Origin of the sequence: Polaribacter sp. HL-MS24 (assembly GCF_032758595.1) — a bacterium.
GTDB lineage: Bacteria > Bacteroidota > Bacteroidia > Flavobacteriales > Flavobacteriaceae > Polaribacter.
Genome location: NZ_CP136415.1, coordinates 1,696,788 through 1,812,130 on the forward strand (window position 1 = coordinate 1,696,788; position 115,343 = coordinate 1,812,130).

Below are 115,343 nucleotides of genomic sequence, written 5' to 3' on the forward strand. Positions count from 1 at the left end.
CAATGCCTTTTAAATAATTCCATACCCCAAAATGTTCGTTCGGAGAATGGATAGCGTCCGAATCTAAACCGAATCCCATTAAAATTGTTTTGCTTTGCAGTTCTTTTTCAAAGAGTGCAACAATCGGGATGCTTCCTCCACTTCTTTGCGGAATAGGTGTTTTTCCGAAGGTAGTTTCGTAAGCCTTGCTTGCTGCTTTGTATCCAATGTTATCTATGGGGGTCACATAGCCTTGTCCTCCGTGATGTGGTGTTACTGTTACCGAAACTCCTCTTGGGGCAATACTTTCAAAATGGTTTTTGAAGAGCTCTGTAATGGCTTTCCAATCTTGATTGGGCACCAGACGCATTGAGATTTTAGCATAAGCTTTACTGGCAATGACTGTTTTTGCCCCTTCACCCGTATAACCTCCCCAAATTCCGTTAACATCTAAGGTAGGCCTAATTGAGTTACGCTCGTTGGTACTATATCCTTTTTCGCCATATACAGCGTCTATGTCCAAGGCTTGCTGATACTTTTCTAAAGAGAAGGGTGCTTTTGCCATTTCAGCTCTTTCAGCTGTTGACAATTCTTCAACATGATCATAAAAGCTAGGAATGGTAATATGGTTATTTTCATCATGTAATGAGGCAATCATTTTCGTTAACACATTGATTGGGTTTGCAACAGCACCCCCATACAATCCAGAGTGTAAATCTCTATTGGGTCCAGTCACTTCTACTTGAACATAGCTCAAACCACGCAATCCAGTTGTTATGGACGGAATGTCGTTGGAGATCATTCCCGTATCCGAAATAAGAATCACGTCATTGGATAATTTTTCTTTATTTCTTGGAACAAACCATGACAGACTTTCGGACCCGACTTCTTCTTCTCCCTCAATCATAAATTTTACATTACAGGGCAAGCTTTCCGATGCAATCAAATATTCAACCGCTTTTACATGCATATACATTTGGCCTTTGTCGTCGCAAGCACCTCGGGCAAAAATTGCCCCTTCAGGATGAATGGCTGTTTTTTTGATGACAGGTTCAAAAGGGGGAGCGTCCCATAAATTGATTGGATCTGCAGGTTGAACATCATAATGACCGTAAACTAAAACAGTGGGTAGCTTTGGATCGATGATTTTTTCTGCATAAATAATTGGATATCCCGGTGTTTCACATAATTCTACCAAATCACACCCAGCATCTTCTAAACTTTTTTTTACAAAATCGGCAGTATTTAATACTTCCTTTTTGTATTTAGTATCGGCGCTAACAGAGGGAATTTTGAGCAATTCGATCAGTTCGTTTATAAAACGATTTTGATGTGTAGCGATATAAGATTTCAGGTTTTTCATGGATTTTATTTAGTGAATCAAAAATAGAAAAATAATAGTGAACTTCTTTGAAGTTTGTAAGGATTGTTTATATTTGCAGCCCGATAATATCGGTAAAAGTTGCAGGCGTGGTGGAATTGGTAGACACGCTAGACTTAGGATCTAGTGCCGCAAGGTGTGAGAGTTCGAGTCTCTCCGCCTGTACTAAAACCCTTGTTGGTCTATGACCTTCAAGGGTTTTTTTGGTTCGTGCCGTAATATTTGTACGAAATAAGGGATGCAAAAACCTTATTTCACACAGAACAGCATTCTATCAAGGAAGTTTCTTATGCTTTAGGTTTTGAATACCCGAATCATTTTTCTCGATTCTTTAAAGAAAAAACAGGAATGACTCCTACGGCATGGAAAGATTTGAATTAAATGGCACTTATTTCATGGAAAAAAAGGAAATCATCAGTGGAAAACAGCTCACATTCACTATTCAGGACTGTCTAAAAATGGAATCAGACCTTGGATTTAAGTATTTGTTTCCAAAGAAACTATCAACCACCAGAATACAAAGAACGTTAAAAGGGAAGCTGCTAATTGATCTTTAAGATGTTGATTTTAAAACTAGATCTTCATAATCTGTCGTTTTTTCAGCGTTTAAAAATAATTTATTTGCGGCCAATGGAGGGGCTGTCAGTTTCCGTTTTGTCAAGTCGATCCAAGCACCATAGACTTTAATGATTGCAGAAAGTTTTCCCGCTTCATTAAAAACTTCATGTACCAGTTTCCAACGTTCATTATTTTCTGAAAGCCCTGCTAATTTCATATTGACGCTGATGTTCTCTCCCAAATGAATTTCTTTTCGAAAAGAGGTTTCTTCAGTAAATAAAATTGGGCCAATATTGTGTTTTGTAAATTCGTGAATCGAAAAATTCTGTTCAGAAAAATATCGAACTCGCACCTCTGCTGCATATTCGTTATAGGCGGTGTGACGGAGATGTCTGTTGGGGTCAAAGTCAGACCATTTTGTGGCAAATGTTACTTTGTAACTCATATAATTTCTTAATTTTTAACATCCAGCGCATCGCGTAAGGCATTTCCTAATAGCATAAATGCCATGACCAAACTCATGATAGCGATACTAGGAATGAGCGCCAAAAATGGCTTTCCTAAAATAATATAATTGTAGTGATTTTTAATCATAGCTCCCCACGAAGGTGTTGGAGGTTGTGCCCCAATTCCTAAAAAGCTCAAACCGCTTTCTATCAAAATCGCACCTGCAAAATTGGCTGCAGAAATGACGATGATGGGTGCCATAATATTGGGCAAAATATGGCGTATAATAATTCTAAAATCTGAGAAGCCCAAGGCTTTTGCTGCTTCAACATATTGTTGTTGTTTGGTGGTAATGACTTGTCCTCGTACAACTCTAGCAACTTCCACCCACATGGTGAGTCCGACGGCAATAAAGACTTGCCAAAATCCTTTTCCTAATGCCAAAGTGATGGCGATCACTAATAAAAGTGTTGGGATTGACCAAGGTGATGTTGATGACCCACATGATGAATGTATCGATTTTGCCACCAAAATAACCTGCAGTAGCACCTACAAAAATTCCGATAAAAAGGGAAATAAAAACGGCTATAAACCCAATGGAAAAAGAAATCCGGGTTCCAATAATCAATCGACTCAATAAATCTCTTCCATATTTATCGGTGCCAAAATGAAAAGTTTTTTGGGTAATATAGGTTGCTGGTTGGTGATGAATCCTAGATAAGGGGTATTCTTTTGCCAAGCCATCTGCATATTTAATAATTTCTATTGTATCGTCAGTGACTGTATAGGAGAGAATCGGGATTTCTGTTCCAGTATTCTTATCCCCATTCATGAGAAAATCTATCCAAGAAGTCTTTTCTTTTTGCAAGGGTGGGAGCTGTAACATTTGTACTTCAAAACCTGGTGGTTTGGAGTGAATTTCCAAATGCATTTGATTGGCAAAATTACTGTGATCAGGTGCCAAAGGATAACAAAAAACAGCCACAAATCCGCAAAACAGAATAAAAAATAAACTGATCATTCCCACGGTATTGTTTCTAAATTTCTGAAATGCTAATTGAGAAAGTGATTTTGAGTGTAAGGGCATATCGTTACAAAAATAGAAAACGGTTTCCCCTTTTCAACCAGAAACGGGTATTATATTTTAGGAAAGAGATTTTTAGTGTTTAACGAGTTCGTTTTTAGATTTTAATTTGAGTTCACTCAATACATTTAACGCTTCTGCTACATACAAATCTTTCGATAAATTTTTATGCCAAATTGTTCTCTTTTCTGTAAGAGTTGAATCTTTTTCTAACAGTGGGAGCTCGTGTTTTGGAGAAGTAAAACTCAGCTGAGAATCAAATTTAAAAATGGATTTAAATCGCTCTCCTTCTTTTTCTTTTATTTCGCTATCTTTCACGAAATGGTGGTAATTTAAGGAGTAACTCGAATTCTCTTGATTTTCTTTTAACCATTTTGCGTATTCCTGAATCAACTGAAACCGTTCATTTTTCAAAATTCGTTCTTTACTGTTGTAAACAACATCTGAAAAATTCGTGTAAGAATCACTCTTTGTATAATTTGCTTGAGCTACTTTGTCCCAAGCCAATGCGCCTGTCATATCTCGTTCTCCAAATTTCATATAACTATATCTGCTTGGCATGGCAATATCTGGATAAACCCCTTCTATTTGTGTGGAGCCTCCATTGATTCGGTAAAATTTTTGAATTGTCATTTTGATAGCTCCTAAATCACTTTTGTAATTTGGAAAAAAATTATTGATTGGAAGCACACTTTGTACCGTTCCCTTTCCATAGGTTTGATTGCCACCAACAATGACAGCCCTTTTATAATCTTGCATTGCTGCAGCAAAAATTTCAGAGGCAGAAGCAGAAAGTTCGTTTACTAAAACGACAACAGCGCCTTCCCATTGAGTTTTCGGGTCTGTATCATTTTTAATCATTGGCTTTTCTCCTCTGTATTTCACTTGGACAACTGGACCTTGATCGATAAATAATCCAGAGATTTCAATTGCTGTTTTTAAAGAACCTCCTCCATTATTTCTTAAATCAATCAATAAACCGTCCACTCCCTCATCTTTAAGACGTTCAATTTCTTGTTCCATATCTTTGGCGGAATCTCGATAATTTTTATCATCGAAACTGATATAAAATCTCGGTAAATCAATCAATCCATATTTTTTGCCATTTTTTTCTACAATGGTCGATTTTACAAAGGTTTCTTCCAGTTCGACTACATCTCTAATGATGGATATAATTTTGGTAGAAGCGTCAATTTTTTTCTTTACAGTCAGCCGAACCTCAGTGCCTTTTTTTCCTTTGATGAATTTGATGGCATCGTCCAAACGCATTCCAACAATGTCTAGTGCTTCCTCATTTCCTTGAGCGACTTCTAAAATAATGTCTCCAGCTTCCAATTCGCCTTGTTTCCAAGCAGGACCTCCTGAAACCAATTCAAGAACTTCGGTATAAATTCCTTTTTTCAATAAGCGTGCACCAATCCCTTCAAGTTTTCCAGACATGTCTTGGTCAAAGCGTTCTTTCATTCGGGGAGCCATATAGCTAGTGTGTGGATCAAAAGCACCCACAACACTGTTTAGAAAGGTTGAAAACCAATCTTCATGTTCCAGTTCTTCAATTCGCAAGTACAAGTCATCCATGTTTTTCAACACTTCTTCTCGGGCCTCTTTTTCTATGGTTGCAAACTTTTTCACAACAAATTTTGGGTCTTTTTTCAGCTTTTCTTTTTGCAAACTTTCTTGCTCTTGTATTCTGCTTAAAACATTTAATTTTAATTGTTTGCGCCAGTAATCAATTAATTCGTTGTTGTTTTTAGCAAAGGGTACTTTTTCAAAATCCATATCAACTGTTTCTTCTTTGTCATACTGAAAAGGAGCTTTTAAAAGTTCTCCGTAATAGGACTTGGCATTTTTGATTTTTTCTAAGAAACGACCGTATACCAAATTGTAAAAAGTAACATCATTTTCTAACAACTGATTGTCAATTTCATATTTATATTGAGAGAACTCTTTCAAATCTTCTTGGGTAAAGTAGCGTTTGCTAGGATCCAGTCCCTCGATAAAACTATTGTACACAATTTCAGAAAAATCATCATTCAAATCTTTTTCAACAAAATGACCTCGTGTCAAAATGTTTTTTAGGACATAAAGAAGCACTTTGTCTTTTTCTGGATCTGAATTATTTTCAGGTTGAGAGGCTACTGCATGAAAACTATTGGTAAAAAAGAAAATAGTTAAGATAGAAAGGATAAACTTAAATCGTGTGGTCATAAATACGTGTTCGTGTTATTTTATATGATTTGGTAGCCAATTTACTAAAATATTGCTAAATATTTTAATAATGATTTTAAAAAGGACTTGTTTTTTGACAGATTGTAGTCGCTTTTAATTTCTTTCAAGATCAAAGAAGAACGAATTCTTCTTTATTAAATCTTCTCCAACAAATTTACACATAATTGTACCACGATATTCTTTACAAAATGTTAAATTGATATTCCTTTTTTTGAATTACATTTGTTAGTATAAAACGGATAGTATGCAAGAGAAACCTTTAATTTTAGTTGTAAATGATGATGGAATAACAGCTCCAGGAATACGAGCCCTTATTAAGATTATGAACACGATTGGAGATGTTGTTGTAGTTGCGCCAGACAGCCCGCAAAGCGGAATGGGGCATGCAATTACCGTAGACAATGTTTTGAGATGCAATGCAATTACCATTGATGACGGACCACAATTGGAATATACCTGTTCTGGAACGCCAGCCGATTGTGTAAAAATGGCAGTGAACGAGATCTTAAATAGAAAACCCGATTTGTGTGTTTCTGGAATCAATCACGGATCAAATTCATCAATAAATGTGATTTATTCGGGAACAATGAGCGCTGCTGTTGAGGCAGGGATTGAAGGAATTCCTGCAATTGGCTTCTCTTTATTAGATTTTAAATGGCATGCAGATTTTAAGCCTTCTGAAGAATATGTGAAGAGAATTACCCTTAATGTCTTGTTGAATGGAATTCCCGAAGGGATTGTTTTGAATGTGAACATTCCTAATTTGAAACCCGAAGAAATTAAAGGTGTGAAAATTTGCAGACAAGCCAACGGATATTGGAAAGAGGATTTTGATAAGCGAAAAAGCCCTTTTGGAAAAGAGTATTATTGGCTGTCGGGGGAGTTTGTCAACAGGGATAAAGGTCAAGATACTGATGTTTATGCTTTGGAAAATGGATATGTTTCGGTGGTTCCAGTTCAGTTTGACTTGACTGCTCATCATATGATTCAAAAACTCAATGCATGGGAGCTGTAAAAAAAGAAATTTTTATAGGTGCCGCTGTAGGTTTTTTTGTGGTTTTGGCAGGACTCTTTTTAGGGTATGAATATTTGGTTTCTCAATACGAATTGCCCCAAAGTATTCGAATGTTTCACAATAAACATTTGTACGGGAAAGTACTCTTTCTAGCCGCAGTTCCTAATATTTTCGTATTCTTTCTATATCTTAAAAAGAAACAAGATCACAGAGCAAAGGGAATTTTAGGGATTTCTATTTTAATAGCTTTGATTACCTTCGGACTTAAATTTATATAGATTAAACTGAAAAGATCCCTGATAAAGAGTATCTCTGACCAAAAAAAATAAGAAAGACACATGAAATATTATATCATTGCAGGTGAAGCTTCTGGAGATTTGCATGGTGCGAATTTGATGAAATCGATCTATGTCCAAGACAAGGGTGCCGAAATTCGTTTTTGGGGAGGAGATTTGATGCAAGCGGAAGGAGGAACTTTAGTCACTCATTATAAAGAAAGAGCTTTTATGGGGTTTATTGAGGTACTTCTAAATCTGCCAAAAATAGTGGGATTTATAAAATTTTGTAAAAAAGATATTTTCCAGTTTCAACCCGATGTAGTTATTTTTATTGACAATTCGGGCTTTAATCTTCGGATTGCAAAATGGGCAAAAGCACAGAATTTTAGAACCAATTATTATATCTCTCCTCAGGTTTGGGCTAGTAGAGCTGGACGAGTCAAAGAGATTAAAAGAGATATTGACAAGCTTTATGTCATTCTTCCTTTTGAAAAAGATTTTTATCATAAACGAGATTATCAGGTTGAATTTGTAGGGCATCCGTTGATTGATGCGATAGCCGATAGAACTCAAATGGAGGATGCAGTTTTTCGAGAAACTTATCAGTTAAACAACAAACGGATTATTGCCTTATTGCTAGGAAGTAGAAAACAGGAAATCACAAAAATGCTTTCTCTAATGCTTTCTTTAGTAGATGAGTTTCCTGAGTATCAATTTGTCATTGCTGGTGCGCCAAGTCAAGATTTTAGTTTTTATAAGCAGATTATTGGCGATCAGAAAGTGGGGTTCATCAATAATAAAACCTACGATTTGTTGAGCTTTTCTTATGCCGCCTTAGTCGGTTCAGGTACGGCAACATTAGAAACCGCCTTGTTCAAGGTTCCACAAGTGGTTTGTTACAAAGGAAGTGCGATTTCGTATCAAATTGCCAAGAGAATTGTTACCTTAAAGTTTATTTCATTGGTGAATTTAATTATGAATCGGGAAGTGGTGAAGGAATTGATTCAGAATGATTTTACCAAAAAGAAGCTTCGAGCCGCACTAGTTGAGATTTTAAATCCCACTCACAGAGAACAATTGTTTTCCGAATATTATGAATTAGAAACCTTGTTAGGAGGGAAAGGAGCTTCTGAGCGAGTTGCCAAGCAAATTGTTGCCGATTTAAAAGCGAGTGAGAATTAGAAGTTAAAATAAAAATACAAATTTAAGAGTCGAACTACTCGATAGATTTAAAACTTTAGGATGCCATGAAAAAGCTACTAAGGTATTTGCCTTTACATTTTACAATCAGCCTGATCATCGGGATTTGTATTCAGTATTTTTACAGAATATGGCCCTTTGGTGTTTTCAAGTCTATCGCGATTCTTCTTGTTTTTGCCGTTTTCACAAGGCTTGTCACACATAAAATTCTTCAGACTTTTTTTATTTATGTTTGCTTTGTTGTCTTGGGAATTGTTTCTGTGTATCTGAATAATCAGACCCATCATGAGCAGTACTATCAGAAAAAAGTAAGGGCTGATTCTTTGGCTCGCATCTGCATATCGAAAGTTTTAAAAGAAAGCTCTTCTGCCTATAAGTATGAAGCTCGTGTGATTCAAATTGACAGTTTTCTTACTTCAGGGAAAATTCTAGTCAATCTTCAAAAAGATTCTTTAAAAATTAGATGTAAGGTTGATGACCAATTTTATGTACCTGCAGATTTTAAAATCATTTCTGCTCCTTCAAATCCGTATCAATTTGATTATAAAACATATTTAGCAAGGCAGGGGATTCATCAACAATTATTTGTAACAAACAGCCAATGGAAACCTTTGGAGGAGTCCTCCTTTTCTGTGCTCGGTTTTGCAGCGACTATCCGCAACAACGTTCAACAATCCCTTCAGAAATATTCTTTTAGCACTAACTGTCTGGGGATTATCAATGCCCTGTTATTGGGTCAACGGCAAGAACTCTCTAAGGAATTGTTGGAGGACTATGCCAATGCCGGAGCCATTCATATTTTAGCAGTTTCTGGACTGCACGTTGGGATCCTATTGCTTTTGCTAAATATTCTTTTGAAACCCTTGCGAAATATTCCCTATGGAAAGCCTATACAGTTGCTTCTGACGGTTTTCTTACTCTGGAGTTTTGCTTTTATTGCAGGGCTTTCAGCCTCTGTGGTTAGGGCAGTTACCATGTTTAGCTTTGTGGCTTTTGGGCAGTCATTGAACCGCAAGACTCCCATAGAGTTTTCTTTAATATCCTCTGCTTTTTTATTGTTAGTGGTTCATCCTCTCTTTTTATTTGATGTTGGTTTTCAGCTAAGTTATTTGGCAGTTTTTGGGATTGTTTGGGGGCAACCCAAATTGTATTCCTTGTGGAAGCCATCCAATCAGTTTTTTGAGAAAGGTTGGACTTTGATTACAGTTTCTACTGCTGCTCAATTGGGGGTTTTGCCTTTGAGCTTGTATTATTTTCACCAGTTTCATGGTTTGTTTTTCGTGTCAAATTTACTCATTATCCCCATTTTGGGGGTTCTTTTAATGACGGGAATCCTCGTGATCATTACTGCCGTTTATGCTATTTTACCAGAGGGGCTCGTGATTGTATACAATGCATGTATTGAATTAATGAATGCTCTAGTTGGTTGGGTTGCGAGTAAAGAGGCCTTTTTGTTTCAGGAGATTTCCATGTCTTTTCTGGGAATGCTTTCCAGTTATTTGCTTATTATCGCTATGTTTCAGGTAACTTTCCATTTTAGGTATCAAAAAATGGTCAATGCACTTTTAGCGATTCTCCTTTTTCAAGGTGTTGTACTTTTTGAAAAAATTGAAAGAAATACGACTCAAGAATATCTTATTTTTCATGAATTCAATAAAAGTGTGCATGCAATAAGGCGTGGGAAGTTACTTTCTGTTCAAACGAAACCGGATACAATTTCCTTGCAATCGTTGAACAGTCTTACCAATTATAAAATTGGAGCGCGGTTAGATTTGATTCAAAAGGAAGTTTCAACCAATTATTTTAAAATTGGAAATCAAGATTTTTTAATTGTCGATGAGATGGGTGTTTATAAGCTGAAAGGTTTAACAAAGCCGATAGTAATTCTTCAAAATTCCCCAAAAATTCATTTAGAAAGATTGATTAGAACCCTTGCTCCAAGTCAGATTGTTGCAGAAGGGTCCAATTATAGATCCATCATAGAAAGTTGGAAATTGACCTGTGAAAAGTTGCACATCCCTTTTTATGCAACCTCAAAAGAAGGTGCTTTCAGGTATTGTTTTTAAATGTTGCTTTCAAATTCTTTTTCAAAAAGTTCTCATTGATGGATTTTGTCGTTTTCGTTAGAGAAAAAAAGCAATGATTTTTCAAATTGTTCCATCGAATGATACTTTGCCAATCAGAGCCTCTAGTCCCGTAATTTTCACTTCATTTTCTAGATAAAATAATTGTCGCAGTAGCTAAGGGCTAAAAACACTTACTGTCATTTTTCCCAAAAAAAATTGCCTTATTACCTACCTCTATGTTTATTTTAATTTGTTTAATTTAAAATTAATTTTTAACTTGCATTGATATTTAACTAGCCGCAAAGATATACGCACATGTTTGTGATCGGGATTTGCGTAGGATAGGGAGTCCAATTAACAGACTAATTAATGCTTAAAGCATTTATAATCAGAAACTTAAAATAAATAATTTAACCATCAAACATCATAGAAATATCGGTACTAGTACCGATATACAGTAGTTGGTAGCCGTTTGAGGAAAATATTGCGTTAAAATTATATGTTCATAAAAAAGAGAAGTTGTAAATTGAAACAACAAAAGTCACTCACTTAAAGAGATTTGAACATTGAGAGTAAACTAAATAGTAAAATTGAATGATTATCAAAATCGGGAATATTTCCCACTCCAACTTTTTAAAAGTTGGTTAATTTCATAAAAAATAAAAATTTTAAAATAAATACAAATGAAAAAAAAATAAGAAATTTAGACTATTTTTAATATGTATAATCAGCGGAATCATAGTTTCAAGTTGTGATTACGATAGTTTTAACGATAATCAAGAACTCTATACCTATGAATTTGAATCTGTTGAATTAATTGGAAAAGAATATCAATCAAAAATATCTAAAAAAGCAAGTAAAATTACAAATGAAAAATTAATTTTGAGTAGTTCGTTAAAGATGAATATAGAAATTCCTCAAGAAATTTTAAATTCAAAAAATTTAGAATTATTCAAAAAATTTATAAATAATAATAGACAAAATTTAGAAGGAGAATTGACTTTTTATTTTAATGGTATTGCAGATAAAACTTTTGATTTATGTGAAAACAATAAATACAAGACTTCTATTGAGATTGATGATTCGTATCCCCGAAGAAATGAATGCTCTTATGAAGGTGTAAGACAATGCACTCAATATAAAATATATCAAGGTATGAACACATTAGAAAAGCTTTTTTGCGCATATGCAGGACTTGGTTGTATTGGACAACAAGCAGCTTCGTGTACATCAAGAAATTGTTTTGGAGATGTTGCACCTAATGAAAAATAGCTAATTATGAAATATATTTTAACACCTTTTAAAAAAATGTTTAACATTATGGATAAAGCAAGTATTAAAGAATTTTGGACTTACGTTACTTTTTTAATTTTTTTTATTAGCCCTTTAATTGGCTTTATAGATGGTTTATCTGTTATTCACAAGAACTATATTATTGCATTTAATATTTTTTTCTTAATACAATTTACAACTTTAGGGTTTAGGAGATTAAATGAAACAAAGTTCAGTAAATGGTTTTTTTTAATTCCAATAATAAATTTAATATTAGCTGCATTCCCAGCTGAAGAAAAATAGTAATAATAACGAGAAACAACCACGGTAAATTTTGCAAAAGCCCCTCGCTAGCGCGAGCGTCCCGCTCGTGACAGCAAGAGTAAGAAGAAAAAAAATGAATAGAAAATATATAATACGAATATATGAATAGTATTAGTTTGTTTTCGGCACAAGCAAGATGCTTGCGCCAGCAGTGGAGCCCAATTGATACACTAATTAGTACTTAAAATATCGATAATAAGAAACTTAAAAGAAATAATTAACCATCAAACATCATAGAAATATCGGTACTAGTACAGATATACAGTAGTTCTCTACAATTTGAAACAACCATTTTAAACGTAATAATTATGACAAATACAAAAATTCTTTTATTATTAATAATCTCTATTTTTCTTTCATGTTCTGAAGATGAAAAGGAAACACCTCTTCCTGAACCACCTGTAATTAAAAGCTCAGAAAAAGAGCTTATTTCGTTTAAATTTACTATGGATGAACAAAATTATGAAGCTGAAATTCGAAATGATTCTATTTTAGCAGTTCTACCTTCTTCAACCGACCTAACAAAACTAACACCAGAAATTACCATTTCTGAAAAAGCAACTATAAATCCTGCTTCTGGTGTATTACAAGATTTTACAAATCTTATTAATTATAATGTTACTGCAGAAGATAATTCAAAAAAATTATACAAAGCAATCATAACTAAACTTAATTCTGAAAATAAAATTAATACATTTTCTTTCACCAATCTAGCTGAAGGTCAAGCAAGTTATAGTTTATTGAATAATAATCTTTCTGATATAGATACGATATCTTACAGAGTACCATATTTAAGTCCTATTAAGGAATTAATATCTAATATATCTATTTCTACGAATGCGACTATCTCTCCACAATCTGGAGAAACTTTGGATTATTCAATCCCAGTTAAATATACTGTCACTGCTGAGGATAATACTACAAAAGATTATTTAGTAATTGTTGATAACTCACTTGGTCAATTAGATATTGATGGCATATTAGGTAATGATTATAGAAATAAAAAACCAACAGAATCTATTGCTTTCTTTACAAATGTTTTAAACCCAATAAAAGATAGTATACAAGTGAAGTTAGTATCTACTGATGATTTAGTAAACTATAACCTTGAAGTACAAAATGTGAATTATGATAATAATGAAGTAAATGTTAAATTACCAGATTCCTATAATAATGATAATTACCGTTTCAAAGTCTTTATTGAACATGACAACTTTGATGAGAGTGATAGTTTTACACTTGATGGAGGGACTCCTAATTTTAAACAAGTAGATGATGATAATAATAATGTATATAATACATTACTGCTGCTAAGGTGAACGTTTTACTGCAAGTATCTTTATAAATCGTGATAATTTTAACAACCACAATTTTTACTTAAGAAAAAACGGACAAGATTATCCTTTCTCTAATGCCGAGTTAGATGCTAATTTTAGTAAGGTTAGGTTTGTAATGCCTAACTTACCTAGTTCAAATCTAGAGGGTGGAATCGATTTTGAGTTTTTAATAAAGTATGAAGGACAAGAACATTCTTTCCCATTATTAAATTCTATAAACAATCCAATTGAGTGTGTTGTAGCAAAACCACCTATTATTAATTCCGTGTCTAGTACAACAATTATTAAAGGAGGTGAATTAACAGTTTTTGGAAGTAACCTATACTTCTCATATTTTAATGGAGATAATACTATTATAAATCAATCCTCGAAACTTGAATTAAAAGAAGGAGGTACTACGAATTATTTAAACCAAATGGATTTAAATAATGATGGTAGTATTTCTTTTAATATATCTGATGATATAAAATCAGGCACTTACAATCTTGCTTTTAAAAACAATATAGAATCATTTGAGAAAGTAGAGATTAACTCTATGCTTACAATTGAGCTGCCAAATTCAAATCATCCTTCATTGATAGTAACTGAAGCTAAGATATATAGTAATATAGATCAAAATACTCCAAAACAAATTTTGATTACGTTTAACGGCAACATAGGTAATGTTGAAATAAAAGAAATTAAAATAGGTAATTCTTTCTCTTCAATAATAATTGGTAATTACCTCACATATACTTCAACCATTTTAACAAATGCATTGTCGGATAATGATTTTAGCAATTTTTATTATGGGAGCAATTTACATGACGGTTATGTAATTATAGAAGATGGTGGAGTAGAATATAAATTACCTTTCAAATTAACACGTTAATAGATAAAAAAAACTGTAGAGAACAATGTATATAAAAAATAGCAGTTAAGTTCAAAAACAAAGTTTTGTCTTTTCTGTTATTTTTTATTTGAGCAGAAAAGTAATAGCCTTTTTATTCTGCTACTTTTCATATACTAAACTCCCTCGCTAGCGCGAGCGTCCTGCTCGTGACAGCAAGAGTAAGAAGAAAAAAAATGAATAGAAAATATATAATACTAGTCTATGAATAGTATTAGTTTGTTTTCGGCACAAGCAAGATGCTTGCGCCAGCAGGGGAGCCCAATTGATACACTAATTAGTACTTAAAATATCGATAATAAGAAACTTAAAAGAAATAATTAACCATCAAACATCATAGAAATATCGGTACCAGTAAGATATACAGTAGTTAGGCACAAGTGCCAATCTCACTCAAAAAAAAGAACGAATTATGAAAAAACTGATTTTAATATTTATTGTGAATTTTGTATTTACATTAAAATTTTTCGCTTGTAGTTATACTCCTATCTCATTTTGTGCCACAAGTGAATCTTTTTCTGAAAATTTAATTGTCTTTGGAAAAATAGTTTCTATTGACAATAATGGGATCGATTTTGAAATAATTGATATTTTGAAAGGACAAGAAAATAAAACTATTATTAGAATTTGGAATGGAGTTGATTTTGACTGTAATGGAAATTGGTCAATGGCAGCATCTGAATTAGGTGAATTAAATGAAACTTTAATAATTATACTTCCAAAAATAGCTGAGAAAAAAAATGATTGGGAAATTATTGGAGAATTTAGAAGACCAGATTTTTTTGGATATACACCGAATTTAAAAGTTGAAAACGGAATAGTTTCAGGTCTTATATCTGGAAACGTTAGTTATCCTTATGTAGAAGAACAAGCAAACTATGAAATCTTTAAAAATTCTTGGAAAACAAATCAGAATTGTTCATCTGTAGTTTTAGGAACTGAAAATTATAATCTTGAAGAAACATTTAAGATTTATACAAATTCAAACAATAAATTTAAAATTTCATCAAATAAAAACACTGAATTTAAGGTTAGAATTTTTAATATAAATGGTTTGAAAATTGAATCAACTGAACTTATTGAAAAAGAATTTGAAATTGACTTATCAAAATATTCAGCAGGAATTTATTTTATAAATATAACATATGAAAACAATAAAATTCAAAATTTCAAAATTATAAAAAAATAGGAAAGAAAAATAAAAAGCCTGTGCCTAACAACGTATAAAAAATTGCTGGTTTTAGCCAACTTACGAAAATCCTCGCGGATTGCTTGGTTCGTGTTTTATTTATTTTATTGTTTAAAACACGCAACTTTTTTTACACAACAAAGGTGTGGGCAACACCGTAGTGACCTAGAAATAACTTCAGTACTTTGTTAAACGTAAACTGAAAAAAATAACTAATTGATTATGGTTGAGTTAATATCACTTTAATCAGAATTAAATTTCAATAACAATTTTTCAACAAGCAAAAGATTATGAAAAAAACAATTCAATTATTACTCGTTGTATTAACTTTTACGGTAAGTGCTAGTGCTCAAAAGATAGACGAAAGCAAAAATTTTATTTACAAAACTGATGGAAGTATTCTCTACGGTAAGAATCTAGAATATGAAACACCTATGTTTAAAAAGAATTATTTTAATTTAGATAGTTTAACGATTAAAAGTAAAGATGTTAAATTTTACAAATCTGGAGTAAACTTTTTTGGAAGTATTCAAGGAAGTGGAGGAAGTTTTGCACGTAGAACAATTAAAGGCAAAGTTAATTATTATGAGCTAACTAGTACCTATAATAATGCTGCACCAATTAATAATATGGGAGGAATAGGATTGGGAGTCACTAGCACTACTCAAAATTATTTCTACAATTCTGGATTCAATTCTTTAAAAGTTGCTAACTATGAAAATTTAAGTGTTGATTTACAAAGAAATCCAAAAAGTATTGTCTATTTAAAAAAGCACCATAATGCTAAAAAGAAAAGAACCATAGCTTATGTATTAGGAGGAATTGCTATGGTAGCAGGAATTTTGACATCAGCAAAAAAAACAGGTGAAACTACAAATTCTTTCAATCCTAATACTGGAACATTTGAAACTACTGATGTAACTGAATTACGACCTGTAAACTTAGCTATTGGCTTGGCGGGTTTTGGAACTGTTGTCGCTACAATGATTTCTTCAAATAAGAAAAAACAATACATTCAAAAAGCAATTGAAGTGTATAATGAAAATTTTGGGAAATAAAATACTGTCCCTCTCGCTAGCGCGAGCGTCCCGCTCGTGACAGCAAGAGTAAGAAGAAAAGAATGAATAGAAAATATATAATACGAATATATGAATAGTATTAGTTTGTTTTAGGCACAAGCAAGATGCTTGCGCCAGCAGGGGAGGCCTTGTAAAAAGATAGACTAACTAAAGAGCATTAGAAATATTTCTAATGCTCTTTATGAAAAATAAAAAAATGAAATTCTCAAATAATAAAATAAGACTTGCATTAGTTGTCTTTATGGTTAGCTTTACTAATGTTAATGGGCAAAAAATAACATCTAAAGTTATTTATAAAAAGAAAAGCAGTACCATAATAGATTCCACAAAGCAAAAAACTTCAGCTAGAATTTTTGCAAAAAATATGTCTCGTAAAATGAATAACCTAGAATATACCTTAAAATTTAACTCTAAAGAATCTATTTTTAGTGAAACTTCTAAAATGAGCCTAAATAAAGATAATAATTCTTTAGCTATTAAGTTAAGTAAACTTTTAGGTGGTGGTAATGGAATTTTTTATACCAATAGAAAATTGAATAAAACATATCATCAGAAAGAATTTCAGTCTGAGGTTTTTTTAATTGAACAAGAGATAATATCAGATTGGAAACTTACGCAAGAAAAGAAAATAATAGGAAAATTCACCTGTTTTAAAGCTACTAAAAACGATACATATGTAGGTAGTTCGGGTAATTTAATAACCAAAAATATTACAGCTTGGTATACAACTGAAATTCCATATTCTTATGGACCTTTAAAATACAATGGTCTTCCAGGTCTAATACTTGAACTTGAAAACGATAAAGCTATATTTTATGCAACAAAAATTGATTTGTTTAAAAAGAATATGATTGAAATTATCAAAAAACCAAAAAAAGGTATAAAAATAACTCAAAAAAAATATGATAGTATTGTTAGTAATTTAGCTAAAGATTTTCAAAAAAAACGACTGCGTAATTAATGAAAATAATATTTTATTTTATATTTTTTTTCTCTAGCTCTATTATTTATGCTCAAGAAATAACTTTAAGTGGTTTTGTAAAAGATAGTTTACAAAACCCTTTATCTTATGCAAATGTATTAGCAAAACCTAAAGACGTTTCTAAAAATTTAAAATTTGCTATTACTGACGACGAAGGTTATTATAAATTAAAACTAAAAAAAGGAGATACCTTAACAGTAAGTATTTCTTATATAGGTTACATAACTAATAACTTTGAATTTATTGCATCAAAAAACACTAAAAAAGATTTTATTTTACAACAATCCTCGGAACAATTAGATGAAATTATTATAGAAATGCCTGTAATGATTAAAGGAGATACAACTACCTATAAAACAGAAAATTTTGTAGATGGTTCAGAACGAAAACTAAAAAATGTTCTAAAAAAATTACCCGGAGTCGAAGTAGATAAAAAAGGAAATGTTACTGTACAAGGTAAAAAAATAACTCAAATGTTGGTAGATGGTAAAAAATTTTTTGGTGGAAATTCTAAACTTGCAGTAGAAAGTATACCAGCAGTTGCTGTTGGAAATGTAGAAGTAATTGATAATTATAATGAAATAGCCTTTTTAAAAAACGTATCAGACTCTGATGAAGTGGCAATGAATATCCAACTAAAAAAAGATAAAAAGCAATTTGTTTTTGGAGATGTAGAGACAGGGAAAGGAAATCAGGATTTTTATAAAACTAACGCAAATCTATTTTATTACTCACCTAAAACTAATATTAATCTTATAGGCAATAGTAATAATATTAATGCAAAGACTTTTACTTTTAAAGATTATCTAAATTTTTCTGGTGGAGTAAATGCAGTGTTTAATGGAAATTTTGATTTTACTGGACAAGATTTTTCTCAATTTTTAGAAAGTGCTGACTTACGAAGTAGCAAGGAAAATTTTGGAGCTTTAAATATTACTAAAACTACAAATTCAAAATTAGATATTTCTGGGTATGCAATTTTTTCATATACAAATACGAGTAGTTTTATTGAGAATTTAAATGAATACACAAACTTTAATGAAGAAAAAACAAACAAAACGGATTCAGATAATTTATTAGGAATTGGTAATTTTAATATAGAATATGCGCCTAATAATTTAGAAAAATGGCATATTAAAACACAATTTAAAAGAACTAAAAATTCTATCCAAAATGCAATAACATCATTAATCAATACAAATACAAATACAAATACAATCACAACTGATCGAAACCTAAAATCTACTTACATAAATCAAAATATAGAATGGCACAAAAGACAATCGAGCAAACATACTTTTTCTACAGTTTTATATTACGTTTTCAATAAAAATAATAGGAATCATTTTTGGCAAACAAAAGACACTATATTCAACAACTTAATTCCAATAGAAAAAGAACAAGAAACTTTTAAAATAAATCAAATAAAAAACACCAAAAAACAAAATATAGATGCTGTTTTTAAACATTTTTGGGAATTAAATAATAACAATCATATTTATACAACTTTAGGTAATAAGTTTTTAAATGAAAGCTTTTTGACAAAGGATAGCCAAGAACTAGATAATGGGAATATCAATAATTTTTCTATTAGCGAATTTGGAAACTACTTAAATTTTAGCTTAAATGATTTATTTTTAGGTATGCATTATAAATTTAGAGCAGGTATTTTCATATTTAAACAAGGTTTTTATGCACATAATTATAATTGGAAAATCAACCAACAAAACAACCTATCAAAAAACAAATGGTTAGTTTTACCAGATTTTTTAGCTAAAATAGAATTTACAAAATCTAAAAAAATACAGTTCAATTATAATTTCAAAACTTCTTTTTCTGATGCTAGTAAATTTGCAAATCGTTTTTACTTACAATCTTATAATTCAGTTTTTAGAGGAAATGAAAATCTAGAAAATAATTTATTTCATAATGCAAGAATTTATTATAGAAAATTTAGTTTATATAGAGGTGTTTTATTAAATGCAAGTTTAAATTATACAAAACAAATTAGAGGGATTAGAAATGTAGTGGACTTTGATAATATCAATCAATTTTTAACTGTTAAATTATTTGATGATCCTTCAGAAAGTATTAATGGAAGTATAAGATTAGAGAAACGTATTAAAGAAATAAAATACAAATTTAATGTTGGATTTAATAATTCTATATACAAACAAGAAATAAACAATAGTATTCAAATTAATAAAAATAACAACTATAATTATGAAATTGGTCTTGAAACCTTGTTTGATAATTTTCCAACTGTAGAAATAGGTTTAAAAAGAGAAATAGGTAAATTTATTTCTAGCAATAATAATTCTAAATTTGTAACTTTAAAACCTTTTGTAAGTATAGATTATGCTTTTCTAAAAGGGTTTGTATTTAACTTTAATTACCAACAATACAATTATCAAAATAAAACATTAGGACAAAAAAACATTTACGAAATCGCGAATGGAACATTGTCTTATAAAAAAGAAGACAGTGCTTGGTCATATGAAATTATAACACAAAATATATTCAATACTAAATTTAGACAAAGCAATAGTTTTACTGACTATTTGATTTCTGACACAAAAACTTATATATTACCGAGGGTTATTATGCTCTCTATCGGACATAACTTATAAAATATGTATGAATAAAAACGGCTACCAACAATCTGTATAGTTAATGGCTACATAGTGCTTAATACAAAGTTATGTCCCCTCTTTAGCGCGAGCGTCCCGCTCGTGACAGCAAGAGTAAGAAGAAAAAAAATGAATAGAAAATATATAATACGAATATATGAATAGTATTAGTTTGTTTTCGGCACAAGCAAGATGCTTGCGCCAGCAGTGGAGCCCAATTGATACACTAATTAGTACTTAAAATATCGATAATAAGAAACTTAAAAGAAATAATTAACCATAAACATCATAGAGATATCGTTACTGGTACCGATATACAGTAGTTATGCCACATTAAATAAACATATCGGTCGAAAACGGACTGACCATCCAAAATCGGAAATTTGAAAGTTGAAACCGAAATAAAAGAAAAAGTAAACGAGTTAATCAAAAATGAAAAGATTTTTTCTCTAAAATTAATTAAAAATGAAGTACATATCAAAAATAGCCTTTATTACAATTTTAAGCTTGACACTTTTTGCTTGTAGTGAAAATGAAAAAGAACAAGAGACACTTATCGATTTAACAAACATGAATCTTGAATTAAGTATTGATTTTTCAAAAGGAAAATTTGAAATCGAGAAAGGTATTAATGTTCTTGCTAAAGAAATGACAGATTATATTTATGATGATAAAATGGGTGTCAACGATAAAATTAGTAATTTTAATATAAGAAAATCAAAAAGTGAATTATTAATCAATATCCCCTCAGATAATAATTCAAATTTACAGCAAAGAATGGCTTGGGATAAGCCATGTAAAACAAAGAGTAAGACTTGTAGAAGTAAAAGTTGTGTAGAGAAAACACTTAAAGAAATTTTAGGGGATGGGAGTAGAGATGTTGATATTAAATATCGCAGAAACACTTTTTCTGTAACGATTGAATATACATATCAAGACTGTTAATTTAATATTGTAACGTGGCTTAACACTATATAAAAAAAATAGCAGTTAAGTGCAAAAACAAAGTTTTGTCTTTTCTGTAATTTTTATTTGAGCAGAAAAGTAATAGCCTTTTTATTCTGCTACTTTTCATATACTAAACTCCCTCGCTAGCGCGAGCGTCCCGCTCGTGACAGCAAGAGTAAGAAGAAAATAAATGAATAGAAAATATATAATACTAGTCTATGAATAGTATTAGTTTGTTTTCGGCACAAGCAAGATGCTTGCGCCAGCAGGGCATTCCCAGCTGAAGAAAAATAGTAATAATAACGACAAACAACCATGGTAAATTTTGCAAAAGCCCCGAAAAAAAGTAAAAAATCTTCTTTTTTTAAAGTATGGGCATCAATACTCTAGTAGAGATTGGACTATCGAATACCGTGCATTAATTTCTTTAAAATAGGATTTATTGCTAAGAAAATGAGTCCAACTATTGCAGGAATGATCGTGAAAATTAAAAAGAATGATGACATTGAATAGTGTTCAACTATAGGGTCGATATAACTTCCAGTCAACGCTGCAATATAATTTCCTAACGCATTGACTAAATACCAGATTCCAAACATCATTCCAATTTTTTTGGCAGGAACTAATTTTGAGACATAAGATAGGCCTGTTGGAGAAACACACAGTTCTCCCATGGTGTGAAATAAGTAGGCAAGAACAAGCCAAATGAAACTTACAGAGGCAGTCTTTGCCCCTGGGGTATGCTGCTCGATCCGTATGCCAAGGCACCAAAACCAATACCGAGTAAAATCATTCCAATACCAAATTTGACTGCGGCGGAGGGGTTGAATTTACTTTCCCACCATTTTGAGAATAAAGGGGCTAAAAAGATGATGAAAAGTGAGTTTAAAATTAGAAACCAGGAAGCTTCAATTTCTGCATTTTGTTTTGGAATGATGATGCTCAATTTCCAAATTACAATTCCCCAAATCCCAAGAAAGCTAGTTCCCAACACAAGGTTGGAGAGTGTGATTTTTTGAAAGGTTTGTCGGAATAATTTTAATAAAACCCATGAAATTATTAAAAGGGGGACAGTAGAAACTAAAACATCAATAATTTTAAAGATGAATGCTGCATTCCCAGTCAAAGCTCTTTGGGTATAATCTCTTGCAAAAATATTCATAGATCCACTGGCTTGCTCAAATGCTGCCCAAAAGAATACTGTAAAGAAGGCCAGAATTGCCACTACAATATATCGATCTCTTTGAATGCTTGCCGAAGCTTGGTTTTCAATTTTCTCTGTATTTTTGGATTCAATAGGGAGTTCTTCTTTTTTGTTTGGAGCAATACCAATATTTTCAAATATGTTTCTTCCAAACCAAAATTGTAAGGTTCCCAAAAACATAAAGATTCCAGCCAAACCAAATCCCCATGAATAACTTAAATTATTGGCTAAAAACCCACATAATAGTACACCTAAAAATCCTCCTGCATTTACTCCCATATAGAAGATGGTAAAAGCACCATCTTTTCTTTCTGGATAGTGGTCATACAAACCACTTACCATAGAAGTTACATTGGGTTTGAACAGTCCGTTTCCAAGAATTAACAATCCAATTCCCAAGTACAGGGTGATTTCTGTCTCCATAGACATTGCTAAATGTCCTAAAGTCATTGCAAAAGCACCCAGTGCCACTGCTTTTTGATAGCCTAGAAGTTTGTCTGCAATTATTCCTCCCAGCAAAGGGGTTAGGTATACCGAACTGGTATAGATGCCCAAAAGACCTATCGCTCTTTCACGGGTCCATTCCCAACCTCCATCAGCAAAAGAAGCGGTTAAAAATAATACGAAAATAGCACGCATTCCATAATATGAAAAGCGTTCCCACATCTCTGTAAAAAAAAGCACAAACAATGCAGGTTTATGGTTCAATAAACTAAATTCTTTTGCAGATGTGGTACTCATAATTTTTCGTTTTAAAAGATAGGCTTCAGGTGTTATGTTAGATGGATTTCAGAGGATGTTTAAGCGTCCATTTCTTTGTAGCTGAAATCTATTTCATTGTCTTCTGCACCATGCGTCAATGCTTTTAATTTCTTTAGGAAAATAAATACCAAAAGCGCAAATACAACACAGAAGATAGCAATTCCAGTAAATACGTTAAAATCACCATAAATAGAAGAAGATTCTCCAAGCAGACCTGCTGCTTTGTTTCCCAGTCCCGTTGTTGCAAAATAAATACCCATCATTATAGAAGCATATTTTGCAGGAGCTAATTTGGTGACGAATGAAAGCGAAACGGGAGATAAACACAATTCACCAACGGTATGAAATAGGTAGGCTAAAACTAACCAATACATTGCTGAAGCACCACTGCTATCATATTCTGTAGCGGCAGCAGACATAAAAAGGAAACCGATACCAACGGCACCCAGACCCAGAATCATTTTATACAAAGAAGATGCTTCTGTTCCTTTTAGTTTTCGTCTTGCCCAGAAAGCAGCAATCCCAATTCCAAGTGTGATGATAAAAAAGGAATTTAAAGATTGAAACTATAGGTAGCAGGGATTTCCCATCCCATCAATATTCTATCCGTTTTTTCTCTTGCATAGATATTCATCAATCCGCCCGCTTGCTCAAAAGCAGCAAAAAAGGCAATTATTAGTAAAAATGAGATAAGTAAAACAATAATTCGGTCTTTTTCAATTTTGTTAAGAGGTCTCTTGTAGTTTTCTTGATCTTCAACATTGTCTGATTTCCCTAAATAATTCCCAACATGAACAAGGTATTTTTGACCTGCTAAAAACTGAACCAATCCTAAGATCATTAACAGTCCTGCCAATCCAAATCCATAATGCCATCCATGTACTTCTCCTACATAACCTACAACGATTCCAGATAAAAATGCTCCCACATTAATTCCGATATAAAAGATGGTAAATCCTTTGTCTCTTCGTACATCTCCTTTTTTATAAAGTCCACCAACCATGGTTGAAATATTTGGTTTTAAGCAACCAACACCAAGAATAATAAAACAGAGCCCTGTGTAAAATGCCCACATGGCTTCATAGGCAAGAATACTGTGTCCAATAACCAACAAAACGGCACCAAGAATTACCGATTTTTTTTGTCCTAAAAATTTATCTGCTAAAATTCCACCCGGAATAGACATGATATACACCAATGCGGTATACCATCCGTAAAGCGCCAAAGCTTCCCCTTGATCCCATCCAACACCTGGATTTACATCTGTGGTTTTTGAGGTTAAATACAATACCAAAAGTGCCCGCATCCCGTAATAAGAAAACCGTTCCCACATTTCCGTGAAAAATAACACATACAATCCTACAGGGTGTCCAAAAAACTCTTTCTCGTGAGGTTGTTTTACTAGATCGCTCATATTTTTTATCCTTTTATTTTTATTGATTTATCTGACTTCATAATTAAATGTTCTTCTACAAAATTTGTCATTTTGGTGTACAAATTCAAGCGTGTATTTTTTCCTTTGTAGATTCCGTGCGTTCTGTCGGGTACGATAAACATATCAAATTGTTTATTAGCTTCAATCAAAGAATTGATCATTCTGTAACTATTCTGGACGTGTACATTATCGTCACCGGTACCATGAACCAGCAAGTAGTTTCCCTTTAATTTTTCGGCATAATTTACAGGAGAATTCTCATCGTAACCACCTGGATTTTCTTGCGGAGTTCTCAAAAAACGTTCGGTATATACAGTATCATAAAAACGCCATGAAGTTACTGGAGCTACTGCAATTGCTGTACTAAAAACATCATTTCCTTTTAGGATAGCGTTGGTACTCATGTGTCCTCCAAAAGACCATCCCCAGATTCCAATATTTTTTGCATCGATATAGGAACGTTTAGCTAATTTTTTTGCTGCCGAAATTTGGTCTTCCGTTTCATACTTTACCAAGTTTAAATAGGTTGACTTTTTAAAATCACTTCCTTTAAATCCTGTTCCACGTCCATCAACACAAACAACAATTATCCCTTTTTGTGCCAACATATTGTGCCAGTAATCATTGCTGCCATTCCATCGATTGGCAACCTGCTGTGAACTAAGGTCCTGAATATTGAAACATAAGCAAAGGGTACTTTTTATTTTCGTCAAAATCTACAGGTTTGATCATCCACATATTCAATTCATTCCCATTAATTTCTAGGGTAGAGAATTCTTTAGGACTCATCTTATAAGCTGCCAGTTCTTCTTTTAATTGGGTATTGTCTTTGATCACCTTCAGCATTTCGCCCTCTGCGGTATACAGAGAATAAATTGGAGGAATTTCAGCAGAAGAATAAGTATTTATGAAATAGTTGAGGTTGGTACTAAAAGAAGCTGAGTTCGTTCCTTCAGCATTGCTTAATAATTTTTTGTTTTTTCCATCCAAACCAATCGCATAGACCCCACGGTTGGTCGATCCATTTTCTACAGATTGGTAATAAATGGTTTTTTTGGCGCTGTTGAACCCGTAATAATTGGTGACTTCCCAATTTCCAGAAGTAATTTGATTGATCAATTTTCCAGAGAAATCATAATGATAAATATGATTGAATCCATCGTTTTCACTCGTCCAAATAAAACTATTATCGTTAAGGAAAGTAAGATTGTCTGTAATATCGATATAGGCCTTGTCAGTTTCACGAAACAGTAGAGAAGCTCTCGAAGTAGAAGCGTTTACTTTGTGGAGTTGTAAATGATTTTGATGACGGTTAAGTGTCGTTGCTACTAGGATATTTGCATCATTCGACCATTTGATTCTTGGGATGTATTCATAGTCACCCAATGCAATTTTGCTTGTCTTTTTTGAAGAGATGGCATACATATGCAAGCTTACAACTGCATTTTTCTCTCCCGCTTTCGGATATTTAAAGACTTGTTGATTGGGATAGTTTTGATCGCCAACCATGTCCATAGAAAAGGTAGGTACTTGACGTTCATCAAAACGTAAAAATGCCAAATGCTTACTGTCATTACTCCATTCAAAGGCTCTTACAAATGCAAATTCTTCTTCGTAGACCCAATCGGTAATTCCGTTTATAACACTGTTTATGACACCGTCTTTTGTGATTTGTTGATGTCTGTTGGTTTGAAGGTTTTTTATAAAAAGGTTGTTGTCCTTTGCGTAGGCAATTTTTGTATTGTCAGGTGAAAAAACAGGCTCTTGAATTTTAGTGCCAATTAAGTTCAGTTTTTTAGAAGCAATATCATAGGTATAAAATGTACCTTTATAGGAGTGCCTGTAAATTTTTTCAAAATTGGTACCCAAAATTAGTTTGGTTTCATCATTATTGAACGTATAAGAGGAGAAGCCATCCAAGTCATCCAATTCAGCACTATTGACTATGGTTGCAACTTTTTCTAAGGTTTTGTAACTGTATTGGTCTATGGTGGTGGCTTTCGTTTCAGAATTGTAATTTAATAGAGAATAAAAGTCTCCATTCATCGAATTTAAAGCATTCATACCTTTGGTAGAAAAGGTCCCATCCCAAATGTTTTCTAGGGTAATCTCTTTAGTTCCTGAAGCAATGTTGGTGTCTTTTGTATTCTTTTGAACACATCCGATGTAAAAAAGGACTACTGATAATAATAAGATTTTTTTCATGGTATCTTTATTTTTCAATAAAATTTTGTCAAGTTTACGGAAAAATCATCAAAAATCAGTGCTAATAATTATAAATATTGAATTAAATACAATCTTTTCTACGATTCAATTATCTTTGCAAGACTCAGAAAATAGGAACGTAGATGTCTAAAGTTATTTCAGGTTTTTCAAAATTAAGCAAACAAGAGAAAATGGATTGGTTGGCTGAAAATTATTTTAATAATGAAGAAGCAGTTGTAAAAACCATTCAACAATATTGGAATTCAGATGAACAACTGCAACAACTTCACGACGATTTTATAGAAAATACCCTTACCAATTTTTATCTGCCTTTTGGAGTCGCCCCCAATTTCTTAATCAATAAGGAAACTTATGTAGTTCCAATGGTGACCGAAGAAAGTTCTGTAGTAGCTGCGGCTTCTTTAGTCGCCAAGTTTTGGAGTACAAGAGGAGGTTTTAAAACTACTGTTTTAGGCACTACAAAAATTGGACAAGTCCATTTTATGTATGCTGGAGCTTCCGATGATTTGATTGCCTATTTCAATACAAAGAAATCGGACTTGTATGCAGCGACTGCTTCCATTACTCAAAATATGGAAAAACGGGGAGGTGGAATTTTAGAGATTGAATTGGTCGATAAAACAGATAAATTGGAACATTATTACCAATTGCACATCACCTTTGAAACCAAAGATTCTATGGGAGCAAATTTTATCAATTCTTGCCTAGAAGCCGTTGCAAATAACTTTCGAAATGAGCAGATAGAAATTGTGATGAGCATTCTTTCCAATTATGTTCCAAATTGTTTGGTTCGTGCAGAGGTGAGCTGTCCTATTGCTGATTTAGGTGGAGATGATCCTTATAAATTTGCAGATAAATTTTATCAAGCGGTAAAAATCGCATCCATAGAGCCGTACAGAGCGGTTACACACAATAAGGGAATTATGAACGGAATAGATGCAGTTGTCTTGGCAACAGGAAACGATTTCAGAGCTGTAGAAGCGGGTGCCCATGCCTATGCGTCAAAAGAGGGACAGTACAAAAGTTTGTCATTTTGTGAAATCGACAACGGGATTTTTAAATTCTGGCTCGATGTTCCTCTGGCATTAGGAACCGTTGGCGGATTAACCAGTTTGCATCCGATGGCAAAATTGTCTTTAGAAATGTTACAAAATCCTTCAGCTAAAAGATTGATGGAGATTATAGCCGCTGCGGGATTGGCCCAAAATTTTGCTGCCTTAAGAGCCTTAACTACCAAAGGAATTCAGCATGGTCATATGAAAATGCATTTGCAAAATATTTTAAATCAGTTGGGAGCAAATGCTCTTCAAAAAGAAAAAATTACCAATTACTTTAAAGGGAAAACAGTATCACATTCGGGAGTGGTTGCTAAGTTTGAAGAATTGAAATAGATGAGTATGTCTACAAAAGAAACATACCGATTCCCAAAGGAGTGGGAGAAACAAAATTAGAACAGTTGAAAAATTTTTATTCAAACGGAAAATTATTACTAACAGGAGAGTATCTTGTTTTGGATGGGGCAAAATCTTTGGCTTTGCCGACTAAGTTTGGACAAGATTTAACCGTTGAACCCATTTCAGAACCACAGTTAATTTGGGGGAGTTTTACCCATGCTGGAACTTGTTGGTTTGAAGCTGTTTTCGAATTGCCTAAACTGCGATTGGTGCAGTGTACTTTTGAGACTGATCAACAAGGAAATGCCGATGTGATTGCAGAAACCTTATTGGAAATCTTGCAAGAAGCAAAGCGTATGAACCCTTCTTTTTTAGCAACAGAAAAAGGGTTTTGTGTAAAAACAACTCTCAATTTTCCACGAAATTGGGGCTTAGGAAGTTCATCTACCTTGATCAATTCGATTGCCAGTTGGGCAGCTGTTGATGCCTTTCAATTGTTGTGGAATTCCTTTAAAGGAAGTGGCTACGACGTGGCATGTGCACAAAACAATTCGCCAATACTTTATCAAATTAAGAATCAAAAACCCATCATCCGTCCTGTCGAATTCAATCCTAGTTTTAAAGAGAATTTGTTTTTTGTGTATTTAAATCAAAAGCAAGACTCAAAAGAAGGAATTGCAACCTATCGTAGGGCAGGAGAACAGAGGCATACAGCCGAGGTTCTACAACGGATTTCTGCTCTTTCTGAAGCTTTTTTAAAGGCAGCTTCTATTGAAGAGTTGAATGCAATCATTGTGGAGCATGAAAAAATTGTGGGTGCAATGATTGACTTAGCCCCCGTAAAAAAAACCTTGTTTCCTGACTATTTTGGGGAAGTTAAAAGTTTAGGTGCTTGGGGAGGTGATTTTGTTTTAGCAACAGGAAATGAAGAAACTCCAAACTATTTCAAAGAAAAAGGATATGCTACTGTTTTAAGGTACCATCAAATCATATTATAAACAATGCTGAGGTTTCGACTGCGTTCGTCCCCAGCTATTTACATTACTAAAAATCTCTTCGAGCGCGGTCGGGAGATTGGGAACAATCATGAAGAAAGTAATCATTATAGGAGGAGGTGCCGCTGGATATTTTACAGCAATCAATGCCAAAGAAAAAAATCCTGATTTAGACATCACCATTCTTGAAAAGGGAAATGATGTTTTGCAAAAAGTAAAGATTTCAGGAGGAGGAAGATGCAATGTCACACATGCTTGTTTTGAACCCAAAGAGTTGGTGAAATTTTATCCAAGAGGAGAGAAAGAACTGTTAGGGCCTTTCCATCAATTCATGACAGGAGACACTTTTGAATGGTTTGATGATCGAGGAGTGCCCTTAAAAATTGAGGGTGATAACCGAGTTTTTCCTGAAGCCAATACAAGTCAGGCAATCATAGATTGCTTTCAAAAAGCGGTTGATAACTTAGGGATCAAAGTGTTGACAAATCACGGCGTAAATGCTGTTTATCAACAAGATCATAAATGGGTTGTGAACACGAAAGTTCAAGATTTTAAGGCAGATCAATTGGTAATTGCTGCGGGGAGTTCCAAAAAAGTTTGGGAACTCTGTGCTACTTTAGATCATACTATTATTGAGCCAGTTCCATCTTTGTTTACTTTTAATATCAATGATAAGAGATTGACCGATTTGTTGGGGATTTCAGTGCCCAATGCAACGGTGAGTATTTTGGGGACAAAACTGGAAGCCTCTGGACCATTATTGATTACTCATTGGGGAATGAGTGGGCCGGCCATCTTGAAATTGTCTGCTTTTGGAGCAAGAATTTTAGCCGACCAAAACTACCAATACAATATTGAAGTCAATTGGCTATCGAGACCCACCGATAAAATAGTGAACGTATTACTTAATTTAAAAAAGAAAGAACCTCGAAAAACAGTTGCCTTGAAGTCCCCTTTTACCGAAATTTCAAAAAGACTTTGGGAACGTTTTGTAACCTTTTCAGGAATTCAAGCCACACAGAATTGGGCAGATCTTAACAGTAGGCAATTAGAAGATTTGGCACATCAGTTGACCAAAGGAAACTACAATGCAAATGGGAGGACAACTTTTAAAGATGAGTTTGTGACGGCTGGAGGGGTCGATTTAAAAGAAATTAACTTTAAACGATTTGAAAGCAAACAACATAAAAATCTCTTTTTTGTAGGAGAAGTTTTAAATATTGATGCCGTAACAGGTGGATTTAATTTCCAAAATGCATGGACAGGTGGGTATCTCTGTGCCAATGCGTTGGCTGAAAAATAAAAAATATGGCACTCACACGTTCTAACGAATTTCCAACAGGCAGCATAGCTCCGAGCTTTAGACTGATGAATACAATAGACAACCAATACTATTCATTAAAAGAGTTGTGTGGCGAAATCGGAACGGTCATTTTTTTTATTTGCAATCATTGTCCCTTTGTGATTCATATTAATGAAGCCTTGGTCAATTTGGCAAATGAATACTTAGAAAAAGGAATCCGTTGTATTGCGATTAGTTCGAATGACATCGACACCTATCCGCAAGATGCTCCACAATACATGCGACAGGTTGCTCATAAGCATGCCTATCCATTTCCGTATTTATTTGACGCTACTCAGGAAGTAGCAAAAGCCTATGATGCCGCTTGTACTCCCGATTTTTATGTGTTTGATGCCGATTTAAAATCTGTTTATCATGGACAATTGGACGATTCTAGACCCGGGAATGGAAAGCCTGTTTCAGGGAATGACCTTCGGAGTGCTCTAGAAAACCTACTCAAAAACAAAGCAGTTCTAGAAAATCAACAACCGAGTATGGGCTGTGGAATCAAGTGGAAGTAGCTTTTTGGGCTTTCAATTTTTGAGTATTGGTTTGAAGGTGAAAGAAATGAGCTTGAAAGCAGATATTTTGTTTAAATTATTTCCATTTTTTTCATTATGAAAGTAGCACTTTTATTTTTGCAAATCCCATCTTTAATTTTAAAGTCAAATGACAAATTGTTGTCAATGATTTCAGCCTCAAAACATTTATTAAAAAGCTTATTTGGGTAGTTATTTGTGATTTTACATATTTCTAAATCATGCGTTGCAATAGAACCGATTGCATTTTTAGAAATAATTTTTTTTAGAACTTCGATTGTACCAATCTGCTTATCATCTGAATTAGTACCTTTTAAAATTTCATCAAGTAATACAAAGCATGTTTCTGATTGTAATGTATCCATTATCTTTTTCAGTCGTTTTACTTCAGCAAAAAAGTAAGACTCACCGTCATTAAGGGAATCAGTTTGTCTCATAGAAACGATTACGTTTAATGGATGAACACTTGCTTTTGTTGAACATATAGGAGCGCCAATACCCGCAAGAACCATATTCATCCCTAAGGTCCTTAGAAAAGTGCTTTTTCCTGACATATTTGAGCCTGTAAGAATCATAAAATTATTTTTTTTAAATTCTATGTCATTACAGATCCTTTTTTCTTTTTGTATGAGTGGATGCCCCAATTCTTCAAATACAATATCATAGTTTTTGTTTATTTTAGGAAAGATAAAGGTTGGGTTGTTGTATGAGAAATTTGCAAAACTATTCAGTGTCTCAAATTCTCCTATAATATCCAGCCATTTTTTTATGTGCTCTGAATATCTCTTCTTCCAATTTAATAAATTATTTAGCGTATGGATATGATACAAAAAAGCACCGTTGAATAAAACTGCAGCCAATCCATTTTGAATATTTTCCAGATTGTAGAACAGAGAAGATAACTTTTTTATTTGTGTACTCGCAAAACCAGCTTTGTAAATTAGCTTTTCTTTTAAAGAGTTAAGTTTATCATTATCAAATTTTTCGGTTTCAATTTTTTCAATAATTAATCCATATTGTTTAATTATTTCAGAAATTTTATCTGAATCAATAACTTCTTTTTTAATTTTTTTCAATTGTGTTAACGTTAATCCTAAATTCATTAGGAAACAACTAAACGTTATAGAAGTAAAAAATGGGTTTTGCATTAAAATTGAAATTATAAGTAACCCAATAAATACAATTGGTGTGGTATAAAAAATGAAAATTAAAATTTTAGGAATTTTTTCTTGTTTATACTCTGCCCAATTGATCAATTTTTGATAATTATCTTCACTATCTTTTGTTGTTTTTGCTAATGATAATAGGTGTTGACGCCATTCGATTTTCTTAGAAAGCTCCTTGATTGCTTTTTGATTTGATGTTATTTCGTTGTTTTTTAATAAGGATACCAATAGATCAGATAATTTTTTGCTACCAATGTAAGTGGCTGTTCTATTTAAGTGGTGAAATAATGAATTTGTCCCAAAAAAATCCAAATCGAAAGAGTAAAAATGTCTTAAATTGATATATTGTGAACCATTTTCAAAAGGAATTCTTTCTCCTTTTAAATAGATGATTTCATCATTATTAATTGAAATTTGTTGTTTTTTTAGTTCTCGGTTCCAAGATATTTTTTCGTGTATTTTCATTAAAAAAATAAAAAAGAAGAATACTGAAATACCAATGAGTGTATATATGGTATCGCTTGTTTCTAAAGATTTGTAAATCAAAAAAACGAGTACAATTATGGTAAATAGTCTAGTGATACTAATTAAATTGTGTTTTTTTTGTAGTCGATTATAATCACCTGAATATTGATCTTTCAATTTTATGTATTCCATTTACTTATTGAATTGTTTTAGGTTGCAAGTTTCACCTAATTTTTCGACTAAATTTCTATTGTAGTTGTTTAAAATAAAAAATCAATACAAGTTAATTATAATATAATTGAAATCAAAATAAATCTATACTTTTACCTTTTGTATAAAGAAGTCCAAAAACAATCCGTATTTCATAAGAAAGACGGATTGTTTTTGGAAGCCTTTTTTTTTAAAAAGGGCTTATTGGTATTTTTGAACTCTAGCATCTTGAATGACTCCATTCCAGTCAAGGCCAAAGGCAAAGTCATAGCTGTTTCCTTCACTATCGGTATAAGGAGTCATGTCTCTGGGTACATCTTCAAATTGTGTTTCTACCGTATTCATGTCTGCAGGCATTTGAAAAGGTAATAGAACTGAAGGGGTTGCGTTCCCAGAAATGATTTCCATCAGCGCTTGGTCTTGTACTCCCATATGTATTAAAATTGACGCTGCGCTTTGTTCTATTTCCGAGAAGACCATGGGTTTAGAAACGTTGACCACTACTACCACAGGTTTGTTGCCCATTTGACGTTTGGTATCGTTGACTAATTTCATGTCTGTAATATTATTAGTATTAACCGTTTTTCCTTTGTAGGTTCTGTTGGTGAACCCTTCAAGTGGACTTCCTCCTGCAAGACTTACTTCACGCGCATCGGTAGCTGTGTATTCTTGATACTGAAGGCTAATGGGTACGTAGCCATTGCCTCCTTTTTTTAAGTCGGCTTGTTGGTATCCAACACCTCCATCGGGACTCTTTATGCCAACCAATGCAAAATCTGCCTGCGCTGGATCTTCTACAACTTCAAAAAAGCTGGCAACCACTTCCATGTTGAACGGAGATTCGGTTTTTTCAGGAGTGACTATACCCCACCAATTGGTACTAGGAGCAACATAGCGCTTTGGCACATAGACCTTTTGTTTTCTTATCAAAGGCAATGTTTTTTGTTGATTTTTAAGAAGTACAATCGATTTTAATTGCGCTTGGTATCCCGCTTCCATAAAGGCTGGACTCCCTACAGTTTGTATTGTTTTAGAAATTTCTAAATAGGGGTTTTCGAACAATCCTACTCTAAAGATATTTTTCAACAAACGAACGGCAGACTTTTCAAAGCGTTTGCGCATGGAAGCTTCACCATGAGCTGCAACTCCCAATGCATAGGCTTCTAAAACAGGACCCATGGCATTATTTCCACCAAATTGATCCATTCCTGCTTCAATGGCTTTCAAGTGACGTTCGGCTTCCGATAAGGTTTCTACTCCCCAAGGTTTTCCTTGAAACTTGTCTATAGCAGAAACATTTTTGGTAATTCCCCAATCGGTACAGAGCACACCTTCATATCCATAAGTACCTCTCAATACATCGGTAATTAAATATTTGTTAAAGCCGTTTGCAACCGCTTCACCTTCCCCAGTAGAAATCGTATAATAGGGCATGACAGCCGAAGCCATTTTTGTAGGACCGTCCAAATTGAACGCTCCTTCTATAAATGGTTTCAGGTGGTCTTTGATGTTTTTTCCGGGATAGACTGCATAGGCTCCATATCCAAAATGCCCATCACGTCCCCCTTCTTCAGGACCGCCATAAGGCCAATGTTTGACCATAGTATTAACGCTTTCAGAGCCCCAATTTCCTTTGTTGGTAGACTGAAAACCATCTACATAAGCGCGAGCCAAATCGGTCGCTAAGTCTGGATCTTCACCCATAGTTCCGTCAAAACGACTCCATCTAGGTTCGGTAGCTAGATCTATTTGTGGAGAGAGCGCAGTAGCAATTCCCAAAGCGCGATATTCTTTAGAGGCAATTTCACCAAATTGGTGCATCAATGTAGGGTCAAACGTGGCTGCAATTCCGAGAGTTCCTAGCCACATAGAGATGTCCCCTCCGGCACCAGCATTAAATTCTGCATACGAGTCGGTTCCATGTCTAGGATCTGAACTGGTATTGATGGGGATTCCAAACCCCAATCCTTCAGCAAATGATTGTGCATTATTGTTCCATTGGGCAGCAACAGCAGGAGATTCGACACGGGTGATTAGGACATGGCGCAAATGGTCCTCTTGTATAAACGCTTTTTGATCATCAGATAAGTAACTGGCAATTGCGCCACTTTCTGGAAAGGGTTTTCCATGGTAGGTAGAGGCTCCAAATCCGCGACTATTCCCAGGCAGGGATTGGTGTGAACTATACAGCATCAAACCCCCTATAGCTTCTATACTTAATTTTGAAGCCAAGTCTTTTGCTCGCTCATCGACAGGGAGTCTCCAATCTTCATACGCATCTAAAAGTCCGTTTTTATTGAGGTCTTTAAAAGCAAATCCGTCTACAATTAGTATCTGAACTCCTGAAGTAGGTGAATAGCCTAAAGTACTTCCGCCACTATTTGAAACCTCTGTATAGTCTTCTTTTTGTAGTGTAGTAAATTTTTCACCACAACTGATCAAGAGCATTGCAATCGAAACAATGAATAGGGTTAAATTTGATATTTTAATTTGCATTGTTTTGAATCTTTTTTAAATTAGAGAATTATGAGGATAGACAAATATAATTTTTTATCTCCTAAAAGAGCATGTCCAGTTAAAAAAAGTATAATTTTGCACTTACGTTAAAAATAACAAATGCAACAAACGACCAATACAATTTTAATGATTCGTCCGATAGATTTTAGGATGAATGAACAAACCGCTGTGAATAATTACTATCAAAAAGTTATCGATGGTTTATTGCCAGCTACAGTCAATGCAAAAGCTCAGGCAGAATTTGACGCTTTTGTAGCCGTTTTGCGCAATCATGGGATTGCTGTAGAAGTCATTTCGGATACAAAAGAATTTGATACACCAGATTCTATTTTTCCAAATAATTGGATTTCTTTTCATCAAGATGGAACAGTTGCTTTGTATCCGATGTTTGCAAAAAATCGAAGATTAGAACGAAGAGAAGATATTTTAGAGCAGTTAGAGGCGAAAGGTTTTAAAATAGATTCGATTGTTGATTACACATCAGCAGAAGAGGCCCATTTGTTTTTAGAAGGTACTGGGAGTATTTTATTAGACCGCATTAATCAGAAGGCTTATTGCGCTTTGTCGCCTAGAGCAGAAGAAGATCTTTTTATCGAGTTTTGCGAGGACTTTGAATATACTCCTGTTGTATTTACCGCAAATCAAACTGTTGAAGGCAAACGAAAAGAAATCTATCATACCAATGTGATGATGTGTCTGGCAGAAACCTTTGCAGTAATTTGTTTAGCATCTATTGATGATAAAAAAGATCGCAAAAACTTGCTTAAAAATTTAAAAGAGGACGGCAAGCAAGTCATTGCGATCACTGAAGATCAGGTGGCGAGTTTTGCCGGAAACATGCTACAAGTTCGTGGAGCAAATGACCAACGATATTTAGTTATGAGTCAAGCGGCTCATGATTCTTTAACCCAAGAACAAATTATACAAATAGAAAAACATTGCCCTATTATTTCAAGTCCTCTCGATACGATTGAAGCCTGTGGAGGTGGAAGTGCACGTTGTATGATGGCAGAAGTCTTTTTGCCGAAAGCATAATCCTATTTTTGTAAAGCTTCTGACACGACCTTGCCCGTGGTACTGTTGGGAGCTTCTATTTGTAATACATTGGCAATAGTTGGCGCGATGTCTATAATGTCATATTTTTTTGCTGAAGTACCTTTTTTGAATCCATTTCCATAAAAAATAATTGGGACATGGGTATCATACGAATATCCAGAACCGTGACTCGTTCCTGTTTTTCCTCGTGATAAAGTTGCTGGATACGGAACCAACATCACGTCTCCAGAAAATTTTTGATTGTATCCATTTTGAAGGGAATTTAAAATACCTTCCGAAAAAGGATTCGTTTGTAAGGTTCTAGCTGTGACTGCTTTGTAAATTCCATCATAATTAATGACTTCATCGGCTAGTTTTTGAGCAACGGTATTTTTATCCAAACCAAGGGATTCTACTACCAGTTGATTTAAAAAAATTTGATAATTGGAAACATTTTCAATCAACTGATCAGATTGAAAGTATTTTTGGGTTAGGGTTGAAAGATATGCGATAAAGTCTTTTTGTCGAAAATAATGCGCAGGGATCTTCAAGGACTGCAAATAAGACGGAACGTGGACAGCTGCGTGATCTGCTGTTAAAAAAAGACTATAATTTCCTTTTCCAACTTCGCTGTCTAGGGTTTGAAATAGGTCTGCCAAATCCTTGTCCAATCGCAAATAGGTATCTTCTATTTCTACCGATGCAGGGCCGTATTGGTGTCCAATATAATCTGTAGAAGAAAAACTGATGGTTAGAAAATCGGTGAATTCGGATTTTCCCAATTGTTCTCCAATAATAGCTGCTTTTGCAAAATCTGCAGTCATGGTGTTTCCAGCAGGAATTGCTTTGATCAGACTATAATTGTCGTTGTTCTTCTTTAGGTTAGGAACATCATGTGGGAAAGTGGGGGTTTGCTCTCCGGCGAATAGATCTTCAAAAGCATTGTTGTCTGCAATGCTTTGTGTATATGTGTTGAGGTCATATAGCGTCTCCCAAGGATGACTCAGGTAGCTATCATTTTTATTAGAATTATTAAACTCATTCACCCAATTTGGGAGTGCATCCATATAAAAAGAACTCGAAACCCATTGTCCAAAGTTACTTCCACTAAACCAATAGGCCCCATTAGCAGTATGTCCGGCGGGTAAAATAGCAGAGCGATCTTTGATGGCAATACCGATAATTTTTCCTTTCATATTTTGGGACAAATGCAACTGGTCTGTTATTGTGGTTGTAAGCATTCTATGAGGAGATTTCTTCCCGTCATTGCTGTCGTTTCCAATGGTTTGGTATTGGAAATCGTCTACACAATAAATCTCTTTTTTTGCATACTTGTCATACCAATTATTTGAGATAATTCCATGATCGGAAGGAGAGGTGCCTGTAAAAATGGTGGCGTGACCAACGGCTGTGTATGTAGGGATTAAACTATAATGAGCGTTTTCTAAAGAAAATCCTTCCTGTAATAATCGTTGAAAACCATCTTCAGAATACCGGTCTGCAAAACGAGTTAAATAATCATATCGCATTTGATCAATTACAATACCCACTACAAGTCTGGGTTTTTTTTGGGTTTCTTTGTTGAATTGACAACCAAACAAAACAAAAGCGAAAAGGGAGAATAATAGTTTTTTCATAAAATTGAGTAACATTAATTGATTCTCAAAAGTACGATTTTTAAAATTTTGATTTCTATAATTTCATGTTCAGTTGCAGGTTTTTTAATACTTTAGCAAAAAGAAAAAAATTGAATGAATTATCTTGAACATATTGGTAAATATTTTATGATGTTGCGGCAAGTATTTAAAAAGCCACAGCGTCCTCGAGTTTTTAGAGAAGCCTTGTTTAAAGACATTGAAGAATTGGGTTTGAAATCTCTTGGGATCATTTTGTTTATCTCTTTTTTTATAGGAGGAGTAATTGCCTTACAAACGGCACTAAATCTCGATGATCCTTTAATTCCGGATACTTTAATTGGTTTTGCAGCAAAAAGATCGATTATCTTAGAATTTGCACCTACTTTTTGTTCTATTATTTTAGCTGGTAAAGTAGGTTCTTACATCACGTCAAGTATTGGCACTATGCGTGTAACCGAACAGATTGATGCTTTGGAAGTCATGGGGATTAACTCATTGAGCCATTTGGTGTTGCCTAAAATAATTGCCACGCTATTTTTCTATCCTTTTTTAATTTGTTTTGGAATGGTTTTGGGAATTTTTGGCGGATGGTTAGCGGGTGTAATGTCTGGACTCTTTACAGGAACAGATTATATCATAGGAATTCAAACCGATTTTGATCCCTTTTTATTATTTTATGCAATCATTAAGACGTTGGTATTTGCGTTTCTAATTTCTACAGTTCCAGCCTATCACGGATATTATGTCAAAGGAGGTTCTTTAGCTGTAGGAAAAGCAAGTACACAGGCAGTTGTTTGGACTACTGTTTTGATTGTGATTTCCAATTATTTTTTAACGCAAATGCTTTTAACATAGATGATAATAGTTGAAGATTTACACAAAGGTTTTGGAGATGTACAAGTCTTAAAAGGAATCTCTACGACTTTTCATCCTGGAGAAACTAGTTTGATTATTGGTCAAAGTGGTTCTGGGAAAACAGTTTTTTTAAAATCACTCATTGGTTTGCATGTTCCAGAATCGGGAACCATATCGTTTGATGGTAGAATCAATACAGAATTTACCATTGAAAGCAAAAGAAAGTGGCGACAAGAAATTGGAATGGTATTTCAAGGGTCAGCACTTTTTGATTCGCAAACTGTTGAAGAAAATGTGATGTTTCCTTTAAAAATGTTCACAAACAAATCACAAAAGGAAATGTTAGCCCGTGTAAATTTTGTTTTGGATCGTGTCAATCTTACGGATTCAAATTCAAAATACCCAGCTGAACTTTCGGGTGGAATGCAAAAAAGAGTTGCCATAGCACGAGCGATTGTAATGAACCCCAAGTACCTTTTTTGTGACGAACCAAATTCAGGCCTCGACCCTCAAACTGCGATTGTAATCGATAATTTAATTCAAGAAATCACCAAAGAATATCAAATTACGACGGTTGTAAACACTCATGATATGAATTCTGTGATGGAAATTGGAAAAAAAATTGTGTTTTTAAAAAACGGTCAAAAAGCATGGGAAGGGAGTAAAAAAGAAATCTTTAAAACTGATAATGAGGCAATTGTTGATTTTGTGTATTCTTCCAATTTATTCAAGAAAGTAAGGAAGGCTTATTTAAATGAAACAAAGTAAAAGAAAGTCTTGCATATTCTAAATAAGGTCATATATTTGCACCCGCTAAAACGAAGAAAATTGACCTTAGTAGCTCAGTTGGTAGAGCATCTCCCTTTTAAGGAGAGGGTCCCAGGTTCGAGCCCCAGCCCGGTCACAACAAAACTCTGTACAACATGTATGGAGTTTTTTCTTTTTTTGACTTTTTTGTATCTAAAAAAGTAAGATATTTACAGTCATATGATGAATAAACTAATTATAATTCTATCGTTGCTGCTGTATATGAAGACCTCTGAGCCAATTATTTTTGATTTCACCAAGAATTCAGACATTTCTTCTTGGCGCATTGTTGACGATGGAGTTATGGGGGGAAGATCCCAAGGGTCTTTTCAAATGAATGAAGAAGGGAACGCTGTTTTTTCTGGAAAGGTATCTCTGGACAATTATGGTGGATTCTCGTCAGTTCGCTATCCTTTTCAAGAGAAAAAGATTTCTTCGTATACCCATGTTGTATTGCGCATCAAAGGAGATGGAAAAAAATACCAGTTTCGGATAAAGGAAAAACGTACCGATACTCATTCATATATTGGTGTTTTTCAAACCACTTCCGATTGGCAAACAATCACGATTCCAATGAACGACATGTATCCTGCATTTAGAGGGCGCACTTTACAAATGGCGAATTTAAAACCGAATGCAATAGAAGAGGTCGCTTTTTTAATAGGTAATAAAGTCGCAGAGGAGTTTCAGTTAGAAATTGCAGTCATCTCGTTAAAATAAGTATCTTTATGTTGTTGTGAATTTCAACAACCTCAACACCCCGATCATGGAAGAAAATAAAACAAATGAAACTATTGAGCAATCTAAACAGGATGTTCAAAATGATGCCAAAGGTCTTTTTGAAAGTGTTAAAAAATTCATAGGCGAGCTCTTCGACTTTAGAGAGGATACAGATCATGAAGCAACAATAGAAGCTATAAAAGCAGATATTCCCTTCAAAGGTGCTACTGCCTGGATTTTAATTTTTGCGGTTTTTGTGGCCTCTATAGGTTTAAATGCGAACTCTACAGCAGTTGTGATTGGTGCCATGTTGATATCGCCTTTGATGGGGCCTATTTTAGGAATCGGAATGTCTTTTGCATTGAATGATTTTATGACTTTTAAAAAGTCGTTAATCAATTTAGGAACAATGATTGCGTTGAGTTTGATCGCTTCATTCTTGTTCTTTTATTTCTTTCCCTTAAGTGAAGATAATTCTGAATTGTTAGGTCGGGTGAGTCCAGATATTCGAGATGTGTTGATTGCATTTTTTGGTGGTTTGGCGCTGATGGTTGCAAGAACTAAAAAAGGTACAGTAGCTTCGGTAATTTTTGGTGTTGCCATAGCAACTGCATTGATGCCTCCATTATGTACCGCTGGGTACGGATTGGCAAAAGGTAATTTTGTTTATTTCTGGGGGGCAATGTATTTGTTTACAATCAACACCATATTTATTGCTTTAGCAACCTTTTTGGTATTGAAATTATTGCGATTTCCAATGCACAAATATGCGAATGCTGCCACAAGAAAACGATATTCAACCATTGCAACAGTGGTGGGGTTGTCTGTAATGATCCCTGCAATTTTTACTTTTATTTCTGTATTTCAAAAAAATAAAATGGACACCCAAATTACGGATTTTATTAAAAATGAAATCAAAGGGAATAAGTATTTACAATTGATGGATTGGGAAAAAGATCTTGAAAAGAAAGAAATCTTTTTGAATTTTTTCAACGAAATTACAGAGGCAACAGAAAATGATTTGATGAATGAATTGACCAACACGACGTTGTATCCTAATATTGGTGATTTTCAGCTAAAAATAAAAGGGAGTGATACCAAGAGTTTTGAGTTGATAACGACTGCATATAAAGAGAAGCGAGAAGAGCTTCAAGAAAGTAAAAATATTATTAGTGGTTTGCAAAAGCAGATAACAGGCTTACAAGAAACGATCTCTGATCTAAACACAAGAATTGAACAAGATGCACTGAGTAAAAATCAGAATGTAGTGGCCTTTAGTCGAATTGCCAAAGAAGCAAAAATAAGATATGTTGATATAGAGGCGCTTGGATTTTCTAAAGTTTTATCGTCTAAAGATTTTATAAAAATTGATACCATTCCTACAGCCACAATCAAATGGAACATAAAATTGGCAGATAGTATCATTTCTCCAAAAGAACGCGAGTTAAGAGATTGGCTACAAAAAGAACTGGAGTTGGATACCCTTTTTGTTCGAAGAGAATAGGGGGATAGTTGTAGTTTAAAGAGGTGTACTCGTATTGTTTTTGATGGTCAAATGCAGAGGGGTACACTTTTTTATTTCAGAAAAAGATTTAGTTTGGAGTTTCTTGAAGCTGTACTTCTACATTCTGATTGAATAGATATACTTTTTTATTGCTCGTATTCAAACATTCATATCGTGTTCTGCGCTTATTTCCTCTCTGGTAGACAGTATTTTTAAAGACAAAAAAATTACCAAAAGGAATCTCAAAAATAAAATTCTTTCCCACAGCAGCATTATTTCCTCTGAGTGCCAGTGATAAGTTTACATCACTATCGGTACTTGCTTTAGGGTTTTTTAAATAGTTAGCAAGATGCGGTAGTATCTCCTTAGGGTAAATTTCTGGATGGATAAAAGGCAGCATTAAATGTTGAAAGACCGTTTTCCATTCCTTTCCATGTGCTTGTACTCTTCCAAACTTTTGATGGGTTACGTGGTGGGCGATTTCATGCACTAGGGTCAGTAAAAACTGATAAGGATTCAAATTATTATTGACCGTAATTTGAAATTTCCCAGAAGACAATTGCCTAAAATCTCCATGCTTTGTTTGTCGTTGATTGACAATTTTTAGCGTAAAGTTGTGTTGTTGTAGAAGGAACTCAACAAAAGGAATCGCTTTTCCTGGTACGTATGGAGCCCAAGAGAAACCTTCAATATCAAGGGGTGTGGAATGGGTGATATGGGTATTATGTGTTGAAATCTGATTGTTGTTTTAACTTCTTCTCACTGCAACTGCCTACTGCCCACTGCTACTCTCTATGGGGTCGAAGATGATACTTGTAGTACTTTTCCGTTATAAAATTTGTTTCCTGTCAGCGAGAAGTCGTAAATATAATCAGCCATTTCTTGTGCTGAAAGAGGTGCTTTGTATTCAGGAAAAGCTTCTGCTAGCATTTCTGTTTGTACTGCGCCAATAGCCAACACATTGAATGCTATTTGATCTTCTTTGTACTCTTCAGCGAGTAATTCAGAGAGTGTAATCACTGCTCCTTTTGCAGAACTATAAGCTGCTAAGCCTCCAAATTTTGAACTTCCTTGGATTCCTCCCATAGAACTTATGGTCACTACGTGACTTCCTTTTTGTAAGAAAGGAATTAACCCTTTTGTAATTTCTGCTACTCCAAAAACATTGACCTTGTAGACTTCTAAAAAATCCTCAGAAGTTAATTCAGTAAAGGGCTTGTTGATTAACTTTCCAGCGTTGTTGATTAAAATATCAACTTGCTTCCAATCCGATTTTATAAAATCGATTGCCTTTTGGATCTCAGAATTTTGAGAGAGATCGACAGAGATTGTTGTAATATTTTTGTGATTTACTCGGTCTAAAGGAGAGGTGTTTCTAGAGAGTGCTAAAACATTATGTCCGTTGTTTGCAAATTGTTGCGCCAATTCAAAGCCTATTCCTCTACTGGTTCCCGTAATAACTACATTTTTCATTGAATCCTTTTTTTGAACCAGCAATTTACTTAAAAATTCATAATTTATGATCCTTTTGCATACAAATGAAAAAGGATTAGTAGATAAAAATATAAGGTAAGTCGCTATGTTTTGATAACTTATTCAAAAAGAATATGTTGATAGGCACCCATATCTGGATTGACGCTTCTGTCAGTGCCTAAAAGGTCTTGGATGAAAAGGGTAGGAAGTGCCTTGCCAATTGCGGCTGAATTTTGACCAATTATAAAGTCGTTTTCTTGAGGATTTCTAAAATCGGGATCTCCATTTAAAATGACATTTTGATAATTTGAATTGCTAAAATCCAATTCAGCAATGTTTTCAAAATCTTTATTGATGTCATTAAATTGAATCATTGAATTACGAGTATTGTAATTGAAAGAACTTCCTTCAATTTTGTCTAAAACAAATTCAATATTTCCATTTCCTGCAAAAATACAATTGGTAAAATTTGCCGCATGTAGATCTCGGGGTTCAAAAATTTCATGACCTGTATCATCGGTATAAGAGTAATAGTTATTCACTAAAACTGCCGGTTGTTGCCGTTGGCTGTTGTTCCAGTAATTTGCAAAAGTACTATGAGTGAAATTATAAGTCCCTCCAATAGTAGCAGCTAAGGATGCTTGTCCTGCAGATCCAATAACAACATTCACTCCCTCGATGTTGGTTTCACATAGCGCGAATGCCAAAGTTTGAATGATTGAAAATTTCTGTATTTTTCAATTTCAATGTTGGCGTGTTCAAGGTCCCAATACTATCAATTAAAATCCCAATAATTCCATTTTTAATCTGAGCATGTTGAATTTCATTATTGAGACTTCCAGCTCGAAGCCAAATTGTGCCCCATTGTCCTGGGATATTTTGAAAATTATATTCCAAACGGTCACCTTCAAAAATGACTTTTTCCGAGAGTGTTCCGTTGACTTTTAAAGAACCCCCTTTGTCAACAATTAATCCTGATTTGTTGTGAAAATGGATGTTAGCACCTGCTTCAATAGTTAGGGTTTTTCCAGAAGGAACTGCTGCATAGCCATAAATGACTGTCGGTTTGGTATTTGTGAAACGAAGTTCGTGGTCTTCTAAAAAACGACCTTTAAGAGTTGTGGCTTGTCCGTCTATGGTTAAGCTATCAATTTTCATAGAGATCGGGTTTCTACTAGGAAAAATAAACTGTGCATCTTGTACTAGGGTCACCAAATCTACCTTTTGCTCCTGATCGCCGTTGTCAAATACAATTCGATCTGTGTATAAAGGATCTGTCACTGAGGAAAAATCAATCGTAGTTTCAACAAAAATAAAAATACTGTCTTTTGCCAAAATACTGATATCAAAAAACTCTTTACCAGCGATTCCATCTACATTCAATCGGTAATTGGATATCATCCCATTTTCTAACTGAATATTGGGAATGCTAATGTCAGTGTTACTTCTGTTATAAACTTTTAAGTTGTAGGTAGCTGAACCAATATTTGTGAAAACAGTATCTAAAAAAACAGTGTCTTTAGAAAATTCTAGCTTTCCAAAACTAGGAGATGTGGTAAAATCTTTTCTACAAGAGCTGATAGAAAGGAGTAGTACACAAATAAGAAAAGTCAATAGATACCTCATGGAATTGTTTTATTAGAGCATAACTTTTTAATGGAAGAATTATTATTTTCGAACCAGTTCAATTTCAAATAATTTTCCCCAATTTTTTCCAGTAACAAAAAGACGGTTGGTTTTTGCATCAAAAGCAATCCCATTCAAAACTTCATCTTCTGGTTTTAGTTTTTGTGTTTTTTCCATTTCTTTGGTCAGTCCTTTTAAATTTGCAATTCCTTCTGCGACTCCTGTTTTTGGATTGATGATGATAATGGCACTGTTGAGGTATTTATTTGCGTAAATTTTATTGTCGATATATTCTAATTCATTTAGGTTGTCCAATGCTCGATCATTGGTGTATACTTGAATAGAACGAATTTCTTTTTGTGTATCGGGATCCAAAAACCAAATTTTATGAGTGCCATCAGATTTTATCAATTCGGTTTCATTGTGAGTTAATCCCCATCCTTGTGTGCTTTTGCCATATTGAAATTCTTTTTCTTGCTCAAAGGTTTCTAAATCGTAGACAAAACCTTTTTTGTTTTGCCAAGTCAACCAGAAGATTTTGCCATCCATTATGGTCATTCCTTCCCCAAAGTACCTGTTGGACAAGTCAACAGATTGTAAAACCTTTCCTGTTTTTAGTTCCACTTTTCTTAGCGTAGATTCTCCTCTGTGACCAGTTGTTTCATATAAGAAACCATTGTAGAATTCTAAGCCTTGAGTATATGCTTTTGTATCGTGAGGGTAGGTATTGATAATTTTGTAGGTATAAATGCTTGGTTTTTCTGTAGGAAAAATCTCAAAAGAACCCTTCTTCTTATTTGTTTTTCCAGGATAAAAACTCAAGGCAGTAACCGAATGTTTTCCAATGCCTAAATTTGAGGTGTTGAATTGTGCAAGATTATCTGTAGATGAAATCCGCTGTCCATTCACAAAAAAATGAATGCTGTCTATTGGAAGATTATTGGCTTCTGTAAGTTTTAAAGTGATGGAGCTATTTGGAGAAACCTTTTTAGGAGTTTCTAGGATAAAAGTATGAGTTTCAGAACAAGCTATGGTCAGAAGTAAAAGGAAAAAAAGAGAAATAATAATGGAATAATTTTTCATTTGGTATGTAAATTTCAATGTTTGGTGTTTTGTAATGTGTAAAAAATGAGATTTAAAAGCAATTTTATATCATTAAAAGATGTCCAATTGGACATAAAAGGTCTAAGATATCAAATAAAAACAATTTATTTATTTGTAAACTAAAAAATAACGTTAAATTTGCATCCTCAAAATAGCAATAGTAGTTATTTAGAGTTTGTGAAGCCTTACCAACTTTCACATGTGCAAACATAACATTAAAGTATTAAAATTATATACAATGAGAAAAGGAATTCATCCAGAAAATTATAGAATGATTGCTTTTAAAGATATGTCTAATGGAGATGTATTTTTAACGCGTTCTACTGCAGACACAAAAGAAACTTTAGAAGTTGAAGGTGTAGAGTATCCTTTAGTAAAATTAGAGATCTCAAGAACATCTCATCCATTTTACACTGGTAAATCTAAATTAATTGATGCAGCAGGTCGTATCGATAAGTTTAAAAGCAAATACGCAAAACTTAAAAAGTAATCTTTTTAGAATTGTACAAAATAGAAACTCTAACATTCATTTGTTAGAGTTTTTTTTGTGGTTTAAATATTGCGCAACATAAAGTTCATAAAAATAGTTCTCTCAGTATTTTTGCCATGTTGCTAGCTTCAGGCACTCTTCCCATCAGCCCCCTTTCCTGTCCCCCAAGCTTAGGGTGATTTATTTAATAGAAGAGGATTTTCTTCTTGTAATCCTCCAAATTAATCTCTTCATTTATTACAGAAAAAAGAAAGCGACACTCTTAGTGCCGCTTTGAATGTTTTCACAACGGAATAATCCTTATTGTGAATTGATTTCAAAATGTACCCAAATATATAAAAAATAATTAATTATATTTTATATATTTATGGTTTTTGAATAAACATTATATTATTGAAAGAGTACATATATGTTTTTAATGGTAAAAAAAATAATACAATGAAAAGGAACTTAGGATTAGATGTTGGAACCAATTCAATTGGATGGGCTTTAATAACTCAAGATTTTGAAAGAAAAAAAGGAGAAATTAATGGCTTAGGCTGTAGAATAATTCCCATGTCACAAGATGTACTAGGGAAATTTGATTCAGGGCAATCTCATTCACAGACAGCAGAAAGAACAGGTTATAGAGGTGTTCGTCGTTTGACTCAAAGAAATTTATTACGAAGAGAACGGCTTCATCGAGTTCTAAATATTTTGAATTTTTTACCAAAACATTATGCGAATGCCATAGATTTCGAAAAATATTTTGGACAATTTAAAAAGGGGCAAGAAATAAAATTAAACTACAAGAAAACAATTGAGGGAAAATATGAATTTTTATTTATGAATTCATTTCAGGAAATGACAAATGAATTTTTAGAAAAAAAACAAAACTCTAAGATTCCATTAGATTGGACACTGTATTATTTACGAAAAAAAGCACTTACTAAAAAAATAAGTAAAGAAGAATTATCTTGGGTACTATTAAACTTCAATCAAAAAAGAGGGTATTATCAGTTAAGAGGTATGGAAGATACTGACGGTGAAAAAGAAAAAAACAAAACTTTCGAAACTCTATTCGTATCTGAAATAAAAAATTCAGGAGAGGTCATAAAAAAAACAGGAGCTGTTTTGTATGATGTTTATTTTGATAATGGATGGAAATATGAAAAGCAAGTTACAAAACCTGAAAATTGGCTACATAAAACAAAAGAGTTTATTGTAACCACATCTTTACTTAAAAATGGAGAAGTAAAAAGAAGTTTTAAAATTGTTGATTCTGAGAAAGATTGGATGGCTATAAAAGAGAAAACAGAACAGGATATAAAGAAGAGTAATAAAACGGTAGGAGAATATATTTATGAAACACTTCTGCAGAATCCAAAACAAAAAATACGTGGTAAGTTAGTTAAAACCATTGAACGAAAATTCTATAAAGAAGAGCTACATAAAATTTTAAAGACTCAAGTAACATTCCATCCAGAGTTAAAAGACAGAAGTCTATATGAAGCCTGTTTAAATGAATTATATCCAAGAAACGAAGCACATCAAAATAACATAAAAAACAAAGATTTTGAATACTTATTGATAGATGATATTATTTTTTATCAGCGTCCTTTAAAAAGTAAAAAATCTACAATTTCTAATTGCCCTTACGAAACAAGGAAGTTTTATAAAAATGGAGTAAAACAAGCACCTCAGCCTTTAAAATGCATTCCAAAATCACATCCTCTATTTCAAGAATTTCGGTTGTGGCAATTTTTAAGAAATTTAAAAATCTATCAAAAGGAAAGCAATGAAAAAGGTAAATTAGATATAGATGTAACTGATACTTTTTTTGAGAACGAAACAGATTGGGTCAATTTATTTGAGTTTTTAAACACTACGAAAGCTATAGAACAGAAACAGCTTATTGAATATCTTATAGGTATTGATAAAATTGAGAAACGGAATAAAACAAATTACCGATGGAACTATGTAGAAGATAAGAAATACCCCGCCAACGAAACTAGAGCAACTTTTTTATCACGCTTAAAGAAAATAGAAAATCTACAGATTGATGAATTCTTATCCAAAGAAGTTGAATACAGATTATGGCACATTATTTATTCTGTAAAGGATAAAAAACAATACTGTACGGCATTAAAAACATTTGCCCAAAAAAACAATATAGAGGAAGTTTCGTTTGTGGAGAGTTTCTTAAAATATCCTCCTTTCAAAAATGAATATGGCGCTTATTCAGAAAAAGCAATTAAAAAACTATTGCCCTTGATGCGAATGGGAACGTATTGGGATGAAACTAAAATTCCTAAGAAAGTAAAAAATAGAATTAGCAATATTCAAGAGCGGTTAGAAAGCATTGATTATGATAAAGAGGTTTTTGAAAAAGATAAAAATGACCGATTAAAAACCATCGTTGATGATGAAATCCCAAAGCAATTTGTAAAAAGTTTTATTTCGTTTAAAAATAAAAATCCATTAACAGGACTAAATACCTATCAAGCTTGCTATGCTGTTTACGGAAGGCATTCCGAAGTTGGAACTATTAAAAAATGGAATTCACCCTCAGACATTACAGCCTACTTGGATGAATTTAAACAACATAGCTTGCGAAATCCAATCGTCGAGCAAGTTGTTACAGAAACGTTACGAGTCGTAAGAGATATTTGGCAACATTTTGGTAATGGAGAAAAAGATTTTTTCAATGAAATTCATGTTGAGCTTGGAAGAGAAATGAAAAATTCTAGTGACAAACGAAAAAGAATGTCTGATAGAAATACAGAAAATGAAAACACCAATACCAGAATAAAATCGCTTTTAGAGGAACTGAAATTAGAATCTAATGATGATATACGTCCGTATTCCTCAAGTCATCAAGAAATTTTAAAAATTTATGAAGAAGGTGTTTATCAAAATCCAGAAGTTAATTATCAAAAGCTAACGGAGGATGAAATTCTCAAAATTCGAAAGAACAGTTCGCCATCAAAAGCAGAAATTAGTAGGTATAAATTATGGCTAGAACAAGGTTATATTTCGCCTTACACAAAAGAAATTATTCCATTAAGCAGATTGTTCTCAATTGATTATCAAATAGAACATATTATTCCACAATCACGCTATTTTGATAATTCATTGTCAAATAAAATAATTTGTGAAAGCGAAGTAAACCAGCTAAAAGACAATCGTACCGCCTATGAATTTTTAAAAGATGAAAACGGACGCATCGTTGCTTTGAGTAATGGTAATTCTGTGAAGCTATTGAACATTGAGCAGTACGAAGACCATTGTTCTCAATACTTTAAAAAGAACAGAACAAAGCTTAAAAATCTATTATCAGAAGACATACCAGAAGGGTTTATAAACCGTCAATTGAACGACAGTAGGTATATAAGTAAACTTATTAAAAGTTTGCTGAGTAATATTGTTCGTGATGATGGTGAAAAAGATGCTACAACAAAACGATTGATTCCTGTTACAGGTGCAATTACCTCTAAACTGAAACATGATTGGGGCTTAAATGATAAATGGAATGAAATAATAACACCAAGGTTTAAACGCTTAAATACGTTAACAAATACCAACGATTTTGGGTATTGGGATGATAAAATTAATGCGTTTAGAACACAAGTGCCAGATGCTATTTCAAGAGGGTTTAATAAAAAAAGAATCGACCATAGACACCATGCTTTAGATGCTTTAGTTATTGCGTGTTGCACTCAAAAACACACAAATTATTTAAGCGCATTACATGCAGAAAAGGAAAATTTTGGATTGCGTGACAGTTTATTAATTAAGAATGAACAGGGGCATTATACAAAACATTTTCAAATACCTTGGAACAATTTTGCTATAGAAGCCAAAGCGCAGTTAGAAAAAACGATTGTTAGTTTTAAGCAAAATTTGAGAGTGATCAATAAAACGAATAATAAAACATGGCAATGGGTACCTCAAGAAAATGGTGCTTTTAAAAAAGAATTAGTTAAGCAAACAATAGGAAATAATTGGGCGATTAGAAAGCCAATGCATAAAGAAACCGTTTCTGGGTTCGTTAAAATTAAAAAAGATTAAAAAAGGAACGAGTAACCTTTTAAGTTATTTAGACAAGGCAGATCTTATTGTAAATAAAAGCATTAGGGAGAAGGTAAAAAGTCTATCTGTTGTTTTTGATGGGGATTTAAAACGGATACAAAAGCATCTAAAAGAGAGCCCTTTATTAATAAACCAAAGTGAAGTGACTAAGGTTCGTGTTTTTGAATGGACAACTAACGCTACCGCTACAAGGGTGGCATTGTCAGAAAAATTTACAAGAAAACAATTGGAGGCAATAACAGATAGTGGCATTCAGGCTATTTTAGAAAATCATTTAAAAAATTATATCGATGATAAAAATGATGAGCGCTTTGATTTAGCGTTTAATACTGATGGTGTGGAAGCTTTGAATAAAAACATCCAAATATTAAATAATGGTAAAAAACACCAACCCATTTACAAAGTACGTTTGTACGAAGAGGGTAGCAAATTTAAGATTGGACAAACTGGTGCTAAAAATAATAAGTTTGTTGAGGCTGCAAAAGGGACTAATTTATTTTTTGCAGTTTATTATGATGAAAGTAAACAAAAAAGAGTGTTTGAAACAATACCATTAAATGAGGTTATTGAGCATCAAAAACAAACAGCTCATTTACCTAAAGATAAAAGACTTCCCATTCAGCCAGATAATACCAAAGGAAACTTTCTTTTTTCACTTTCACCTAACGATTTGGTTTATGTCCCTAATGATGAAGAATTAGAAAACACCTCTTTGGTAGATTTTAATAATTTATCAAAGGATCAGGTTTCAAGAATTTATAAAATGGTTAGCTCTACAGGGAATCAATGTTTTTTTATAAGAGCAGATATTGCAGTCTCTATCAAGAATAAATTTGAATTTTCAAGCTTAAATAAAATGGAGAAAAGTTTAAATCAGCTAATGATAAAAAATAGGGCTTGGAAATTACAGCTGGATAGATTGGGGAATATTATCGACATTATTATTTAAAATGATAAAACGAACTATCTATATTGGCAATGCTGCCTATTTAAAACTGAAGCAAAATCAAATGCTGATTCAGGATGCCGAAACCAAAACGACAAAAGGGAGTGTACCTATTGAAGATATGGCAGTGTTGGTTTTGGATCATTTTCAAATCACTATTAGCAATCAATTACTCATTCGTTTACAGGGGAATCATGTGGCGGTTGTTAGTTGTGATGCACATCATTTGCCGTTAGGGCTAATGTTGCCGTTGTATGGACATTCAGAATATTCCGAACGGATCAAATACCAATTACAAGCTTCTGAGCCTTTAAAAAAGCAATTATGGAAACAGACGGTTGAGCAGAAAATAAAAAACCAACAGTTACTTTTAGCATTAAACAATAAAAAAAACAAACCGATGCTTGACTATGGCTTAGACGTGAAAAGTGGCGATGCTACAAATAGAGAAGGAATGGCGGCTCAATATTATTGGAAGCATTTATTTGATGATTTTTCAAGAAGCCGTTTTGGGGAAGAACCGAACAACTTATTGAATTTTGGATATGCCATTTTGCGCAGTATTGTTGCCAGAGCTTTAGTAAGTAGTGGTTTGTTGCCCGTTTTAGGGATTTACCACCGTAATAAATACAACCCTTATTGTTTGGCAGATGATATCATGGAGCCATACAGACCTTTTGTAGATAAATTAGTTTTTAATTATGTTTCTATACATGGTACTCAAGAGGAATTAACAAAAGAAATAAAAGCGCATCTTTTGACGATAGCAACGCAGGATGTAAAAATAGACGGCATTGTTAGACCTTTATTAATAGCTGTCACCTCCACTACGGCCAGTCTTTATAAATGCTATACAGGAGAATTAAGACTCATAAAATATCCTGTACTAGATTGATTGTTTATTGATGCGAACCGAAAATCGTTTTAACGCTTATCGAATTATGTGGGTACTTGTGTTTTTTGACTTACCAACCGAAACTAAAACAGAGCGAAAAGCGGCCAGCCAATTTCGGAAAAAATTAATTGATGACGGATTTACGATGTTTCAGTTTTCTATTTACCTACGGCACTGCCCTAGCAGAGAAAATGCAAAAGTACATACCAAACGTGTAAAAAGGAGTCTTCCCAAGCATGGTAAGGTGTGTATTTTAGAAATAACTGACAAACAGTTTGGAAATATGGAACTATTTCATGGAATTAAAGAAGTAGATATGCCGCAACCATCACAACAATTACAATTGTTTTAAATGGATTAGAAATAAAAAATTATCCAAATCAATCATTTTAAATTTGAGATGTGGGTGTTTTTTTGATTTCAAAAAAGAATCCCGATGGCTTGATTTTACTCAGTACAACGGGATTGACCTTGTGAATTCTCACATAAAAATACAAATTGAAATCAAATCACAACAGATTTTGTAGCTGCATAACTAATCAAAGCCTTGTGAATTCTCACATAAAAATACAAATTGAAATCAAATCACAACAACATAAAAAAATGACTTTAACAGCTGATCCTTGTGAATTCTCACATAAAAATACAAATTGAAATCAAATCACAACAAAGTAGTTCCACTACCACAAAAGCAGTCACTTGTGAATTCTCACATAAAAATACAAATTGAAATCAAATCACAACTAAGTATCTGATTATTAGAATATTAAAATTCTTGTGAATTCTCACATAAAAATACAAATTGAAATCAAATCACAACATAGGCAGTAGGTTATTTGCAGCCCCTTCACTTGTGAATTCTCACATAAAAATACAAATTGAAATCAAATCACAACACCCCACCTTTTGTTTTAAAGGTTTCGTGGCTTGTGAATTCTCACATAAAAATACAAATTGAAATCAAATCACAACAATACTTTCATCATTAAACTCACGTTCGGCCTTGTGAATTCTCACATAAAAATACAAATTGAAATCAAATCACAACGGACTGCTGAAACTAATTATATTTTTAGAACTTGTGAATTCTCACATAAAAATACAAATTGAAATCAAATCACAACATAGTCGTTTTTTATTCATTTTCAATACACCTTGTGAATTCTCACATAAAAATACAAATTGAAATCAAATCACAACGGAACAAGTGGGATTAAAACCACAAGCCAACTTGTGAATTCTCACATAAAAATACAAATTGAAATCAAATCACAACAGACTAATTGAAATAAAAATGAGAGAACTCTTGTGAATTCTCACATAAAAATACAAATTGAAATCAAATCACAACTGAGTGTTCTAAATGATTATAGATACTTCCCTTGTGAATTCTCACATAAAAATACAAATTGAAATCAAATCACAACGAAGGATTTGCATGACAATCAGCTCAATGCCTTGTGAATTCTCACATAAAAATACAAATTGAAATCAAATCACAACAAGAAGGTTACAGAGATTACACTGACATTACTTGTGAATTCTCACATAAAAATACAAATTGAAATCAAATCACAACTGATGTAAAAGAGATTCGAGAGGAGTGTTTCTTGTGAATTCTCACATAAAAATACAAATTGAAATCAAATCACAACAGATAATAATAAAATGGATGTGTACGAAAGCTTGTGAATTCTCACATAAAAATACAAATTGAAATCAAATCACAACAGAAGCAACAACAACAACAAAATCATTGCAAACTTGTGAATTCTCACATAAAAATACAAATTGAAATCAAATCACAACCTTTGGCAGATGATTTACTTCCTTCGTAATCTTGTGAATTCTCACATAAAAATACAAATTGAAATCAAATCACAACATAGGCAGTAGGTTATTTGCAGCCCCTTCACTTGTGAATTCTCACATAAAAATACAAATTGAAATCAAATCACAACTAGCTCACTTCATGATTAAACTTTATTTCTCTTGTGAATTCTCACATAAAAATACAAATTGAAATCAAATCACAACCGAAACATATTCACTTATGATGCAGGCAAACTTGTGAATTCTCACATAAAAATACAAATTGAAATCAAATCACAACTTGCAACCATTGTTCCATTAATGCCAAATCCTTGTGAATTCTCACATAAAAATACAAATTGAAATCAAATCACAACGGGACGCCACTAGGGACGACACGTTAAAATCTTGTGAATTCTCACATAAAAATACAAATTGAAATCAAATCACAACAAAGTCGTTTTTTATTCATTTTCAATACACCTTGTGAATTCTCACATAAAAATACAAATTGAAATCAAATCACAACAGCTCCGTTTTTAATAAATTGAGAAGCTTTCTTGTGAATTCTCACATAAAAATACAAATTGAAATCAAATCACAACGGATTATTAATAGATGAATTTGGGTCTACCCTTGTGAATTCTCACATAAAAATACAAATTGAAATCAAATCACAACTAAATAAAGAGATAATTATGGTGTTGACTACTTGTGAATTCTCACATAAAAATACAAATTGAAATCAAATCACAACCCAATTTAATTGGATCTGGTAATGGGTGTGCTTGTGAATCCTCACATAAAAATACAAATTGAAATCAATTCACAACAGATAATTTAGATTATTAATTAGTAATAAAAATAATTGCTATTAATAAAAAAAAATATTGATAAAAAATAAATTAAACCGTAGCTTCACTCGATAAGTCTTTTTGAATAGTCCTTTTAGATGCAAAAGTGAATTCTGACAGATCTATGAATACAACTTTTGTGTCCAATTCATTTTGCGTTGTCACTAAATACCATTCAGCAAATAGTTTGCGTTTTGCCAACAGCCTTTTGCTTCTTTGCATTTTTTCTAGATTTTGATTTAACTTATTTTCTTTTAAATATTTTTCAAACTCTATATGTAGGTCAACTATTTTTCTGAACTCAATAAACAATTCTTCAACAGATTTTTCTACATCATGATTATTGATGTAATCTTCTGCAGATTTTAATATGTTTATCTCTTTACTCATTTTTTTGTATTTTTGCATTTATGCAAGAAGAACTTACAGATAAAATGCATTCTGAATTCACTATTGATTCTGAAACTGAAATCTCTCACAAAGTACATGCAGCATGTTCTGTTGTAAAAGATGGTGTTTTTGAATTAGATGAAGCTTTAGAAGTATATGATATTACTAAAGCTCAATATGATAAGTATTCACCAAAATGGTTGAGGCTTATTTCTTAAACAAATAATTCAAAAATCTTTCTTTTTCATCTTTATTATTTAGGTTTATTTCACCAAACCAATCTGAACCTAATAGTATTTCTTTAGATCCTTTTACTTCAACTATTTTATACATTGGAATACAAATTGAAATCAATTCACAACTAAAGCTAATAAATCAAAAGTTTTGGCAGATGTGGAAAAGCATCTATTAAACGAAACTTATAATTCTCAAAAAACAGGTTTAGTTGATGCTATTGTAAATAATTCTAAACGGACTAAAGAATATGTAACAGAGTTTGTACGCTTAGCATTGGTGCATGAAGAGTATGGGTATAGTGAGCTATTGAAGTTAGATAAAAATTAAAAACCAAAAACAAGTAATTCTTCTTTGAACTGCTTATGAACTGCTTCTTTTAATTTAGAATCATTTGTTAGTTCTGAAAGGTCTAAAAAATCTTTAATTCGAGTTTCTATTGAAATAATTTTGTTATAATCTTCAGCAGATTCAGAAATGCCAAATTCACCAACAATAATGTCTAGATTTGTTGTTAAGTCAAAAATCGTTGACTTTCTAAGATTATGATTAGAAAAACTCATATCTTCAAATATAATAAAAAAATAATATGGATGCTAAATCGTTTTTAAACGAAATTTTAAAAGATGTTGAAGTCGATTTAACTCAAGCGTTTGATCGTAATTTTGAGAACAAATCTTTTTTTAATAAAAAGTGGATAACCACCAAACACGCCAATAGCAGAGGGTCTTTGCAATTGAGATCCTGGCGGCTCAGAAATAGTACTTAAAGTAATAACTCTAATGGCCGTATTAGTTGGACTAGCAACTTGCCTTATGCGAGCATTCATAACGAGGGCGGCTAAATTGTGGTGACACAAAAAATAAAACGTTTTTTTTGGACCATGTTCAATAAGTCGAGCAATGCCGTGTTATTTAGGGTGAAAAAGAAAATATCAGCCAACACAAAAATAAACAGAGCTTTGAATGCTGAAGCGGCGAAATGGAAAGCGATGGCACTGCTGGAAGTCGGCACTAAAATGAAAATTGAAGAACGGAGTTTTATTGGCTTTGATCCGGTTGTAGAAATGCGAACTTGTGAATCCTCACATAAAAATACAAATTGAAATCAATTCACAACAGATAATTTAGATTATTAATTAGTGATAAAAATAATTGCTATTAATAAAAAAAATATTGATAAAAAATAAATTAAACCGTAGCTTCACTCGATAAGTCTTTTTGAATAGTCCTTTTAGATGCAAAAGTGAATTCTGACAGATCTATGAATACAACTTTTGTGTCCAATTCATTTTGCGTTGTCACTAAATACCATTCAGAAAATAGTTTGCGTTTTGCCAACAGCCTTTTGCTTCTTTGCATTTTTTCTAGATTTTGATTTAACTTATTTTCTTTTAAATATTTTTCAAACTCTATATGTAGGTCAACTATTTTTTCTGAACTCAATAAACAATTCTTCAACAGATTTTTCTACATCATGATTATTGATGTAATCATCTGCAGATCTTAATATGTTTATCTCTTTACTCATTTTTTTGTATCTTTGTTATTGTGATAGATTTAAGTAACAATCCTTTTTCTGACACTTCAGGCAACCCAGTAAAAGGGAAGGAAATTGAATGGTTAAAATGGAATTCAAAAGCAAGAAGAGAATTAAATCCCTACATTGATGCGAATGGGAAAATAATTGAATACAATTATTTTTCAAAATACATTTCTGATTGCAAAGAACAGTACCAAAAAGACTTATTGAAAATTCCAACAAATTTAAAACAGCAAATAGAAGATGACACTCGATTGCATTCTGAACGTATGCAAGTCGAAGCGACTGGTCGCCATTAAATTTCTTCCATATATACCTCAATAACATTTTCTGATTCTAATATATTTTTAACCTTATACATTGTATTTCTATTTAGCAATACTTCGCTTTCACTTTTAAATGCTGAAAAATCCTTTATTTTCTTCCTGACTTAACGTCTAATATAAATCGTACATTTCCACGAAAACCTTTCTCTGCATCATATGATGTTGATTGAAAAAACCTTTCTGTAATTGTTGTTTTGTTTTTAAATGCAAATACATACTTAGCTATATCATCTTTACCTAAGCGTACACCTCTATATGCATAGCCTTTAAATTTTGGCAGCTTAGAAAGTGAATCATCCAATACGTTTGCGTATGAATACAAAAACTCAGTATATTTCTTATTTCTAATTGTGAATCCTTACATAAAAATACAAATTATTCGCGTATTGTTATTGCATAAGTGCTCATCAGACGGCTACGCCTTGTGTGAAATCAATTTTTTTATTATTTTTGATTTTCATAAAAGTCTTTTCGAATCATGTAGGCCTGCAGCCAACCGCTGAATTTGAGGAGGCTTTTTACTTTATAAGTGTGTCTGTAATAGCTTGCAACTCTTAGTGATCATTTTTCATTAACACAACATTTAAGAAATATTTCTGATCAGAGTCAGTCATTTCATAGTAGAGCCACTTTACCTATTTCTCTCTACCTTTTCCTTCAGCTTTGGATTTGATAAGCTTGGCATTTTTATGGGTATCCTTTAAATTGTAAAACAAATTATTTCTACCTATTCGGTCTTTGTGTAGCTTGTTTAAAATTGCTCTTACATCGATTACTAAAACCGTAAAAAAGATGTTGTCTGACGTTTTATAAGTATTTACAACAACTCTCATTTTTGTAAATTCGAGAACTTCTTTTACACCAAACCTTTGAATTCTCCCGTAAAATTACAATTTGAAACAAACGAAAATCGGTGTCTATTAGAGATAATCTTCAATTGGGTTGCAAGAGCAAATCAAGTTCCGATCCCCATAGGCATCATCTACTCTACGGACTGAAGGCCAAAATTTATTCTCAGCAATATAGTCCAATGGAAAAGCTGCTTGTTTACGAGTATAGGGTAAGTCCCATTCATCTGAAGTCAACATCTCTTGAGTATGAGGGGCATTTTTCAAAGCATTGTTTTCATCCTCTTTTGTTGCATTTGTAATCTCTTCACGAATAGAAATCATTGCATCACAAAAACGGTCCAACTCGATAATACTTTCAGATTCTGTAGGCTCAATCATCATCGTTCCTCCTACAGGGAAAGAAACTGTTGGAGCGTGAAAACCGTAATCCATTAAGCGTTTTGCAATGTCTACAACCTCGATCCCTTTTTGTTTAAAATCACGACAATCAATAATCATTTCGTGGGCAGCGCGTCCTTTTTCACCTGTATACAAAGTAGGGTAATATCCTTCCAAACGCTCTTTGATGTAGTTTGCGTTTAAAATTGCTATTTTAGTTGCGGCTGTTAAGCCTTTTGATCCCAACATCGTGATGTATCCGTAGGAAATCAAACATGCCAAAGCAGAGCCCCAAGGAGCTCCAGAAATGGCTGTAATTGCTTGTTTACCTCCAGTTTTTACCATCGGGTTAGAAGGTAAAAAGGGCACCAACTGAGGAGCTACACAAATAGGGCCTACTCCAGGACCACCACCTCCATGAGGAATGGCAAAAGTTTTGTGCAGGTTTAGATGACAAACGTCAGCGCCAATAGTAGCAGGATTGGTCAGTCCAACTTGTGCATTCATATTTGCCCCGTCCATATACACTTGGCCACCATGCTGATGAATAATCTTGGTAATTTCTTGAATTTCACTTTCAAAAACACCGTGAGTTGACGGATAGGTAACCATTAAAGCTGCTAAGTTATCTGAATGCAATATTGCTTTCTCTCGAAGATCATTCAAATCAATATTTCCGTTTTCTGCAGTTTTGGTCACAATCACTTTCATTCCAGCCATTATCGCAGAAGCAGGGTTTGTGCCATGTGCTGAAGCAGGAATCAAACAAATATTTCGATTGGTATCTCCATTGTTTTGATGATAAGCTCTTATGGTCATTAAGCCTGCAAATTCTCCTTGCGCTCCTGAATTGGGTTGTAAAGAGGTCCCTGCAAAACCAGTTACGATATTTAATTGATGCTCTAGTTTTTGTAAAACTTCTTGGTAGCCTTTCGCTTGATCTAAAGGTACAAATGGGTGAATATTTCCCCATTGTGGATTGCTCAGCGGTAGCATCTCGGAAGCAGCATTTAATTTCATAGTACAGGATCCTAAAGAAATCATCGAATGATTTAAAGCCAAATCCTTGCGCTCTAATTTTTTGATATACCGCATCATATCTGTTTCAGATTGATAGGTGTTGAAAATTTTATTGTCTAAAAAAGAGGTCGTTCGACTGATGCTTTCTGGAATGACTGAAGTCACTGCTACTACTTCTGTTGATTTCAGATGAAACGCTTTTTCAAAACAGCGAACAATTGCTTTGACTTCTTTCTCACCAACCGTTTCATTGATAGAAATTGAAATGTGCTGATTGTCGATATAATTGAAATTGATCCCATTTGCTTCAGCAATTGGTTTTAGTATTTTCGCATCTGCTTCAATTAAAAGGGTATCGAAATAGATAGAATTCAATTGTTTGAAGCCTAAATTTTCTAGAGATTTGGCAACTATTTTTGTTTGATGATGAACACTGTCTGCAATGTATTGAATTCCGTCTTTCCCATGATATACCGCATACATTCCTGCCATAACTGCGAGTAAAACTTGTGCAGTACAAATGTTGGAAGTTGCTTTTTCACGTTTGATATGTTGTTCTCGGGTTTGCAATGCCATTCGTAAGGCTCTCTTTCCGTTTTTGTCTTTGGTAACTCCAATAATTCTTCCTGGAATACTTCTTTTATACGCTTCTTTGGTCGCGAAAAAAGCGGCATGTGGGCCTCCATATCCTAATGGGATTCCAAAACGTTGTGTAGTCCCAACGACTACCGAAGCACCAAATTCACTAGGAGCTTTGAGTTTTGCTAGGGATAAAATATCTGCAGCAACAGCTACTTTTATCTCGTTTTGAGTGGCTTTGGATACAAAAGCTTCATAGTCAAAAACCTGTCCATATTTTCCAGGATATTGTAAAAGAGCACCAAAAAAATCATCAGCAAAATCAAAAGTTTCGTGATTTCCAGTTATCAATTCAATCCCGATAGGAGTAGAACGTGTTTGGAGTAAGGATAGGGTTTGTGGTAAAATTTCGTCAGATACAAAGAACTTATTAGCGCCAGCTTTTTTCTTGGAACGTTCCCTAACGTCAAAAAGTAAAGCCATGGCTTCTGCAGCAGCAGTAGATTCGTCTAACAGAGAAGCATTTGCCAATTCCATTCCCGTAAAATCGCAGATCATGGTTTGGAAATTTAAAAGCGCTTCCAAACGTCCTTGAGCTATTTCTGCTTGATACGGTGTATAGGCGGTATACCAGCCTGGATTTTCTAGAATATTTCGCTGAATAACACTCGGTACAATCGCTTCGTGATATCCTAAACCGATATATGTCTTCAAAACTTTATTCTTTTCTGAAAGTGCTTTGATGTGCGCTAAGTATTCATATTCGCTCATGGCAGGTTCTAAATCCAGTTCGTTTTGTAAACGAATATTGTCAGGAACGGTTTGTGCAATCAGCTGCTCTAAGTCCTCTGCTTTGATGTAGGATAACATTTGTGTTTGTTCCTCTAAGTTAGGACCAATATGTCTTCTTTGAAATGAATTCGTATTCATGAAATAAAGTTTTGTAATGACTTCTTTTTTATTTTTTTTGCACCGGTGTTGTGATGAAGAATTCGTCTAATTTTTCATCTTTCAAAAATAGGTAATAAAACAATTACTTGATCAAAACTCAAAGTAGAAAAGGCACTTAATTATGAACTATTTTTAGAGGTTATAAACAGAAAGCCTATTTTTGTGAAATGAGCTTGTTCAAACGAATCTTCGACTTTTATATAAACGCGAGTATTCACGTTGCTTTAGCGGTGTATAGTTTTGTTCGCGTTACAGAAATTTACTTCGATTTAGGCTATAATGAAAACCTTAATTATTTTATTTTTTTTGGGACAATTACGGGCTATAATTTTGTGAAATATGCTGGACTTGCAAAATTGCATCACAGAAGTCTAACACGTTCTCTAAAAGCTATTCAAGTGTTCTCTTTAGTTTCTTTTTTTGCCATGTGTTTTTACGGGTATTCCTTGCCATTACATACCCTGTTGTTTAGTATCCCATTTGGGCTAATTACATTTCTCTATGCAGTTCCTTTTGGCGTCGGTTTCCAGAAGAGCTTACGAAGTTTTCGCTATTTAAAAATCATAGTCGTTGCATTTGTTTGGTGTGGATTTACTGTTTTATTGCCCGTTTTTGATGCCCAACAAACAATCGATCTTCCTGGACTGCTTTCTGCCCTTCAACGATTCTTGATTGTGGTAGTGTTAATTCTTCCTTTTGATATTCGAGACGTTCAATATGATGCAATTTCTTTGCAAACCATTCCCAAGAAAATTGGTATCCCAAAGACAAAACGTTTGGGGTTGATTTTGATGATCATTTCTTTGGTGATGGAGTATTTTTTAGCTGCTTCAATGCAGTCAAAAAACAGTTTTCTTTTGTTCTTCTTTCTCGTATTAATTTTCTTAATGCGAGCTCAAAAAGAGCAATCCAAATACTATAGTTCTTTTTGGGTCGAAGCGTTACCTATCTTTTGGTGGCTACTTCTTTTGAGATTCCATAATTTTTAGACAATTTTTCGATTTATTTTGTGAACTTAAAAATTATTGTCTCCAAATTGAAAAGATTCAATAAATCTTTAAAAACACTTCTTTATGGAATTTTAACTTTGTAGATTTACTCACTCAATTCAGAACTAAAGTTATACTGATGAATAGCGTAAAAAGAAATTATATTTTCGACTTTGACAGTACCTTAACTCGTGTAGAGGCATTGGATATTTTAGCTGAAATTACCTTGGCAAATAATCCCCAAAAGGAAGCAATTATTCAAGAAATTATTGACATTACGAATTTAGGAATTGACGGCGAAATTTCGTTTACTGAATCTTTGGAGAGACGAATTTCATTGTTGAAAGCGAATAAAGCAGATTTAAGTGCCTTAATTGCTGCTTTGAAAAAGCAAGTTTCCAAATCGATTGAAAGTAATAAAGCCTTCTTTGAAGAATTTGCAAATGATATTTATGTAATTTCGTGCGGCTTTAAAGAATTTATCGATCCGATCGTCAAGGAATATAACATCCCCTCAGAGAGAGTGTATGCCAACACCTTTAAATTCGCTCAAGACGGTGAAATTATTGGTTTTGATGCCAACAATGTATTGTCAAAACACAATGGAAAAATTGAATGTTTAAAAAACATGGATTTGAACGGTGAAATACAAGTGATTGGTGACGGATACAGTGATTATGTCACTAGAGAAGCAGGTGTTGCCGATAAGTTTTTTGCCTATACCGAGAATGTTTCAAGAGAAAAAACGACCGAGAATGCAGATCATATTGCTCCTAACTTAGATGAATTTTTATACGTGAACAAGCTACCAAGAAATATTTCGTACCCAAAGAATAGAATTAAAATTTTATTATTAGAAAATGTACATCCAGATGCCTTTGAAAAATTATCAAAAGATGGTTTTTCTGTTGAAACGGTTTCAAGAAGTTTATCTGAAGACGAATTGATTGAAAAAATTAAAGATGTTCATGTATTAGGAATTCGTTCCAAAACAAAAGTGACTAAAAAAGTAATTGAAGCTGCTGATAAATTAATGACGGTTGGGGCTTTTTGTATTGGTACCAAGCAAATAGATTTGGAGGCTTGTAAAGAAAGCGGAATTGTCGTTTTTAATGCACCCTATAGCAATACCCGTTCTGTTGTTGAGTTGGCAATTGGAGAAATTATTATGTTGATGCGTAGTGTATTCCAAAGAAGTACCGAAATTCACAATGGGCAATGGAATAAAACAGCAGAGGGTTCAAAAGAGGTTCGAGGAAAGAAGTTGGGAATTGTTGGATATGGAAATATCGGAAAACAATTGTCAATTTTAGCGGAAGCTTTAGGTATGAATGTATTCTATTATGATATTGAAGATAAATTAGCGTTAGGAAATGCAACTAAAGTTTCAGATTTATCTGAATTATTATCCATTTCAGATGTGGTTACTTTACACATTGATGACAACGCTTCCAATAAAAATTTCTTCGGAGAAAAAGAAATATCTCAAATGAAAGATGGCGCTGTTTTAGTCAACTTGTCCCGTGGTTTTGTAGTCGATATTTTAGCCTTAAAAGAAGCTTTAGTTTCTGGGAAAATTGCTGGAGCTGCTGTAGATGTTTATCCAGAAGAACCTGCGAAAAATGGTGAGTTTTTTACAGAATTACAAGGATTAAAGAATGTGATCTTAACCCCCCATGTTGGTGGTAGTACAGAGGAAGCGCAGAGAGATATTGCCGATTTTGTACCGAGCAAAATAATGGCATACATCAATTCTGGAAATACAGTAGATGCGGTAAACTTTCCAAACATCCGTTTGCCAAGACAAACAAAAGCGCATCGTTTTTTACATATTCATAAAAATATGCCAGGGGTAATGGCGGAAATCAATAAGGTGTTAGCCAAGTTTGACATGAACATCAACGGTCAGTATTTGTCAACCGATGAGAAAGTGGGCTATGTAATTACCGATTTAGACAAAGATTACAACCCAAAAGTACTCCAAAAACTAAGAGAAGTAAACGGGACTATAAAATTTAGAGTGCTCTATTAAAATTGCACAATTTTTATTCATCTAAAAAATGATTGTTTTATATTTGAAGACAATCATTTTTTTTATGCATTATTTTAACTCTTTAGAATACGCAAAAGAACAAGATCTTCATGATCCACTCGCTTCTTTTCGAAATCAATTCCATATTCCAAAAGATTCAAATGGAAACAATTGGCTCTATTTTACTGGAAATTCTTTAGGATTGCAGCCAAAAACAACCCAGAAATACATTCAGCAAGAACTAATCGATTGGGCAAATTTAGGAGTAGAAGGACATTTTGAAGCCAAAAATCCTGGTTGAATTACCACGAATTACTCAGAGACCAAATGGCGAAAATTGTGGGCGCTAAACCTCTAGAAGTAGTGGTCATGAATACCTTAACGACCAATCTGCATTTGTTAATGGTTTCTTTTTACAAGCCGACAAAAATTAAATATAAAATTGTAATTGAAAGTGATGCTTTTCCGTCAGATCGATATGCGGTGCAGTCTCAATTAAAATTTCACGGTTTTAGTGAGGAGGATCTTATTGAATGGAAACCTAGAAAAGGAGAAGAGCTTTTACGAATTGAGGATTTAGAACATATTATTTCAGAAAAAGGAGATGAAATTGCTCTTTTGTTAATTGGAGGAGTGAATTATTATACGGGTCAGTTTTTAGACCTTCCAAGAATTGCCGAAATTGGGCATTCAAAAAATTGTAAGGTTGGAATCGATTTGGCACATGGCGCAGGAAATATTCAGCCTAATTTACACGACTCGGGAGTAGATTTTGCAGCTTGGTGTACTTATAAATACCTCAATTCAGGTCCTGAAGTTTGTCTGGTGTATTTGTTCATGAAAGACATGCTAAAAATAAAGACCTACCACGATTTTCTGGTTGGTGGAATCACAACAAAGCAACTCGTTTTAATATGCGACAACCCTTTGATGTCATGGAAGGAGCAGAGGGCTGGCAGCTGTCGAACCCACCAATATTATCAATGGCAGCGATCTTAGCATCTTTAAATATTTTTGAAGAAGCGGGAATGGATGCGCTGCGTCAAAAATCAGAAAAATTAACAGGATATGTTGAGTTTCTAATTCATGAAATTGGCTCGGATGATTTTAAAATCATTACTCCAAAAAAACCAAAGGAACGAGGGTGTCAATTATCCATTCAGGTTAAAAATGCTGATAAAAGTTTACACAAACAATTGAGAGCACACTCGGTAATTACAGATTGGCGAGAACCAGATGTCATTCGGTGTGCACCCGTTCCGCTGTACACTTCTTTTGAAGATGTCTTCCGAATGGTTTCAATTTTAAAAGAACTAGTATAAATGAATAATCAAGAGACAATACTCATTGTTGGAGCCGGACTATGTGGAAGCTTACTCGCCTTACGACTTGCCCAAAGAGGCTATAAAGTAGCGGTCTATGAAAGTAGACCCGATCTTCGAAAAGTAGATATTTCAGCGGGACGGTCTATCAACCTAGCACTCTCGGATCGGGGGTTAAAAGCCTTGCGACTGTGTGGACTGGAAGCTGCAGTAAAAGAGATTTGCATCCCGATGTACGGACGACTGATGCATGATGCCAATGGCAATACTTTTTCTTCGAAGTATTCGGGAAGAGAAGGAGAACATATCAACTCCATTTCGCGGGGCGATTTGAATGGAATTTTATTGACCGAAGCAGAAAAACACAAGAATGTGTCTCTTCATTTTAATAAAAAGTGCAAGCATATTGATATTGGAAAAACAGTGGCAATTTTTAAGGATCAAGACACTCAAGAAAAAGTATCTATCAAAGCCGATGTTATTTTTGGTGCTGATGGAGCGGGTTCCTCATTGCGAAAAAGCTATGTTTCTGAACGAAAATTTTTATTTAGCCATTCTCAGAACTTCCTAAATCATGGCTATAAAGAGTTAGAAATTCCTGCAGACTCAAATGGGAAACACCAAATAAGTAATGCACATTTGCACATCTGGCCGCGTGGTGATTTTATGCTGATAGCTCTTCCCAATAGGGATGGGAGTTTTACGGTAACCTTGTTTTTGAGCTATGATGAAGGTGAGTTTAATTTTAATAATTTGGTTAGTGACGAAAAAATCACTACTTTTTTTGAACATGAATTTCCAGATGCACTGGCATTAATTCCAAATATCAAAGAGGCTTTTTTAAACAATCCAACAGGACCTTTAGGGACCGTAAAATGTTCGCCTTGGAGCTATAAAAACAAGACATTACTGATGGGGGATTCTTCCCATGCAATTGTTCCTTTTTACGGACAAGGAATGAACGCATCGTTTGAAGATGTAGTGGTTTTTGATGAAGTTTTAGAGAAATACCAAGGAGATTGGCAAACTGTTTTTCAAGCTTATGAAAAAGCCAGAAAACACGATACAGATGCCATTGCTGATCTTGCCATAGACAACTATTATGAAATGAGAGATCATGTTGCAAACCCTTTGTTTAAGGAAAAGAGAATCATTGAGATGGATTTGGAAAAGCACTTTCCGGCCCAATATTTTTCTAAATATTCTTTGGTTACCTTTAATGAAGATATTGGGTATCAAGAGGCGATGATAAGAGGAAGAGCTCAAGACAAGGCATTACTCAACTTAATTGCTGACGAAAAAGTTCATACGCATTCGGAAATGACCAAAGAGGAACTGGAAGTCATTTTAAGAAAGCTAACGAAAGAGACCAACCAAATTTTACATGAAGATAAAATTGCTGGAATGTAAGTGATAAAGGTCACTTTCCTAGAAGTCCCAAGCGCAATAGTCAGGAATTTAAGAGGAACTATTAAGTTATTAGAATTAACTAAAAAGAATATGGCAGAAAAGAAAGTAACACCAAGAGGCGCATATCCCCACCTAAAAGTAGTTGGAGATTTTATTTTTGTATCTGGGACGAGCGCTAGAAGAGCAGATAATTCCATTGCAGGAGTAGATATTATTGATGAAATGGGAACCAAACATCTTAATATTGAGACACAAACAAGAGAAGTTTTACAGAATATTGATACAAATTTACAAACAGTAGGAGCTAGTTTAAAAGATGTAGTTGACGTTTCAGCTTTTTTAGTGAATATGAATGATTTTGCTGGGTATAATAAAGCCTATGCAGAATTTTTTGATAAAGAAACTGGCCCTACAAGAACAACAGTGGCAGTTCATCAATTACCACACCCCGATCTGGTTGTGGAGATTAAGGTTACTGCTTATAAAAAATAAGATTTCAGAAAATAGGAAAGCGCGTATCTAAAACACAATGAAAATTAAAAACTACATCAACGGAAAATTCGAAAACCCAATACATGGAGAATATCTTGACAATTACAACCCATCAGTCGGAGAAGTTTATGGTCAAGTTCCTAATTCTTCAAAAGAAGATGTAGAGAATGCGTACCAAGCTGCAAAAAATGCTTTTCCAAGTTGGAGCAACACTACTTTAGAACTAAGAAGTAAAATTCTTTCCAAAATCTCAAACTTAATTATAGAGAAACTAGATTTTTTAGCAGCAGCAGAATCTAAAGACAATGGAAAACCCGTTCATTTGGCAAAGTCGGTAGACATTCCAAGAGCGGCAAGTAATTTTCAATTTTTTGCAGATGCACTTACACAGTTTTCATCAGAAAGTCATGAAAGTACTGGTTTCAATGCGATTAATTTTACCTTACGAGAACCCATTGGGGTCGTAGGCTGTATTTCTCCGTGGAATTTACCTTTGTATTTGTTTACTTGGAAAATTGCCCCTGCAATTGCAGCGGGAAACTGTGTAGTTGCAAAACCAAGTGAAATTACACCACTGACAGCCTACTTATTTGGCGAGATTTGTTCAGATGCGGGTTTGCCAAATGGAGTGTTAAATATTGTTCACGGGAATGGTTCATCTACTGGACAAGCTATTGTTGAGCACCCACAAATCAAAGCAATTTCATTTACAGGCGGAACAGCAACTGGGGCTCATATTGCCAGAGTAGCTGCCCCATTGTTTAAAAAATTATCTTTAGAATTAGGAGGAAAAAATCCAAATATCATATTTGCAGATTGTAATTATGACAAAATGTTAGCAACAACAGTTCGTTCTTCTTTTTCAAATCAAGGCCAGATTTGTTTATGTGGAAGTCGAATTTTAGTAGAAGCAGAAATCTATGAGAAATTCAAGAAAGATTTTATTCAAAAAGTAGCGGAATTAAAAGTTGGAAATCCTAAAAATTCGGAGACCAGTATAGGTGCAATAGTTTCTAAACAGCATTTCAAAAAAGTAAAAGAGTATATTGAAATTGCAGAGAGAGAAGGAGGGAGAATTATTTTTGGAGGAAATAAAGTTACCGTAAAAAATTGTGAAAATGGCTATTATTTACAACCTACTGTCATAGAGGTGGCCAATAATTTGTGCACTGCAAATCAAAAAGAAATCTTTGGCCCGGTTGTAACCATGATGCCTTTTAAAACAGAAAAGGAAGCGTTGCAATTAGCAAATGATGTGAAATACGGATTGTCAGCATCTCTATGGACTAATAATTTAAATAGAACCCTGCAGTTTTCTAAGCAATTAGAAACCGGAATTGTTTGGGTGAATACATGGATGTTGCGTGATTTACGAACCGCTTTTGGAGGAAAAAAGGCAAGTGGAATCGGTAGAGAGGGTGGTTTTGAAGCCTTGCGGTTTTTTACAGAACCCAAAAATATATGTATTCAATATGAATAGAGGGTTCATGGTCTCTGAACACTAATAACCAAGATGAAAGAAAAAGGATACGGACTTAGAGGTCCCAATCGTTATTCTTGAGGTCATACAATCATAAATAAATGAATTTAGAATTAAAAAACAAAAACGCATTAGTTTGTGGAAGCACCCAAGGAATCGGAAGAGCAACGGCAATCTTATTGGCAGAAGAAGGGGTAAATGTTACTTTAATTGCAAGAAATGAAGAAAAGTTGAAAGCAGTTTTGGCTGAATTACCAAATGATCATCAATGCCATAGTTATTTGGTGGCAGATTTTTCAAAACCCCATGAGTTAGAAAAAAGAATAGAAACTACCGATTTTAAATTTCATATTCTAGTAAACAATACTGGGGGGCCTAGAAGTGGAGAATTAATATCAGCGACAACCACAGACTTATTAAATGCATTTCAAATGCATGTAATTTGCAATCAAATTCTAACGAAGGCAGTAGTTCCGTTTATGAAGTTCGAAAAATTTGGTAGAATTATAAATATAATTTCCACATCTGTAAAAGAACCAATTCCTGGATTAGGCGTTTCGAATACCATAAGAAATGCTGTAGGGAATTGGGCGAAAACACTAGCAACAGAACTTGCCCATTTTCAAATTACGGTGAATAATGTTTTACCCGGTTTTACAAACACTTCACGTTTAGATGAAATCATTAAGATCAAAGCTCAGCATGAGCAATCATCTGTAGCGGAAATGGAACAAATAATGAAAAATTATGTTCCTGTTAAGCGTTTTGCAAAACCAGAAGAAACAGCTGCTGCTGTTGTATTTTTAGCAAGTAAACAAGCCAGTTATATCAATGGAATTAACTTGCCAGTTGATGGAGGAAGAACAAAATCATTATAGCCGAGCATTCAGGTTTCTAATAGGATAAAATTGTTTGAAAAAAAATGTGTAAATTTAGTTTCGAAAATAATAGTAATTAAATCTCAAAACGCCCATTTTGAGGCTCTTCCTTTTGGGAGATTAAGCGGGTACTTCATATGAGTAATTTAGTACAGCCATTGCATTTAAAAAAGTGGATTGATGAACATCGTCATTTGTTAAAACCACCTGTTGGGAACAAACAAGTTTGGGATCATGGGGAGTATATTGTGATGGTGGTTGGAGGGCCCAACAATCGAAAAGATTATCATTATAATGAAACTCCAGAATTTTTCTACCAATTGGAAGGGGATATGATTTTAAAAATTATTGACAACCATGGAAAAATGAGGGATGTAGCAATTCATGAAGGTGATATTTATTTATTACCTGCCAGAGTGCCACATTCGCCACAAAGAACCGAAAACACTGTAGGTTTGGTAATTGAATATCCACGTTCTGAAGGGATGTTGGATGCCTTGGAATGGTATTGTGAAAACTGTGAAAACCTCTTGTATAGAGAAGAATTTGCTTTAGAGAATATTGAAGTTGATTTGCCAGTAATTTTTGATAGGTATTATTCCGATAGTGAAAAATGTACTTGTTCGAGTTGTGGGAAAATGATGGAAAAGCCAAATTTATTACATGATTAAATAGTTCTGAAATGCTGGTGATCGACTCAATTGAAGGATGGTCAGAAAAAATATTAAACTGAAATAGAAAGGTTTCTACTTAAGGAGGAGCAATAGATAAAATGGAAAAACGAAAGCTACGAATCAACGGACATTCACACTTACTACCTTATCCAGAGCAAATACCTCAATTTATGAAGGATAAAGAAATTTTTTGGGTCGATGATGAGCGTAAGCATATGCTGCAAAAAGGATGGAAGCGACCTGTAACAGATTCCAGTTTTTTTTTGGATGAAAAAATAGTTTGGATGGAAAAAAACAAACTGGATCATGCAGTTGTTTTAAACCTATCGCAACTGTATGGAAATGGTTTGCGTTTGGAAGAAATGAAAAAAGCTTTGCGTTTCCAAAATGATTTTAATGCAAAAGTCCAACACGATCATCCCGATAAATTCACCTGTGGGTTTGTAGTACACCCCGGTTTTATTTATGGAGCCCTCTATGAAATTGAACGATGTGTAGAAGAATTGGGACTCAAAGTTTTGTGTTTGCCAACCCATTTTATGGACTCTATCGGTCAATGGAGATGCGTTTTTGATAAAGAAAATGACCGGATTTTTGAATTGGCAGATAAATACAAATTGGCCATTGAAATCCATCCTTATGATGGAGATAAAATGATAAAATTAGAGAATACCAATTGGCGTTTTCATCTCATTTGGATGCTGGCGCAATGCGGTGATGCCTATCATTTTTATACCTTGAATGGGATGCAAGAACGGTTTAAAAATATTCGAACTTGTTTTGCACACGGTGGACAATTGGCTCAGATGAATTTAGGACGACGAATTCAAGGTTTTGATGGAAGACCCGATTTGTTTGAAGGGAAAACGCATCCAAGAAAAGCAGTTGGACACAAGAACATCTTTTTTGATACCCTGGTTCACGATACTGATTCGCTAAAATTAATGATTGACAAACAAGGAGCTAGTCAAGTAATTATGGGATTAGATGACCCCTATCCTCTTGGGGAGATGGAGAATGACGCACAATCTTCCTATCCAGGAAAATTTTAGACTTGGCAAAGGACAGAGACATTATTGATCAAAAGCAGTACGATCAAATTTGGGAAGACAATACTCTGCAATGGTTGTTTGGTGATGATGAAAAAGCAAAACAAGATTTGGTGAAAAAGATACTTTCTAATAGCTAGTCAACTTCTATTCTAAACTATTTTCATGAGATAGGGTTTCGACTCAATGATTTCTGAAGTGCCTGGAGTTTTTTCTAGTTGACTGTTATGGCAATGCTTGTATCCGCTTCTAGCATAAACTTCGCATCTTTGAATTTTGGAGGTCCCATAAAGCCCTTTGCGTTATTTGACATTCCTAAAGGCTCTTTAGGGATTCCAAAGAAATTGGTATCCATCTTCTGATTGTTATTTTCGTCATGAAAAGATGAAAGTGCATAATCACCTTTTGGTAAGTTTTCAAAAATAGCCACTGCTTGTCGGTCCTGTATCGTTACAATTTTCCCGCGATAGTTTTTCTTTAAAAAGGTAGAATCTGTGGTGTAAATTGCTACAAAAAGTTTTCCCATGTCAGAGTTCATCCCAGAAAAGTTTGCAGTTAATGTAAAGGTGGTTGTTTTTTCTTGGGCTTTCAGAGAAATGAACCCGCCAAAAAGAAAGAGTAGAATGTAGAATGTTTTTTTCATAATACGTTTTTTAATCAATGATTCAAATATCGAACGTTTTTCTGATTATCAACACAAGAATGATACCGAATCGTCTGTTTTGAATCCTGAATTGTACTTCTATTAAAAAATTTCGAAGGCGTTAGCGATAGTTCCTTTTGATTTGTTGTAAGCTTTGTTTAGATTGTATGTATTCTGAAATGATGTTGAAGCGCAGTTTTTCAATGTCTTGTTCATAATATTGTGCCCATTTATCATTGTTCAACAAGTGAATGATTTGCTTTCTTTTTTGTTGCGCTTCATAAAATACGAAACAATGATTTGAGGAGGAATTTGTATTTACCCGAATTGTAGCTGTTTTTGATTCATAATCAACCTCAATATAAAATATTTTTTGAGCAGTTTCAATCGGGTAGAAGTCTGTCCATTTGGCAAATCCAAGACCAATAGTTTGATTTTTGTAGTCTTTATTGGCAATGAATTTCCATCGGCAATTTGCGACTCTTCCCCAATGCGTTGACCTTCTATAAACACCTTCTTCAGTATAAAAGTAGGCGCTTTCAGATTTGCTTTGATAATGGGTCTTTTTTGGAAAATCAAAGTCCTCAATTTGTTGAAATTCACAAAAAGTATGCTTAAAAAAATTGGTTTGATTGTAAGTTTTCAAAAATCTTGTGGTTAATGTTCTACGAAAATAATAAAGTAATTTGAATTGGTGGACTCCGTTTTCAAGTCTCAGGGGCTTTTTGCTTTCGGAGGATTATTTCATAAAAAAAAACGCAATCAAATCAATGATTGCGTTTTTAGGGTTTTAAGAAATTGAATTTTTAAAAAGTCGTTGAATGGTATTCAACTGTAGTAATTTATAGCCTATCACAAACAGCGATAGGAGTCATTTTACTTTACTTCTTCAAAATCAACATCTTCAACATTGTCACCTTGAGCATCTGCTGCTGCTGGCTCTTCTTGTTGTGCTCCTCCCGCTCCCTGTTCTGCAGCATACATTTCTTCAGAAGCGGCTTTCCATGCTTCGTTAATAGTAGCCATTGCTGTTTCAATTTGCCCTAAATCTCTCGATTCGTGAGCAGCTTTTAAGGTAACAAGTGCAGCTTCAATAGGCTCTTTTTTATCGTTAGATAATTTTTCACCAAATTCTTTTAATTGCTTTTCTGTTTGGAAAATCATAGAATCTGCTTCGTTAATTTTTTCTGCAGTTTCTTTTGCAGCTTTATCAGCATCTGCATTTTCTTCTGCTTCTTGTCTCATTTTAGCGATTTCTTCTTCAGATAATCCAGAAGAAGCTTCAATTCTAATTTCATGAGATTTGTTTGTTCCTTTGTCCAATGCTGAAACTTTAATGATTCCGTTTGCATCAATATCAAAAGTAACTTCTATCTGAGGAACTCCTCTTTGTGCTGGAGGTAATCCATCTAGATGGAAACGTCCAATTGTATTGTTATCAGCAGCCATTGCTCTCTCTCCTTGTAAAACGTGAATTTCTACTGAAGGTTGATTGTCTACTGCCGTAGAGAATACTTGTGATTTTTTTGTTGGAATGGTTGTGTTTGCATCGATTAGTTTTGTAAACACATTCCCCATAGTTTCAATTCCTAAAGATAAAGGTGTAACGTCTAATAACAATACATCTTTCACATCACCAGATAAAACTCCACCTTGAATAGCAGCTCCTAAAGCAACAACTTCATCAGGGTTAACGCCTTTACTTGGTGATTTTTTAAAGAATTTTTCAACAGCTTCTTGTACAGCAGGAATTCTAGTAGAACCTCCAACCAATACAATTTCGTCAATATCATCAATTGTTAAATCTGCATTTTTCAAAGCAGTTTTACAAGGTGCGATAGTTCTTTTTACTAAATCGTCAATTAATTGCTCAAATTTCGCTTTTGTTAAAGAACGTACTAAGTGTTTTGGTCCGCTAGCAGTAGCAGTTACGTATGGCAAGTTGATCTCTGTTTGTGCAGAAGATGATAGTTCAATTTTCGCTTTTTCAGCAGCTTCTTTCAAACGTTGTAAAGCCATAGGATCTTCTCTCAAGTCCATGTTTTCTTCTGCTTTGAATTCTTCTGCTAACCAGTTAATGATTTTTTCATCAACATCATCTCCACCTAAGTGAGTATCACCATCTGTAGCCAATACTTCAAAAACACCGTCTCCTAATTCTAAGATAGAAACATCATGTGTTCCACCACCAAAATCAAAAACAACAATTTTTTTATCATCATGAGATTTATCTAAACCGTAAGCTAATGCAGCTGCAGTAGGTTCGTTGATAATTCTTCTTACTTTTAAACCAGCAATTTCACCTGCTTCTTTAGTCGCTTGTCTTTGTGCATCGTTAAAGTATGCAGGAACTGTAATCACCGCTTCAGTAACATCTGATCCTAAATAGTCCTCAGCTGTCTTTTTCATTTTCTGTAATACCATTGCAGAAATTTCTTGAGGCGTATATAAGCGTCCGTCAATATCTACTCTTGGAGTATCGTTGTCACCTTTTACAACATTATAAGGAACTCTTTTTGCTTCTTTTAAAGATTCAGAAAATTTGTTCCCCATAAAACGTTTGATAGAGTAAACCGTTTTAGTAGGATTCGTAACTGCTTGTCTTTTTGCAGGATCCCCAATTTTACGCTCTCCACCTTCAATGAATGCTACGATAGATGGGGTTGTTCTTTTTCCTTCTGCATTTGGAATTACAACGGGCTCATTTCCTTCCATCACAGAAACACATGAATTTGTTGTTCCTAAATCTATTCCTATAATTTTACTCATAATATCTAATTTATATTAAATTTCTTTTTTTATTCAACATCTACCAATAGTCAAAGTGTGTGCCAACAAATCTTTGGATGTAAATTGTCAGTCTTTCGAAGGATTTGATTTTGTAGGAGTGACATATTGACATAAAAAAGGTTCAATCGAAATGATTTTATTACTGAAAAGTTTTTTTAAAGTGGAACGGTAAGTAAATTTTTGAGGGGATGTTTGCAACGTTTAAAGAGATTTTTTGAATTGAACATTCAGTCTTACTGTGGTATGTAAAATAAAATAGTATTTTAGTATTCGTATAATATTAGAACTATTTTGTGTGTTTAGTATATATTTACGAGTTATGAATCTAAATAATTATGAATGTCACAATTTATTAGCGTTTTTGATATGTTGAAAATAGGAGTGGGCCCCTCAAGTTCACACACCTTAGGCCCTTGGAAAGCCGCTCAACAATGGATTTCTAAACTAAAAAAAACGGCAGTTTTTTTAAAGGCAGATGCCATTCAAATCGATTTGTATGGTTCGCTTTCTTTGACGGGAAAAGGACATGCAACTGATATTGCAGTATTGATGGGTTTGAGTGGAGCCGATCCAGAATACATTCCTATTGCAGAGATCGACGAAACTATTCAAAGTATTAAAGAAAGTGGACTCTTGTATTTAAACAATGAGAGAATGATTTCTTTTTCTTTGGAATCGATTCATTTTCAGAAAGCGTTTTTACCTTTTCACTCCAACGGCATGACTTTTACAGCCTATCATCAGAGTAAAGTGATTTCCCAAGAAACCTATTATTCTATTGGAGGAGGTTTTGTCATTCAGGATGATGACATTTTAGTTGATAAAGTTGAACTCACCAAACAAAATTTCCCTTTCTCTATCAACAGAGCTATTCAGTTGGAAGCGTATTGTAAGAAACAAAATTTATCGATTTCTGAAATTGTTTTTGAAAATGAATTGATACTTCGCTCGAAAGATACTATTGATAAAGAGTTGCAACGAATTTGGGATACGATGTTGGAATGTATGTATATTGGTTGTCATACAAAAGGGTTTTTACCCGGAGGGCTGCAAGTAAAAAGACGTGCTTTTGATACTCACTCAAAACTCATTAAGGGTACAAGGTATTCAAATCCGAAAGAATGGATTACAGCCATTCGAAGCACCGAAGTAAAATTTCGAGAAATCTTAAAATGGGTGAGTTGTTTTGCGCTTTCGGTCAATGAAGTGAATGCTTCTTTGGGCAGAGTTGTTACAGCTCCAACTAATGGAAGCGCAGGGGTAATTCCTGCAGTATTAATGTATTATTTGGTGATAGAAAACCATAAAGCAAATTTTGAACAGATTCAAAAATTTTTATTGACTGCTAGTAAAATTGGAAGCATTTTTAAAGAAAATGCAACAATTTCTGCCGCTATGGGAGGTTGTCAGGCAGAGATTGGAGTTTCTTCTGCTATGGCAGCTGCTGCACTGACAGAATTGCTAGGAGGTACTCCTTCGCAATGTCTGGTTGCTGCTGAAATAGCAATGGAGCATCATTTAGGATTGACTTGTGACCCGATTGCAGGTTTGGTGCAGATACCATGTATTGAGCGAAATGCTATGGGTGCTATCAAAGCAATAAATGCTGCTGAAATGGCTTTAGAGACCAATCCAAACGAGGTGAAAGTTCCTTTAGACACAGTGATTGATACGATGTGGAAAACTGCAAAGGATATGAATAAAAAATATAAAGAAACTTCTGAAGGAGGGTTGGCTGTTACCGTTAGAATGGTTGATTGTTAATTCTGTTCGTAAGGAGATAATCTCTTGTATGAAAAAACCCAAAAGCTTAAAGCTTTTGGGTTTCCAATGGTATTTAATTTTGTATGAATTATTCAGCAGAACTTTGTACTGCCAAATTATATACTACAAGTCCAAAACCGATTTTATTGATTGCATCTCCAATGTTATAAATAACATCCATATCCAATCCTCCGAAAAGACCTGAATACCATCCTGGAGTTCCAGCCATATATCCTAATGGATAAATTGCCCAACCTACCAAGACAAACCAACAAAGTGCTTTGTGAGCTTTTAATACAGATCCACCAGCTTGAACTGCCAATTGCTTAGCACTTCCTAACCAGATGTCATAAACAATCACGAAATAGGCAGCTCCAGAAAGAAGACCCCATAACCATGCATTATTCTGATCTACAGCTTCTCCAATATATCCTGTAATTAACATTACTACAGATAAGAAGATGAGTCTCCACATTAATGATTTTTTTGCTCCAGCTACTTTTAAAATTAAGTAAAATTCAACACACATTAAAGGAACTGTTAAGATCCAATCTACATATCTGAAGAATGTTGGGGAGTCTGAAAAAGCAGCCCAATAATCTCTCATATAGAGATAATGTACAGCAGCAATAAAGGTAATCAATCCAGAAATTAAAATGGAAGTCCGCCATTTTTTATCAAAACTGTTCATTGATAAAAAGAAAAATACTGATGCGGCCATCATTGCCATACATCCTACAAAAAATGTAAATCCAACATAATCATCAGTTGCCATTTGAGCAACCGATAAAAATTTAATTGATAAATTCATAAAGGTTAAAGTTTAAGTTAGTAAATTAGTTAATTTTAACAAATATACAGAAAAATTATTAAATTTGAAATATGGTTATAATATTTAAGAAGAATTATCAAAATTTTATGATTTTTTTTACGTTTTTCCTTTTTTGGTTTAGTATCCAATTTGGAGAACTGGTAGAGGATTCAGTCGCATTTGCTCTCATAGTTTCGTTGGGTATTTTACATGGTGCAAATGATTTACTTATTTTATCGAAAGGAAAAAATAAGAAGGCTGTCTATTTGAAACATCTTCTTATTTATCTCTCAATTATTTTATTGTGTGTTGGGACTTATTTATTTAGTCCCTTTGCGGCAATTTTAGCATTTATTTTATTGAGTTCCTATCATTTTGGTGAAGAGCACATGGGTGAAAAGATCAAAGAGCATCAAATTCTGAATGCTATTTACTATATGGCTTACGGTTTGTTTCTTTTTTCAATGCTTTTTTATGCATCCCTCTCGGATGTAAACCAAATTATGAAAGAACTAACTGGAACTACTTTGACCAGATTTCAAATTCTACTCGCATTGCAAAGTTCGGGAATGTTTCTTTTTGTGATCAGCTTGTTTCTTGTTTTAAAAAAGAAGAATAGCCTTCGCCTGTTTTTAAAAGAGTTATTTTATTTAGGACTTCTCTTTATTGTTTTTAAAACCTCATCACTCATCTTGGGCTTTGCTATTTATTTTATCTTCTGGCATTCGATTCCTTCCATAATGAATCAAGTAGAATTTATCTATGGAAGTTTTACCAAACAAGGGGTTGTTCGATATATTAAAAAGGCACTGCTATATTGGTCAATAAGCGTAGTGGCTCTAGTGATATTATATCAAATGATTCCTGAAATAAATTTATTTTCTACGATCATTTTTGTGGTTTTATTCGCAGTAACTGCTCCCCACACATGGGTCATGTATAAAATGAAAGCTTAACGTGTAAAAAAGAGTTCGTTTTCTGAAGACATTTCTGCAGAAAAACGGTAGCTATCTACATCAAATCCTTTTAATTCCTCAATACTGTTGACATTGTTGTCTAAGATATAGCGCACCATCAATCCTCTTGCTTTCTTGGCAAATGTCATGATTGTTTTATATTCTCCGTTCTTAAGATCTTTAAAAACTGGAGTAATCATCGGTACTTTTAATATTTTTTGATTGACTGCTTTAAAGTATTCCGAACTGGCTAAGTTGATCAGTAATTCGTTTTCAGAAAGTTCATTGTTCAAGGAATTAGCGATGCGATCCCCCCAAAATTGATATAGATTTTCTGTTTTACCAACTTTTAATTTTGTGCCCATTTCCAATCGATAGGGCTGAATTAAATCCAGTGGTTTTAACAAACCATAGAGTCCCGATAAAATTCGCAATCGATCTTGTAATAGCGGTATTTTTTCTTGGGATAAAGAGTTTATGTCAATTCCTCGAAATACTTCTCCGGTAAATGAATAGATTGCTTGCTTTGCATTTCCTGTTGAAAAAGGAGTCGACCATGCTTGATTTCGTTCGTAGTTCAGTGCAGACAAGTCAGGAGATATTTTCATTAAATCGCCAATTTTGTTTTTGGAAAGTGTTTTGAGTTTTTTGTTCAACTTTTCTGATTGACCTAAAAACTGGGGTTGCGTATACAGGCTCGTCGCTGCTTTACTTTCAAAATCCAACGATTTTGCAGGAGATATGATGATTTTCATAGGTTGGTAGTATTTATTTAATCGTCTTTTTTGTTCTGTAAAAGTACAACATCAAAGATTTAATGTCAATAAAATCGATGATTCTTATTCTGTTGGTTTTTTTTTAGTACATTTAGTGTAGTTTTAATTGAAATGAACTATCCACGAGGATAGTTTTTTTAAGAAATTTTTTATTCCATCAGAACCTATGAAACTATCTACAATAAAAAAGCATTTACAAAATTTAGAGACTATTGCATTTCAGTTGCCAAACAATCAGTTGGTATCTCGTCATTTTCATGTTACTGAAGTTGGAAAAGTAACCAAAAAATTTATTGATTGTGGGGGAAAAGTACGCTCCGAAGAAGTGATTAATTTTCAACTCTGGGAAGCAGACGATTATGACCATCGATTGCATCCAGAAAAATTATTAAATATTATCGAGCTATCGGAAAAAATTTTTGATTTTGAGGATTTGGAAATTGAAGTCGAGTATCAAGGTACTGAAACTATTGGAAAATATGGGATGGACTTTGACGGAAAAAATTTCCTACTAACCTCTAAGCTTACTGCCTGCTTGGCGAGGGAAGCTTGTGGGATTCCAGAAGAAAAACCAAGAATCCGTATTTCTGATTCTGGAAAAGTAACTTCATGTGATCCTAATTCGGGGTGTTGTTGATGGGAACGATATTGAAAACAGAATTCCTCCTCTCTCTTTAAAAATCTTCTTTGGAATTTATGGTATAGTTTCTCCACTTTTCTAGACAGGTGAGTAGGTCTTCAGGAATTTCAGAATTAAATCGCATAAATTCACCTGTTGTCGGATGTGTAAAGCCCAAGGTTTTAGCGTGTAATGCTTGTCTTGGAAGTGTTTTGAAGCAGTTTTGTACAAATTGCTTGTATTTGGTAAACGTGGTACCTTTTAAAATGTCATTTCCTCCATAACGTTCGTCATTGAACAGGGTATGACCTATGTGTTTGAAATGTGCTCTGATTTGATGTGTTCTACCCGTTTCTAGTTTGCACTGAACTAAGGTGACATACATAAACCGGTCGATCACTTTATAATGAGTTACGGCATGTTTTCCAAAATCTCCTTCAGGGAAGACGTCCATTTGTAAACGATTTTTTAAGCTACGTCCAATATTTCCTTCTATTTTACCTTCGTCTTCATCAATATTTCCCCAAACTAAAGCATAATACAAACGTTCTGTAGTTCGGTCAAAAAATTGTTTTGACAAATTGGCCAAGGCATATTCTGTCTTTGCAACCACCAATAAACCACTAGTGTCTTTGTCGATTCGATGCACCAAACCTGGACGTTCGTTCGAATTGGTTGGTAAGTTTTCGATATGATGTATTAATCCATTGACCAAGGTTCCTGAATAATTTCCATGGCCTGGATGTACTACCATTCCTGCTGGTTTATTGACCACAATTAACGCATCATCCTCATAAACGATATCTAAAGGAATGTCTTCTGCGACCAATAAATTTTCAGCTGGTGGATGGGTTAAGAGAACTCGGACAACATCGTTGGGTTTTACTTTATGATTTTGCTTTACAGCAATATCATTCACTAAAATATTTCCTGCTTTTGCTGCTTGTTGAATTTTATTTCGAGTAGCATTCTCAATAAAATTCATTAAGAATTTATCTACTCGTAAAGGTTCTTGACCAATGCTTGCTATAAAATTGTAATGTTCGTATAAGGCTGTATTTTCACTCTCTAGGTCAGTGTTCTCTTGCATAATTGTTTTGTAAGTACTTAAAATTTAATTTCTTGTCCCATCACCCAAAATCAACTCAATCGTTGAGTTTTTTGGTATTTTTTCTCCAGCTGTTAGTTTATTTCCATTAAATTTAAGACCTCTTACAACATTTTTACCAATGTCTGGAACATAGGTGAATTTTGTACCAACAGTAAAACCAATTGATTTTAGTTCTGTAGTAGCTTGTCTTTTTGTACGCCCAATTAAATCAGGTACTTCAATTAGTCTATAGGTAGAGGGATTTAAAACCAAGTAAATTTTTCGTTTCTCTTTTACAAAATCACCTGCTTCTGGGTCTTGTTCTATAACCGATTTGCTAGGGTAATTCGGATTGTAACTCGCTGAATCCATAATTTTTAAATCGAGGTCTAATTCGGTTAATTTACGCTCTACTTCTTCCAGAGAAAGTTTATGCAAGTTTGGGACTTGAATTCTTTGGTCGTGATTTGTGGTCATTTCTAACCAATTTTTCAATCCAAAAATTAAAAGAAACAAGGCAATGATAGCAATGGTAAGATGCTTTAAAAATGATTTACTTTTTAGAAATTGAATCATACCCATTTTTCACTTTTTAGAACAAACAAATATATAAAAACTAAACGTTGCTGTTTCTATTTATATTTTGATAAATTTGTTTTATTTTTTTATTATAAATGAAACAAAACATTGCCATTATAATGGGGGGCTATTCAGCCGAAGTTCACATTTCCTTAAAAAGTGGAAATGTTGTGTATACGCATTTAAACAAAGAGAAATATACTCCTTTTCGAGTACATATCTTACAAGATAAATGGGTCGCTTTGGATGAATCCAATGTCGAATATCCCATCGATAAAAATGATTTTTCCTTTATTTTAAATGGACAAAAAATTCTTTTCGATTGTGTTTTCAATGCAATTCACGGAAATCCTGGAGAAAACGGAGCCATTTTAGCTTATCTAAATATGATCGGATTAAAGCATACTTCGGCAAACTGGTATCAAATGGCCTTGACCTTTAATAAAAGAGATACTCTGAGTGTTGTTAAAGAATATGGCATTCCAACCGCAATTTCTTTTTATTTAAATAAAGGAAATACAATCGATATTGATGGGATTGTAGCAAAAGTGGGGTTGCCTTGTTTTGTCAAGCCCAACAATGCGGGTTCTAGTTTTGGAATCTCAAAAGTACATACCATTGAAGAACTAGTTCCCGCGATCGAATATGCCTATGAACAAGACTCAGAAATTTTAATTGAATCTTTTTTAGAAGGAAGGGAAGTATCTGTGGGAGTCATCGAGTATCAGAATACAATTAAAGTAATGCCCATCACAGAGATTATATCAGAAAATGATTTCTTTGATTATGAGGCAAAATATGAGGGGAAATCGAAAGAAATTACCCCAGCTCAATTACCATCTGAGCTACAAGATAAAATTGAAACTATCGCAAAAAAAGTTTATCAAGTATTAAATATGTCTGGCTTTTCTAGATCAGAATTTATCTTGGTAAAAGGCGTCCCACATTTTTTAGAAATGAACACGGTACCTTACTTAACAGAAAACAGTATTTTACCTCAACAAGCTGCTTGTTCAGGTATTTCTTTAGCAGAATTATTTGATAACGCCATCCAATCGGCTTTAAACTAACACTATGAAAAAAGCAATTTTCCCAGGATCTTTTGATCCCATCACTTTAGGACATTTTGATATTGTCGAACGAGGTGTCTCGTTATTTGATGAGTTGATCATTGCTATCGGTGTCAATTCTGATAAGAAATATATGTTTTCCTTAGAGGAAAGAATTAAATTTATTGAAGACTGTTTTAAAGACAATCCAAAGATAAAAGTGGTTACCTACAAAGGACTAACCGTTGATTTTTGTACAAAAAACAAGGTAGATTTTATTCTAAGGGGTTTGAGAAATCCAGCAGATTTTGAGTTTGAAAAAGCTATTGCACATACTAATAGGGACTTGGCTCCAGTAGAAACCATTTTCTTGCTAACTGCGGCAAGTACTTCATATATTTCATCTTCTATTGTTAGAGAAGTCATTCGTCATGGTGGAGATTATACAAAATTGGTACCCAAAACAGTTCGTATTTAAAGCTTCGAATTTCAGCATAAGATTTTTTCCTATTTTGTATTTCAATCTTTAGTTTATGAAGAAAATTATATTTTATATTTCTGTTCTCTTTCTTTTTTCTTGTGAGTCTTCAACGAAAAATCAACAGGAAAAACTAACGACCCTTTTTGAGTCTTCAAAGGGAACTGAAACTCCAGAATATAAAGAGATAATTGACTTTTATACCAAACTCTCAAATTCGCATCCAGAAATTTCACTCTTCTCTTTTGGGCAAACTGATGCAGGTATGCCTTTGCATTTAGTGGTCTTTCATACCGAAGGGATCTACAATATTGAAGAACTAAAAAACAGTCCTAAAAATCGAGTCTTAATCAGTAATGGAATTCATCCTGGAGAGTCTGACGGGATTGATGCTTCTATGCTATTTTTAAGAGATATCGTTCAAAGTGATTCTTTGAAAAATAGATACAAAAACTCACTGATTGCGGTAATTCCTGTCTATAATATCGGGGGTGCTCTCAATAGAAATTCACACACACGAGCCAATCAAAATGGTCCGAAAACATATGGTTTTCGTGGAAATGCTCGTAATTATGATCTAAACAGAGATTTTATCAAACAAGACACCAAAAATGCAGTTGCTTTTGCTGAAATTTTTCATGCAGTGCAACCCGATGTATTTATTGATACGCATGTGAGTAATGGGGCTGATTATCAATATGCAATCACGCATTTGTTTACGCAGCATAATAAATTAGGTGGCAATTTGGGAGACTTTATTGAAACGAAAATACGCCCTACATTAGAACAGTCTTTACAAGAAAAAGGGATTGACATTTCGCCTTATGTAAATGTTTGGGGTACTTCTCCAGATGGAGGATGGTCTCAGTTTTACGATTCGCCTCGTTATTCTACGGGCTACACAACATTATTTCACACCTTAGGAATGATGGTCGAAACACACATGCTAAAACCCTATGCCACCCGTGTAGCACAAACCTATGAATTATTGTTCTCAATGGTCGATTTGACTCAGCAATACTCCTATAATATCAAAGAATTGAGAAACAATGCAGTTTCCGAAATTTTAAAAAATAAAAGGTATCCATTAGTTTTTGAAGTTGATCAAAAGATCTCTTCAAAATTGAATTTTAAAGGGTATGAAGCCACTATTATTCCAAGTGAAGTATCCAATGGGAATCGATTGTTTTATGATCGTACGAAGCCTTTTACGAAAGAAGTAAATTATTACAATACTTTCAAAGTAACTAAAGAGGTTTTGATACCCGATGCTTATATTCTCCAACAAGGTTGGTTCCCAATTGTGGAACGCTTACAAAATAATCATATTGAGTTTACCCGTTTTAAAAAGGATACAACCATGACGGTAGTTGTGCAGCATATAGCATCCTATCAAACAAAAAAAACGGCATATGAAGGACATTATTTGCATTATGATACGGAAGTGAAAAGCACCCAGCAATCTGTTCATTTTAGAAAAGGTGATTTGTACATTCCAACTCATCAAAATGGAATTCGATATCTTTTTGAAACTTTAGAAGCGGAGGCTATAGATTCTTTTTTTAATTGGAATTTTTTTGATACTATTTTACAGCAAAAAGAAGGCTTTTCAGGCTATGTTTTTGAAGATGTGGCATCAGACTTCTTGGCCCAACATCCTTTAGTAAAAGCTGCTTTAGATAGCAAAATGAAATCAGACAAAGACTTTGCGAGTAACCCAAGGGCTCAGCTCAATTTTATTTATCAGAACACATTGCATTATGAAAAGGCACATTTGCTGTTGCCAATTTACAAAGTGTTCAATTAAATACTTTTAAGAATTAAAAAGTAGATTGAATATTTAAAGTTACTTCGTCCCACGTTTTAGAAACTCCGTCCGCACCTTTGTGAAGTTCTTCACATACTTTGTTCAACGAAGCTATTGCTGCTTTTGCATTCCAAGCATTAATGTCTAAAGTTGCTTTCATAGAAAATACATTGTCTGAAATATCATAGGTAAAAGGAACCTCATTGGTCATTCCATTCATTTGGATTGTCGCTATTCCTTTAGTTTCCGTTGAAATTTGTAATTTCCCCTTAAGGATGTTAGTATTCATAAAACTAAAAAAGAACTTTCTAATTTTGTAGTCTCTGCTAGAGTCTTTGGTGAAAATACTACTTACTGGGATTCCAAATTCGGTATTGTTAATGGCTTCAGAAATTGTATTTCCTTCTCCGTTAGCAGTAATGTTTACTTGATTGAATGCTCCGTTTACGGGGATTTTATCTGTTGTTTTATAGGCTGTCCAGCCAATGGAGTTTTTTGCTTTTTTTAAAGAAAATTTTGCATTGGACTGAGGAGCTACTTTTTCAACTTCTTTTGTTGAAGTTTTTGTGGTTTCAGATTTGCAATTTATAAATCCTATTGTGAGTAAAAATAAAGCACTATAGTATATTGATTTTTTCATAATTAGTTTTTTGGTTTAATAATTGTTTGTGCCAATTTGATGTATTCTTTCTTTGCCTGTTCTGAAGACATACCGTTTAATTGCATCCATGCATTTAATTTAAAAGCATTTCTACCGTTTACATTACTGTTAAAAGAAAAATTATTACCAAAAGTAGCTTGCTTGTTGAAGGCATATAACTTTAGCATGATATCTGGTGCAACGGCTTTTTTTAGACTAGAAATATTCTCAAAAGCAATAGTAAATTCTTTGTCCAACTCGTCCGACATTCTTACTTTTTTTCTGCAATCACCTGAGTTCCCCCTTTTACAGTATCTCCCAATTGAACTGCTAATTTCGTATTTAAAGGTAGGTAAAGATCTACTCTTGAACCAAACTTTATAAAACCTGCATCTGTTCCTTGAACTACAGTTTCTCCTTCTCTTGCATAATTGACAATCCTTTTTGCCAATGCTCCAGCGATTTGACGATATAAAATTTCACCGAAAGAGGAATTTTCTAAGACAATAGTAGTTCTTTCATTATCTGTAGATGCCTTTGGATGCCAAGCGACTAAATATTTACCAGGATGATATTTACTATATTTTACAATCCCACTCATAGCATATCTTGTCACATGAACATTAATCGGAGACATGAAAATTGAAACCTGTAATCGTTTGTCTTTAAAATATTCTGGTTCTTCTACTTCTTCAATAACAACCACCTTTCCATCTACTGGAGCAATGATGTGATTTTCGTTTAAAGAGGTTGCTCTTTTTGGATTTCTAAAAAATTGTAAAATGATGATTAGAAAGCCTAAAATTAAAATTTGAATGGTTTTAATCAACCAAAGAGTCTCAATAAATCTTTCTGCGAGAAAAATTCCAGTAATAGCAAGTACTAATGAAATTACAATAATCTTATAACCTTCTTTGTGAAAACGAATCATGAATTATATTATAAAGTTGATATACAAATATACGAATGGAGCGGCAAACAACAAACTATCTAGTCGGTCTAAAATCCCTCCATGTCCTTAAGCATAATATTGCCACTGTCTTTTATTTTAGCCTGTCTTTTAAATTTTGACTCTACCAAATCTCCAATGGTACCTATTACAGAAACAATGATAGCTATAACAATCCAATTTAAGGTTGAATACTGTTGTATGTAGTGTGATATAAGATATCCAGTAAGTATGGCAAAAAACAATCCTCCCACAAAGCCCTCGATTGTTTTTTTGGGAGAAACACTTTCAAAAAGTTTTCTCTTCCCAAAATTTTTCCCAACCAAATACGCAAAGCTATCATTGATCCAAATAAGAATCAAAATAGTTAATATCAAATAGGGGTTGTATTGGTCTTTCTCAAATGGAATCAAAATTAGAAAGCAAAAAGAAAATACGAGGTATCGAATGGTCAATCCCATTTTTGAACGATCATCTTTGCTAGAGATCTCTTTTTTTGAAAACAATTGATAAATTAGAAAACTGGATGAAACTAGCGTAATGACTAAAATGATACTCACGGCATAGCTGTCAGGTCTTTTTAAGAGTAAAAATGCAGCTGCTCCGAAAAAAATATAGGAAGCAATACTTTTGAAATTGAGTATTTTGTGGAATTCCCAAATTGCAATTAATGCAAAAACTACCGTAAGAATTATATATGATTCTTTAGAATAAAGAATTGCTGAAATAAAAAGAATAACAAAAATAAGTCCAGAAAGACTTCTTTTTAAAAGGTTGCGCATATTATAAATCTTCAAATAGCAGCAAATATAAGTTTTTTGAGTTACTGTTGCCGTAGTTTAAAAAATTATCATCATTTTTTTTAATAGTATAATTTTTGACAGCACTGATATTGGTTGGTAAGTTGTTTTTTGCATTATTTTTGATACCTGCTAAGCCTTGTCCAGTATCTTTTACAATCTGACTAGTACCTGCGCAGATGATAAAGTTTTCAGAGTATTCATTGATTTTACAGCCTTTTAACTGATTTGAAGAGAATAAAACATCACCTTTATCGGCAATCAAATGCTCACAGGTAGAAAAAAGTGGAAGAGATAAATTGTTTTTAGAGGTCTTGGTTCCTTTTTCAATATACTTTAGAAGAGAATCATCCAATAATTGAAGTTGATCCCAATTGTTCTCTAGTAAGATTTTTTTTAAGTTGATTGCTACTTCCTTCTTATTTGCACAATACAAAAATTTTCCTCCTTTAGAAATGAAATTGTGTACAAATAAATCATCCAAAGATAAAGTAACCTCTTGTTCTTTAACTTCCTCTTCTTTGGATGATTGTTTGTATAGTAATTTCTTAAAAAAGTTCATTGATAAATTGAAGCGTTTTATGATTCAGTAGATGGCTCATTGGATGAGACAACGGTTCCTTTATCCTCAATTTTTTCTTTTTTTAGCGGTTGACTTTCTTCAGCAAAAGGTCTTTTTCCAAAGATTTTTTCTAAATCATCTTTAAAAATCACTTCTTTTTCCAAAAGCAACTGAGCTAATGTAGTGAGTTTTTCCTTATGTTCACTTAACAATTCAATAGCTCTGACGTATTGAGCTTCAACCATTTTTGAAATTTCTTGGTCAATGGTTTTTGCTGTTTCTTCGCTGTAGGGTTTTACAAAAGAATCGTTTCCTGAAGAATCATAATAGGTAATGTTACCAACAGCTTCGTTTAAACCATATACAGTTACCATTGCTCTAGCTTGTTTGGTTACTTTTTCTAAGTCACTCAAAGCACCTGTAGAAATTTTATCGAAAATGATTTTTTCTGCGGCTCTTCCTCCCAAGGTAGCACACATTTCATCCAACATTTGTTCTGTTTGAACAATCATTCTTTCTGCGGGCAAGTACCAAGCTGCACCTAATGATTGCCCTCTTGGAACAATAGTTACTTTTACAAGTGGGGCTGCATGTTCCAACATCCAACTTACAGTTGCATGTCCTGCTTCATGAAAAGCGATTGTTTTCTTTTCCTTGGGCGTAATGACTTTGTTTTTCTTTTCCAATCCACCAACGATACGATCGACTGCATCTAAAAAATCTTGATGCTCTATTGCTTTTTTATTATTTCTTGCAGCAATCAGGGCTGCTTCATTACACATGTTGGCAATATCGGCTCCAGAAAAACCGGGAGTTTGTTGTGCTAAAAAGTCCACTTTCACATCTTCTCCTAATTTCAAGGGTTTGATGTGTACTTCAAAGATTTCTTTTCGTTCATTAATATCAGGTAAATCTACATAGATCTGACGGTCAAAACGTCCTGCACGCATCAAAGCGCTGTCCAATACATCTGCTCTGTTGGTTGCTGCAATAACAATCACATTCGTGTCGGTTCCAAAACCATCCATTTCAGTCAATAGTTGATTTAGGGTATTTTCACGTTCATCGTTACCACCTGTCATGCTATTTTTTCCACGGGCTCTACCAATGGCATCTATTTCATCAATAAAAATAATGGAGGGTGATTTCTGCTGTGCTTGTTTAAATAAGTCTCTCACACGAGAGGCACCAACTCCTACAAACATTTCTACAAAATCAGATCCAGATAATGAAAAGAAAGGAACCCCTGCTTCTCCAGCTACTGCTTTTGCCAATAATGTTTTTCCTGTTCCAGGAGGGCCTACTAATAAGGCTCCTTTTGGGATCTTACCACCTAAAGAAGTGTATTTTTCGGGATGTTTCAAAAAGTCTACAATTTCTTGTACTTCTTCTTTTGCTCCTTCCAAACCAGCAACATTTTCAAATGTGGTTTTTACTTTGGTATCTTGATCAAAGAGTTTTGCTTTCGATTTCCCAATGTTGAAGATTTGACCTCCACCTCCAGCACCTCCAGCACCGCCAGACATTCTTCGCATGAAAAACAACCAAACAGCAATCAACAAAATGAACGGTAGGAAGCCAATGATTGTGTCGAAAATACTTGTTTGACTTTCGTTTTTGATATCAACGATTAAGTTTTTTTCTCTTTTCGCATTTGCAACTTCGTTTTCGAAGTTTTGTTGATCACCAAAATTGTATTCAAAAATTGGAGAGCCTATTCTGTAAAATGAGGATGACTTATACCCTTTGTATTTATCTTTTTTTAGTGCTTCTTCAGTTAAAAAAATCTGAGCAGTTGTATTGTTAACAACAATGATTTTTTCAATATCATTATCAAACAAAACTTCTTCAAATTTATTTTTTGATAAAGCTTTTGAAGCTAATGTACCCGAATTAAAAAACTGAAATGCAATTAAGGCAATAAAAATGGCACCATAAATCCAATATGGGCTAAATTTTATTTTAGGGGCATTCGGTTTGTTCTCTTTTTCTTTATTTGAATCATTCATAGGTGAATAGCAAAATGTATTTATTTAGTTTTTATTGCTGTGATTTTAGCATCACCCCATAGGCTTTCGATATCATAAAATTCGCGAATGTGTTTTTGAAAAACATGAACTACAACATGAACATAGTCCATTAGAATCCATTCCGAATTGGTTTGACCTTCGATGTGCCAGGGCTTGTCTTTGATTTCCTTTGAAACCGTTTTCTGCACAGAGCCAGAAATAGCATTTACTTGTGTGTTAGAGTTCCCAGAGCATACTATAAAATAGTCGCAAACAGTGTTCTCTATTTCTCTTAAATCTAGCAATTGAATGTCTTCTCCTTTAACATTGTCAATCCCTTTTATAATCTCAGCGATTAACTCGTCTGTATTGATTTTTTTTTTGGTCATTAAAATTTATAAATTAATACGCAAAGTTATTGTTTTTTTGTCACTTTTTTGTGTAATATTGAACTACTTTTTACAATATTTAACACTTGAAAAGAATCAAACTTGACGAGATCGATTCTACCAATTCCTTTTTGAAAGAATTGGCGCGAAATTCTACCTTAAAAAATTTTACGACAGTAACTGCCAACCACCAAAAAAAGGGGAGAGGGCAGCAATCTAGTTTGTGGATTTCTGAAAAAGGTAAAAATTTGGTTTTCAGTACATATGTGTCGTATTTAAGCTTGGAATCTGGTCAACAAAGATACTTGAATTTTGCTGTGAGCCTTGCTGTTTTAGAGGTGCTTAACCGTCTCAATGTTCCTAAATCAAGAATTAAATGGCCTAATGACATTTTGGTAGGAGATGATAAAATTGCGGGTATTTTAATTGAAAACAGCTTAAAAAACTCCAAAATTCAATCTTCGATCATTGGAATTGGACTCAATGTAAATCAAGAAATATTTTCTAGTTTTAAAAGAAAGGCAACATCTCTTAAGATTTGTTTGCTTAAAGAATTTGATTTAGAATTTGTTTTGCAGTGGTTAGTAGAAAGTATAGAAAGTAAAATAAAGCTCTTAAACGACGGAGAATATGACCTTTTGGAACAAGAGTATCTGAATTATTTATATAAAAAAAATATTCCAGCCACATTTAAAAATGCTGCAAATACTTTCTTTATGGGGATGATTCAAGGCGTCTCTTCAGAGGGAAAATTGCAAATTCAGTTAGAGGACGCTACCATTCAGGAGTTTGGAATAAAAGACGTCTCTTTTGCCTAAAGGCCTGCAATATTATCTGTAAGTGTTGTAACAAACTTAGTCAATGGTGCTTTGATCATCATTGCCATCATGGCGTTGAACTCTCCGTTAAATTGAAGTTGTACCGAACTAGAATTCTCGGAAACTTCTTCAATATTTGCTGCTAAGGTAAATGGTAATTTGCTACTTGCTGCTCCCAATGTAATGTTTGAATATTCTCTTTTCTCTTTCAGAACCAATCTAATTTCTGGCATTCCTTTCAATCCAAAAATAAATGAGTCACCATCTACTTCAAATTTTTCAATATTTTCGGGCATTAAATGTTTGAAATTTGATAATTCTGTAAAAAAAGTATAAATTTCTTTGGCAGATTTTTTCGTAGTTACTTTGTTTCCTTGGATGTTCATGGGTTTTATTTTATTGATTCCAAACACTTGGATTCTTTCTCCATTCTTGTAAAGTATCAATTTCTTTTTCAGAAATATAACTACTATCAGATGCTTGTTCTATTAAATTTTCATAATTACTCAAGGTTGTCAATGCAATATTTTTTTCTTTGAAATTTTGAGCTGCAATCTCAAAACCATACGTAAATATCGCCACCATTCCTTTCACAACTGCACCTGCTTCTTTTAGAGCTTCAACAGCATTCAAGCTACTTGTTCCAGTACTGATCAAATCTTCAATTACGACAACATTCTGTCCACTTTCTAAATACCCCTCAATTTGGTTTTTACGACCATGGGATTTTGGCTCTGGTCTTACATAGATAAAAGGAACACCTAGTTCTTGAGCGACTAAAACACCGATTGCGATGGCACCTGTTGCCACTCCTGCAATAACATCTGGTTTCCCGTGCTGTAATTCTACTATTTTGGCAATTTCTTCTTTTAGAAAAACTCGAACTGCAGGATAGGATAATATAATTCTATTGTCACAATATATTGGAGAATTCCAACCTGAAGCCCATGTAAAAGGATTGTTTGGACTCAGTTTTATTGCATTTATTTGCAATAAAAGTTCGGCTGTTTTTTTTGCTGTATCTTTGTTTAAAATCATGCCGCAAATGTATAAAGTTTTTGTAAATGATGCTCCAATTATTTTAACAGATTCGATCCCCAAAGAAAATAAGTATCCTATATACTTATATGAATATTTAAAAGTAGGCGATATTATACGCAAACTTACATCCAATTCATTCCTGAGGTGCTTGTTCTCTGTGTAGATCTCGAAGCATCGAAAGCTGAATTTTTTAAAAATTTCAATATTGTCACTGCTGCCGGTGGGTTGGTTGCAAATAGTAAAAAAGAGATTTTATTTATTTATAGAAGCAATACTTGGGATCTTCCAAAAGGAGGTGTTGAAAAAGGAGAAACGATCGAAGAAACTGCTCTCAGAGAAGTCGCTGAAGAGTGTGGAATAGAAGATCTAAAAATTGATCAATTTTTAATTACGACCTATCATTTCTATTATCATAAACAAAACACTATAAAAGTAAGTCATTGGTTTTTAATGTATTCAGATTATGAAGGTCCGCTAGTACCCCAAGAAGAAGAAGGAATCACTGAAGTTGTTTTTAAGAACTAGGAAGCTACTTTACTAGCCCTGAAAAATTCTTATTCCAACATCAATATGGTTTACAATAAATTCAAGGACTTACAAGGATTCAAGTAAAAAAGCTACTATCTTTGCCGACTTCTAAAAGGTAGAAAAAAGTCATGACAGAATTTATAAAAAAGATTACCCCCAATGCAAAAGATGATATTTTAGCTGGGATTACCGTTTCGTTGGCAATGATACCCGAAGTAGTTGCCTTTGCTTTTGTAGCTCAAATAGATCCTCTAGTAGCGCTTTCTGGTGCCTTTATTATTGGGCTAATCACCGCTATTTTTGGTGGTAGGTCAGGTTTGATTTCAGGAGCTGCTGGTGCGGTTGCGGTTATTTTTGTAAGTATGATCGCTGAAGGGCATACCAAAGGAATGTTGTTTGATGTTCCTGTAGACAATATGGGGTATTTTTATCTATTAGGATGTGTCATTTTAATGGGAATAATCCAAATTCTAGCAGGTGTTTTTAAATTAGGTCGCTTTGTCCGACTGATTCCCCATTCTGTTATGATGGGTTTTGTAAACGGTCTGGCAATTGTTATTTTTTGGGCACAAGTAAAAATGTTTTCTCACAAATCATTAGAAACCTCTGTTGAAGGGGTAAAGAAATATTCCAATACTTTTATGTCTGGCTCTGAGTTGTATATCATGCTCGGTTTTGTCGGACTCACCATGGCGATTATCTGGTTGTTGCCTAAGATCACTTCAAAATTACCAGCTTCTTTGACTGCTATTTTAGTCACAACATTCATTGTTATTTTTTCTGGATTAGAAGTTTCTACTGTTGGTTCCTATATTATTGAAGGGGGTGGAACAGGGTTGAAAGGAGAGTTCCCAACACCTAATTTAGAACTTTGGCAAAACTTACCCTTTAATTTAGACACGCTAACTTTTATTTTACCTTTTGCTTTTTTAGCAGCTTCTGTTGGACTTATCGAGTCATTAATGACCATGAATCTTGTGGATGAATTGACAGAAACCAGAGGGAATGGAAATAGAGAATGTGTAGCACAAGGGGCAGGGAACATCATGAGTGGTCTTTTTGGAGGAACTGGTGGTTGTGGTATGATTGGACAAACTGTGATCAACATCAATGCTGGTGGACGAGGACGATTGTCGGGGATTATGATGGCATTAACATTGTTAACCTTTATTCTCTTTACCGATAAATTCATCGAACAAGTACCCATTGCTGCTCTGGTTGGTGTAATGTTTATGATGGTCATCGAAACTTTTGCATGGTCTAGTTTTAGAATTTTAAAAAAAATACCAAAATCAGATGCTTTTGTTTTAATCATCGTTTCTGCAGTAACAGTTATTTTTGATTTAGCCATCGCTGTCTTTGTAGGTGTTATTGTTTCTGCATTGGTATTTGCATGGGAGAGTGCAAGAAGAATCCGTGCTAGAAAGCGTATCAAAGAAGACGGAACTAAGGTATACGAAATATGGGGCCCATTATTCTTCGGAAGTATCGCCGCCTTTAACGAAAAGTTTGATGTTAAAAATGACCCTGATTTTGTTGAGATTGATTTTGTGGAAGCTCGTATCTCCGATCACTCTGCTATTGAAGCAATTTTTGCCTTGGTAGAAAAGTATCAGGCAGAAGGTAAGCAGATCAAATTAAAACATTTGAGTGAGGATTGTAAAATCTTACTCTACAAAGCGAGTCCAATTTTCACAGGCATCATCGAAGAGGGTATTGATGACCCAAGATATCACTTGGCAGCGAATCCAGAAGATTTCCCAAAACCTTTGGGAGAGTATAAGTTTTAAGACTCTTTGTATTGTACAACAAAAAAAGCGCAGCTGTCTAAGTTGCGCTTTTTGTTTTTTATGAGAGGTCTATACCAATCCATGATCGGCTAAAGGCAAGCTTCGAATACGTTTGCCCGTTGCCTTAAAAATCGCATTGCAGATTGCTGGTGCGATTAGGGGAACTCCTAGTTCACCAACACCAGTGGGTGCTGTTTCCATATTGTCTATAACGGTAATATCAATATTTGGAGTGTCTTTCATTCTTGTCATTGGATAATCATGATAGTTACTTTGTACTATAGCACCTTCTTCTGTAGTGATTTTTCCAAACATCGTTAATGACATTCCAAAAATGGCAGCACCTTCTAGCTGGTTGATTACATTGTCTTTATTAAGTACCAATCCACAATCGATGGCGGTCCAAATATTTTCCACTTTGATTTTATCATCATTGGTCGAGACTTCAACAACGGTCGCTACATAGCTATAAAAACTATAATGGACAGCAAATCCCAACCCATGACCTTCGGGAAGTTTCTTGCCCCAGTTGGCTTTCTGAGTAACGGTTGTTAAGACGTTTTTTAAGCGTCTAGATTCAAAAGGAAAATCAGATTTTCCTTTTCCCACTTGATCTTTTCCTAGCAAGTCTAAATGAAAAGCTAAAGGGTCTTTTCCTGCTTTTGCGGCGAGTTCGTCTACAAAAGAATTGATTCCAAATCCACTGTGAATATGTATTACAGAACGCATCCATCCAATTCGAATCTGAGCTTCTGCTTTGGCATTTTCAAATCTAAAGTTCGGAATCTGATAGGGATTATTGATAAATCCTTGTCCCAATTCAAAGCCGGAAGCATAATCGGATAAAGGTTTAAAACTTGAGACAATTGAAGGAAAGGCTACTCTGTGTAACCAACCTGTAACTTGGCCGTTTTTATCCAATGAACCTTTGATGTGTTGTGTACATGTAGAATGGTAAAAACTGTGTCGAATATCATCTTCACGTGTCCATACTACTTGTACTGGCGCATTGATTTCTTTTGATACAGCAACCGCTTCAACCACAAAATCTGATTTTGATTTACGACCAAATCCCCCACCTAAAAAAGTAACATGAACCGTTACTTTTTCAATTTCTAAATTGAAAAAATGAGCAATTTCACTTCGAACTGTTTGAGGGTCTTGAACGGGTGCCCATACTTCACAAGAGTCTCCTTGAAACCATGCAGTCGCATTCGGTACTTCCATAGGAGCGTGCACCAAATGGGGGATATGGTAGGTTGCCTCAATCATTTGGTAGCTATCATCAAAAGCTGTTGCGACATTTCCACGACTACCAGGAACTAATTTACCATTACTCTCCAGACGATCGCTAATTTTCTGATTGTAAGATTGGGTGGTGTAGTCTCTGTTTGTTCCTAAATCCCATTCAATTTCTAAGTTTTCTTTACCTTGAAAGGCTGCCCATGTATTATTGGCAATCACTGCCACACCTCCAAGCATTCCGAAAAATTTTCCTGTAGGAGGAACCATTCGATCCATAGAAAATATTTTTTCAACTCCGGCGATACTTTTCGAAGTAGTGCTATCAAAACTTTTTACCGATCCAAATGTAACAGGGCATCTAGCAATGGCTGCAAATTTCATATTCGGAATTCTTTTGTCGATTCCGTAAATTGCCGTTCCGTGTGTAAAATCTTTTAAGTCGACACTTTTTAAGGTTTTTCCAATATAGTTAAAGTCTTTGGTTTCTTTTAAAGCGATGTTTTTCGCATCTGGAATTTCTAGGCCAGCAGCTGCTTCAACCAAATCTCCAAAGAAAATTTTCTCTTCACTATTGGTGTTGATCACATGATGATTGACTGCTATACAGTCGTTTTCAGAAACCTGCCATTTGTTTGCAGCGGCAGTAATTAGCATCTTTTTTGCTGTTGCCCCCATCTTACGCATTGGCTCCAGCATGGTTCGTACACTTCGTGAACCATCGGTATTTTGATTGCCATATTTTTCGTCTCCAGTTGCTTGCGATACGCTAATATATTTCCAATCGGCTTCCATTTCGTCTGCAATTGCCGAAGCTAATGAGGTGCGAATACCTTGTCCCATTTCAGAACGTGAAGCGATCAACGTAATGTTACCGTCTTTTTGAATATTGATGAACAAATTGGGTGTAAACGAGTTTTCTTCAGTGACTATAGGGATAAAGGCTTTTTTATTACCAGAGGCAGTGCATCCCAAAAGGATTCCTCCAGAAGCCAATCCAAATACTTTTACAAAGCTCCTTCTGCTTAAATTTTGAATTTTATTCATGGCGATTCGATTTAAGTTCAACGGCTTTGTGGATGGCTTTCTTTATTCTTGAGTAGGTCCCACATCTGCATATATTTCCACTCATTGCAGCATCGATATCCTCGTCTGTAGGTTGTTCGGTTTGATCTAAGAGTGCAGTTGCAGCAATTAATTGTCCGGATTGACAATAACCACACTGGGGAACATTGCCCTCATTCCATGCATCTCGTAGGAACTCTAAATTTTCTGAAGAACCTTCAATAGTGAAAATTTCTTTTCCAGCTGCAAAGGCAACAGGGATGCTGCAAGATTTTGATAAGTTCCCGTCGATAAGAACCGAGCAGGCTCCACATTGACTGATACCGCAACCAAATTTTGTACCTGTTAAGCCTACAATATCTCGAATGGCCCACAATAAAGGCATGTCGTCTTGTGCTTCAATGGGAAAGTTTTCCCCGTTTATAGAAAGTGTTTTCATAATTCCTGAAAATTTATTTCAGCAAGTTACAATTATTTTTGAAAAAGGTGGTGCAACGCTTTCGTTAAGGTTTCATATTGAAACTGAAAACCCTCTTGAAGTATTTTTTTGGATGAAAGTCTACTTCCTTCTAATAATATGATTGCCAATTCACCAAAAACGAGTTTTAATAGGACTCAGGAACAGAAATTGGCAAATAAGGACGTCGTATTTTTTGAGCTAATAGTTTAGAAAATGAGCGACTCGTATGAAATTCTGGAGCTACAGCATTGTAGATTCCTGATAAATTAGTTTCAATAGCGTTGATGTACATTTGACATACGTCGTCGATGTGAATCCATGAAAGATACTGTTTCCCAGACCCTAATGGAGAAACGATGGGTGTTTTCATTTTTTCTAGAGCACCCCCTGTTTGAGACAAGATAATTCCTGTTCTTAAAATTGTTACAGGAACATTTAAGGATTCAAATTGGGCTGCTGCTTTTTCCCATTGTAAGCAAACATCTCCTAAAAAATCGGTCCCTGCTTTGTCTGTCTCTTTGTAAATTGTATCAGCTGTTTTAGCGCCATAAAAATTACTTCCAGAGGCAGAAATAAAGCCTTTTAAAGGAATTTTGAGTTCTTTTATTTTTGAGAAAAGTAAATTGGCAGAATCAACACGGCTATCAATAATGACTTTTTTTCTTTCTGCTGTCCAGCGTTTTTCTGCGATTCCTGCACCTGCCAAATGGACGATGTATTCAATGTCAAGCAATGATTTTTCATCAATTTCATTGGTAGAAAGATCCCATTTGTATTCATACTGAGCCTTGGGATTTCTGCTGAGAATTCGCACTTCATGATTTCTGTTCACTAAAAATTCAGTAAGTCTTCTACCTACTAAACCGGTACCGCCAGTAATTATAATTTTTGCCATTGTGTAAAAATAAAAAACAGTTGACGAAATGAGGCTAGTTTGTACTTTTAATTTGTCAAAGAATAGGATGTTCTTTTCTAAAAGGAGTTTCTTTGTTTTGATTCTCAGTGACTTCTCCGATCTGTGACGAAAAGCAAAAAACAATCATCAACATTTCTAATCTAGATATTTAGGAAAGCAATCATTTTTTTTTAAAAACAACCAATAAAGCCGTATTTTTAGTGTGATGAAAAACAACACTAAAAGAAAAGGGTTTATCTTTAAAACGTATTCGGCAGAAGACCAATCTCCCTTTGAAATGCTTTTTGAAATTTTCAAAGAACTCATCACCCATACTTCAGGTGATTTCGATGAAGCCATCGATTGGCTTCGTTCTTTAGATAAAGAATATTCTCTAACTACTGCGGAGTATACCATTGATGATTTTATCGAAGATCTTAAGAAAAAAGGGTACATAAAGGAGGAAATTAAAGGGGATGGAGTCGGTAGCACAAAAATAACTCCCAAAACAGAACGCGCAATTCGTCAGCAAGCATTGAATCATATTTTTGGAAAAATCAAAAGGAGTGGTGTGGGAAATCACAGAAGTAAGTCTCCCGGAGTTGGTGATGAGCATACGGGTGATTTTAGAAATTACCAGTTTGGAGATGCTTTGGACAAGGTTTCGATAACAGAGAGTATCCGGAATGCGCAAATCAATAGTGGAATTGACAATTTCAACCTTACAGAAGACGATTTGGTTGTTGAAGAGACTCTTCATAAGAGTCAGATGAGTACTGTTTTGATGATCGATATCAGTCATTCGATGATTTTATACGGAGAAGATCGAATCACACCAGCCAAGAAAGTTGCAATGGCTCTGGCAGAATTAATTACGACTCGCTATCCAAAAGATACTTTAGATATTATTGTTTTTGGAAATGATGCGTGGTCTATTAAAATCAAAGATTTGCCTTATCTACAGGTAGGGCCGTATCATACCAACACAGTTGCGGGATTGAATTTAGCCATGGACTTACTTCGTAGAAAACGAAATACCAACAAGCAAATTTTCATGATCACCGATGGCAAACCTAGCTGTTTACGTTTGGCAGATGGTCAATACTATAAGAATAGTAACGGATTGGATCCGTATATCGTAAACAAGTGCTACGCAATGGCACAACAAGCCCGAAAATTGCACATTCCCATAACCACTTTTATGATTGCGCAAGACCCGTATTTAATGGAATTTATAAAGGCATTCACACAGGCAAATCAGGGAAAAGCATTTTATACTGGATTGAAAGGTTTGGGAGAGATGATTTTTGAAGACTACGAAACGAATCGAAAAAAGAGAATTAAAGGTTAACTAACACATCACAAAGCTCTATGCTTTGTAGAAATGAAAGATATGAAGATAGAAAAGATGACAACATTAGGCGCTTTAAAGGAGTCTGGATACCAATCAAAATCAATTAAAGACGAATTAAGAGAAAATCTAATTGGAAAGATCAAGCGAAAAGAAACTGTTTTTAAAGGAGTCCATGGATATGAAAACACGGTCATTCCTGAACTGGAACGTGCCATTTTAAGCAAACACAATATCAATTTATTGGGTTTGCGGGGTCAGGCTAAAACACGATTGGCGAGATTGATGGTCGATTTGTTAGATGAGTACATCCCTGTTGTGGAAGGTTCAGAAATCAATGATGATCCATTGCAACCTATTTCAAGATTTGCTGTGGAGACCATTAAAGAAAAAGGAGATGAGACACCAATTTATTGGTTGCATCGATCAGAACGTTTTGCAGAGAAATTGGCAACCCCAGATGTAACGGTGGCAGATATTATTGGAGATGTAGATCCGATAAAAGCCGCAAATTTAAAATTGAGTTATGCCGATGATCGTGTCATTCATTATGGAATGATACCAAGAGCCAATCGATGTATTTTTGTTATCAATGAGTTGCCTGATTTGCAAGCAAGAATTCAAGTTGCCTTATTTAATATCTTACAAGAAGGAGATATTCAAATTAGAGGATTTAAATTGAGATTGCCTTTAGATATGCAATTTATTTTTACTGCAAATCCCGAAGATTACACCAATAGAGGAAGCATTGTAACCCCTTTAAAAGACCGAATTGGTTCTCAAATTTTAACACATTACCCTGAAGATATTGAAACGGCCAAAAAAATCACTCAGCAAGAGGCCGCTCAATTAGGATCCCAAAAAACATTTTTGCAAGTGCCAGAATTAGCGAAAGATTTGTTGGAGCAAATTGTTTTTGAAGCCAGAGAGAGCGAGTTTATTGACGCGAAAAGTGGAGTGAGTGCTCGATTAAGTATCTCTGCGTATGAAAATTTGTTAAGCACTGCAGAACGACGTGCCTTACTTTCAGGAGAAGAAAAAACCATGATTCGATTGAGTGACTTTGACGGTATTATTCCGGCCATTACTGGAAAGGTAGAGTTGGTCTATGAAGGAGAGCAAGAAGGGGCACAAGTTGTTGCCGAATTGCTCATAAAAAAAGCCATCAAATCGTTATTTCCAACCTATTTTCCTGAAATTAAAAAACTAGAAAAGCAAGAAGAAGAAACCCCTTATGATGGGATTATTTCATGGTTTTTCAATGCAGACGAAGACTTTGAATTGTTGGACGAGTATACCGAAGCGCAATATCAAAACGAACTCAATAAAATAAAACCATTGAATGATTTCTTAGCAACTGAGCAGCCAAACATGAATATTGAGGATGCCTATTTTGTAAAAGAATTTGTATTATGGGCCTTGGTGGAATACAAAAAACTAAGCAAGCACAGATATGCAGAAGGGACTCAGTTTAAAGATCCTTACGGAAGTTTTATTAGTGGATTGTAATATTTTAAGCCCCTGTTGAGTAATTAAACTTAACAGGGTTTTTTCTTTATATTTAAAATTGATTTTTGGTGAAGAACAAACTCTAAGAACGCTTCCCAATTTCCTCTTCAATTGATGTTTTGTTCGCTATTGTGTTTGTATATGGAGCAGAAATGCACCTAGTGCAATAGTCGCAATAGCTGCCCACTCTTTCAGACTGATTTTCTCCTTAAAAAATAGGGCACTAAATAAAATCGTGGTTAATGGGCTTGCTAGAAATAAAGTACCCGAGATGATTGGGTTGGTGATTTTTAAACCTAAAAAACTAAACAATAGCGCCAAAAAAATAACGAAACTCATTAATAGTACTCTTTTAAAATATTTTTGTAGCGTAGGAAGTAATGAAGAAGTTTTCTTTTGAGGGCTCAAAAGAATGATTCCAGAGATAAAAACTATGCTTTCTTGATTGGCAATAATTAGAATTGGAGGAATCTCATCATGTAAGTTTTCCCAATTGATTATGGAACCTGTTCCAAAGCAAACAACCATGAGAAGTAAAATAAGATGTTGTTTGAGACTGATTTTTAAAGTACTATTTTTATGGGTCCCTACATAAAAAATAAAACCGAGTGTGATGAGAGAGATTCCAAGAATTGATGATTTTATTTCCAGTTCTTTAAAAATCCAAAGGTATAAGATTGTAAAGCCGACTCCTAGTAAGTTGTAAATAGCGACCCATTGCATAGAGGTTTTTTTAAAAACAGTAAGCATGCACACAAGACCAATAGCCCCAAGTAGTGATGCAATGCTGATTTTTAAAAACTGTACTCCTGTGAAAGTGTTTAAATCGTAAAAGTAGAATAGGAGTCCTATTGCCAATAGACTGGTAAGTAAAGACCGATACGTCATTAATGCCGAAATTGAAATAGAGGCTAAGTTTTTCTTCCAGAGTACATTGTTCAATGAAAAAAGAAGAATGGCAATTATAAGGTAGATCATTGGGGCGAGGAATGGTTTTTTAACTTTTCGATATAGGTAAATTCTGTAAGTGCCTCATTAAATTTTATAAATCCAGTTTTTTGTATGAGTTCTGTAAAGAGAATACCAGTTTTCGTGTTTTCAGAAAGGTCTTTGTCTATGAATGAAATTTGAAGTTTAGCTTGGTAGTAAAACAGTTTGATGTATTCACTATAACTCAATTCAATTTTATCAAGATCTACTCGGTTTAGGTTTAGGAATGCTGCTTTGGTATTTCCTTTGTCAATATTAAAATTTGCCATCGCAATTAAGGAAAGTGCATGTCCTGTTTTTGAATCCCATCGGTTTGTTTCGAAGATAATATCGTTAAAAGTAGTTATCAATTTTGACAGGAAGTTGAAATTTTTAATACTAATTAGTGAAGGAATGATTTCCTCAAAGAACCACGTGATTTCAGTCGGGATTTTCTTGCAATAATTTAAAATTTCTCTTTCAATCTTTTTTGTGTCCTTTGGAGACTTCATTAAAAGATATGCATAATATCGTCCTTGAAGAACAGGGTGAAAAGTTTCAAAATTAAAGGGTTTTTTAATTTCAATATGATGGAGTTTTTTTAAAGAATAGTAGCTGCGATAAAATTCCATTAATTCAACAAATAAGATGTCTGAATTATTGCTGTTTTGCTTTTTTATTAGGGTGAGTACTTTTGAGTACGTACCGTTTAAAGTTGAATAGTCAATGTAAAGAAGTGGCATATTATTTCTAAAGTCATCATATTTGATGAGTTTTTTATAAATGGTCAGCGCTTCTTTTTCTTCAATTCGATAGAGACTTAAGGTGGTAATGGTAGCGAACTTTAATAAATCGCTTTTAGAAAATTTTGTAAAGTAAATATGTTTAAAAATTATTTCGAGTATGTTGCTGTTCAGTTTTTCAATAAAATAGGAAAAAAAATATGCAAAAGAAACAATATTATTGGTGTTGACTAAACTTACACTGATCATTTTAAGATCGTCCTCTGTAAGGCTGTTGGAAGTTTGAATTCTTTGAAGATTTTGTTGAAAGTACCATTCGTCATAATTGATCATATTGCTTTTATAACTGGAATAGTTTTCAAAGCCTAAGTAGTTTGCCAGCATGTCTAAAGTCTTGATACTTGGCTGTGTTTTTTCTAAAAAACCGAAGAGTCTTCGCAAGGTATTGAACCCTAAACTTATTCTTAGAGTATCGTCAATCTCTTCTTTTAAAAAACGGAGATCTCTACTCGTCAACACAGAGATACCTGATTTTTTTTGGATATCTGTAAGTAATTGGGAATAATTTTTTTCCATATTGATATAGTCAGGGGATATTCCAAATATATGTTTTTTTTGGGCTAAAGTTGGGCAATCTCTAATAAAAAATGGAGTTATTTTTGTAGCTCAATAGTTTGATTTAATCATTGTAATCAAGAAAATTGAATGAAAAAGGGGATTAGAAAAGTCTTCACTGTTAAAAGTGAAGGCTTTTTTTTGATATACGACTATCTGTTTTAGAGCTCTCTTAAAATGCTAGATATAAAATATGGTTTGGATTCGAATGGGTTTCCGATATTTTAAAATCATAAGCACCTACTTTTTGAAAGCCCATTTTCTTGTAGAATAAAATTGCTCGCGGGTTTTCTACCCAAACAGCAAGCCAAATTCCTCTTTGATTATATCGTTTTGCAAAAGAGATATTAAACTCCAAAAGAGCTTTTCCTAAGCCCAATCCGTAAAATTCTTTTAGTAAATACAAACGGCTTAAGAGCATTGTATTGCGAGCTTTGATGTTTTCGTTTTCAGAATTTAGAACCACCTTAGAAAAACCAGCAATTTCGTTTTGATAATATATGAGGTGATACTCGTTTTTTGGATTTTCCAATTCTTCAAGAAAATTTTCTTGACTGAAATTAGCAGCAATATAATTGTCGATGTCCTTTTTTGGAGCGGAATGCCCATGAGGAACTAAAAAAGACTGTTCACTCAATTTAGAGAGTAATGCAGAATGTGTTGAGTTGGCCTTTAGTATTTGAAACATTGTTGTCTAAGGTTCATGGTGTAATAATTAGGATTAATTTTGGTTAAGTCCTTTTCTGTATAAAAATCAATCAGTTTTTTTGCATAAAAAATCCTCTTTGCATTCACAAAGAGGATTGAAATTTCTACCTTGTAATAAGGAATAATTTTTCTATTTAATCAATTCGTATGAACGTTTGATGAAATTGGTCAATTCTTCTCCATGCAAAAGGTTTTGAGATAATTTGGCCAAATCAAAAGCCTGAGAAATCAGATTCTTTTGCGCATTTTCATCTTTGTTGTTTAGGATATCTGAAACCAAAGGACTGTTGGTATTTACTACCAAGTTGTACATGTCTGGGAAATTTCCCATTCCCATCATTCCACCACCACCAGAAGCTTGCATTTCTTTCATTCTTCGCATAAATTCTGGAACAGTAATTATAAATGGAGAAGCTGCAGAATCCATCGCCTCCAATTGAACCGTATATGTTTTTTCAGGAACATTTGCCTCAATGATTGGTTTTAGCGTAGCTTTTTCTTCTTCAGATAATTTTGAAATGACTGTTTCATCTTTTTTAATTAAATGATCTACATGATCTGAATCTACTCTGGTAAACTTCACCTTTTCTCCAGCTCCTTCTAATTTTTGCATTAGGTGAGAAATTATTGGAGAGTCTAAAATGAGAACTTCATAACCTTTTGCAGTTACCTCTTGAATATAGCTGTGTTGTGCTTCTTTGTTAGAGGTATACAAAATGACATGGTTTCCGTCTTTATCTGTTTGGTTTTCTTTGGTCTTTTCAATCAATTCATCAAAAGTGAAATATGCATCATTTACGGTTGGGTACAAGGCAAATTTCTTCGCTTTGTCAAAGAACTTATCTTCAGACAACATTCCGTATTCAATAATGACTTTGATATCGTTCCATTTTTGTTCAAAATCTTCTCTATTATTTTTGAATAATGAAGCCAATTTATCCCCTACTTTTTTGGTAATGTAGCCAGAGATTTTCTTTACGGCACCATCTGCTTGTAAATACGATCTAGAAACATTCAAAGGAATGTCTGGAGAATCGATGACTCCTTTTAACATTTGTAAAAAGTCGGGTACAATCCCTTCTACATTATCCGTTACATATACCTGATTTTGGTAGAGTTGAATTTTGTCTTTCTGCATATCCATAGAAGTACTTAACTTTGGGAAGAATAAAATCCCTGTTAAGTTGAATGGAAAATCTACGTTTAAGTGAATGTGGAATAAAGACTCTTCGAATTGTGTTGGATACAATTCTCTGTAGAAGTTGGAATAATCTTCATCAGTCAAATCAGCTGGTTTTTGGTTCCAAGCAGGATTGGTATTGTTGATAATATTGTCAACCTCAATTTTTTTATGAGGTTCTGTAGTTTCTTTTCCGTCTTTATCCTTTGTCGTTTTTGGTGTAAAGTTAGGGTCATTTATTTCCTTCGTGCCAAATTTAATAGGAACTTGATTGAAACGATTGTATTTTGACAATAATTCTTTAATCTTTTGTTCTTCTAAAAATTCGGTCGAATCGTCTGCAATGTGCAATACAATTTCTGTCCCTCTGTCTTGTTTGTCATGTGCTTCTAAAGTATATTCTGGTGATCCGTCACACGACCAATGTGCAGCAGGTTCGTCTTTAAAAGATTTTGTAAAAATGTCCACCTTTTCTGCAACCATAAAAGCAGAATAAAAACCTAATCCAAAGTGTCCAATAACACCTGTTTCATTTTTATCGTCTTTATATTTTTCTAAAAATTCTTCTGCTCCAGAAAATGCAATTTGGTTGATGTATTTTTCAACCTCATCCATGGTCATTCCTAAACCTTGGTCTTTGATGGTTAGAGTTTTTGCTTTTTTGTCAATACTGATTTCAATCTTCGCATCGCCCAACTCGGTATTAGCTTCTCCAATAGAAATTAAGTGTTTTAATTTTGTTGTTGCGTCTGTTCCATTCGAAATTAATTCTCTTAAAAAAATTTCGTGGTCTGAATACAAGAATTTTTTAATCAGTGGAAAAATATTTTCTACCGATACATTAATGTTTCCTTTTGCCATGTGTATTGTTTTCGTTTTGATGTTGTCGTTTCAAGGAATTCATTTTCTTTGAAATTATATCGAGAAGACGCTAATGTCTTTATAGATTAAATTTTCAGTTTCTTGAGAAACCCACTTGAACCGACAAACAATTATTGTTTTATGATTTATAAATCATCAACAGTCAAAAAAAATACCAAACATTGCATAGTGACAAGATGGCAGCCTTTTTATTTTTCAAAACTTGCCAAAGTGTTGAATTCATCATCAAAAAAAAATCACTATTTTTGAGAATAACGAAAAGAATCATTAATAAGAAGATCGATACATTATGTACAATTCAAAAATAACGGGTTTAGGCTATTATGTTCCTGATAATATTGTGACCAACGACGATTTAAAAGAGTTTATGGAAACAACTGACGAATGGATTCAAGAACGAACTGGAATCAAAGAGAGGCGTTGGATTGATCCTAAAACAGGAGACACGACCGCAGTGATGGGGGCTAAGGCAGCGAAAATTGCAATTGAACGATCGGGTTTGACCAAAGATGAAATCGATTTTATTGTTTTTGCCACCTTGAGTCCAGATATGTATTTTCCTGGAGGAGGTGTGCAAGTGCAAGATCTATTAGAGATGCCAACCGTTGGAGCTTTAGACGTTCGGAACCAATGTTCTGGATTTATATATGCCATGTCAGTAGCAGATCAATTTATCAAAACAGGGATGTATAAAAATATTCTTGTGATAGGTGCAGAAAATCATTCAGGAGGATTGGAACGTTCCACAAGAGGAAGGGGCGTTACTGTAATTTTTGGGGATGGAGCAGGAGCAGCAGTAGTATCTCGAACAGAAGAAAAAGGAAAAGGAATTTTATCGTCTCACTTGCATTCCGAAGGAAAACATGCAAAAGAGCTGGTTTTAGAAGGTCCCTCTACACAACGTTGGGTGCCCGAAATTTTAGCAAATAATGACCCTGATGATGTTTCGTATTATCCATATATGAATGGTCAATTTGTCTTCAAACATGCTATTACTCGTTTTTCTGAGGCGATAGTAGAGGGCTTGGCGGCAAACAATCTGAAAAAAGAAGATATTGATATGTTGATTCCGCATCAAGCGAATTTGCGAATCGCACAATTTATTCAAAAGAAATTCAGACTGTCTGACGATCAGGTGTATAATAACATCATGAAGTATGGAAATACCACTGCGGCATCTGTAATTATTGCCCTGACAGAAGCTTGGGAACTTGGAAAAATTAAAGACAATGACTTAGTTGTTTTAGCTGCTTTTGGAAGTGGATTTACCTGGGGTTCTGTCGTAATTCGCTGGTAAGATAATTTTTTAAGATAACAACAAAGCCTAAAGTTTTAACTTTGGGTTTTTTTGATGCCTAGCATTTCGCAGAGAAATTTTGAATATGGGAAGTAATGAGGTTGTCAAATTGTTTTTTTTGATTTCCTAAAAACTGAATTTCTATGGGGAGGTAATTCAGTTGCGCTATTCGGTGTTCTAATCTCGTGTAATCTTTTTCGGTAGTTAGTATAATCTTATTTTCGGATTGTATTTCTGAAAATTGCTGTTGAATTTGTGTAATTTCTTTTTCTGAAAAGTGATGATGATCGGAATATCGAAGGTGTATAAAACGAATGTTTAAACTTTTTAAATGATTCAATAAAGGTGTCGGATTTGCAATTCCTGTTATCAGTAAAACTTCAAAGTTTTTAAGTTCGTTTGTCAAAAGAGGCTTTGCGCCCTTAATTGACTCTGCATAGGAAATACTAGTAAAAAAGAGGGGTTTGTGATAGCGCTGTAATTGCTGTTCAATTTTTTTTCTCGAAGCCTTCTCTAGGTTGCTAGGACATTTGGTGACAATGATTAGGTCGGCTCTTTTTGCTCCAATCCTGCTTTCTCTTAAGCTACCTGTTGGAATTAGAAAGTCATCGGTAAACAAATCGTCATATTTTGTCAGTAAAAGATAAAAACTAGCTTTTACTTTTCGATGCTGAAAGGCATCATCTAATAAAATAAGATCTGTGTTTGTCTTTTCCAACAATGTCGAAATTCCGTGCGCACGATCGGTGTCTACAGCAACGGTAATGTTTTTAAATTTTTGAAAGTACTGCAAAGGTTCATCCCCAACTTCTTGAGCGGTAGAAATCTCATTTAAGATGATAAACTCTTTGGTCTTTCGTTTGTATCCTCTACTTAAAACCGCAATCTGATGATTGTCTTTCAATAAACGGATGAGGTTTTCAATTTGTGGTGTTTTTCCTGTTCCTCCTACACTGAGGTTTCCGACAGTAATGATGGGAATTTCAAAGGAAGTTTCTTTGAATACTCCACTATCAAACAACCAGTTTCGCACAGTAGAAACAATGTGATATGCAATTGAAAATGGAAATAATAAATAGCGAATAAATTTCATTAGTACGAAAATAATGCATTTTTATGGATTGATACACGGAAAATGCTAACTTTGGTTTTTACAGAAACAATATCAAATGAAGATCAGAGAAATCACGAATTATATCGAAGAATTAGCCCCCCTTCACTATGCAGAAGATTTTGACAATGTAGGCTTGTTGGTTGGAAGTTATACTACCGAAATTTCAGGTGTTTTAGTCACCTTAGATACTTTGGAAGAGACAGTAGACGAGGCTATTGCCAAAAGTTGTAACCTAATTGTTAGCTTTCATCCAATAATTTTTGGAGGATTGAAAAAGTTGAACGGAAATTCGTATGTAGAACGAGTAGTGTTGAAAGCTATAAAAAATGACATTGCTATTTATGCGACACATACTGCATTAGACAATTCAAAAAAAGGGGTGTCTGCCAAAATCTGTGAAATTTTAGGTTTGAAAAACACAAAAATTTTAATTCCCAAAAAAGGCATCATCAAAAAATTAACCACCTTTGTTCCTTCAGAAAAAGCGGAAGCGTTGCGAACTTCTCTTTTTGAAGCTGGTGCAGGGAATATTGGAAATTATGATCAATGCTCTTTTAGCACCGAGGGAATTGGAACTTACAGAGGAAATGAAGATTCCAATCCAGTTATTGGTACAAAAGGAACACTTCATTTAGAAAATGAAACTCGTATAAGCGTTGTTTTTGAAAGTAAAAATGAAGCTCAGATTTTAAGAACCTTACATGAAAAACACCCATATGAGGAAGTTGCTTATGAGATTATAACTACAGAAAATGTACACCAAGATATTGGTATGGGGATGATTGGAGAATTTGAAGAAGCCATGGATGAACAAGACTTTTTGCGATACCTCAAAAAAACCATGCAAACCGATTGTATTAGACATTCTGAATTGCTTCACAAAAAAATAAAAAAAGTAGCCGTTTTGGGAGGTGCTGGTAGTTTTGCCATTTCGAACGCAAAGAGATCAGGAGCAGATGCTTATGTGAGCGCTGATTTTAAATATCACGAGTTTTTTAAAGCAGAAAAAGAGCTTTTATTAGCTGATATTGGACATTATGAAAGCGAACAGTTTACAAAAAGGCTTTTGGTTGATTATCTTACAAAAAAAATTAGTAATTTTGCAATCGTTTTATCGCAAAAAAGTACGAACCCTATTTATTACATATAAACATGGCAAAGAAGAAAGAAGTTTCTGTTGAACAAAAATTAAGAGCACTTTACGACTTACAGTTAATCGACTCTAGAATCGACGAAATTAGAAACGTAAGAGGAGAGTTACCTTTAGAGGTTGAAGACTTAGAAGATGAAGTTGCTGGTTTAAATACACGTGTTTCTAACTTAAGTGAAGATGTTACTAATTTAGAAACGGATATCAAAAATAAAAAATTAGCGATTGATCAGTCAAATTCGTTAATGAAGAAGTACGAAGAGCAACAACAAAAAGTTCGTAACAATAGAGAATTTGATTCTTTGGCTAAAGAAATTGAGTTTCAAGATTTAGAAATTCAATTGGCTGAAAAAAGAATCAACGAGTACAAAGCAAAGATTGCACAAAAAGAAGAGGTCATTGCTACGACAAAAGAAAAATTAGAAAAGCAAGAGCAACACTTAGGTCATAAAAAAGCAGAATTAGAGGCTATTTTAAAAGAAACAGAAAAAGAAGAGAAACTTTTGGCTGAGAAATCTGAAGAGTATGCAAAATCTTTAGACGAACATTTATATACTGCATACAATAGAATTAGAACCAAAGTAAAAAATGGTTTGGCAGTGGTAGCGATCGAAAGAGGAGCTTCTGTAGGATCTTACTTTACTATACCGCCACAAGTTCAGTTGGAAATTGCAAACAGAAAAAGAATCACAATAGACGAACACAGTGGGCGTATCTTAGTGGATGCTGCTTTGGCTGAAGAAGAAAAACAAAAAATAGATAAAATATTTTCTTAGAAAAAATTAGATTTTACACTATAGATCAAACTCGAGGCCTTGCTTCGAGTTTTTTTTGCAGTAAATTTGTAGCTATAATTTTACTTCAATACCTCAAAAATGAAAAAAGCTACTTTAGTTTTAGGCGCTTCTTTAAAAGAAGACCGCTATTCAAATATCGTCATTCACAGGCTGAAAGAAAAAAATCAGAACGTATTTGCCTTTGGTATGCAAGAAGGAACTATTGCGGGAGTTCCTGTTGATGTTCAACTGAAAAAGTATTCAAATATTGATACAGTTACGCTCTATCTAAATCCAATGCGACAAGAAGCTTTGTATGGCTATATTATTGATTTACAGCCCCGAAGAGTGATTTTCAATCCAGGAACAGAAAATGATGTCTTTGCCAAATTATTACAAGAAAAAGGAATTGAATGTGAGGTTGCTTGTACCTTAGTTTTATTGGCGACTCAGCAGTATTAATTTACAGAAAAAATCGTTCCTGCTTCTGCAACGTCAGTATTTTCAAAGACTTCTTTGGCCTCCGTTTGAAAGGTCGATATATCTTTGTAACGACCCGAATAATGCCCCAAAACAAGTTGTTTAGCATTGGCGTCTTTGGCGATTTGTGCAGCTTGTTTTGCAGTGGAATGCTTTGTTTTAAGAGCCAAGTCTTCTCTATCTGAAAGAAAAGTAGCTTCATGATACAAGAGATCTACATTTTTTATGATTGGAATTATGTCTGGTTTGTATGTGGTGTCACTACAAAATGCATAACTCAAAGGTGCTACAGGTGGTAGTGTGAGTTCTGAATTGGAAACTATTTCTCCTGAAGGCAAAAGAATGTCTTTGCCTGCTTTGATATTTAGATAATCTGCCCGATCTATTTCCTCATAATTGGCAATATTATCCATGTGTAATTTTAAAGGTTTTTCTTTTTCTGTAAACAAATATCCGTTGGTGTACACTCTGTGATTTAAGGGGATGGTTCTAACAGAAACTTTTTCGTCTTCAAAAATTAGTTCGCTTTCTTTGGAAGAAAGTTCATGAAAAATCATCGCGTATTTTGCATGAGATTGAGAGGTTCGCAACATTAGTAAGGTTACTTCTTTGATCCCCTTAGGGCCAAAAATATGCAATTCTTTTTCGCGATTTAATATCCCGAAAGTTGATAAAAGACCGATCAATCCATAAAAATGATCACCGTGTAAATGAGAAATAAAAATATGATTAATTTTTGTAAATCCAACTTTATACTGTCTCATTTGACGTTGGGTGCCTTCTCCACAATCGATTAAAAAATGGCGATTGTTGATTTCTAAATATTGCGATGTTGGATGTGCATTTACACGTGGAGTTGCTGAATGGCAACCCAAAATAGTAAGTTTTAAACTCATTGAATAACCAAACGTTTGGAAACGATATTTTTTTTATTTTGAATGGAGTAAATATACATTCCAGCGGATAAATCTCCTTTAAAAAAAGAAAGGGTGTTTTCTCCTTTTAAAACTTGCAATTCTTTGTAATGAACGGTTCTCCCTAGTACATTTTTAACTTTAAAAAGGACGGTTCCATTCTCTCTAACCATAAAACGAATCTTTGTAGAGGTTTCAAAAGGGTTTGGTGCCGCAGACAATTTTGAAATCAATGTTTCTTGTGAAAAGCACAGGGTACTTGCACTTATAAATAAAATAAAAAGAATTCTTTTTATCATTGGATTTGTTACGCTATTAAAAACCTAATTCTCTTTCGATGTTTTCCATTTCAAGAATATCTTCTGCTTCTTGCAAGGTAGGGACTACATTTATTTCTTCAGGGAGTTCATCAATATTTAACGATGTGACGATTACCACAAAAGAAGTTTCACTTGCTTTTTTGTCAGATGCAATTTTCAAAAATACTGAAAAATCGCTTGCTTTTATGTTAAGATTGTCAGAAATATGAAGAATAATATTTTCTACAGCATGTTTTTGAAGCTCTACCGAAAGGTTCTTCAATGTTTCAGAAAGGACTGTTGATTCTGTTGTAAGTAGGGTATAGTTTTCTTTTTTTTCAATGTTCATGATGCATTTTTTTACTGACAAACTTCTTGAAAAACTTATCTCTTAATTTGTTGCGCCAATAAGTAGATTACTGCCATTCTTACCGCAACACCGTTTTCAACTTGATTTAAAATTATCGATTCATTAGAATCGGCAACATCACTTGTGATTTCAACACCTCTGTTGATCGGACCTGTAGGTGCATGATTACAATTTTCTTTCCGAGACTGTCTAGAATTTCTTGATTGATTCCGAAAAGCTGAGTGTATTCTCGGGTAGATGGAAAGTATTTAATGTCCATTCGTTCGTGTTGAACGCGTAAAACATTGGCAACATCACACCATTCTAGAGCCTTCTTTAGATTAGTTTCCACAGTAACTCCCAAACTGGTTATGTATTTAGGGATTAAGGTTGTAGGGCCGCACACTTTTACTTCAGCACCTTGTAATTGGAGTGCAAAAATATTAGACAATGCAACTCTTGAGTGCAGGATGTCTCCAACAATGAGTATTTTCTTTCCTTTCACGCTTCCTAGTTTCTCTCTGATTGAATAAGAATCCAATAAGGCTTGTGTTGGATGCTCGTGTGTGCCGTCTCCGGCATTGATAATTTTCGCATCTACGTGTTTGGATAAGAAAACACCCGCACCAACATTTCCATGACGCATGACAACGATATCGACTTTCATTGCCAAAATATTGTTGACAGTATCAATTAGTGTTTCCCCTTTTTTTACAGAGGATTGACTCGCAGAAAAATTGATAACATCGGCAGAAAGTCTTTTTTCTGCCAGCTCAAAGCTTAATTTAGTTCGCGTACTGTTTTCGAAAAATAAATTGGCAATAGTAATATCTCTTAAAGAAGGTACTTTTTTAATGGGTCTATTGATTACTTCTTTAAATTGGTCTGCAGTTTCGAAAATAAGATCAATATCTGTGTTCTTTAGATATTTTATCCCCAATAAATGTTCTACACTTAGTTGTTTCATAATTAGGTGAGTTCTATATAAACCGCGTCTTTGTTATGTGTTTCTTTCCAAGTAACTAATACTTTTTCCTCATTAATTGCATCGACCTGTCTACCTCTGTAATCGGGCTGAATAGGTAAATGACGACTAAATCTTCTGTCTATTAAGACCAATAACTCGACACTTTCGGGTCTTCCAAAGGATTGAATTGCAGTTAGGGCAGCTCTTACACTTCGTCCAGAAAAAAGTACATCATCAATAAAGACTACCTTTTTTCCTTCTACTAAAAAATCGATTTTGGTAGCGGTCGCTTCTAAAGGGAGATCTCTTCGTCTAAAGTCGTCTCTGTAGAAAGTAATGTCTAGAGAGCCCAATTGGACATCCTTAATTTGATATTCTTTTTGTAATAAACTTAAAAGTCTGTTTGCCAAAAATGAACCTCTTGGTTGCAACCCTATTAAGACTGTGTTCGAAAAATCGTTATGATTTTCGATTAACTGGCATGCCAATCGATGTAAGATAATTTCAATGTCCTTAGAGTTAAGTAAGGTTTTTCTGCTCATAAGAAGCCTGTTTAATTAGCGAAACAGTTATCGAAAACAAAACTAACGTAAAAATATGTACAAGCAAAATTTATCCCTTACAAAACGAATCTCTTTTGTTAATTAAATTGTTGAAAACAAAACCACAGAATTCAAGGAAACATAGAGACTTGTAGTACATTTAAAGTACTAATTCAAACACATAGCTTATGTCTCTAGTGAAATTTGAATCGATGCTTAAAACAAATAGTGTTTATTTCTTTGATTTAACTGAATTTGAAGAGATTATCATCCACTATATCGATATTGGAAAGCATTCTTTGGCTAAAAAGGCACTCAAATTAGGCTTACAACAACACCCCGCTTCTATCGATTTACAACTTTTGAAAGTAGAGATTTTTGTTTTTGAAGATAAAATAGAGCAGGCCAAAAAACTTTTACAACAAATTGAGATTCTAGAACCCAGCAATGATGAAGTCTTTATTCAAAAAGCTGCTATTATATCAAAAGAAGGAAACCATCAAGAAGCTATAAATTATCTAAACAAAGCCCTGTCGCTTACCGAAGACAAAGAAGATGTCTGGTCTTTGTTGGGAATGGAGTATTTGTATATCGACGATTTTGAAAATGCACGTTTAAGTTTCATCAATTGTCTTCATACAGATGTTGAAGACTACGCTTCCTTATACAATGTGGTATACTGTTTTGATATGGAAGATAAGCACTTAGATGCGATCACTTTCTTAAAAGAATACATTGATAAAAATCCCTATTGTGAAGTTGCTTGGCATCAAATAGGACGACAATACTCGGTCTTAAAAATGCATGATGAAGCCTTGAAAGCCTATGATTATGCAGTCCTTGTAGACGAGTTTTTTGTAGGAGGTTATTTGGAGAAGGCTAAAACATTAGAAGCTCTCGAAGAATATCAAGAAGCGATTGATAATTACAAAATCACACTGGAGTTGGATGACCCAACTGCTTATGCTTATGTGAGAATCGGGGAATGCTACCAAAGACTTGGAAATGATGTTGCTGCAGTTTCATACTATAAGAAAGCGGTTCATGAAGATCCTCTATTAGCCAAAGGGTGGATGTATTTGACCCATCTCTATTTTGATCAAAAGGATTATGAAAAGGCAGGCTATTATATTGCAAAAGCATTAAAAATTGATGAATCAAATTCCTTATATTGGAGACGCTATTCTGAAATTAAATTAAAACTCAGTTTTTTTGAAGAAGCTATTGAAGGTTTTCAAATGTGTATTTCTTTGGGAGATGAAGAGCTTCAATTGTACATAGCTTTGGTAGATGTTTTAACTTTTGTTGGAGAATTCAATGAAGCCCTAAACGTTTTGTTTAAGGCCCAAAAAATACACAAAAACTTTGCAGAGATTGAAT

106 protein-coding genes, 1 tRNA gene, 6 pseudogenes and 1 CRISPR repeat array (2 of these 114 cut by a window edge) are annotated in these 115,343 nt (G+C 34.0%); of the genes and pseudogenes, 60 read left to right on the forward strand and 53 right to left on the reverse strand.

Annotated features, from left to right (window positions below):
• A protein-coding gene (locus RRF69_RS07985; RefSeq protein WP_316939294.1) for a dipeptidase crosses the window boundary here: on the reverse strand, window positions 1-1,342 show its 5' portion. The gene continues 47 nt to the left of window position 1, outside the view; 1,342 of the gene's 1,389 nt are visible here — the first part of the coding sequence; the start codon lies at window positions 1,340-1,342; the stop codon falls past the left edge of the window.
• Window positions 1,343-1,443: 101 nt separating this feature from the next.
• Here RRF69_RS07985 and RRF69_RS07990 point away from each other — a divergent pair.
• Both RRF69_RS07990 and RRF69_RS07995 read left to right on the forward strand, forming a co-directional pair.
• Window positions 1,444-1,525, forward strand: a tRNA-Leu gene (locus tag RRF69_RS07990).
• A 57-nt stretch (window positions 1,526-1,582) separates the two neighbouring features.
• Entirely contained in the window at window positions 1,583-1,741 is a 159-nt protein-coding gene (locus RRF69_RS07995) for a helix-turn-helix domain-containing protein (RefSeq protein ID WP_316939295.1), read from the forward strand.
• 172 nt (window positions 1,742-1,913) lie between these two features.
• On the opposite strand, the gene RRF69_RS08000 is transcribed toward RRF69_RS07995, so the two are convergent.
• From RRF69_RS08000 to RRF69_RS08010, 3 genes and pseudogenes are all read right to left on the reverse strand, one after another.
• Window positions 1,914-2,363, reverse strand: a complete 450-nt coding sequence (locus RRF69_RS08000) for a thioesterase family protein (RefSeq protein ID WP_316939296.1) — start codon at window positions 2,361-2,363, stop codon at window positions 1,914-1,916.
• A gap of 8 nt (window positions 2,364-2,371) precedes the next feature.
• Window positions 2,372-3,452: pseudogene (locus tag RRF69_RS08005) on the reverse strand (ABC transporter permease).
• Between the two features lie 72 nt (window positions 3,453-3,524).
• Complete coding sequence (locus RRF69_RS08010) at window positions 3,525-5,657, reverse strand: carboxy terminal-processing peptidase (RefSeq protein ID WP_316939297.1); 2,133 nt, start codon at window positions 5,655-5,657, stop codon at window positions 3,525-3,527.
• A gap of 265 nt (window positions 5,658-5,922) precedes the next feature.
• Here RRF69_RS08010 and surE point away from each other — a divergent pair, with 265 nt between their 5' ends.
• The 13 genes from surE to RRF69_RS08075 all read left to right on the forward strand — a co-directional run bounded on the left by surE (window position 5,923) and on the right by RRF69_RS08075 (window position 20,884).
• Window positions 5,923-6,693 carry a 5'/3'-nucleotidase SurE gene (surE, locus tag RRF69_RS08015; RefSeq protein ID WP_316939298.1) on the forward strand — a complete coding sequence of 257 codons (771 nt, stop codon included), beginning with the start codon at window positions 5,923-5,925 and terminating at the stop codon, window positions 6,691-6,693.
• Window positions 6,681-6,971 (forward strand): hypothetical protein, encoded by a 291-nt coding sequence (locus RRF69_RS08020; protein ID WP_316939299.1) that lies wholly within the window; start codon window positions 6,681-6,683, stop codon window positions 6,969-6,971. The genes surE and RRF69_RS08020 overlap by 13 nt, the downstream gene beginning before the upstream one ends.
• Before the next feature lie 60 nt (window positions 6,972-7,031).
• Window positions 7,032-8,153, forward strand: coding sequence for a lipid-A-disaccharide synthase (gene lpxB / locus RRF69_RS08025; protein ID WP_316939300.1), 1,122 nt, complete (start codon window positions 7,032-7,034; stop codon window positions 8,151-8,153).
• A 65-nt stretch (window positions 8,154-8,218) separates the two neighbouring features.
• The gene (locus RRF69_RS08030; RefSeq protein WP_316939301.1) at window positions 8,219-10,237 is read left to right on the forward strand and encodes a ComEC/Rec2 family competence protein; all 2,019 of its coding nucleotides are present in this window, start codon (window positions 8,219-8,221) and stop codon (window positions 10,235-10,237) included.
• Between the two features lie 900 nt (window positions 10,238-11,137).
• Window positions 11,138-11,509, forward strand: coding sequence for a hypothetical protein (locus tag RRF69_RS08035; protein WP_316939302.1), 372 nt, complete (start codon window positions 11,138-11,140; stop codon window positions 11,507-11,509).
• 6 nt (window positions 11,510-11,515) lie between these two features.
• On the forward strand, window positions 11,516-11,812 hold the full coding sequence (locus RRF69_RS08040; protein ID WP_316939303.1) for a DUF805 domain-containing protein: 297 nt from the start codon (window positions 11,516-11,518) through the stop codon (window positions 11,810-11,812).
• A 329-nt stretch (window positions 11,813-12,141) separates the two neighbouring features.
• Window positions 12,142-13,152, forward strand: a complete 1,011-nt coding sequence (locus RRF69_RS08045) for a hypothetical protein (protein ID WP_316939304.1) — start codon at window positions 12,142-12,144, stop codon at window positions 13,150-13,152.
• 133 nt (window positions 13,153-13,285) lie between these two features.
• Window positions 13,286-14,041, forward strand: coding sequence for a hypothetical protein (locus RRF69_RS08050; RefSeq protein WP_316939305.1), 756 nt, complete (start codon window positions 13,286-13,288; stop codon window positions 14,039-14,041).
• A gap of 430 nt (window positions 14,042-14,471) precedes the next feature.
• Complete coding sequence (locus RRF69_RS08055; protein ID WP_316939306.1) at window positions 14,472-15,248, forward strand: T9SS type A sorting domain-containing protein; 777 nt, start codon at window positions 14,472-14,474, stop codon at window positions 15,246-15,248.
• A 290-nt stretch (window positions 15,249-15,538) separates the two neighbouring features.
• The gene (locus RRF69_RS08060) at window positions 15,539-16,306 is read left to right on the forward strand and encodes a hypothetical protein (protein ID WP_316939307.1); all 768 of its coding nucleotides are present in this window, start codon (window positions 15,539-15,541) and stop codon (window positions 16,304-16,306) included.
• A 202-nt stretch (window positions 16,307-16,508) separates the two neighbouring features.
• Entirely contained in the window at window positions 16,509-17,288 is a 780-nt protein-coding gene (locus RRF69_RS08065; protein WP_316939308.1) for a GLPGLI family protein, read from the forward strand.
• On the forward strand, window positions 17,288-19,939 hold the full coding sequence (locus RRF69_RS08070; RefSeq protein ID WP_316939309.1) for a carboxypeptidase-like regulatory domain-containing protein: 2,652 nt from the start codon (window positions 17,288-17,290) through the stop codon (window positions 19,937-19,939). Before RRF69_RS08065 ends, RRF69_RS08070 begins: the two co-directional genes overlap by 1 nt.
• Before the next feature lie 465 nt (window positions 19,940-20,404).
• Entirely contained in the window at window positions 20,405-20,884 is a 480-nt protein-coding gene (locus RRF69_RS08075; protein ID WP_316939310.1) for a hypothetical protein, read from the forward strand.
• 404 nt (window positions 20,885-21,288) lie between these two features.
• Here RRF69_RS08075 and RRF69_RS08080 read toward each other — a convergent pair.
• From RRF69_RS08080 to RRF69_RS08090, 3 pseudogenes are all read right to left on the reverse strand, one after another.
• A pseudogene (locus RRF69_RS08080) lies at window positions 21,289-22,832 on the reverse strand (peptide MFS transporter).
• A gap of 59 nt (window positions 22,833-22,891) precedes the next feature.
• Window positions 22,892-24,267: pseudogene (locus tag RRF69_RS08085) on the reverse strand (peptide MFS transporter).
• Between the two features lie 5 nt (window positions 24,268-24,272).
• Window positions 24,273-26,493, reverse strand: a pseudogene (locus RRF69_RS08090) (S9 family peptidase).
• Between the two features lie 143 nt (window positions 26,494-26,636).
• Here RRF69_RS08090 and RRF69_RS08095 point away from each other — a divergent pair.
• The 4 genes from RRF69_RS08095 (at window position 26,637) to RRF69_RS08110 (ending at window position 30,766) form a co-directional block, all read left to right on the forward strand.
• A complete protein-coding gene (locus RRF69_RS08095) occupies window positions 26,637-27,905 on the forward strand; it encodes a hydroxymethylglutaryl-CoA reductase, degradative (protein WP_316939311.1) in 1,269 nt (422 codons plus the stop codon).
• Window positions 27,906-27,970: 65 nt separating this feature from the next.
• The gene (locus RRF69_RS08100) at window positions 27,971-28,906 is read left to right on the forward strand and encodes a GYDIA family GHMP kinase (RefSeq protein WP_316939312.1); all 936 of its coding nucleotides are present in this window, start codon (window positions 27,971-27,973) and stop codon (window positions 28,904-28,906) included.
• Window positions 28,907-28,994: 88 nt separating this feature from the next.
• Complete coding sequence (locus RRF69_RS08105) at window positions 28,995-30,206, forward strand: NAD(P)/FAD-dependent oxidoreductase (protein ID WP_316939313.1); 1,212 nt, start codon at window positions 28,995-28,997, stop codon at window positions 30,204-30,206.
• Between the two features lie 5 nt (window positions 30,207-30,211).
• Window positions 30,212-30,766, forward strand: a complete 555-nt coding sequence (locus RRF69_RS08110) for a thioredoxin family protein (RefSeq protein ID WP_316939314.1) — start codon at window positions 30,212-30,214, stop codon at window positions 30,764-30,766.
• Window positions 30,767-30,837: 71 nt separating this feature from the next.
• Here the strand turns inward: RRF69_RS08110 and RRF69_RS08115 are convergent, their stop codons facing one another.
• The gene (locus RRF69_RS08115) at window positions 30,838-32,607 is read right to left on the reverse strand and encodes a MutS-related protein (protein WP_316939315.1); all 1,770 of its coding nucleotides are present in this window, start codon (window positions 32,605-32,607) and stop codon (window positions 30,838-30,840) included.
• A 219-nt stretch (window positions 32,608-32,826) separates the two neighbouring features.
• Window positions 32,827-35,121: a glycoside hydrolase family 3 protein gene (locus RRF69_RS08120; RefSeq protein WP_316939316.1), complete on the reverse strand. Its 2,295-nt coding sequence runs from the start codon at window positions 35,119-35,121 to the stop codon at window positions 32,827-32,829.
• Between the two features lie 120 nt (window positions 35,122-35,241).
• Here RRF69_RS08120 and ctlX point away from each other — a divergent pair, with 120 nt between their 5' ends.
• Window positions 35,242-36,177, forward strand: coding sequence for a citrulline utilization hydrolase CtlX (gene ctlX / locus RRF69_RS08125; protein ID WP_316939317.1), 936 nt, complete (start codon window positions 35,242-35,244; stop codon window positions 36,175-36,177).
• Between the two features lie 2 nt (window positions 36,178-36,179).
• On the opposite strand, the gene pafA is transcribed toward ctlX, so the two are convergent.
• The gene (gene pafA / locus RRF69_RS08130) at window positions 36,180-37,727 is read right to left on the reverse strand and encodes an alkaline phosphatase PafA (protein WP_316939318.1); all 1,548 of its coding nucleotides are present in this window, start codon (window positions 37,725-37,727) and stop codon (window positions 36,180-36,182) included.
• Window positions 37,728-37,928: 201 nt separating this feature from the next.
• Here pafA and RRF69_RS08135 point away from each other — a divergent pair, with 201 nt between their 5' ends.
• From RRF69_RS08135 to RRF69_RS08150, 4 genes are all read left to right on the forward strand, one after another.
• On the forward strand, window positions 37,929-38,669 hold the full coding sequence (locus RRF69_RS08135) for an ABC transporter permease (RefSeq protein ID WP_316939319.1): 741 nt from the start codon (window positions 37,929-37,931) through the stop codon (window positions 38,667-38,669).
• A complete protein-coding gene (locus RRF69_RS08140; RefSeq protein WP_316939320.1) occupies window positions 38,670-39,437 on the forward strand; it encodes an ABC transporter ATP-binding protein in 768 nt (255 codons plus the stop codon).
• A 219-nt stretch (window positions 39,438-39,656) separates the two neighbouring features.
• Window positions 39,657-40,196, forward strand: coding sequence for a CIA30 family protein (locus RRF69_RS08145; RefSeq protein ID WP_316939322.1), 540 nt, complete (start codon window positions 39,657-39,659; stop codon window positions 40,194-40,196).
• 46 nt (window positions 40,197-40,242) lie between these two features.
• A complete protein-coding gene (locus RRF69_RS08150; RefSeq protein ID WP_316939323.1) occupies window positions 40,243-41,700 on the forward strand; it encodes a DUF389 domain-containing protein in 1,458 nt (485 codons plus the stop codon).
• Window positions 41,701-41,788: 88 nt separating this feature from the next.
• On the opposite strand, the gene RRF69_RS08155 is transcribed toward RRF69_RS08150, so the two are convergent.
• The 5 genes from RRF69_RS08155 to RRF69_RS08175 all read right to left on the reverse strand — a co-directional run bounded on the left by RRF69_RS08155 (window position 41,789) and on the right by RRF69_RS08175 (window position 45,882).
• Window positions 41,789-42,391 (reverse strand): SprT-like domain-containing protein, encoded by a 603-nt coding sequence (locus tag RRF69_RS08155; protein ID WP_410479480.1) that lies wholly within the window; start codon window positions 42,389-42,391, stop codon window positions 41,789-41,791.
• A gap of 101 nt (window positions 42,392-42,492) precedes the next feature.
• Window positions 42,493-43,173: an SDR family oxidoreductase gene (locus RRF69_RS08160; RefSeq protein ID WP_316939325.1), complete on the reverse strand. Its 681-nt coding sequence runs from the start codon at window positions 43,171-43,173 to the stop codon at window positions 42,493-42,495.
• Between the two features lie 119 nt (window positions 43,174-43,292).
• Complete coding sequence (locus tag RRF69_RS08165; RefSeq protein ID WP_316939326.1) at window positions 43,293-43,880, reverse strand: hypothetical protein; 588 nt, start codon at window positions 43,878-43,880, stop codon at window positions 43,293-43,295.
• Complete coding sequence (locus tag RRF69_RS08170; protein ID WP_316939327.1) at window positions 43,861-44,799, reverse strand: hypothetical protein; 939 nt, start codon at window positions 44,797-44,799, stop codon at window positions 43,861-43,863. Before RRF69_RS08170 ends, RRF69_RS08165 begins: the two co-directional genes overlap by 20 nt.
• A 42-nt stretch (window positions 44,800-44,841) precedes the next feature.
• Complete coding sequence (locus RRF69_RS08175; RefSeq protein ID WP_316939328.1) at window positions 44,842-45,882, reverse strand: glutaminyl-peptide cyclotransferase; 1,041 nt, start codon at window positions 45,880-45,882, stop codon at window positions 44,842-44,844.
• 259 nt (window positions 45,883-46,141) lie between these two features.
• On the opposite strand from RRF69_RS08175, the gene RRF69_RS08180 reads away from it, so the two are divergent.
• From RRF69_RS08180 to cas2, 5 genes are all read left to right on the forward strand, one after another.
• Window positions 46,142-46,393 carry a type B 50S ribosomal protein L31 gene (locus RRF69_RS08180; protein WP_316939329.1) on the forward strand — a complete coding sequence of 84 codons (252 nt, stop codon included), beginning with the start codon at window positions 46,142-46,144 and terminating at the stop codon, window positions 46,391-46,393.
• Between the two features lie 438 nt (window positions 46,394-46,831).
• Window positions 46,832-50,443 (forward strand): type II CRISPR RNA-guided endonuclease Cas9, encoded by a 3,612-nt coding sequence (gene cas9, locus RRF69_RS08190; protein WP_410479454.1) that lies wholly within the window; start codon window positions 46,832-46,834, stop codon window positions 50,441-50,443.
• A gap of 214 nt (window positions 50,444-50,657) precedes the next feature.
• A complete protein-coding gene (locus RRF69_RS08195; RefSeq protein WP_316939330.1) occupies window positions 50,658-51,413 on the forward strand; it encodes a hypothetical protein in 756 nt (251 codons plus the stop codon).
• Window position 51,414: 1 nt separating this feature from the next.
• Complete coding sequence (gene cas1 / locus RRF69_RS08200) at window positions 51,415-52,305, forward strand: type II CRISPR-associated endonuclease Cas1 (protein ID WP_316939331.1); 891 nt, start codon at window positions 51,415-51,417, stop codon at window positions 52,303-52,305.
• 10 nt (window positions 52,306-52,315) lie between these two features.
• Window positions 52,316-52,657, forward strand: a complete 342-nt coding sequence (gene cas2 / locus RRF69_RS08205; protein WP_316939332.1) for a CRISPR-associated endonuclease Cas2 — start codon at window positions 52,316-52,318, stop codon at window positions 52,655-52,657.
• A gap of 118 nt (window positions 52,658-52,775) precedes the next feature.
• A CRISPR array of direct repeats spans window positions 52,776-54,950; the repeat unit is 46 nt; unit sequence CTTGTGAATTCTCACATAAAAATACAAATTGAAATCAAATCACAAC.
• Window positions 54,951-55,022: 72 nt separating this feature from the next.
• Here cas2 and RRF69_RS08210 read toward each other — a convergent pair.
• Window positions 55,023-55,361 (reverse strand): hypothetical protein, encoded by a 339-nt coding sequence (locus RRF69_RS08210; RefSeq protein ID WP_316939333.1) that lies wholly within the window; start codon window positions 55,359-55,361, stop codon window positions 55,023-55,025.
• Window positions 55,362-55,381: 20 nt separating this feature from the next.
• Between RRF69_RS08210 and RRF69_RS08215 the strand changes: the two genes are divergently transcribed.
• A complete protein-coding gene (locus RRF69_RS08215; RefSeq protein ID WP_316939334.1) occupies window positions 55,382-55,579 on the forward strand; it encodes a hypothetical protein in 198 nt (65 codons plus the stop codon).
• Between the two features lie 166 nt (window positions 55,580-55,745).
• The gene (locus RRF69_RS08220; protein WP_316939335.1) at window positions 55,746-55,925 is read left to right on the forward strand and encodes a hypothetical protein; all 180 of its coding nucleotides are present in this window, start codon (window positions 55,746-55,748) and stop codon (window positions 55,923-55,925) included.
• Here the strand turns inward: RRF69_RS08220 and RRF69_RS08225 are convergent.
• Window positions 55,922-56,158, reverse strand: coding sequence for a hypothetical protein (locus tag RRF69_RS08225; RefSeq protein ID WP_316939336.1), 237 nt, complete (start codon window positions 56,156-56,158; stop codon window positions 55,922-55,924). The genes RRF69_RS08220 and RRF69_RS08225 overlap by 4 nt on opposite strands.
• A gap of 284 nt (window positions 56,159-56,442) precedes the next feature.
• Between RRF69_RS08225 and RRF69_RS08230 the strand changes: the two genes are divergently transcribed.
• On the forward strand, window positions 56,443-56,700 hold the full coding sequence (locus RRF69_RS08230; protein WP_316939337.1) for a hypothetical protein: 258 nt from the start codon (window positions 56,443-56,445) through the stop codon (window positions 56,698-56,700).
• An 85-nt stretch (window positions 56,701-56,785) separates the two neighbouring features.
• Here RRF69_RS08230 and RRF69_RS08235 read toward each other — a convergent pair whose 3' ends face one another.
• Entirely contained in the window at window positions 56,786-57,040 is a 255-nt protein-coding gene (locus RRF69_RS08235) for a hypothetical protein (RefSeq protein WP_316939338.1), read from the reverse strand.
• A 105-nt stretch (window positions 57,041-57,145) separates the two neighbouring features.
• On the opposite strand from RRF69_RS08235, the gene RRF69_RS08240 reads away from it, so the two are divergent.
• A complete protein-coding gene (locus RRF69_RS08240; protein WP_316939339.1) occupies window positions 57,146-57,436 on the forward strand; it encodes a hypothetical protein in 291 nt (96 codons plus the stop codon).
• Here the strand turns inward: RRF69_RS08240 and RRF69_RS11795 are convergent.
• The 4 genes from RRF69_RS11795 to gcvP all read right to left on the reverse strand — a co-directional run bounded on the left by RRF69_RS11795 (window position 57,433) and on the right by gcvP (window position 61,221).
• Window positions 57,433-57,516, reverse strand: coding sequence for a hypothetical protein (locus RRF69_RS11795; RefSeq protein ID WP_410479481.1), 84 nt, complete (start codon window positions 57,514-57,516; stop codon window positions 57,433-57,435). The genes RRF69_RS08240 and RRF69_RS11795 overlap by 4 nt on opposite strands.
• A gap of 35 nt (window positions 57,517-57,551) precedes the next feature.
• Window positions 57,552-57,764 carry a hypothetical protein gene (locus RRF69_RS08245; RefSeq protein ID WP_316939340.1) on the reverse strand — a complete coding sequence of 71 codons (213 nt, stop codon included), beginning with the start codon at window positions 57,762-57,764 and terminating at the stop codon, window positions 57,552-57,554.
• 334 nt (window positions 57,765-58,098) lie between these two features.
• Window positions 58,099-58,296 (reverse strand): hypothetical protein, encoded by a 198-nt coding sequence (locus tag RRF69_RS08250; protein ID WP_316939341.1) that lies wholly within the window; start codon window positions 58,294-58,296, stop codon window positions 58,099-58,101.
• 87 nt (window positions 58,297-58,383) lie between these two features.
• Entirely contained in the window at window positions 58,384-61,221 is a 2,838-nt protein-coding gene (gcvP, locus tag RRF69_RS08255; RefSeq protein ID WP_316939342.1) for an aminomethyl-transferring glycine dehydrogenase, read from the reverse strand.
• Between the two features lie 188 nt (window positions 61,222-61,409).
• Here gcvP and RRF69_RS08260 point away from each other — a divergent pair, with 188 nt between their 5' ends.
• The 11 genes and pseudogenes from RRF69_RS08260 to RRF69_RS08310 all read left to right on the forward strand — a co-directional run bounded on the left by RRF69_RS08260 (window position 61,410) and on the right by RRF69_RS08310 (window position 71,708).
• On the forward strand, window positions 61,410-62,231 hold the full coding sequence (locus tag RRF69_RS08260) for a hypothetical protein (RefSeq protein WP_316939343.1): 822 nt from the start codon (window positions 61,410-61,412) through the stop codon (window positions 62,229-62,231).
• Between the two features lie 139 nt (window positions 62,232-62,370).
• A complete protein-coding gene (gene serA / locus RRF69_RS08265; protein ID WP_316939344.1) occupies window positions 62,371-64,263 on the forward strand; it encodes a phosphoglycerate dehydrogenase in 1,893 nt (630 codons plus the stop codon).
• Between the two features lie 43 nt (window positions 64,264-64,306).
• Window positions 64,307-64,564: a hypothetical protein gene (locus RRF69_RS08270; protein ID WP_316939345.1), complete on the forward strand. Its 258-nt coding sequence runs from the start codon at window positions 64,307-64,309 to the stop codon at window positions 64,562-64,564.
• Window positions 64,561-65,262 carry an aminotransferase class V-fold PLP-dependent enzyme gene (locus RRF69_RS08275; RefSeq protein WP_316939346.1) on the forward strand — a complete coding sequence of 234 codons (702 nt, stop codon included), beginning with the start codon at window positions 64,561-64,563 and terminating at the stop codon, window positions 65,260-65,262. Before RRF69_RS08270 ends, RRF69_RS08275 begins: the two co-directional genes overlap by 4 nt.
• Window positions 65,247-65,585, forward strand: coding sequence for a hypothetical protein (locus RRF69_RS08280; protein WP_316939347.1), 339 nt, complete (start codon window positions 65,247-65,249; stop codon window positions 65,583-65,585). Before RRF69_RS08275 ends, RRF69_RS08280 begins: the two co-directional genes overlap by 16 nt.
• The gene (locus RRF69_RS08285; RefSeq protein WP_316939348.1) at window positions 65,586-66,995 is read left to right on the forward strand and encodes an NAD(P)/FAD-dependent oxidoreductase; all 1,410 of its coding nucleotides are present in this window, start codon (window positions 65,586-65,588) and stop codon (window positions 66,993-66,995) included.
• A gap of 90 nt (window positions 66,996-67,085) precedes the next feature.
• Window positions 67,086-67,487 (forward strand): RidA family protein, encoded by a 402-nt coding sequence (locus tag RRF69_RS08290; protein WP_316939349.1) that lies wholly within the window; start codon window positions 67,086-67,088, stop codon window positions 67,485-67,487.
• Window positions 67,488-67,524: 37 nt separating this feature from the next.
• Window positions 67,525-68,967, forward strand: a complete 1,443-nt coding sequence (locus RRF69_RS08295; protein ID WP_316939350.1) for an aldehyde dehydrogenase — start codon at window positions 67,525-67,527, stop codon at window positions 68,965-68,967.
• Between the two features lie 101 nt (window positions 68,968-69,068).
• The gene (locus RRF69_RS08300) at window positions 69,069-69,845 is read left to right on the forward strand and encodes an SDR family oxidoreductase (RefSeq protein ID WP_316939351.1); all 777 of its coding nucleotides are present in this window, start codon (window positions 69,069-69,071) and stop codon (window positions 69,843-69,845) included.
• 137 nt (window positions 69,846-69,982) lie between these two features.
• Window positions 69,983-70,516, forward strand: a complete 534-nt coding sequence (locus RRF69_RS08305) for a 3-hydroxyanthranilate 3,4-dioxygenase (protein ID WP_316939352.1) — start codon at window positions 69,983-69,985, stop codon at window positions 70,514-70,516.
• A 101-nt stretch (window positions 70,517-70,617) separates the two neighbouring features.
• A pseudogene (locus RRF69_RS08310) lies at window positions 70,618-71,708 on the forward strand (amidohydrolase family protein).
• 74 nt (window positions 71,709-71,782) lie between these two features.
• Here the strand turns inward: RRF69_RS08310 and RRF69_RS08315 are convergent.
• From RRF69_RS08315 to dnaK, 3 genes are all read right to left on the reverse strand, one after another.
• Window positions 71,783-72,211 carry a DUF2141 domain-containing protein gene (locus tag RRF69_RS08315; protein ID WP_316939353.1) on the reverse strand — a complete coding sequence of 143 codons (429 nt, stop codon included), beginning with the start codon at window positions 72,209-72,211 and terminating at the stop codon, window positions 71,783-71,785.
• Between the two features lie 121 nt (window positions 72,212-72,332).
• Complete coding sequence (locus tag RRF69_RS08320) at window positions 72,333-72,857, reverse strand: hypothetical protein (RefSeq protein WP_316939354.1); 525 nt, start codon at window positions 72,855-72,857, stop codon at window positions 72,333-72,335.
• Window positions 72,858-73,087: 230 nt separating this feature from the next.
• On the reverse strand, window positions 73,088-74,980 hold the full coding sequence (dnaK, locus tag RRF69_RS08325; protein WP_316939355.1) for a molecular chaperone DnaK: 1,893 nt from the start codon (window positions 74,978-74,980) through the stop codon (window positions 73,088-73,090).
• A gap of 360 nt (window positions 74,981-75,340) precedes the next feature.
• Between dnaK and RRF69_RS08330 the strand changes: the two genes are divergently transcribed.
• Complete coding sequence (locus RRF69_RS08330) at window positions 75,341-76,765, forward strand: L-serine ammonia-lyase (RefSeq protein ID WP_316939356.1); 1,425 nt, start codon at window positions 75,341-75,343, stop codon at window positions 76,763-76,765.
• Window positions 76,766-76,853: 88 nt separating this feature from the next.
• Here the strand turns inward: RRF69_RS08330 and RRF69_RS08335 are convergent, their stop codons facing one another.
• Window positions 76,854-77,576, reverse strand: coding sequence for a bacteriorhodopsin-like (locus RRF69_RS08335; protein ID WP_316939357.1), 723 nt, complete (start codon window positions 77,574-77,576; stop codon window positions 76,854-76,856).
• A gap of 107 nt (window positions 77,577-77,683) precedes the next feature.
• Between RRF69_RS08335 and RRF69_RS08340 the strand changes: the two genes are divergently transcribed.
• Complete coding sequence (locus RRF69_RS08340) at window positions 77,684-78,532, forward strand: Brp/Blh family beta-carotene 15,15'-dioxygenase (protein WP_316939358.1); 849 nt, start codon at window positions 77,684-77,686, stop codon at window positions 78,530-78,532.
• On the opposite strand, the gene yaaA is transcribed toward RRF69_RS08340, so the two are convergent.
• Window positions 78,529-79,287, reverse strand: a complete 759-nt coding sequence (gene yaaA / locus RRF69_RS08345) for a peroxide stress protein YaaA (RefSeq protein ID WP_316939359.1) — start codon at window positions 79,285-79,287, stop codon at window positions 78,529-78,531. The genes RRF69_RS08340 and yaaA overlap by 4 nt on opposite strands.
• 187 nt (window positions 79,288-79,474) lie before the next feature.
• On the opposite strand from yaaA, the gene RRF69_RS08350 reads away from it, so the two are divergent.
• Window positions 79,475-79,945: a DUF6428 family protein gene (locus RRF69_RS08350; RefSeq protein ID WP_316939360.1), complete on the forward strand. Its 471-nt coding sequence runs from the start codon at window positions 79,475-79,477 to the stop codon at window positions 79,943-79,945.
• A 37-nt stretch (window positions 79,946-79,982) separates the two neighbouring features.
• Here RRF69_RS08350 and RRF69_RS08355 read toward each other — a convergent pair whose 3' ends face one another.
• Together RRF69_RS08355 and RRF69_RS08360 are read right to left on the reverse strand one after the other, a co-directional pair.
• Window positions 79,983-81,017 (reverse strand): RluA family pseudouridine synthase, encoded by a 1,035-nt coding sequence (locus RRF69_RS08355; RefSeq protein WP_316939361.1) that lies wholly within the window; start codon window positions 81,015-81,017, stop codon window positions 79,983-79,985.
• Between the two features lie 24 nt (window positions 81,018-81,041).
• The gene (locus tag RRF69_RS08360) at window positions 81,042-81,593 is read right to left on the reverse strand and encodes a PASTA domain-containing protein (RefSeq protein ID WP_316939362.1); all 552 of its coding nucleotides are present in this window, start codon (window positions 81,591-81,593) and stop codon (window positions 81,042-81,044) included.
• A gap of 98 nt (window positions 81,594-81,691) precedes the next feature.
• On the opposite strand from RRF69_RS08360, the gene RRF69_RS08365 reads away from it, so the two are divergent.
• The 3 genes from RRF69_RS08365 to RRF69_RS08375 are packed head-to-tail and all read left to right on the forward strand — an operon-like array spanning window position 81,692 to window position 84,930.
• Window positions 81,692-82,666, forward strand: coding sequence for a D-alanine--D-alanine ligase (locus tag RRF69_RS08365; protein ID WP_316939363.1), 975 nt, complete (start codon window positions 81,692-81,694; stop codon window positions 82,664-82,666).
• A 4-nt stretch (window positions 82,667-82,670) separates the two neighbouring features.
• Entirely contained in the window at window positions 82,671-83,123 is a 453-nt protein-coding gene (gene coaD, locus RRF69_RS08370) for a pantetheine-phosphate adenylyltransferase (protein WP_316939364.1), read from the forward strand.
• A gap of 55 nt (window positions 83,124-83,178) precedes the next feature.
• The gene (locus RRF69_RS08375) at window positions 83,179-84,930 is read left to right on the forward strand and encodes a M14 family metallopeptidase (RefSeq protein WP_316939365.1); all 1,752 of its coding nucleotides are present in this window, start codon (window positions 83,179-83,181) and stop codon (window positions 84,928-84,930) included.
• A gap of 13 nt (window positions 84,931-84,943) precedes the next feature.
• On the opposite strand, the gene RRF69_RS08380 is transcribed toward RRF69_RS08375, so the two are convergent.
• From RRF69_RS08380 to rsfS, 8 genes are read right to left on the reverse strand one after another with little or no spacing between them, the layout of a single operon-like run.
• Window positions 84,944-85,570 (reverse strand): YceI family protein, encoded by a 627-nt coding sequence (locus RRF69_RS08380; RefSeq protein WP_316939366.1) that lies wholly within the window; start codon window positions 85,568-85,570, stop codon window positions 84,944-84,946.
• Window positions 85,571-85,572: 2 nt separating this feature from the next.
• Entirely contained in the window at window positions 85,573-85,839 is a 267-nt protein-coding gene (locus RRF69_RS08385) for an acyl-CoA-binding protein (protein WP_316939367.1), read from the reverse strand.
• Window positions 85,840-85,841: 2 nt separating this feature from the next.
• Window positions 85,842-86,501: a phosphatidylserine decarboxylase family protein gene (locus RRF69_RS08390; protein WP_316939368.1), complete on the reverse strand. Its 660-nt coding sequence runs from the start codon at window positions 86,499-86,501 to the stop codon at window positions 85,842-85,844.
• A gap of 3 nt (window positions 86,502-86,504) precedes the next feature.
• A complete protein-coding gene (locus RRF69_RS11800; RefSeq protein ID WP_410479482.1) occupies window positions 86,505-86,555 on the reverse strand; it encodes a hypothetical protein in 51 nt (16 codons plus the stop codon).
• A gap of 14 nt (window positions 86,556-86,569) precedes the next feature.
• Window positions 86,570-87,301, reverse strand: a complete 732-nt coding sequence (locus RRF69_RS08395; RefSeq protein WP_316939369.1) for a phosphatidate cytidylyltransferase — start codon at window positions 87,299-87,301, stop codon at window positions 86,570-86,572.
• Between the two features lies 1 nt (window position 87,302).
• On the reverse strand, window positions 87,303-87,881 hold the full coding sequence (locus RRF69_RS08400) for an LUD domain-containing protein (RefSeq protein WP_316939370.1): 579 nt from the start codon (window positions 87,879-87,881) through the stop codon (window positions 87,303-87,305).
• A 17-nt stretch (window positions 87,882-87,898) separates the two neighbouring features.
• Window positions 87,899-89,890, reverse strand: coding sequence for an ATP-dependent zinc metalloprotease FtsH (gene ftsH, locus RRF69_RS08405; protein ID WP_316939371.1), 1,992 nt, complete (start codon window positions 89,888-89,890; stop codon window positions 87,899-87,901).
• A gap of 20 nt (window positions 89,891-89,910) precedes the next feature.
• Window positions 89,911-90,279, reverse strand: a complete 369-nt coding sequence (gene rsfS, locus RRF69_RS08410) for a ribosome silencing factor (RefSeq protein WP_316939372.1) — start codon at window positions 90,277-90,279, stop codon at window positions 89,911-89,913.
• Between the two features lie 86 nt (window positions 90,280-90,365).
• Here rsfS and RRF69_RS08415 point away from each other — a divergent pair, with 86 nt between their 5' ends.
• Window positions 90,366-91,097 (forward strand): biotin--[acetyl-CoA-carboxylase] ligase, encoded by a 732-nt coding sequence (locus tag RRF69_RS08415; protein ID WP_316939373.1) that lies wholly within the window; start codon window positions 90,366-90,368, stop codon window positions 91,095-91,097.
• Here the strand turns inward: RRF69_RS08415 and RRF69_RS08420 are convergent.
• Together RRF69_RS08420 and pyrE are read right to left on the reverse strand one after the other, a co-directional pair.
• The gene (locus RRF69_RS08420) at window positions 91,094-91,483 is read right to left on the reverse strand and encodes an SRPBCC family protein (protein WP_316939375.1); all 390 of its coding nucleotides are present in this window, start codon (window positions 91,481-91,483) and stop codon (window positions 91,094-91,096) included. The two genes, RRF69_RS08415 and RRF69_RS08420, sit on opposite strands and share 4 nt — an antisense overlap.
• 10 nt (window positions 91,484-91,493) lie before the next feature.
• The gene (gene pyrE / locus RRF69_RS08425; protein WP_316939376.1) at window positions 91,494-92,135 is read right to left on the reverse strand and encodes an orotate phosphoribosyltransferase; all 642 of its coding nucleotides are present in this window, start codon (window positions 92,133-92,135) and stop codon (window positions 91,494-91,496) included.
• Between the two features lie 147 nt (window positions 92,136-92,282).
• Here pyrE and RRF69_RS08430 point away from each other — a divergent pair, with 147 nt between their 5' ends.
• Together RRF69_RS08430 and RRF69_RS08435 are read left to right on the forward strand one after the other, a co-directional pair.
• Window positions 92,283-92,663: an NUDIX hydrolase gene (locus tag RRF69_RS08430; RefSeq protein ID WP_316939377.1), complete on the forward strand. Its 381-nt coding sequence runs from the start codon at window positions 92,283-92,285 to the stop codon at window positions 92,661-92,663.
• A gap of 131 nt (window positions 92,664-92,794) precedes the next feature.
• Window positions 92,795-94,456 (forward strand): SulP family inorganic anion transporter, encoded by a 1,662-nt coding sequence (locus RRF69_RS08435; RefSeq protein ID WP_316939378.1) that lies wholly within the window; start codon window positions 92,795-92,797, stop codon window positions 94,454-94,456.
• A gap of 69 nt (window positions 94,457-94,525) precedes the next feature.
• Here the strand turns inward: RRF69_RS08435 and RRF69_RS08440 are convergent, their stop codons facing one another.
• Genes RRF69_RS08440 through RRF69_RS08455 form a run of 4 tightly spaced genes read right to left on the reverse strand, consistent with a single transcriptional unit; the run spans window position 94,526 to window position 98,118 of the window.
• Window positions 94,526-96,745, reverse strand: a complete 2,220-nt coding sequence (locus RRF69_RS08440) for a xanthine dehydrogenase family protein molybdopterin-binding subunit (protein ID WP_316939379.1) — start codon at window positions 96,743-96,745, stop codon at window positions 94,526-94,528.
• Window positions 96,738-97,202: a (2Fe-2S)-binding protein gene (locus RRF69_RS08445; RefSeq protein ID WP_316939380.1), complete on the reverse strand. Its 465-nt coding sequence runs from the start codon at window positions 97,200-97,202 to the stop codon at window positions 96,738-96,740. The genes RRF69_RS08440 and RRF69_RS08445 overlap by 8 nt, the downstream gene beginning before the upstream one ends.
• Window positions 97,203-97,234: 32 nt before the next feature.
• Window positions 97,235-97,351, reverse strand: a complete 117-nt coding sequence (locus RRF69_RS08450; RefSeq protein ID WP_316939381.1) for a DUF1731 domain-containing protein — start codon at window positions 97,349-97,351, stop codon at window positions 97,235-97,237.
• Window positions 97,352-97,368: 17 nt separating this feature from the next.
• Window positions 97,369-98,118, reverse strand: a complete 750-nt coding sequence (locus tag RRF69_RS08455) for a TIGR01777 family oxidoreductase (RefSeq protein ID WP_316939382.1) — start codon at window positions 98,116-98,118, stop codon at window positions 97,369-97,371.
• Window positions 98,119-98,344: 226 nt separating this feature from the next.
• Here RRF69_RS08455 and RRF69_RS08460 point away from each other — a divergent pair, with 226 nt between their 5' ends.
• Together RRF69_RS08460 and RRF69_RS08465 are read left to right on the forward strand one after the other, a co-directional pair.
• Complete coding sequence (locus tag RRF69_RS08460) at window positions 98,345-99,469, forward strand: vWA domain-containing protein (protein ID WP_316939383.1); 1,125 nt, start codon at window positions 98,345-98,347, stop codon at window positions 99,467-99,469.
• A 42-nt stretch (window positions 99,470-99,511) separates the two neighbouring features.
• Entirely contained in the window at window positions 99,512-100,978 is a 1,467-nt protein-coding gene (locus RRF69_RS08465) for a magnesium chelatase (protein ID WP_316939384.1), read from the forward strand.
• A gap of 126 nt (window positions 100,979-101,104) precedes the next feature.
• On the opposite strand, the gene RRF69_RS08470 is transcribed toward RRF69_RS08465, so the two are convergent.
• The 4 genes from RRF69_RS08470 to htpG form a co-directional block, all read right to left on the reverse strand.
• The gene (locus RRF69_RS08470; RefSeq protein ID WP_316939385.1) at window positions 101,105-101,956 is read right to left on the reverse strand and encodes a DMT family transporter; all 852 of its coding nucleotides are present in this window, start codon (window positions 101,954-101,956) and stop codon (window positions 101,105-101,107) included.
• Window positions 101,953-103,266 (reverse strand): hypothetical protein, encoded by a 1,314-nt coding sequence (locus RRF69_RS08475; protein ID WP_316939386.1) that lies wholly within the window; start codon window positions 103,264-103,266, stop codon window positions 101,953-101,955. The genes RRF69_RS08470 and RRF69_RS08475 overlap by 4 nt, the downstream gene beginning before the upstream one ends.
• Before the next feature lie 211 nt (window positions 103,267-103,477).
• On the reverse strand, window positions 103,478-103,993 hold the full coding sequence (locus RRF69_RS08480; protein WP_316939387.1) for a GNAT family N-acetyltransferase: 516 nt from the start codon (window positions 103,991-103,993) through the stop codon (window positions 103,478-103,480).
• A 150-nt stretch (window positions 103,994-104,143) separates the two neighbouring features.
• Window positions 104,144-106,054: a molecular chaperone HtpG gene (htpG, locus tag RRF69_RS08485; protein WP_316939388.1), complete on the reverse strand. Its 1,911-nt coding sequence runs from the start codon at window positions 106,052-106,054 to the stop codon at window positions 104,144-104,146.
• A gap of 310 nt (window positions 106,055-106,364) precedes the next feature.
• Here htpG and RRF69_RS08490 point away from each other — a divergent pair, with 310 nt between their 5' ends.
• A complete protein-coding gene (locus RRF69_RS08490) occupies window positions 106,365-107,372 on the forward strand; it encodes a beta-ketoacyl-ACP synthase III (protein ID WP_316939389.1) in 1,008 nt (335 codons plus the stop codon).
• A 58-nt stretch (window positions 107,373-107,430) separates the two neighbouring features.
• On the opposite strand, the gene lpxK is transcribed toward RRF69_RS08490, so the two are convergent.
• A complete protein-coding gene (lpxK, locus tag RRF69_RS08495; RefSeq protein ID WP_316939390.1) occupies window positions 107,431-108,465 on the reverse strand; it encodes a tetraacyldisaccharide 4'-kinase in 1,035 nt (344 codons plus the stop codon).
• Window positions 108,466-108,541: 76 nt separating this feature from the next.
• Between lpxK and RRF69_RS08500 the strand changes: the two genes are divergently transcribed.
• The 3 genes from RRF69_RS08500 (at window position 108,542) to RRF69_RS08510 (ending at window position 110,874) form a co-directional block, all read left to right on the forward strand.
• Window positions 108,542-109,636, forward strand: coding sequence for a Nif3-like dinuclear metal center hexameric protein (locus tag RRF69_RS08500; RefSeq protein ID WP_316939391.1), 1,095 nt, complete (start codon window positions 108,542-108,544; stop codon window positions 109,634-109,636).
• Window positions 109,637-109,638: 2 nt separating this feature from the next.
• On the forward strand, window positions 109,639-110,412 hold the full coding sequence (locus RRF69_RS08505) for a hypothetical protein (RefSeq protein ID WP_316939392.1): 774 nt from the start codon (window positions 109,639-109,641) through the stop codon (window positions 110,410-110,412).
• Between the two features lie 99 nt (window positions 110,413-110,511).
• Window positions 110,512-110,874, forward strand: coding sequence for a CoA-binding protein (locus tag RRF69_RS08510; protein ID WP_316939393.1), 363 nt, complete (start codon window positions 110,512-110,514; stop codon window positions 110,872-110,874).
• Here the strand turns inward: RRF69_RS08510 and RRF69_RS08515 are convergent.
• From RRF69_RS08515 to pyrR, 5 genes and pseudogenes are all read right to left on the reverse strand, one after another.
• A complete protein-coding gene (locus RRF69_RS08515; protein WP_316939394.1) occupies window positions 110,871-111,788 on the reverse strand; it encodes a ribonuclease Z in 918 nt (305 codons plus the stop codon). The two genes, RRF69_RS08510 and RRF69_RS08515, sit on opposite strands and share 4 nt — an antisense overlap.
• Window positions 111,785-112,105 carry a T9SS type A sorting domain-containing protein gene (locus tag RRF69_RS08520; protein ID WP_316939395.1) on the reverse strand — a complete coding sequence of 107 codons (321 nt, stop codon included), beginning with the start codon at window positions 112,103-112,105 and terminating at the stop codon, window positions 111,785-111,787. Before RRF69_RS08520 ends, RRF69_RS08515 begins: the two co-directional genes overlap by 4 nt.
• Before the next feature lie 16 nt (window positions 112,106-112,121).
• A complete protein-coding gene (locus RRF69_RS08525; RefSeq protein ID WP_316939397.1) occupies window positions 112,122-112,454 on the reverse strand; it encodes a hypothetical protein in 333 nt (110 codons plus the stop codon).
• 35 nt (window positions 112,455-112,489) lie between these two features.
• Window positions 112,490-113,421, reverse strand: a pseudogene (locus tag RRF69_RS08530) (aspartate carbamoyltransferase catalytic subunit).
• A 2-nt stretch (window positions 113,422-113,423) separates the two neighbouring features.
• On the reverse strand, window positions 113,424-113,963 hold the full coding sequence (gene pyrR, locus RRF69_RS08535) for a bifunctional pyr operon transcriptional regulator/uracil phosphoribosyltransferase PyrR (protein WP_316939398.1): 540 nt from the start codon (window positions 113,961-113,963) through the stop codon (window positions 113,424-113,426).
• A 188-nt stretch (window positions 113,964-114,151) separates the two neighbouring features.
• Here pyrR and RRF69_RS08540 point away from each other — a divergent pair, with 188 nt between their 5' ends.
• Window positions 114,152-115,343 carry the 5' portion of a tetratricopeptide repeat protein gene (locus RRF69_RS08540; protein ID WP_316939399.1) on the forward strand. It continues 179 nt past the right edge of the window, so the window shows 1,192 of its 1,371 coding nt (coding positions 1-1,192); its start codon is at window positions 114,152-114,154; its stop codon lies beyond the right edge, outside the window.

Bases quoted from the DNA above. Each gene is read 5' to 3' on its own strand.
- RRF69_RS08000 (WP_316939296.1), bottom strand. From the start codon at position 2,363: ATGAGTTACAAAGTAACATTTGCCACAAAATGGTCTGACTTTGACCCC.
- RRF69_RS08010 (WP_316939297.1), bottom strand. From the start codon at position 5,657: ATGACCACACGATTTAAGTTTATCCTTTCTATCTTAACTATTTTCTTT.
- surE (WP_316939298.1), top strand. From the start codon at position 5,923: ATGCAAGAGAAACCTTTAATTTTAGTTGTAAATGATGATGGAATAACA.
- RRF69_RS08020 (WP_316939299.1), top strand. From the start codon at position 6,681: ATGGGAGCTGTAAAAAAAGAAATTTTTATAGGTGCCGCTGTAGGTTTT.
- lpxB (WP_316939300.1), top strand. From the start codon at position 7,032: ATGAAATATTATATCATTGCAGGTGAAGCTTCTGGAGATTTGCATGGT.
- RRF69_RS08030 (WP_316939301.1), top strand. From the start codon at position 8,219: ATGAAAAAGCTACTAAGGTATTTGCCTTTACATTTTACAATCAGCCTG.
- RRF69_RS08035 (WP_316939302.1), top strand. From the start codon at position 11,138: ATGAATATAGAAATTCCTCAAGAAATTTTAAATTCAAAAAATTTAGAA.
- RRF69_RS08040 (WP_316939303.1), top strand. From the start codon at position 11,516: ATGAAATATATTTTAACACCTTTTAAAAAAATGTTTAACATTATGGAT.
- RRF69_RS08045 (WP_316939304.1), top strand. From the start codon at position 12,142: ATGACAAATACAAAAATTCTTTTATTATTAATAATCTCTATTTTTCTT.
- RRF69_RS08050 (WP_316939305.1), top strand. From the start codon at position 13,286: ATGCCTAACTTACCTAGTTCAAATCTAGAGGGTGGAATCGATTTTGAG.
- RRF69_RS08055 (WP_316939306.1), top strand. From the start codon at position 14,472: ATGAAAAAACTGATTTTAATATTTATTGTGAATTTTGTATTTACATTA.
- RRF69_RS08060 (WP_316939307.1), top strand. From the start codon at position 15,539: ATGAAAAAAACAATTCAATTATTACTCGTTGTATTAACTTTTACGGTA.
- RRF69_RS08065 (WP_316939308.1), top strand. From the start codon at position 16,509: ATGAAAAATAAAAAAATGAAATTCTCAAATAATAAAATAAGACTTGCA.
- RRF69_RS08070 (WP_316939309.1), top strand. From the start codon at position 17,288: ATGAAAATAATATTTTATTTTATATTTTTTTTCTCTAGCTCTATTATT.
- RRF69_RS08075 (WP_316939310.1), top strand. From the start codon at position 20,405: ATGAAGTACATATCAAAAATAGCCTTTATTACAATTTTAAGCTTGACA.
- RRF69_RS08095 (WP_316939311.1), top strand. From the start codon at position 26,637: ATGTCTAAAGTTATTTCAGGTTTTTCAAAATTAAGCAAACAAGAGAAA.
- RRF69_RS08105 (WP_316939313.1), top strand. From the start codon at position 28,995: ATGAAGAAAGTAATCATTATAGGAGGAGGTGCCGCTGGATATTTTACA.
- RRF69_RS08110 (WP_316939314.1), top strand. From the start codon at position 30,212: ATGGCACTCACACGTTCTAACGAATTTCCAACAGGCAGCATAGCTCCG.
- RRF69_RS08115 (WP_316939315.1), bottom strand. From the start codon at position 32,607: ATGGAATACATAAAATTGAAAGATCAATATTCAGGTGATTATAATCGA.
- RRF69_RS08120 (WP_316939316.1), bottom strand. From the start codon at position 35,121: ATGCAAATTAAAATATCAAATTTAACCCTATTCATTGTTTCGATTGCA.
- ctlX (WP_316939317.1), top strand. From the start codon at position 35,242: ATGCAACAAACGACCAATACAATTTTAATGATTCGTCCGATAGATTTT.
- RRF69_RS08135 (WP_316939319.1), top strand. From the start codon at position 37,929: ATGAATTATCTTGAACATATTGGTAAATATTTTATGATGTTGCGGCAA.
- RRF69_RS08140 (WP_316939320.1), top strand. From the start codon at position 38,670: ATGATAATAGTTGAAGATTTACACAAAGGTTTTGGAGATGTACAAGTC.
- RRF69_RS08145 (WP_316939322.1), top strand. From the start codon at position 39,657: ATGATGAATAAACTAATTATAATTCTATCGTTGCTGCTGTATATGAAG.
- RRF69_RS08150 (WP_316939323.1), top strand. From the start codon at position 40,243: ATGGAAGAAAATAAAACAAATGAAACTATTGAGCAATCTAAACAGGAT.
- RRF69_RS08160 (WP_316939325.1), bottom strand. From the start codon at position 43,173: ATGAAAAATGTAGTTATTACGGGAACCAGTAGAGGAATAGGCTTTGAA.
- RRF69_RS08170 (WP_316939327.1), bottom strand. From the start codon at position 44,799: ATGAGGTATCTATTGACTTTTCTTATTTGTGTACTACTCCTTTCTATC.
- RRF69_RS08175 (WP_316939328.1), bottom strand. From the start codon at position 45,882: ATGAAAAATTATTCCATTATTATTTCTCTTTTTTTCCTTTTACTTCTG.
- RRF69_RS08180 (WP_316939329.1), top strand. From the start codon at position 46,142: ATGAGAAAAGGAATTCATCCAGAAAATTATAGAATGATTGCTTTTAAA.
- cas9 (WP_410479454.1), top strand. From the start codon at position 46,832: ATGAAAAGGAACTTAGGATTAGATGTTGGAACCAATTCAATTGGATGG.
- cas1 (WP_316939331.1), top strand. From the start codon at position 51,415: ATGATAAAACGAACTATCTATATTGGCAATGCTGCCTATTTAAAACTG.
- cas2 (WP_316939332.1), top strand. From the start codon at position 52,316: ATGCGAACCGAAAATCGTTTTAACGCTTATCGAATTATGTGGGTACTT.
- RRF69_RS08210 (WP_316939333.1), bottom strand. From the start codon at position 55,361: ATGAGTAAAGAGATAAACATATTAAAATCTGCAGAAGATTACATCAAT.
- RRF69_RS08215 (WP_316939334.1), top strand. From the start codon at position 55,382: ATGCAAGAAGAACTTACAGATAAAATGCATTCTGAATTCACTATTGAT.
- RRF69_RS08225 (WP_316939336.1), bottom strand. From the start codon at position 56,158: ATGAGTTTTTCTAATCATAATCTTAGAAAGTCAACGATTTTTGACTTA.
- RRF69_RS08250 (WP_316939341.1), bottom strand. From the start codon at position 58,296: ATGAGAGTTGTTGTAAATACTTATAAAACGTCAGACAACATCTTTTTT.
- gcvP (WP_316939342.1), bottom strand. From the start codon at position 61,221: ATGAATACGAATTCATTTCAAAGAAGACATATTGGTCCTAACTTAGAG.
- RRF69_RS08260 (WP_316939343.1), top strand. From the start codon at position 61,410: ATGAGCTTGTTCAAACGAATCTTCGACTTTTATATAAACGCGAGTATT.
- serA (WP_316939344.1), top strand. From the start codon at position 62,371: ATGAATAGCGTAAAAAGAAATTATATTTTCGACTTTGACAGTACCTTA.
- RRF69_RS08280 (WP_316939347.1), top strand. From the start codon at position 65,247: ATGGCAGCGATCTTAGCATCTTTAAATATTTTTGAAGAAGCGGGAATG.
- RRF69_RS08285 (WP_316939348.1), top strand. From the start codon at position 65,586: ATGAATAATCAAGAGACAATACTCATTGTTGGAGCCGGACTATGTGGA.
- RRF69_RS08290 (WP_316939349.1), top strand. From the start codon at position 67,086: ATGGCAGAAAAGAAAGTAACACCAAGAGGCGCATATCCCCACCTAAAA.
- RRF69_RS08295 (WP_316939350.1), top strand. From the start codon at position 67,525: ATGAAAATTAAAAACTACATCAACGGAAAATTCGAAAACCCAATACAT.
- RRF69_RS08300 (WP_316939351.1), top strand. From the start codon at position 69,069: ATGAATTTAGAATTAAAAAACAAAAACGCATTAGTTTGTGGAAGCACC.
- RRF69_RS08305 (WP_316939352.1), top strand. From the start codon at position 69,983: ATGAGTAATTTAGTACAGCCATTGCATTTAAAAAAGTGGATTGATGAA.
- RRF69_RS08315 (WP_316939353.1), bottom strand. From the start codon at position 72,211: ATGAAAAAAACATTCTACATTCTACTCTTTCTTTTTGGCGGGTTCATT.
- dnaK (WP_316939355.1), bottom strand. From the start codon at position 74,980: ATGAGTAAAATTATAGGAATAGATTTAGGAACAACAAATTCATGTGTT.
- RRF69_RS08330 (WP_316939356.1), top strand. From the start codon at position 75,341: ATGTCACAATTTATTAGCGTTTTTGATATGTTGAAAATAGGAGTGGGC.
- RRF69_RS08335 (WP_316939357.1), bottom strand. From the start codon at position 77,576: ATGAATTTATCAATTAAATTTTTATCGGTTGCTCAAATGGCAACTGAT.
- RRF69_RS08340 (WP_316939358.1), top strand. From the start codon at position 77,684: ATGATTTTTTTTACGTTTTTCCTTTTTTGGTTTAGTATCCAATTTGGA.
- yaaA (WP_316939359.1), bottom strand. From the start codon at position 79,287: ATGAAAATCATCATATCTCCTGCAAAATCGTTGGATTTTGAAAGTAAA.
- RRF69_RS08350 (WP_316939360.1), top strand. From the start codon at position 79,475: ATGAAACTATCTACAATAAAAAAGCATTTACAAAATTTAGAGACTATT.
- RRF69_RS08355 (WP_316939361.1), bottom strand. From the start codon at position 81,017: ATGCAAGAGAACACTGACCTAGAGAGTGAAAATACAGCCTTATACGAA.
- RRF69_RS08360 (WP_316939362.1), bottom strand. From the start codon at position 81,593: ATGATTCAATTTCTAAAAAGTAAATCATTTTTAAAGCATCTTACCATT.
- RRF69_RS08365 (WP_316939363.1), top strand. From the start codon at position 81,692: ATGAAACAAAACATTGCCATTATAATGGGGGGCTATTCAGCCGAAGTT.
- coaD (WP_316939364.1), top strand. From the start codon at position 82,671: ATGAAAAAAGCAATTTTCCCAGGATCTTTTGATCCCATCACTTTAGGA.
- RRF69_RS08375 (WP_316939365.1), top strand. From the start codon at position 83,179: ATGAAGAAAATTATATTTTATATTTCTGTTCTCTTTCTTTTTTCTTGT.
- RRF69_RS08380 (WP_316939366.1), bottom strand. From the start codon at position 85,570: ATGAAAAAATCAATATACTATAGTGCTTTATTTTTACTCACAATAGGA.
- RRF69_RS08385 (WP_316939367.1), bottom strand. From the start codon at position 85,839: ATGTCGGACGAGTTGGACAAAGAATTTACTATTGCTTTTGAGAATATT.
- RRF69_RS08390 (WP_316939368.1), bottom strand. From the start codon at position 86,501: ATGATTCGTTTTCACAAAGAAGGTTATAAGATTATTGTAATTTCATTA.
- RRF69_RS08395 (WP_316939369.1), bottom strand. From the start codon at position 87,301: ATGCGCAACCTTTTAAAAAGAAGTCTTTCTGGACTTATTTTTGTTATT.
- RRF69_RS08400 (WP_316939370.1), bottom strand. From the start codon at position 87,881: ATGAACTTTTTTAAGAAATTACTATACAAACAATCATCCAAAGAAGAG.
- ftsH (WP_316939371.1), bottom strand. From the start codon at position 89,890: ATGAATGATTCAAATAAAGAAAAAGAGAACAAACCGAATGCCCCTAAA.
- rsfS (WP_316939372.1), bottom strand. From the start codon at position 90,279: ATGACCAAAAAAAAAATCAATACAGACGAGTTAATCGCTGAGATTATA.
- RRF69_RS08420 (WP_316939375.1), bottom strand. From the start codon at position 91,483: ATGAACATCCAAGGAAACAAAGTAACTACGAAAAAATCTGCCAAAGAA.
- pyrE (WP_316939376.1), bottom strand. From the start codon at position 92,135: ATGATTTTAAACAAAGATACAGCAAAAAAAACAGCCGAACTTTTATTG.
- RRF69_RS08435 (WP_316939378.1), top strand. From the start codon at position 92,795: ATGACAGAATTTATAAAAAAGATTACCCCCAATGCAAAAGATGATATT.
- RRF69_RS08440 (WP_316939379.1), bottom strand. From the start codon at position 96,745: ATGAATAAAATTCAAAATTTAAGCAGAAGGAGCTTTGTAAAAGTATTT.
- RRF69_RS08445 (WP_316939380.1), bottom strand. From the start codon at position 97,202: ATGAAAACACTTTCTATAAACGGGGAAAACTTTCCCATTGAAGCACAA.
- RRF69_RS08455 (WP_316939382.1), bottom strand. From the start codon at position 98,118: ATGGCAAAAATTATAATTACTGGCGGTACCGGTTTAGTAGGTAGAAGA.
- RRF69_RS08460 (WP_316939383.1), top strand. From the start codon at position 98,345: ATGAAAAACAACACTAAAAGAAAAGGGTTTATCTTTAAAACGTATTCG.
- RRF69_RS08465 (WP_316939384.1), top strand. From the start codon at position 99,512: ATGAAGATAGAAAAGATGACAACATTAGGCGCTTTAAAGGAGTCTGGA.
- RRF69_RS08470 (WP_316939385.1), bottom strand. From the start codon at position 101,956: ATGATCTACCTTATAATTGCCATTCTTCTTTTTTCATTGAACAATGTA.
- RRF69_RS08475 (WP_316939386.1), bottom strand. From the start codon at position 103,266: ATGGAAAAAAATTATTCCCAATTACTTACAGATATCCAAAAAAAATCA.
- RRF69_RS08480 (WP_316939387.1), bottom strand. From the start codon at position 103,993: ATGTTTCAAATACTAAAGGCCAACTCAACACATTCTGCATTACTCTCT.
- htpG (WP_316939388.1), bottom strand. From the start codon at position 106,054: ATGGCAAAAGGAAACATTAATGTATCGGTAGAAAATATTTTTCCACTG.
- RRF69_RS08490 (WP_316939389.1), top strand. From the start codon at position 106,365: ATGTACAATTCAAAAATAACGGGTTTAGGCTATTATGTTCCTGATAAT.
- lpxK (WP_316939390.1), bottom strand. From the start codon at position 108,465: ATGAAATTTATTCGCTATTTATTATTTCCATTTTCAATTGCATATCAC.
- RRF69_RS08500 (WP_316939391.1), top strand. From the start codon at position 108,542: ATGAAGATCAGAGAAATCACGAATTATATCGAAGAATTAGCCCCCCTT.
- RRF69_RS08505 (WP_316939392.1), top strand. From the start codon at position 109,639: ATGGCAAAGAAGAAAGAAGTTTCTGTTGAACAAAAATTAAGAGCACTT.
- RRF69_RS08510 (WP_316939393.1), top strand. From the start codon at position 110,512: ATGAAAAAAGCTACTTTAGTTTTAGGCGCTTCTTTAAAAGAAGACCGC.
- RRF69_RS08515 (WP_316939394.1), bottom strand. From the start codon at position 111,788: ATGAGTTTAAAACTTACTATTTTGGGTTGCCATTCAGCAACTCCACGT.
- RRF69_RS08520 (WP_316939395.1), bottom strand. From the start codon at position 112,105: ATGATAAAAAGAATTCTTTTTATTTTATTTATAAGTGCAAGTACCCTG.
- RRF69_RS08525 (WP_316939397.1), bottom strand. From the start codon at position 112,454: ATGAACATTGAAAAAAAAGAAAACTATACCCTACTTACAACAGAATCA.
- pyrR (WP_316939398.1), bottom strand. From the start codon at position 113,963: ATGAGCAGAAAAACCTTACTTAACTCTAAGGACATTGAAATTATCTTA.